This window comes from Sediminitomix flava, assembly GCF_003149185.1.
In the GTDB taxonomy this organism is placed as follows: Bacteria; Bacteroidota; Bacteroidia; order Cytophagales; family Flammeovirgaceae; genus Sediminitomix; species Sediminitomix flava.
Map to the genome: position 1 here is coordinate 1,557,129 of NZ_QGDO01000001.1, position 115,343 is coordinate 1,672,471.

At 35.5% G+C, this 115,343-nt stretch carries 99 protein-coding genes and 10 tRNA genes (2 of these 109 cut by a window edge); 61 read left to right on the forward strand and 48 right to left on the reverse strand.

Annotation, left to right across the window (positions count from 1 at the left end):
• Positions 1–676 carry the 3' portion of a YceI family protein gene (locus tag BC781_RS05975; protein ID WP_109616302.1) on the forward strand. The gene continues 23 nt to the left of window position 1, outside the view, so 676 of the gene's 699 nt are visible here — the last part of the coding sequence; the start codon falls outside the window, past its left edge; its stop codon occupies positions 674–676.
• A gap of 80 nt (positions 677–756) precedes the next feature.
• Here BC781_RS05975 and BC781_RS05980 read toward each other — a convergent pair whose 3' ends face one another.
• The 3 genes from BC781_RS05980 to BC781_RS05990 all read right to left on the reverse strand — a co-directional run bounded on the left by BC781_RS05980 (position 757) and on the right by BC781_RS05990 (position 3,973).
• The gene (locus BC781_RS05980; RefSeq protein WP_109616303.1) at positions 757–1,938 is read right to left on the reverse strand and encodes a Na/Pi symporter; all 1,182 of its coding nucleotides are present in this window, start codon (positions 1,936–1,938) and stop codon (positions 757–759) included.
• 194 nt (positions 1,939–2,132) lie between these two features.
• Positions 2,133–2,876 (reverse strand): LytR/AlgR family response regulator transcription factor, encoded by a 744-nt coding sequence (locus BC781_RS05985; protein ID WP_211323669.1) that lies wholly within the window; start codon positions 2,874–2,876, stop codon positions 2,133–2,135.
• Positions 2,873–3,973, reverse strand: a complete 1,101-nt coding sequence (locus tag BC781_RS05990) for a sensor histidine kinase (RefSeq protein WP_211323670.1) — start codon at positions 3,971–3,973, stop codon at positions 2,873–2,875. Before BC781_RS05990 ends, BC781_RS05985 begins: the two co-directional genes overlap by 4 nt.
• 275 nt (positions 3,974–4,248) lie before the next feature.
• Here BC781_RS05990 and BC781_RS05995 point away from each other — a divergent pair, with 275 nt between their 5' ends.
• Together BC781_RS05995 and BC781_RS06000 are read left to right on the forward strand one after the other, a co-directional pair.
• Entirely contained in the window at positions 4,249–4,899 is a 651-nt protein-coding gene (locus BC781_RS05995) for a hypothetical protein (RefSeq protein ID WP_109616305.1), read from the forward strand.
• Between the two features lie 203 nt (positions 4,900–5,102).
• Positions 5,103–5,522 carry a Fur family transcriptional regulator gene (locus tag BC781_RS06000; RefSeq protein WP_109616306.1) on the forward strand — a complete coding sequence of 140 codons (420 nt, stop codon included), beginning with the start codon at positions 5,103–5,105 and terminating at the stop codon, positions 5,520–5,522.
• Positions 5,523–5,592: 70 nt separating this feature from the next.
• On the opposite strand, the gene tpx is transcribed toward BC781_RS06000, so the two are convergent.
• Together tpx and polA are read right to left on the reverse strand one after the other, a co-directional pair.
• Entirely contained in the window at positions 5,593–6,096 is a 504-nt protein-coding gene (tpx, locus tag BC781_RS06005; protein WP_109616307.1) for a thiol peroxidase, read from the reverse strand.
• A 321-nt stretch (positions 6,097–6,417) separates the two neighbouring features.
• Positions 6,418–9,234, reverse strand: a complete 2,817-nt coding sequence (gene polA, locus BC781_RS06010) for a DNA polymerase I (RefSeq protein ID WP_109616308.1) — start codon at positions 9,232–9,234, stop codon at positions 6,418–6,420.
• 239 nt (positions 9,235–9,473) lie between these two features.
• On the opposite strand from polA, the gene BC781_RS06015 reads away from it, so the two are divergent.
• Positions 9,474–9,899 (forward strand): hypothetical protein, encoded by a 426-nt coding sequence (locus tag BC781_RS06015; RefSeq protein WP_109616309.1) that lies wholly within the window; start codon positions 9,474–9,476, stop codon positions 9,897–9,899.
• A gap of 55 nt (positions 9,900–9,954) precedes the next feature.
• On the opposite strand, the gene BC781_RS06020 is transcribed toward BC781_RS06015, so the two are convergent.
• Positions 9,955–10,512: a DUF3332 domain-containing protein gene (locus tag BC781_RS06020; RefSeq protein WP_109616310.1), complete on the reverse strand. Its 558-nt coding sequence runs from the start codon at positions 10,510–10,512 to the stop codon at positions 9,955–9,957.
• 206 nt (positions 10,513–10,718) lie between these two features.
• Between BC781_RS06020 and BC781_RS06025 the strand changes: the two genes are divergently transcribed.
• Together BC781_RS06025 and BC781_RS06030 are read left to right on the forward strand one after the other, a co-directional pair.
• Positions 10,719–11,456, forward strand: coding sequence for a lysoplasmalogenase (locus tag BC781_RS06025; protein WP_109616311.1), 738 nt, complete (start codon positions 10,719–10,721; stop codon positions 11,454–11,456).
• Positions 11,457–11,709: 253 nt separating this feature from the next.
• On the forward strand, positions 11,710–11,925 hold the full coding sequence (locus BC781_RS06030; protein WP_109616312.1) for a hypothetical protein: 216 nt from the start codon (positions 11,710–11,712) through the stop codon (positions 11,923–11,925).
• A gap of 77 nt (positions 11,926–12,002) precedes the next feature.
• Here the strand turns inward: BC781_RS06030 and BC781_RS06035 are convergent, their stop codons facing one another.
• Positions 12,003–12,671 (reverse strand): tetratricopeptide repeat protein, encoded by a 669-nt coding sequence (locus BC781_RS06035; RefSeq protein WP_146201633.1) that lies wholly within the window; start codon positions 12,669–12,671, stop codon positions 12,003–12,005.
• Between the two features lie 203 nt (positions 12,672–12,874).
• Between BC781_RS06035 and BC781_RS06040 the strand changes: the two genes are divergently transcribed.
• The 11 genes from BC781_RS06040 to ung all read left to right on the forward strand — a co-directional run bounded on the left by BC781_RS06040 (position 12,875) and on the right by ung (position 19,269).
• A tRNA-Leu gene (locus BC781_RS06040) sits at positions 12,875–12,958 on the forward strand.
• A gap of 64 nt (positions 12,959–13,022) precedes the next feature.
• A tRNA-Lys gene (locus tag BC781_RS06045) sits at positions 13,023–13,095 on the forward strand.
• Between the two features lie 29 nt (positions 13,096–13,124).
• Positions 13,125–13,197: transfer RNA gene (locus BC781_RS06050), tRNA-Lys, on the forward strand.
• A 28-nt stretch (positions 13,198–13,225) separates the two neighbouring features.
• A tRNA-Lys gene (locus BC781_RS06055) sits at positions 13,226–13,298 on the forward strand.
• Positions 13,299–13,326: 28 nt separating this feature from the next.
• A tRNA-Lys gene (locus BC781_RS06060) sits at positions 13,327–13,399 on the forward strand.
• A 28-nt stretch (positions 13,400–13,427) separates the two neighbouring features.
• Positions 13,428–13,500, forward strand: a tRNA-Lys gene (locus BC781_RS06065).
• A gap of 50 nt (positions 13,501–13,550) precedes the next feature.
• Positions 13,551–13,623 (forward strand) — tRNA-Lys (locus tag BC781_RS06070).
• Between the two features lie 288 nt (positions 13,624–13,911).
• Complete coding sequence (locus BC781_RS06075) at positions 13,912–15,912, forward strand: LruC domain-containing protein (protein ID WP_109616314.1); 2,001 nt, start codon at positions 13,912–13,914, stop codon at positions 15,910–15,912.
• Positions 15,913–16,182: 270 nt separating this feature from the next.
• Complete coding sequence (hutG, locus tag BC781_RS06080; RefSeq protein ID WP_109616315.1) at positions 16,183–17,181, forward strand: formimidoylglutamase; 999 nt, start codon at positions 16,183–16,185, stop codon at positions 17,179–17,181.
• 97 nt (positions 17,182–17,278) lie between these two features.
• A complete protein-coding gene (locus tag BC781_RS06085) occupies positions 17,279–18,598 on the forward strand; it encodes an MFS transporter (RefSeq protein ID WP_109616316.1) in 1,320 nt (439 codons plus the stop codon).
• An 8-nt stretch (positions 18,599–18,606) separates the two neighbouring features.
• Positions 18,607–19,269: a uracil-DNA glycosylase gene (ung, locus tag BC781_RS06090; RefSeq protein WP_109616317.1), complete on the forward strand. Its 663-nt coding sequence runs from the start codon at positions 18,607–18,609 to the stop codon at positions 19,267–19,269.
• An 89-nt stretch (positions 19,270–19,358) separates the two neighbouring features.
• Here the strand turns inward: ung and BC781_RS06095 are convergent, their stop codons facing one another.
• From BC781_RS06095 to BC781_RS06110, 4 genes are all read right to left on the reverse strand, one after another.
• Entirely contained in the window at positions 19,359–20,003 is a 645-nt protein-coding gene (locus BC781_RS06095) for a beta/gamma crystallin-related protein (protein ID WP_109616318.1), read from the reverse strand.
• Positions 20,004–20,192: 189 nt separating this feature from the next.
• The gene (locus BC781_RS06100; RefSeq protein WP_109616319.1) at positions 20,193–20,615 is read right to left on the reverse strand and encodes a response regulator; all 423 of its coding nucleotides are present in this window, start codon (positions 20,613–20,615) and stop codon (positions 20,193–20,195) included.
• Positions 20,616–20,748: 133 nt separating this feature from the next.
• Entirely contained in the window at positions 20,749–21,831 is a 1,083-nt protein-coding gene (locus tag BC781_RS06105) for a potassium channel family protein (RefSeq protein ID WP_109616320.1), read from the reverse strand.
• Positions 21,828–23,711: an ATP-binding protein gene (locus tag BC781_RS06110; RefSeq protein WP_109616321.1), complete on the reverse strand. Its 1,884-nt coding sequence runs from the start codon at positions 23,709–23,711 to the stop codon at positions 21,828–21,830. Before BC781_RS06110 ends, BC781_RS06105 begins: the two co-directional genes overlap by 4 nt.
• Before the next feature lie 219 nt (positions 23,712–23,930).
• On the opposite strand from BC781_RS06110, the gene BC781_RS06115 reads away from it, so the two are divergent.
• A complete protein-coding gene (locus BC781_RS06115; protein ID WP_109616322.1) occupies positions 23,931–25,268 on the forward strand; it encodes an NAD(P)/FAD-dependent oxidoreductase in 1,338 nt (445 codons plus the stop codon).
• A gap of 61 nt (positions 25,269–25,329) precedes the next feature.
• Here the strand turns inward: BC781_RS06115 and aroQ are convergent, their stop codons facing one another.
• Positions 25,330–25,767, reverse strand: coding sequence for a type II 3-dehydroquinate dehydratase (gene aroQ, locus BC781_RS06120; RefSeq protein WP_109616323.1), 438 nt, complete (start codon positions 25,765–25,767; stop codon positions 25,330–25,332).
• 194 nt (positions 25,768–25,961) lie between these two features.
• Between aroQ and BC781_RS06125 the strand changes: the two genes are divergently transcribed.
• On the forward strand, positions 25,962–26,597 hold the full coding sequence (locus BC781_RS06125; RefSeq protein ID WP_109616324.1) for a DUF4136 domain-containing protein: 636 nt from the start codon (positions 25,962–25,964) through the stop codon (positions 26,595–26,597).
• Between the two features lie 250 nt (positions 26,598–26,847).
• Here the strand turns inward: BC781_RS06125 and BC781_RS06130 are convergent, their stop codons facing one another.
• From BC781_RS06130 to BC781_RS06140, 3 genes are read right to left on the reverse strand one after another with little or no spacing between them, the layout of a single operon-like run.
• Positions 26,848–27,867 (reverse strand): DUF4097 family beta strand repeat-containing protein, encoded by a 1,020-nt coding sequence (locus BC781_RS06130; protein ID WP_109616325.1) that lies wholly within the window; start codon positions 27,865–27,867, stop codon positions 26,848–26,850.
• Positions 27,848–28,618 carry a hypothetical protein gene (locus BC781_RS06135; protein ID WP_109616326.1) on the reverse strand — a complete coding sequence of 257 codons (771 nt, stop codon included), beginning with the start codon at positions 28,616–28,618 and terminating at the stop codon, positions 27,848–27,850. The genes BC781_RS06130 and BC781_RS06135 overlap by 20 nt, the downstream gene beginning before the upstream one ends.
• Positions 28,619–28,621: 3 nt before the next feature.
• The gene (locus BC781_RS06140; RefSeq protein WP_109616327.1) at positions 28,622–29,134 is read right to left on the reverse strand and encodes an RNA polymerase sigma factor; all 513 of its coding nucleotides are present in this window, start codon (positions 29,132–29,134) and stop codon (positions 28,622–28,624) included.
• A 235-nt stretch (positions 29,135–29,369) separates the two neighbouring features.
• Between BC781_RS06140 and BC781_RS06145 the strand changes: the two genes are divergently transcribed.
• A complete protein-coding gene (locus tag BC781_RS06145; RefSeq protein WP_109616328.1) occupies positions 29,370–30,071 on the forward strand; it encodes an alpha/beta fold hydrolase in 702 nt (233 codons plus the stop codon).
• A gap of 62 nt (positions 30,072–30,133) precedes the next feature.
• Here BC781_RS06145 and BC781_RS06150 read toward each other — a convergent pair whose 3' ends face one another.
• From BC781_RS06150 to BC781_RS06165, 3 genes are all read right to left on the reverse strand, one after another.
• The gene (locus tag BC781_RS06150; RefSeq protein ID WP_245935591.1) at positions 30,134–32,656 is read right to left on the reverse strand and encodes a DNA gyrase/topoisomerase IV subunit A; all 2,523 of its coding nucleotides are present in this window, start codon (positions 32,654–32,656) and stop codon (positions 30,134–30,136) included.
• A 234-nt stretch (positions 32,657–32,890) separates the two neighbouring features.
• Positions 32,891–33,364: a hypothetical protein gene (locus tag BC781_RS06155; RefSeq protein WP_146201634.1), complete on the reverse strand. Its 474-nt coding sequence runs from the start codon at positions 33,362–33,364 to the stop codon at positions 32,891–32,893.
• Positions 33,365–34,094: 730 nt separating this feature from the next.
• The gene (locus BC781_RS06165) at positions 34,095–34,640 is read right to left on the reverse strand and encodes a hypothetical protein (RefSeq protein WP_146201635.1); all 546 of its coding nucleotides are present in this window, start codon (positions 34,638–34,640) and stop codon (positions 34,095–34,097) included.
• Positions 34,641–34,905: 265 nt separating this feature from the next.
• Between BC781_RS06165 and BC781_RS06170 the strand changes: the two genes are divergently transcribed.
• The 3 genes from BC781_RS06170 to BC781_RS06180 all read left to right on the forward strand — a co-directional run bounded on the left by BC781_RS06170 (position 34,906) and on the right by BC781_RS06180 (position 35,203).
• Positions 34,906–34,983, forward strand: a tRNA-Pro gene (locus tag BC781_RS06170).
• A 31-nt stretch (positions 34,984–35,014) separates the two neighbouring features.
• Positions 35,015–35,089: transfer RNA gene (locus BC781_RS06175), tRNA-Pro, on the forward strand.
• Positions 35,090–35,128: 39 nt separating this feature from the next.
• Positions 35,129–35,203: transfer RNA gene (locus BC781_RS06180), tRNA-Pro, on the forward strand.
• A 188-nt stretch (positions 35,204–35,391) separates the two neighbouring features.
• On the opposite strand, the gene BC781_RS06185 is transcribed toward BC781_RS06180, so the two are convergent.
• Positions 35,392–35,586 (reverse strand): hypothetical protein, encoded by a 195-nt coding sequence (locus tag BC781_RS06185; RefSeq protein ID WP_109616333.1) that lies wholly within the window; start codon positions 35,584–35,586, stop codon positions 35,392–35,394.
• Positions 35,587–35,734: 148 nt separating this feature from the next.
• Positions 35,735–36,370: a DsbA family protein gene (locus BC781_RS06190; protein ID WP_109616334.1), complete on the reverse strand. Its 636-nt coding sequence runs from the start codon at positions 36,368–36,370 to the stop codon at positions 35,735–35,737.
• 250 nt (positions 36,371–36,620) lie between these two features.
• On the opposite strand from BC781_RS06190, the gene BC781_RS06195 reads away from it, so the two are divergent.
• On the forward strand, positions 36,621–37,124 hold the full coding sequence (locus BC781_RS06195) for an FKBP-type peptidyl-prolyl cis-trans isomerase (RefSeq protein ID WP_109616335.1): 504 nt from the start codon (positions 36,621–36,623) through the stop codon (positions 37,122–37,124).
• Between the two features lie 90 nt (positions 37,125–37,214).
• Here the strand turns inward: BC781_RS06195 and BC781_RS06200 are convergent, their stop codons facing one another.
• Both BC781_RS06200 and BC781_RS06205 read right to left on the reverse strand, forming a co-directional pair.
• Positions 37,215–37,703 (reverse strand): Lrp/AsnC family transcriptional regulator, encoded by a 489-nt coding sequence (locus BC781_RS06200; RefSeq protein ID WP_109616336.1) that lies wholly within the window; start codon positions 37,701–37,703, stop codon positions 37,215–37,217.
• Between the two features lie 441 nt (positions 37,704–38,144).
• On the reverse strand, positions 38,145–38,864 hold the full coding sequence (locus tag BC781_RS06205) for a DNA-3-methyladenine glycosylase (protein ID WP_109616337.1): 720 nt from the start codon (positions 38,862–38,864) through the stop codon (positions 38,145–38,147).
• Positions 38,865–38,931: 67 nt separating this feature from the next.
• On the opposite strand from BC781_RS06205, the gene BC781_RS06210 reads away from it, so the two are divergent.
• The 3 genes from BC781_RS06210 to BC781_RS06220 are packed head-to-tail and all read left to right on the forward strand — an operon-like array spanning position 38,932 to position 41,472.
• On the forward strand, positions 38,932–40,197 hold the full coding sequence (locus tag BC781_RS06210; RefSeq protein WP_109616338.1) for a glycosyltransferase family A protein: 1,266 nt from the start codon (positions 38,932–38,934) through the stop codon (positions 40,195–40,197).
• Positions 40,198–40,239: 42 nt separating this feature from the next.
• Entirely contained in the window at positions 40,240–40,848 is a 609-nt protein-coding gene (locus BC781_RS06215; protein ID WP_109616339.1) for a hypothetical protein, read from the forward strand.
• Between the two features lie 12 nt (positions 40,849–40,860).
• Complete coding sequence (locus tag BC781_RS06220) at positions 40,861–41,472, forward strand: hypothetical protein (RefSeq protein WP_109616340.1); 612 nt, start codon at positions 40,861–40,863, stop codon at positions 41,470–41,472.
• A gap of 62 nt (positions 41,473–41,534) precedes the next feature.
• Here the strand turns inward: BC781_RS06220 and BC781_RS06225 are convergent, their stop codons facing one another.
• The 3 genes from BC781_RS06225 to BC781_RS06235 form a co-directional block, all read right to left on the reverse strand.
• Entirely contained in the window at positions 41,535–43,805 is a 2,271-nt protein-coding gene (locus tag BC781_RS06225) for an amino acid permease (RefSeq protein ID WP_109616341.1), read from the reverse strand.
• Between the two features lie 318 nt (positions 43,806–44,123).
• Positions 44,124–44,828, reverse strand: a complete 705-nt coding sequence (locus BC781_RS06230) for a pimeloyl-ACP methyl esterase BioG family protein (protein ID WP_109616342.1) — start codon at positions 44,826–44,828, stop codon at positions 44,124–44,126.
• A 12-nt stretch (positions 44,829–44,840) separates the two neighbouring features.
• Positions 44,841–46,016 carry an aminotransferase class I/II-fold pyridoxal phosphate-dependent enzyme gene (locus tag BC781_RS06235; RefSeq protein WP_109616343.1) on the reverse strand — a complete coding sequence of 392 codons (1,176 nt, stop codon included), beginning with the start codon at positions 46,014–46,016 and terminating at the stop codon, positions 44,841–44,843.
• A 653-nt stretch (positions 46,017–46,669) separates the two neighbouring features.
• On the opposite strand from BC781_RS06235, the gene BC781_RS06240 reads away from it, so the two are divergent.
• On the forward strand, positions 46,670–48,052 hold the full coding sequence (locus BC781_RS06240) for a sodium-dependent transporter (protein WP_109616344.1): 1,383 nt from the start codon (positions 46,670–46,672) through the stop codon (positions 48,050–48,052).
• A 254-nt stretch (positions 48,053–48,306) separates the two neighbouring features.
• Entirely contained in the window at positions 48,307–48,708 is a 402-nt protein-coding gene (locus BC781_RS06245) for a DUF3592 domain-containing protein (RefSeq protein WP_109616345.1), read from the forward strand.
• A 78-nt stretch (positions 48,709–48,786) separates the two neighbouring features.
• Here BC781_RS06245 and BC781_RS06250 read toward each other — a convergent pair whose 3' ends face one another.
• On the reverse strand, positions 48,787–49,605 hold the full coding sequence (locus BC781_RS06250; RefSeq protein ID WP_109616346.1) for a lysophospholipid acyltransferase family protein: 819 nt from the start codon (positions 49,603–49,605) through the stop codon (positions 48,787–48,789).
• 156 nt (positions 49,606–49,761) lie between these two features.
• Positions 49,762–50,745, reverse strand: coding sequence for a ribonucleoside-diphosphate reductase small subunit (locus BC781_RS06255; RefSeq protein ID WP_109616347.1), 984 nt, complete (start codon positions 50,743–50,745; stop codon positions 49,762–49,764).
• A 359-nt stretch (positions 50,746–51,104) separates the two neighbouring features.
• Between BC781_RS06255 and rplU the strand changes: the two genes are divergently transcribed.
• The 5 genes from rplU (at position 51,105) to BC781_RS25470 (ending at position 54,683) form a co-directional block, all read left to right on the forward strand.
• Complete coding sequence (rplU, locus tag BC781_RS06260; protein ID WP_109616348.1) at positions 51,105–51,416, forward strand: 50S ribosomal protein L21; 312 nt, start codon at positions 51,105–51,107, stop codon at positions 51,414–51,416.
• Between the two features lie 9 nt (positions 51,417–51,425).
• Positions 51,426–51,683 carry a 50S ribosomal protein L27 gene (gene rpmA, locus BC781_RS06265; protein WP_109616349.1) on the forward strand — a complete coding sequence of 86 codons (258 nt, stop codon included), beginning with the start codon at positions 51,426–51,428 and terminating at the stop codon, positions 51,681–51,683.
• Between the two features lie 313 nt (positions 51,684–51,996).
• Positions 51,997–53,640, forward strand: a complete 1,644-nt coding sequence (gene dnaA, locus BC781_RS06270; RefSeq protein WP_109616350.1) for a chromosomal replication initiator protein DnaA — start codon at positions 51,997–51,999, stop codon at positions 53,638–53,640.
• Between the two features lie 259 nt (positions 53,641–53,899).
• Entirely contained in the window at positions 53,900–54,493 is a 594-nt protein-coding gene (locus tag BC781_RS06275; protein WP_109616351.1) for a hypothetical protein, read from the forward strand.
• A 25-nt stretch (positions 54,494–54,518) separates the two neighbouring features.
• Positions 54,519–54,683: a hypothetical protein gene (locus tag BC781_RS25470; RefSeq protein WP_158281410.1), complete on the forward strand. Its 165-nt coding sequence runs from the start codon at positions 54,519–54,521 to the stop codon at positions 54,681–54,683.
• A 94-nt stretch (positions 54,684–54,777) separates the two neighbouring features.
• Here the strand turns inward: BC781_RS25470 and BC781_RS06280 are convergent, their stop codons facing one another.
• The gene (locus BC781_RS06280; RefSeq protein ID WP_109616352.1) at positions 54,778–56,193 is read right to left on the reverse strand and encodes a rubredoxin; all 1,416 of its coding nucleotides are present in this window, start codon (positions 56,191–56,193) and stop codon (positions 54,778–54,780) included.
• 244 nt (positions 56,194–56,437) lie between these two features.
• Here BC781_RS06280 and BC781_RS06285 point away from each other — a divergent pair, with 244 nt between their 5' ends.
• Both BC781_RS06285 and BC781_RS06290 read left to right on the forward strand, forming a co-directional pair.
• Positions 56,438–57,469, forward strand: coding sequence for a hypothetical protein (locus BC781_RS06285; protein WP_109616353.1), 1,032 nt, complete (start codon positions 56,438–56,440; stop codon positions 57,467–57,469).
• Positions 57,470–57,512: 43 nt separating this feature from the next.
• Positions 57,513–58,091: a hypothetical protein gene (locus BC781_RS06290; RefSeq protein ID WP_109616354.1), complete on the forward strand. Its 579-nt coding sequence runs from the start codon at positions 57,513–57,515 to the stop codon at positions 58,089–58,091.
• 66 nt (positions 58,092–58,157) lie between these two features.
• On the opposite strand, the gene aroC is transcribed toward BC781_RS06290, so the two are convergent.
• Positions 58,158–59,234: a chorismate synthase gene (gene aroC, locus BC781_RS06295; RefSeq protein ID WP_109616355.1), complete on the reverse strand. Its 1,077-nt coding sequence runs from the start codon at positions 59,232–59,234 to the stop codon at positions 58,158–58,160.
• Positions 59,235–59,676: 442 nt separating this feature from the next.
• Between aroC and BC781_RS06300 the strand changes: the two genes are divergently transcribed.
• The 7 genes from BC781_RS06300 (at position 59,677) to BC781_RS06330 (ending at position 67,441) form a co-directional block, all read left to right on the forward strand.
• Positions 59,677–60,603: an SDR family oxidoreductase gene (locus BC781_RS06300; protein ID WP_109616356.1), complete on the forward strand. Its 927-nt coding sequence runs from the start codon at positions 59,677–59,679 to the stop codon at positions 60,601–60,603.
• A 268-nt stretch (positions 60,604–60,871) separates the two neighbouring features.
• Positions 60,872–61,183 carry an HU family DNA-binding protein gene (locus BC781_RS06305; RefSeq protein ID WP_109616357.1) on the forward strand — a complete coding sequence of 104 codons (312 nt, stop codon included), beginning with the start codon at positions 60,872–60,874 and terminating at the stop codon, positions 61,181–61,183.
• Positions 61,184–61,259: 76 nt separating this feature from the next.
• On the forward strand, positions 61,260–62,072 hold the full coding sequence (locus BC781_RS06310; protein WP_109616358.1) for a tetratricopeptide repeat protein: 813 nt from the start codon (positions 61,260–61,262) through the stop codon (positions 62,070–62,072).
• 393 nt (positions 62,073–62,465) lie between these two features.
• Positions 62,466–64,025, forward strand: a complete 1,560-nt coding sequence (locus BC781_RS06315; RefSeq protein WP_109616359.1) for an Rne/Rng family ribonuclease — start codon at positions 62,466–62,468, stop codon at positions 64,023–64,025.
• Positions 64,026–64,369: 344 nt separating this feature from the next.
• A complete protein-coding gene (locus BC781_RS06320; protein ID WP_109616360.1) occupies positions 64,370–65,131 on the forward strand; it encodes a hypothetical protein in 762 nt (253 codons plus the stop codon).
• Positions 65,132–65,259: 128 nt separating this feature from the next.
• The gene (gene fabG, locus BC781_RS06325) at positions 65,260–66,012 is read left to right on the forward strand and encodes a 3-oxoacyl-[acyl-carrier-protein] reductase (RefSeq protein ID WP_109616361.1); all 753 of its coding nucleotides are present in this window, start codon (positions 65,260–65,262) and stop codon (positions 66,010–66,012) included.
• 148 nt (positions 66,013–66,160) lie between these two features.
• Positions 66,161–67,441 (forward strand): UDP-N-acetylmuramoyl-tripeptide--D-alanyl-D-alanine ligase, encoded by a 1,281-nt coding sequence (locus tag BC781_RS06330; RefSeq protein ID WP_109616362.1) that lies wholly within the window; start codon positions 66,161–66,163, stop codon positions 67,439–67,441.
• A gap of 43 nt (positions 67,442–67,484) precedes the next feature.
• On the opposite strand, the gene BC781_RS06335 is transcribed toward BC781_RS06330, so the two are convergent.
• The 6 genes from BC781_RS06335 to BC781_RS06360 all read right to left on the reverse strand — a co-directional run bounded on the left by BC781_RS06335 (position 67,485) and on the right by BC781_RS06360 (position 78,973).
• Complete coding sequence (locus BC781_RS06335) at positions 67,485–68,606, reverse strand: SO2930 family diheme c-type cytochrome (RefSeq protein ID WP_109616363.1); 1,122 nt, start codon at positions 68,604–68,606, stop codon at positions 67,485–67,487.
• Positions 68,603–69,883 carry a parallel beta-helix domain-containing protein gene (locus BC781_RS06340; protein WP_109616364.1) on the reverse strand — a complete coding sequence of 427 codons (1,281 nt, stop codon included), beginning with the start codon at positions 69,881–69,883 and terminating at the stop codon, positions 68,603–68,605. Before BC781_RS06340 ends, BC781_RS06335 begins: the two co-directional genes overlap by 4 nt.
• Positions 69,884–70,109: 226 nt before the next feature.
• Positions 70,110–71,546 carry a PP2C family protein-serine/threonine phosphatase gene (locus BC781_RS06345; RefSeq protein ID WP_109616365.1) on the reverse strand — a complete coding sequence of 479 codons (1,437 nt, stop codon included), beginning with the start codon at positions 71,544–71,546 and terminating at the stop codon, positions 70,110–70,112.
• Between the two features lie 186 nt (positions 71,547–71,732).
• Positions 71,733–73,337, reverse strand: coding sequence for a fumarate hydratase (locus BC781_RS06350; protein ID WP_109616366.1), 1,605 nt, complete (start codon positions 73,335–73,337; stop codon positions 71,733–71,735).
• A gap of 278 nt (positions 73,338–73,615) precedes the next feature.
• Complete coding sequence (locus BC781_RS06355) at positions 73,616–77,614, reverse strand: right-handed parallel beta-helix repeat-containing protein (protein WP_158281411.1); 3,999 nt, start codon at positions 77,612–77,614, stop codon at positions 73,616–73,618.
• A gap of 525 nt (positions 77,615–78,139) precedes the next feature.
• Positions 78,140–78,973: a sulfite exporter TauE/SafE family protein gene (locus BC781_RS06360; RefSeq protein WP_109616368.1), complete on the reverse strand. Its 834-nt coding sequence runs from the start codon at positions 78,971–78,973 to the stop codon at positions 78,140–78,142.
• Positions 78,974–79,148: 175 nt separating this feature from the next.
• Between BC781_RS06360 and serS the strand changes: the two genes are divergently transcribed.
• From serS to BC781_RS06390, 6 genes are all read left to right on the forward strand, one after another.
• Positions 79,149–80,423: a serine--tRNA ligase gene (gene serS, locus BC781_RS06365; protein WP_109616369.1), complete on the forward strand. Its 1,275-nt coding sequence runs from the start codon at positions 79,149–79,151 to the stop codon at positions 80,421–80,423.
• Between the two features lie 358 nt (positions 80,424–80,781).
• Positions 80,782–81,033 (forward strand): 30S ribosomal protein S20, encoded by a 252-nt coding sequence (gene rpsT / locus BC781_RS06370; RefSeq protein ID WP_109616370.1) that lies wholly within the window; start codon positions 80,782–80,784, stop codon positions 81,031–81,033.
• A gap of 123 nt (positions 81,034–81,156) precedes the next feature.
• The gene (ytxJ, locus tag BC781_RS06375; RefSeq protein ID WP_109616371.1) at positions 81,157–81,486 is read left to right on the forward strand and encodes a bacillithiol system redox-active protein YtxJ; all 330 of its coding nucleotides are present in this window, start codon (positions 81,157–81,159) and stop codon (positions 81,484–81,486) included.
• Between the two features lie 33 nt (positions 81,487–81,519).
• Positions 81,520–82,662, forward strand: coding sequence for an N-acetyl-alpha-D-glucosaminyl L-malate synthase BshA (gene bshA, locus BC781_RS06380; RefSeq protein WP_109616372.1), 1,143 nt, complete (start codon positions 81,520–81,522; stop codon positions 82,660–82,662).
• A 106-nt stretch (positions 82,663–82,768) separates the two neighbouring features.
• A complete protein-coding gene (locus tag BC781_RS06385) occupies positions 82,769–83,659 on the forward strand; it encodes a TIGR01777 family oxidoreductase (protein WP_109616373.1) in 891 nt (296 codons plus the stop codon).
• Between the two features lie 156 nt (positions 83,660–83,815).
• Positions 83,816–84,373 carry a hypothetical protein gene (locus BC781_RS06390; RefSeq protein WP_146201636.1) on the forward strand — a complete coding sequence of 186 codons (558 nt, stop codon included), beginning with the start codon at positions 83,816–83,818 and terminating at the stop codon, positions 84,371–84,373.
• 89 nt (positions 84,374–84,462) lie between these two features.
• Here the strand turns inward: BC781_RS06390 and BC781_RS06395 are convergent, their stop codons facing one another.
• Positions 84,463–87,291, reverse strand: a complete 2,829-nt coding sequence (locus tag BC781_RS06395; protein ID WP_109616375.1) for a M16 family metallopeptidase — start codon at positions 87,289–87,291, stop codon at positions 84,463–84,465.
• A 206-nt stretch (positions 87,292–87,497) separates the two neighbouring features.
• Here BC781_RS06395 and BC781_RS06400 point away from each other — a divergent pair, with 206 nt between their 5' ends.
• Positions 87,498–88,517: a glycoside hydrolase family 113 gene (locus tag BC781_RS06400; protein ID WP_109616376.1), complete on the forward strand. Its 1,020-nt coding sequence runs from the start codon at positions 87,498–87,500 to the stop codon at positions 88,515–88,517.
• An 83-nt stretch (positions 88,518–88,600) separates the two neighbouring features.
• On the opposite strand, the gene BC781_RS06405 is transcribed toward BC781_RS06400, so the two are convergent.
• Positions 88,601–89,338, reverse strand: a complete 738-nt coding sequence (locus BC781_RS06405; protein ID WP_109616377.1) for a hypothetical protein — start codon at positions 89,336–89,338, stop codon at positions 88,601–88,603.
• 339 nt (positions 89,339–89,677) lie between these two features.
• Between BC781_RS06405 and murA the strand changes: the two genes are divergently transcribed.
• From murA to hemA, 5 genes are all read left to right on the forward strand, one after another.
• Positions 89,678–90,994, forward strand: a complete 1,317-nt coding sequence (gene murA, locus BC781_RS06410; RefSeq protein WP_109616378.1) for a UDP-N-acetylglucosamine 1-carboxyvinyltransferase — start codon at positions 89,678–89,680, stop codon at positions 90,992–90,994.
• 56 nt (positions 90,995–91,050) lie between these two features.
• A complete protein-coding gene (locus tag BC781_RS06415; RefSeq protein ID WP_109616379.1) occupies positions 91,051–92,409 on the forward strand; it encodes an MATE family efflux transporter in 1,359 nt (452 codons plus the stop codon).
• 112 nt (positions 92,410–92,521) lie between these two features.
• Complete coding sequence (locus BC781_RS06420) at positions 92,522–94,204, forward strand: GAF domain-containing protein (RefSeq protein WP_109616380.1); 1,683 nt, start codon at positions 92,522–92,524, stop codon at positions 94,202–94,204.
• On the forward strand, positions 94,191–95,657 hold the full coding sequence (locus tag BC781_RS06425) for a GAF domain-containing protein (protein WP_109616381.1): 1,467 nt from the start codon (positions 94,191–94,193) through the stop codon (positions 95,655–95,657). Before BC781_RS06420 ends, BC781_RS06425 begins: the two co-directional genes overlap by 14 nt.
• 377 nt (positions 95,658–96,034) lie before the next feature.
• A complete protein-coding gene (gene hemA / locus BC781_RS06430; RefSeq protein ID WP_109616382.1) occupies positions 96,035–97,303 on the forward strand; it encodes a glutamyl-tRNA reductase in 1,269 nt (422 codons plus the stop codon).
• 89 nt (positions 97,304–97,392) lie between these two features.
• On the opposite strand, the gene BC781_RS06435 is transcribed toward hemA, so the two are convergent.
• A complete protein-coding gene (locus tag BC781_RS06435; RefSeq protein ID WP_109616383.1) occupies positions 97,393–98,160 on the reverse strand; it encodes a hypothetical protein in 768 nt (255 codons plus the stop codon).
• Between the two features lie 220 nt (positions 98,161–98,380).
• On the opposite strand from BC781_RS06435, the gene BC781_RS06440 reads away from it, so the two are divergent.
• Positions 98,381–99,853, forward strand: a complete 1,473-nt coding sequence (locus BC781_RS06440) for a sensor histidine kinase (RefSeq protein WP_109616384.1) — start codon at positions 98,381–98,383, stop codon at positions 99,851–99,853.
• The gene (locus BC781_RS06445; protein ID WP_109616385.1) at positions 99,850–100,545 is read left to right on the forward strand and encodes a response regulator transcription factor; all 696 of its coding nucleotides are present in this window, start codon (positions 99,850–99,852) and stop codon (positions 100,543–100,545) included. Before BC781_RS06440 ends, BC781_RS06445 begins: the two co-directional genes overlap by 4 nt.
• 66 nt (positions 100,546–100,611) lie before the next feature.
• Here the strand turns inward: BC781_RS06445 and BC781_RS06450 are convergent, their stop codons facing one another.
• The 4 genes from BC781_RS06450 to BC781_RS06465 form a co-directional block, all read right to left on the reverse strand.
• The gene (locus tag BC781_RS06450; protein WP_109616386.1) at positions 100,612–101,061 is read right to left on the reverse strand and encodes a cold-shock protein; all 450 of its coding nucleotides are present in this window, start codon (positions 101,059–101,061) and stop codon (positions 100,612–100,614) included.
• 376 nt (positions 101,062–101,437) lie between these two features.
• Complete coding sequence (locus BC781_RS06455) at positions 101,438–103,486, reverse strand: STN and carboxypeptidase regulatory-like domain-containing protein (protein ID WP_109616387.1); 2,049 nt, start codon at positions 103,484–103,486, stop codon at positions 101,438–101,440.
• Positions 103,486–104,502, reverse strand: coding sequence for a FecR domain-containing protein (locus BC781_RS06460; RefSeq protein WP_109616388.1), 1,017 nt, complete (start codon positions 104,500–104,502; stop codon positions 103,486–103,488). The genes BC781_RS06455 and BC781_RS06460 overlap by 1 nt, the downstream gene beginning before the upstream one ends.
• Positions 104,503–104,556: 54 nt before the next feature.
• Positions 104,557–105,123, reverse strand: a complete 567-nt coding sequence (locus BC781_RS06465; protein ID WP_109616389.1) for an RNA polymerase sigma-70 factor — start codon at positions 105,121–105,123, stop codon at positions 104,557–104,559.
• A 397-nt stretch (positions 105,124–105,520) separates the two neighbouring features.
• Between BC781_RS06465 and BC781_RS06470 the strand changes: the two genes are divergently transcribed.
• Positions 105,521–106,819: a T9SS type A sorting domain-containing protein gene (locus BC781_RS06470; RefSeq protein ID WP_109616390.1), complete on the forward strand. Its 1,299-nt coding sequence runs from the start codon at positions 105,521–105,523 to the stop codon at positions 106,817–106,819.
• 77 nt (positions 106,820–106,896) lie between these two features.
• On the opposite strand, the gene uvrC is transcribed toward BC781_RS06470, so the two are convergent.
• The 5 genes from uvrC to BC781_RS06495 form a co-directional block, all read right to left on the reverse strand.
• A complete protein-coding gene (gene uvrC, locus BC781_RS06475) occupies positions 106,897–108,711 on the reverse strand; it encodes an excinuclease ABC subunit UvrC (protein WP_109616391.1) in 1,815 nt (604 codons plus the stop codon).
• A gap of 135 nt (positions 108,712–108,846) precedes the next feature.
• Positions 108,847–109,299, reverse strand: a complete 453-nt coding sequence (gene coaD / locus BC781_RS06480) for a pantetheine-phosphate adenylyltransferase (RefSeq protein WP_109616392.1) — start codon at positions 109,297–109,299, stop codon at positions 108,847–108,849.
• Between the two features lie 66 nt (positions 109,300–109,365).
• Complete coding sequence (locus tag BC781_RS06485; protein ID WP_158281413.1) at positions 109,366–110,268, reverse strand: DUF3822 family protein; 903 nt, start codon at positions 110,266–110,268, stop codon at positions 109,366–109,368.
• A gap of 2 nt (positions 110,269–110,270) precedes the next feature.
• Positions 110,271–110,906, reverse strand: a complete 636-nt coding sequence (locus BC781_RS06490) for a hypothetical protein (RefSeq protein ID WP_109616394.1) — start codon at positions 110,904–110,906, stop codon at positions 110,271–110,273.
• Between the two features lie 255 nt (positions 110,907–111,161).
• Entirely contained in the window at positions 111,162–111,809 is a 648-nt protein-coding gene (locus BC781_RS06495) for a peptidylprolyl isomerase (protein ID WP_109616395.1), read from the reverse strand.
• 53 nt (positions 111,810–111,862) lie between these two features.
• Here BC781_RS06495 and BC781_RS06500 point away from each other — a divergent pair, with 53 nt between their 5' ends.
• The 3 genes from BC781_RS06500 to BC781_RS06510 all read left to right on the forward strand — a co-directional run bounded on the left by BC781_RS06500 (position 111,863) and on the right by BC781_RS06510 (position 114,704).
• Positions 111,863–112,261: a VanZ family protein gene (locus BC781_RS06500; RefSeq protein ID WP_109616396.1), complete on the forward strand. Its 399-nt coding sequence runs from the start codon at positions 111,863–111,865 to the stop codon at positions 112,259–112,261.
• Positions 112,262–112,347: 86 nt separating this feature from the next.
• Entirely contained in the window at positions 112,348–113,007 is a 660-nt protein-coding gene (gene hxpB / locus BC781_RS06505) for a hexitol phosphatase HxpB (RefSeq protein ID WP_109616397.1), read from the forward strand.
• A 161-nt stretch (positions 113,008–113,168) separates the two neighbouring features.
• A complete protein-coding gene (locus BC781_RS06510) occupies positions 113,169–114,704 on the forward strand; it encodes a M20/M25/M40 family metallo-hydrolase (protein ID WP_109616398.1) in 1,536 nt (511 codons plus the stop codon).
• A 38-nt stretch (positions 114,705–114,742) separates the two neighbouring features.
• On the opposite strand, the gene BC781_RS06515 is transcribed toward BC781_RS06510, so the two are convergent.
• Positions 114,743–115,343, reverse strand: the 3' portion of a protein-coding gene (locus tag BC781_RS06515) for a thymidylate synthase (RefSeq protein WP_109616399.1). Its footprint extends 194 nt past the window's final position; the window shows 601 of its 795 coding nt (coding positions 195–795); its start codon lies beyond the right edge, outside the window — the gene reads right to left on this strand; the stop codon is at positions 114,743–114,745.

Consider the following 115,343-nt stretch of genomic DNA (forward strand, 5'->3'; position numbering starts at 1 on the left):
CGCATTTTTTGCAATGTTGATTGGTTTAGCAGCCTGTGGCGGAGAAAAAAAACAAGCTGAAAAACAAGAAGTTGTAGCTGTAGTTCCTGAAGCTGTAGAAGAAAACGTTAGCTATGTATATCAACAAAGCGAAACAATGGTCTCTTGGGAAGCTTATAAATTCACTGAAAAAGTGGGTGTAGGAGGAGTATTTGACCAATTTGTAGTTTCTATGGCTAAAGATTCTGTAGCTGCTCCATCAGAAGTATTAACATCATTGTCATTCTCTATTCCTGTGGAAAGTGTAAACAGTAATAACCCTGAAAGAGATGCTAAAATCAAGAAATATTTCTTCGGAACTATGGCATCTACTTCTACGATTGAAGGAGAAGTAAAATCAGTAGAAGGCTCTGCTTCAAAAGGGATTGCGCAAGTAGCTTTAAAACTAAATAATGTAGAAAAGACTGTTCCTTTGAACTACACAGTAGAAGATGCTACTTTGAAATTAGAGGGTGTAATGGATCTTGGAAACTGGAATGCGATCAATTCAGTAAAATCATTGAACGATGTATGTGCGGAGCTTCATAGAGGTACTGACGGTAAAAGTGTTCTTTGGCCAGAAGTAAAACTTTATGTACGTTCTAACTTCTCTAAAGTGAAAACTGATACACAAGTTGAAACACAAATTGCTAAGTAATTTCACTTTCAATTTAAGGCAATAAAAAAGGTCTTCTCACAACTGGGTGAGAAGACCTTTTCTATTGATAGATATATCTATTAGCTATTTTTAGCTGTTACTTCAGTTGGATTAACTGGCGTTACTAAACTACTTTCCTCTTCTTGATTCAAGTCTGTTGTTGCAAAAATCAATGCAAAAGGAATAATGAAGAAGATCACAAGAATATATGCTACACCTACCAATCTATTTTTCATTGTAAGTTGTCCTAGCAACTCTGCACAAACGATAGGAATGTTTCTTATCGCTGAAATAGGGAACAGTATAAATACACCAAAAATATTGAATAAGAAGTGACAGAATGCAATTGCTAAAGCTGCTTCATTTTGTGAGACAGCAGCAATCAAAGCTGTAACTGTTGTTCCGATATTTGCACCCATTAAGAATGGGAATGCATTTCTTAAGGATAATTTATTCGATGCTACCAATGGCACAGTAAGAGATGTAGTCACAGAACTAGACTGAACACCTGCAGTGATCAATGCACCCCATACCAAAGAATAAAGTGGTTTTCCGAATACGTATTTTTCAAGTCTTTTCTCCGAATTACCTACCAATAGTTTTTTCAATACTACTGTGAAAAGTCTTAAAGAGATAAAAAGACCAAGTGTACCAACACCAATAACTACAAGTGCGTTTTTGTTAAGTAAAGCTGTAATCGCTTTTGCAGCAGGCTTTACTGTAACTGACATGATATTGAATAATTCTGGACCTGATGACTCAGAAGAGTAAATTACACTTGCAATAGCCGTTCCTGCAGAAGATAATGCTCCAGTAAAGTATTCGATTGGGAAAAGCACACACATGACAATAAGGTTAAAGAAGTCATGTACTGTAGCTGCTGAGATCGCTTTCTTAAATTCATCTTTATTTGAAAGATGTCCTAATGCTACGATAGTTGAAGTGACACTCGTTCCAATGTTTGCCCCCATAATCATAGGTACAGCATTTTGTAAACTTAATGAGCCAGAAGCTACGATTGCTACAATCATTGAAGTAGTAGTTGAACTACTTTGAATAAGTGCTGTAGCTAAAAGTCCTACAAATAAACTAATGAACGGGTTTGATGTTAGCGTTATTATTTGTTGGGCAGTGTCCTTGCTTAGCATTTTGAATCCACCACTCATAAGCTTCAAAGCAACCAAAAACACAAACAAGACTGCAACAACTTGTACAACCTTGGATAAGGTTTGTAATACCTTATTCGTATCCGAATTTTTCATCTTTAAGTTTCTTCTCTTAGTTCTTAGGTTGAGCGAAAATTAAGATTTGAAGTTTTGTCCTCCCTACAACCAATGACAATTTTCGGAATATCGGATCAACATAATATGTCTCGTATGTTAACAAAATGTTACATAAACAGCTATTACAAAATATAATCTTTAAATAATACTATTAAACACGTTCTAAAATTAGCTTATATTAACCCTAAACTATTAAGTAATCCATCTTTATAAGTTTTACCTATCGGAATCAACTTTCCATTGATTTCCAATTGATTACCTTCAATTGCTTTAATTTGTGATAGTGAAACGATATAAGACCTATGAGTCCGTATAAATTGCTCTTTTGGCAAGGAATCTTCTAACTTACTGAGTGACTGCAACGAAATGATTCGTTGAGAGGGAGTATAAAACGATACATATTCTTTTAAGCCCTCTATATATAAAATATCTTTGAAGTAAGTCTTGTAAATACGATGATCACTCTTGATCATTAAATAATCCTGTTCTTTTATTGGTTTTATATCATCCTCTATTTTTTCAATATTTTTTGTTAATGACTCCTTTGGTTGCTGCTTTAATCCAAAAATTGCGTTCGCTTTTTGAACAGCTTTAAGAAATCTTTCAAACGAAAAAGGTTTCAGAAGGTAGTCTATAACGTTGAACTCATAACTTTCCAAGGCATATTCTGAATAAGCAGTCGTAAAAATCACCATTGGAGAATTACTCATCGTTTTCAGAAATTCAATACCTGTGAGGTCGGGCATTTGAATATCTAAGAATAGAAGGTCTACATCTTGCTCTTGCATGACAGCCATTGCTTCCAACGGAGATTTACACATCCCGACCAACTCAAGATTGGGTAATTTGGATACAAAGTTTTCTAATAACTTTCTCGCTAGCTGTTCATCATCTATAATGAGGCATTTCATTTTCATGATAATTGAATTTTTAAGTTTACTTCAAAAAAGTCTGCTTCATCCTTTATTTCTAGCTGATGTGAATCGGGGTAAAGCAAATCCAACCTCCGTTGTACATTTGTCAGACCAATCCCCCCTGTTTTGTCTTTAGTGAAGTTCGTCTGACTCTTACTGTTTCCTAAATGAAAATATAGCTGATTATCATTTATATAAATTTTCAGCTTAATCCAACCATTTTCTAAATCTTCAATCTTACTGTGTTTAAAACTATTTTCTACAAAAGGGATAAAAAGCATAGGGGCTATCTCATACTTATCTGCATTGGAAACAGCAATTTCAGAAGTAATATTTAGAGGGCCTTCATCTTTCAGTTTCTGAAAATCGATATAGTTATTTATGTAGGCGATCTCTTTTTGCAATGGTACTCGTTCAGTATTTGCTTCATATAACATGTACCGCAGCATATCTGAAAGTTTTAAGATCATCTCGGGAGTCTGATCCGATTTTAAGATAGAGAGCGTATACAGATTATTCATAAGGTTGAATAAAAAATGAGGGTTTATCTGAGACTTCAAAAAAGCCAATTCACTTTTAACACCTTCACTTTTTAACACGACTGCTTCTTTCTCCCTCTTAGAAACCAAAATCGACATCTGAATTGTTGTACTAACCAATGTAATCACGAGGTAAAACATAAAACCTTGAAATCTGCTGTAGCGAGATAACATTCTTACAATATTCTTAGCAAAGTCATGTCGGGGCTTTTGGAATTCTTTCCAATGTTCTGGAGGCAGAGGTCTTCTCTCTGTTCTAAGGTATTCTCTTATTGTATCTGTAAATCCAAATGATTTCTCAACCAATTCAGACGCTAGAATACATACCACGATAGTAAGCAGAATACTCACCGTATATAATACGTACTTCTTCCGAATCATCAGTTTCGGAATCAATACTTCTTGATTGAATATGATCAGTAAAGTGAGGAAAAAAGCCTTAATACACGCAACCTCTAAAGCCAAGAAAGCATAGAGCTTCTGACTCAGCATGAGGTAATGCAAAAGAATAAATAAGAGATATATGAGAATATATTTTCCGACCAGTTTCCACGTCTTCATTCTGTCCATGTCTTTTCCAAATTCGGTGTACTCAAAGCTACAATAGAACGAATGGATCAACAAAGTTCTTCAACCAACAAAGGATTTAACTCAATAAAAAGTCATTAGAGACAAGCTGAGGGTATTATATAACTCAAAAGTCCATTGGTAGAAAGATTCGCTGCATTGGTTGATTTTATTTTCTAGGCAATCCAAAGTCCTCCACCTTTGAAACATCAAATCATCAGAAACAATGATGAAAACGTGTCAATTCTTCGAATTAAAAATATAGTATTATGAAAAAAGTTATTATTCCATTTATCGCAGTAATTCTTGTTTCAGGTTTAGTCTTCGCACAAAAAAGAGAACGAAGAGGAATGTCTGAAGAAGTTAAAAACTACATCAAAGAAAATGTATGGCCTGTAGTTTCGGAACAACGTCAGAAATTTGATTCTTATCTTTCTACAGACGAAAAAGCCGAAATTGAAGCTTTGAGAGCTCGTATAGAAAAACTGAAAGAGGAGAGAAAAGCTAACCGACCTCAGAAAGCCGAAAAAGGAAAACGTCCTGAGCTTACCGAAGCACAACGCGAACAAATGCATGCAAGCAGAAAAGAAATGAAACGCATCATGTATTCAGCCTTTCAGATTGCAGAAAATCACGAATCAGAACTTTCTTCTCTCATGTCAGAATCTAAAGATGATAGAGAAAAGTGGAGAAAAGATTTGTCTGCTATGAAAGAGGCTAAACGTGAAGAAATGAAATCTTCTGAAAAAGGAGAAAAAGAAAACAAAGGTCGAAAAGGCAGAAAACACCACCACGGAAAAATGGGACATGGCCCAAGAGGCATGAATATCATGCATCCATCTGAAGAAATGTTTATTCTGTTTGACTACAATAAATCTGCTGATGACTTCTTCAAAGAAATGGAGGAACACAGAAAATAGTTGAACTTAATCTAGTTTACCTTAAAGGCACTCAGTTTCTGGGTGCTTTTTTTGATATATTTCACCTATAACTTCTAGAAATTGCTTGTTAAAGACCTTTTTTAGATGGAAACTGATTTTCAGAAAGTTCGTATATTGCAATTACTTTAGATAAAACAGCACATAATATCTCAAACATTTAAGCTAGCTAAAGGGGCGAAAATATGGAAAGTCTATCATTAGGAATACTACAAAAGAACAAGCTGCGAAAAACACCTAGCCGAGAAAAAATATTAGATATTTTTATGCAAAGTGAAGTAGCACTTTCAGAAAATGATATTGAGCATCAGCTTAGTGAATTTTGTGATCGTGCAACTATTTATCGTACGTTGAAAACTTTCCTAGAACATGGACTTGTTCACAAAGTGATGGACGAAAACAATTTAGTCAAGTTCGCTTATTGCAAAGAAGGTTCTTGCTCAGACCATGAACACAATCATGACCACGTTCATTTTAAATGTAAAAAATGTGGTAATACCGTTTGTATGGAAGAACACCCAATTCAAAAGCTAAATCTGCCCGAAGGCTATCAAACTGACGAAGTCAACTTACTGATCATAGGAACTTGTCCTAACTGTAAGTAAATATATAAGCATAAAAAAATCCCTCTAGGAAATACTCCTTGAGGGATTTTTTATTATCTATTGAATAATCTTAAAGCTCAAGTGCTTCAATTGCCTTATCATAATCAGGCTCTTGCGCAATCTCAGGAACTTGTTCTGTATAAACAATATTTCCATCTGCGTTAATCACTACAATGGCACGCGAGAATAAACCAGCCAAAGGACCATCAATGATATTTACAGCATAATTTTGCTCAAATTCAGGGTCTTTATATTGAGAAGTTGCAATTACATTTTCTAAGCCCTCTCCTTCACAAAAACGCTTGTGTGCAAAAGGTAAATCTTTAGAAACACATAACACTACTGTATTCTCTAGTTGTGAAGCTCTTTCATTAAATGCTCTTGTAGAAGCTGCACAAACACTTGTATCTATACTAGGGAAAATATTCAATATGATTCTTTGCCCTCTAAAATCTTCAAGAGATACGTCTGTTAAATCTGTTTTAGTCAAACGAAAGCTTGGTGCTTTTATGCCTAGTTCGGGAAGAGAACCTTCGGTGTGGATTTTATTTCCTTTAAGAGTAATGGTAGCCATAAACCAGAGAATTATTTAAGGTAAAAATTTAATTGATTGATATTCAAAGTTCATAAATATTTTCTTATCGAACACTTTTTCTACTCATTTTTCTCATTTATAGGCTGAAAAATAACCCTTTGTTAAAAGATTTGACATCTATAAAAGCCAATTCTTACATTCACTCATTAGCTATTTTCAAATATTTAAAAGATTGCAATTATCTCTTTTTTGGAAATAAAGGCCTTAATTTCCTTTTAAATAACTGCCAAGAGTAGAAAAAATAAAAGGTCAACTCACACAGAAGATGAATTGACCTTTTAGTTATTTATTACACTAAAATTAATGTGCTTCTAACCAATGTGCTCCTGTACCTACTTCAACTTCTAAAGGAACTTTTAGTTTATCTTTTAGAGCAGCTTCCATACGTTCTTTGATGTTTGCTTTCATCAATTCAAGCTCATCCTTATGAACTTCGAAAACCAATTCATCATGTACTTGCATAATCATACGTGACTGAAGTTTCTCTTTTTTCATCCAATCATGAATATCGATCATAGCAACTTTGATGATATCTGCTGCACTACCTTGAATTGGTGCATTGATCGCATTTCGTTCTGCCATTCCTCGTTGTACTTGGTTTCGAGAATTGATATCTCTCAAGTAACGCTTACGTCCCATGATTGTCTCACAGTAGCCTTTATCACGAGCTTCGTTTACGGCTTTGTCCATGTATTGTTTAATCATCGGGAATTCTTCGAAATAAGTATCGATCAGCTCTTTTGCATCTTTACGAGGAATGTTCAATTGCTGAGAAAGTCCGAATGCAGAAACGCCATAGATGATACCGAAGTTGGCTGTTTTGGCTCTTCTTCTTTGTTCTCCATCTACTTCCGATTCATCAATCTTAAAGACTTTTGCAGCAGTAGCTGTGTGAATATCTTTTCCTTGCTGGAAAGCTTCTACCATATGATCGTCTTGACTGAAAGATGCCATCAAGCGAAGTTCGACTTGCGAATAATCGGCAGCCATTATGATGTAATCCTCATTTTGAGGGACAAATGCCTTACGAATTTCACGACCACGAGCTGTACGGATTGGAATGTTTTGAAGGTTAGGATTCGTAGAACTCAAACGTCCTGTAGCAGCTACAGCTTGATTGTATGAGGTATGGATTCTGCCATCTTTCTTAGAAATCAATTTTGGCAGGGCATCTACATACGTATTTTTCAACTTTTGAAGCTGACGGAAGTCCAAAATATCTTGAACAATCGGATGATCTTTTGCCAAGTTTTGTAAGATTTCCTCACCTGTAGCATACTGCCCAGATTTGGTTTTCTTTGGCTTGTCAATCAGTTTCATTTTCTCAAAGAGAATCACACCCAATTGCTTTGGCGATGCAATATTGAATTCTTCACCAGCAGCTTCATATATCGCTTTTTCTCTTTTCTCAACTTCTTCGCCTAGTTCTGTGGAAATATCTTTTAGAGCATCAGTATCGATATTTACCCCAAAGTTTTCCATACTAGCCAAAACGTTAACAAGCGGAACTTCAATGCTGTCGTAAAGTTCTGTTAGTTGGTTATCAGAAAGCAAAGGGCGGAAAGTTTCAGCCAATTGCCAAGTAATATCCGCATCTTCAGAAGCATATTCTTTGATTTCTTCCAAAGCAACATCACGCATCGATTTCTGATTTTTTCCTTTCTTCCCAATCAAATCTTCAATATGCACACATTCATAATGCAGATAAGTTTCTGCTAGAGTATCCATACCATGACGTTTGTCTGGCTCAAGAAGGTAATGAGCAAGCATTGTATCAAAGAGTTTTCCTTTTACTTCAATGCCGTATTGCATTAAGACAAGAATATCATATTTGATATTTTGCCCAATCTTCTCAATTTTTTCATTTTCAAATACGGCTCTGAATTCTTCCAAAAGTGCTTTAGCCTCATCTTGATTTTCAGAAACAGGCACATAATAAGCTTCTTTATTTCTATATGAGAAAGACAACCCGACTAATTCCGCTTCGCTTGCTTCTAAAGAAGTTGTTTCGGTGTCAAAGCAGAATTTATCTTGTTTGGCTAAAAACTCGATTAACTCTTTTCGAAGCTCTGGCGTATCAATCAAATGATAGTCATGAAGTGTATTGTTGATATTCTTGATCTCAATCACTTCTTGAACTTCCTCTTCTGCTTCTACTTTGTTGGTAGCTGGAGCCGCACCACCAAAAAGACTCATTTGTCCAGCTTGAACGGCTGGTGATTTTTTGGTTGTACTTGTTTCACCAAAGATTCTTTTTCCAATCGTCTTGAATTCTAATTCATCAAAGATTTTTGAAAGTGCTTCTTTGTTGAAACCATCATATTTTAATTTATCTTCTTCAAAAGGAACATCAACATCGATTTTGATCTTAGCCAATTCTTTCGACATCAATGCCTGTTCTTTGTTTTCCTCAAAGCGTTCTTTTTGCTTTCCTTTCAGCTCATGAACATGCTCCAAGATACCTTCAACAGTGTCATAGGCTTTCAGAAGTTTGACAGCGGTTTTTGGACCAACTCCTGGCACACCAGGAATGTTATCGGCAGAATCACCTTGCAATCCTAAGAAATCTACAACTTGATCAACTCTATCGATATCAAATTTTTTCTTGATTTCTTCTACACCCAAAATATCCACACCATTACCCATATAGGCAGGTTTGTATTGGAAAATATGCTCTTCTACCAATTGGGCGTAATCCTTATCGGGCGTAACCATAAATACTTCAAATTCATCGGTACGCGCTGCTTTTTTCGCAATTGTACCAATTACATCATCGGCTTCGAATCCTTGTTTTGAAAGAATCGGAATGTTAAAAGCTTCCACAATTTGCTTTACGATAGGAATCGCAATTGAAATATCTTCTGGTGTTTCGTCTCTATGTGCTTTGTACTCTGGGAAAATCTCATGACGGAAAGTTGGACCCGAAAGGTCAAAAGCCACTCCAATATGGCTAGGCTTGTATTTGTTGAGAATCTCCCACAAAGAGTTTGTGAAACCCATAGCTGCGGAAGTATTCATTCCTTTAGAGTTGATTCGAGGATTTTTACTCAAGGCAAAATGCGCTCTGAAAATCAAAGCCATACCGTCAAGTAAGTACAAAGTATTTTTTTCAGACATAGTCGGATTTATAGTTTGAATGCAAGGAAAGCCCTAAACATCTATAGTTCTCAAAAAGGTAAAATTATAAATATTCTCTGTGAATTACTGACTTTCTTTTTGAAGAAGAAAAAGTGTCTGTAAATGACTTCTAAAAAAATGCTATAGCGTTTTAAATAATCTGAAATTAATAGTTTGGAAAAGAGTCAATTAATAAATTTTGATATTAACTGATCCAAGACTAAAACCTTCAGAAAAAAATGCAATCGATAAGACTTTTAAAGCAGGTTTCCGCTCTTCTTTTTTTAATTACTCAAGTCAGTTTTGTTTTCGGGCAAGAAACAAAGGCAAATGAACCGCAAGAAGAGATTGTGGTCAAAACAGAAACAGATGAGCACGGAAATATTACAAGCTATGATTCTAGTTACTCTTATAGTTATACTGATTCTGTTACAGGTTCTACTGTAGTGAAACAGTTTCACTCTTTTTCCTCCTCAGAAATGCCGAAGGAAGGCGCTTTTCAATTCTTCTATGGACCAAACACAGCTAAATCGGATTCTACAACAATCACTCCCGAGCAGTTTTTTGAAGAAATGAGAAAACAGCAAGAAGCAATGATGCGACAATTTTTTGGACAAGGTCAACAAGAACAACAAACGCAAGCAGATTCGATTAATCAGAAATAGATAAAAAAGAGCCTTAGAAATCATTATTCTAAGGCTCTCTCATTATCTAAATAACTTAATACTGAAGTTGATATTTTAGAGCTTCAGCTTGAGTTACACCATCTGTGCTGTTCTCAAAAGTTTTACTATCTCCATTAGGTAGAAAAACTTCAACTTTTGCCTCATCTCCTAGAAGCTTTACAAGTTTTCGAGTCTTTCCATTTTCCTTAAAACTCCAAGTTTGTGATTCTTCGTCAAATAATAAGATACCGACCTCTCCTACGTGTTTTCCTTCTATACATTCTATCTTATATTTATTCTTTTTAGTCGTTACTTTATAAAGTCCATCAGGAGTAGAAACAAACTCTTCTTTTACTTCGCCTTCTTTCATAGAAACAGGATTATTTCCTGACCAAAACTCGATAGAGTTAAAAATAAGGACATCTCCTAATACACAAAGACCATAAACGGGTATGACTGCTAACGCAAAAAAGACAAGTTCATTAATCCATTTATCACCTATTTCTCCATTCCAAGCGTGAAGCTTAGTTGTGAGTCTGAAAGGACCATAGCAACTACTCACAGACAATGATACCACTAGACAAAAAGCTAAAAATAAAGACTTGATTCTCATAAGATATGGGTTAAAATTATTTGTAATTAAAATACTTCCAATCCTCATTTTTAGCAACGCGAAAAAATGAAACTTCAATGGATTTATTACTTGTTTTGTTAATAAGGAACTTATATTAGGTGTCTGTTTTACATTTTTAATTATTTAAATGTATATTTCGAAGACTTTTTTCAACTATTCTTTTTTCATAACTAAATACTCAATCAATGAGACAACAACTAACAATAACTAAGACGTGGTGGTTTTATTCGCCTTTACTAGCTGTGATTATCGCAAATTTGGTAGGGCAACTTTCGGGGGAGACAATTCTTACAAACTTTTCAAAACCTCTTATTTTACCTTTAATTGCTCTAAATTTTTGGGCAAAAAATAAACAAGAAAAAAGCAGTCATTTTACACTCATGCTTTTTGCAATGTTCTTTTCTTGGTTGGGAGATTTATTCCTGATGAAAACAGGAGAGACATTCTTTATTTTGGGCTTAGTTTCATTTCTTAGCTCTCACATTGTCTATGTGTTTGCATTTTTAAAAGCTGGAGGTTCTTTAAGTTTTTCTAAAATAAAAGAGCATTATATCTGGGTTGTTGTGGGTGTTGGCTACGGACTTTACTTATACACACTCTTACTTCCTAACTTAGATCAAGTTTTGATGTTTGCTTTACCAGTCTATGAGCTTGTGATTTTAACCATGGCTTTTGTAGCTATCACTCGTTACGGAAATGTGTCTAAGCAATCATTTCAGTACACTTTAGCTGGAGCTATTTTATTTTTAGTATCAGACAGTATTTTGGCTTATAACAAATTCGGAGATGCTATTCCGCTTTCTGGATTTTTAATTATGTCTACCTATATTTTTGCCCAATGGCTTATTATGGAAGGCAATGCTTTGCCTAAAAACAAAGTCGCTCAAGCCAAAGAGGAAGAAGAGGTTTCTCTAACAAATTGATTTTGAAATTCTAAGAATTAATATAGAGGTTTTCTGAAAAGAAGACCTCTTTTTTTGTGTCTTCACTTCTAACAATGAACACTCCATATTGTATTTTATGTTAAGGGGTTTTAATTCTTCTTTTCTTTTAGATATATTTGTTATTACGAAAAATTCAATAATAAGTCTGATTTAGTGATTCATAATTTCTAAAATCGACAGTTTTTTTACCAACTATCTAATTGTTATATCTCAAGACATAAAAATTAATAATATGAGTGCGTTTAGTGAAAATTGGAGGAAGTCCTTAGAACTTGAAAGCATTAAACTAACAGCAAGAGCTATATTTGGAAAAAGAGATAGCTTCAAGGTTTCGGAAGAAGAAGCTGAAGAAATCTATACCCAATTGCGTAAGTTGAAGGAGCTTGACCTATTTACAGAGGATCAAGAACGAAAAGTTTATGAAAATGTATTATTCTTTGGGTTTTAAGACTAGGTCTTACACATAAAAAAAGCGATAACCTTCAACTGAGAAGATTATCGCTTTTATTTTTTTAGAAGAATTTTTTACTCAATAACCATCAAATTACTCTGACGGATAAAGGCATCATTCTCCTGATCTACTTTTACTTTGTACCAAATATCTTGCTTACCTACAATATCCATCCTAGTACCTTTACTAGCTGATTTGTAAATATCTGACCCTGCAGAAGCCGACTTCATCAGTAAAGAATTATTTGCATTCACAATTGCTTTAGGAGTTTTGAATCCATAGTTAAACAACCAAACACAAGTTCCTAAAAGAGTGAGGTAAGCAATTGAATGGGGTAAAATAGTACGACCATTTCTTTTTCGCTTCGCTATTCCAAAGAAAAAGCTCAACAACAGGAGTATTGAAACCCCAAAAATAATTTCGTAATACTTATTGAAAATACTTCTGAAAAAGTCATAGTCTGTAAACTTATAACCTTCCAATTCGTATTTCCCTGCCATATCTTCCATCTTTACCAACACCGCTTGGTCTGCTGTATGATGATAGTACATATTAAGAAAATATAAGGACTTTGTATAGTCTCCTAAGCCTTCATATATGTAAGCAACCTTCATTAACATTCGAGGGGTATATGATTGGTCTTCATACAATAAGCCCTCATAGATGTCTAAAGCCTGAGTGTATTTGGATTCTTCAAATAAAGAATCTGCCTTTATTAACTTTTCTTCAGGATTTTCCGCCATCGAATTTTTCACTGTGAAAATCAGGCAGAAGGAAAAAACAAGTAAGAATTTTGTTCTGATGTTTTGCATTGTATTGATTAGTCTACTACCTTTGCACCGCTAAATCGAGGAATTGACTACTTGATTTACATTCAGAAGCAAAATTCTGAAATCTAACAGTAAGAAAAAAGAATTTAATTTCTTTTAAGATACTAATACGTGTTGCTCATGTGGTGGAATTGGTAGACACGCCATCTTGAGGGGGTGGTGGGCGCAAGCCCGTGGAAGTTCGAATCTTCTCATGAGCACAGCCAATTAATAAAATTAGCAGTCAGAAATTATGGTTTGACGCTAATTTTTTTTTCGCTTTTAGATTCCGTAGCTCAGTTGGTAGAGCATCTCCCTTTTAAGGAGAGGGTCCTGGGTTCGAGCCCCAGCGGGATCACTTCTAAAATAAATAAGTCGTTAAGACTAGATTCCGTAGCTCAGTTGGTAGAGCATCTCCCTTTTAAGGAGAGGGTCCTGGGTTCGAGCCCCAGCGGGATCACTTCTAAAATAAAAATGTCGTAAGACTAGATTCCGTAGCTCAGTTGGTAGAGCATCTCCCTTTTAAGGAGAGGGTCCTGGGTTCGAGCCCCAGCGGGATCACTTCTAAAATAAAAATGTCGCAAGACTAGATTCCGTAGCTCAGTTGGTAGAGCATCTCCCTTTTAAGGAGAGGGTCCTGGGTTCGAGCCCCAGCGGGATCACTTCCAAAATAATAATGTCGAAAGACTAGATTCCGTAGCTCAGTTGGTAGAGCATCTCCCTTTTAAGGAGAGGGTCCTGGGTTCGAGCCCCAGCGGGATCACAATGAACTTAATTTTTTAGAATTGAGTTTGTTTTAAAGAATAACGAAAAGATTCCGTAGCTCAGTTGGTAGAGCATCTCCCTTTTAAGGAGAGGGTCCTGGGTTCGAGCCCCAGCGGGATCACAACAAAGAGTCATTTCACAACTTTGAAATGACTCTTTTTTTATGTGTTTTTGGGAACTTTTTACGTCTCTAATCATCATTACTTTTTGAGGTTAAAACATATTTATGTAATAGATTTTTACTTAAAAAAGATTTATCCCATCTAGCTAATCAAACTGCTAAATCTACTTCCATTCTTAATATCTACCTTACAGAAATAGCCCCCTATTATTTACTTTTTACATCATTCCTCACCTCACCTCCAATTTTAATTTCTGTATATAGCAGCAAAATTATAATCAAGAACTGATGAGAAAATTAACTTACTTATTAACTACTATCCTACTAACCTCATGCTTCAAGTCACAAGACGTCGGTATCAAATCCGATGCACAGTATGAGCTTGAAAAAATTACCATTCCTGAAAATTTTGATTTCAATACCTCTACTACAGTAAGTATTGATTTACAAATTCCAGAAGCTTACCGTAAAGCCACAATCTCATTCATGGACAAATCAACCCTTGAAGGAGGTGTAAAAATCGGAACAGGGTCATTTGACTCAGAAGGTCATTTGCATACAACATTGACTGTACCTGAGACTTGGACATCAATTTACCTAGAATCAAATTACCTCGGTGTACCATCTTTCTACCTACCTGTCATGGGAGATGAAGTTGAACTAGACTACCAAGATGTATTTGATCAAAAAGTTTCTGTAGCACAACGAGAACAGATTTCAACAAAATCACTTAATTCATCATCTAATAAAAGAATCGCATCAGCTGTCATTCATTATCTTGCCGACAATGTTGACTCCAATGGTGTTCCTGATAACCTAGAACCTGTAAACGATACTTTTGATGGTGATTTCATTGGCGATGTAAACGCATCTTTCCCAGAATCACGTCCTGTACCTACTTACAACCCAGAGTACATCGCAGATGGAAATGAAACTGATATTGTCTTAAATGATGATGCAGAAGTCTTCATTACTTATGTAGCTGAAGGTGCTGGTTATAAAAACGTATTAGGTTTCTATAAATACAGAGTTGGATTTGCTCCTCAGACTGCAGCTGAAATCGATACTATTTTTGTTGCATTTCCGAATATTAGTAATGCTGGCGCTGGAGGAAATCTTATCCCTGGAAATAAAGTAAAACTTGGAGAATTTGAAGCTGGAACAGCTATCGGGTGGGTATTGCTTCAAAATGCTTGGAAAGGATCAAATGGAATAAGCACTTCTGCGAACCGTTTCTATTCAGAGCCTAGCTTCAATCCAGAAGACAGTAAAAACCAACACAACGTTCTTTTAAAGGATACACAAAGAGAAATCGTTCTTCTTGGTTTTGAAGATTTACACAGAGAAGATAGAAATCAGAATCCTAACAGATATGGGTCTGACGAAGACTTCAATGATGCAATATTCTATGTAACTGCTACTCCTGGAGACGCTATCAATACAACAAACATCCGAACAATTACAACTAGTGCACCAGATACGGATGAAGATGGTGTAGATGATAATCAGGATGAATATCCTAACGATCCAAACAAGGCATTTAATAATTACTTCCCATCATCTTCGGGCTATAGTTCTATTGCATTTGAGGATTTATGGCCAAATAAAGGAGATTATGACTTTAATGATGTAGTGGTCAATTATAATGTGAATTTAATCACCAATGCTGAAAATAAAGTGGTGGAGCTTGACATGAAAATTTTGACAAGAGAAACTGTTGCTGGTTTTGAAAATGGCTTAGGCTTGATGTTCAATTTTGAGCCCTCTAAAATTTCATCCGTAACAGGAATGAACTATACTAAAGGATTAATTACAAATGAAGCGAATGGCTGTGAAAGTCAGCAACAAAATGCTGTTGTCATTTTCTATGATAATGCCCATGATAATTTAGAGCAAGAATTAGACATCCACTTTGAGTTCAGTCAACCAATAGAGCCAGAACTTCTAGGGATTGCTCCTTTCAATACTTTTGTATTCGCCAATGGTGTTAGAGGAAAAGAAATCCACTTACCAAACGAGTTACCAACAGACCTAGCTGATGAAAGCTTATTCGGTAATTCAGACGATAATTCTTCAGTAGGGGCAAATAACTACTATAAGACTTCTGAGAACTTACCTTGGGCTATAAACATTTCAAGAGAGTATGCTATTCCTAAAGAAAATGTAGAAATCTCAACAGCTTATAAGAAATTCTTGCAATGGGTTTCTTCTAACGGATCATCATTCCCAGATTGGTACGAAGACAAAGAAGGATATAGAGACGCTTCTAAATTAAAGTTAGAAAACTAAGCTTTTTCCTTCCTCAAAAATTGAAAGCTATTTATATTTGAACTAGTAAAACTTTAAGAGGAAGGTTCAGAATAAAAAGAAAGTCCTTTTACATTCCCTTCACAGATAACGTTCTGTGAAGGGATTTCTGTATTTTAAACCTTACCATACATCTTAATTAAGCACTTAATCGTAAACAGTATAAAAAACACTACTCAAATAACTCCTTTAATCTGTTATGATTATGGCGAGTATTTTTTATAACGCACAAAAAACACACTGAAACACAATATGAAGAATCACTACAAGGCAATAGCTCAAGACATTTGGGCTGGAAGAAAAGACGGAGAAGACAGGGATTCATGGAGATGGCATCAAGCAGTAGAATGTGTCGATGTTTTAAACAACGAAATTCCTTCTTTAAAAGAAAATGAAAAAGGGACTGCCATCATCGGTTTTTGTTCAGACGAAGGTGTCCGTAGAAATAAAGGTAGAACAGGAGCTGCTCAAGGTCCTGAAGCTATCCGCAAGGCGAGTTCGAGTTTTCCTGTACATTTCTCAGAAGTATCTAAATTAATAGACCTAGGGGATATTGTTTGCCAAGGAAGCGATTTGGAAGGTGCTCAGAAGGCATTAGGAGAACTTATTGCTCTAGCGTTAGAGAATGGATATAGACCTTTAGTTTTGGGCGGAGGACATGAAATAGCTTATGGTCACTACCTCGGCATCAAATCTTACCTTCAAAAACACAAACCTGAAGCAAGCTTAGGTATCATCAATTACGATGCACACTTCGATCTTCGAGAAATTGATCCAGAAGTAGGTCCTTCATCAGGAACTCCATTCTTACAAATTGCTCAAGACCAAAAAACACTCGGAAAAGATTTCAATTACTTTGTTATCGGCATCAATAAAAATAGCAATACAAAGAAGCTTTTCAATACGGCTGAAGAACTAGGAGTTGACTTCATTAGGAGAAGACATGTAAATGCTGAAAAACAAGTTGACCTTTTCCACAAAATCGGTGAAATGGTAGATAAGGTAGATTACATCTATCTGACGACTTGTATGGATGTATTCAATGCAGGATATGCACCGGGTGTAAGTGCTCCAGCGGCACAAGGCATCACTCCTGATTATGTCTTTATGAAATCATACAAGAAAATCTTGAAAAGTGGTAAACTTCTTTCGGCTGATATTGCAGAAGTAAATCCGCAATTAGACATTGACAGTCATACCGCAAAACTAGCTGCTTCACTCGCTTTTGAAGTCGTTACTTCGGCAGAGTAAATTCATTCCTGTTTTGAATAATTAAACCTTTGAGTATGTTCTTACTCAAAGGTTTTTTTGTACTTTGTGGTTTTGATTATGTCTGAAACCATTGAAAATGGAAAAAAATAAACCAAAAGTTTTACAAGCATGGTGTGTATATGATTGGGCAAACTCAGTCTATGCATTAACCATTTCTTCAGCTATATTTCCAATTTACTTCAATCAAAGTACGAGAAGTGCATTTGGTGGTGATATAGTGAACTTCTTAGGCTTTCAAATAAAAAATACGGTTCTATATTCTTACACGCTTTCAGCAGCTTTTTTACTTGTAGCACTCATTCTCCCATTCTTATCGGGAATTGCTGACTATGGGCACATTAAAAAGCGTATGATGAAGTTTTTCACCTACCTAGGAAGTCTTTCTTGTATTGGACTATTCTTCTTTACAGGTGAAAATATAGAACTAGGCATTATGCTGAGTATTCTTGGAGCAGTTGGTTATGCTGGTGGAATTGTATTTTATAATGCATTTCTTCCCGAAATTGCTACAAAAGATCGCTTTGATCTATTAAGTGCTAGAGGGTTCTCATACGGATACATCGGAGGGGTTATTCAGCTTATCATCAGCTTAATTTTAGTTACAAAACCCGATTGGTTTGGTTTAGAGCAAGGCTCTTTACCTGCTCGAATTTCCTTCTTAACCGTAGGTTTATGGTGGCTTATTTTTGCACAATACACTTTTGCATTCTTACCCGAAAATGTATCTCAAGCATTTCAGAATGATAAAACAAAGCTATTGAAAAAAGGCTATGTAGAACTGAGTAAGGTATTTCAGAGCTTGAAGAAATATAGAGCAATGAAAAACTTCCTTCTTGCCTTTTTCTTCTACAATATGGGAGTACAAACCGTAATGTATTTGGCAGCCACATTTGGTGAAGCAGAGATTAAATTAGCCGAAGAAAAACTGATTGCAACCATCTTGATTTTACAATTGGTAGCTATACCTGGTGCATATTTCTTTGCTTACTTTTCAAAGAAATTTGGCAATAAAATATCGCTAATCAGTATGGTTTTAATTTGGATTGGCATCTGTATTTCTGCATTCTATACCTATACCGAATATGAATTTTATGCTTTAGCTTCAATGGTCGGCGTAGTCATGGGCGGAATACAATCACTATCACGATCTACATTCAGTAAGCTAATTCCTGAAGGTTCTGAAGACCCAGCTTCTTACTTCAGTTTTTATGATGTTACCGATAAATTAGCGATTGTAATTGGTACTTTTGCATTCGGATTTATCGAGCAAATCACACAAAGCATGCGTTATTCTGCATTGGCTTTAGGACTGTTTTTTATCTTCGGTTTATTATACCTCATTCGTTTTAGAATCCCATCAGAATCTAAAGTGGAGAATCAGCAATATTCAAATTAACAATACAGATGGACGTGAAAATAGAAGCTTCTTGGAAAGAGGCATTGAAAAGTGAGTTTGAGCAATCATATTTTCAGCAATTAACTGATTTTGTTCGTTCAGAATACCAATCACAAACAATTTACCCACCTGCAAAACAAATTTTTAATGCCTTTGACCGTAGCCCTTTTGAAGATGTCAAAGTCGTGATTTTAGGTCAAGATCCTTACCATGGTCCTGGTCAAGCAAATGGACTTTGTTTTTCAGTAAATGATGGTGTTCAACACCCCCCATCACTTCAAAATATTTTCAAGGAGATAAAAGGTGATCTAGATATTGACATTCCTAAGAGTGGAAATTTGGAAAGATGGGCTGATCAAGGTGTACTTTTATTGAACGCGACACTTACAGTAAGAGCACATCAGGCAGGTTCTCACCAGAAAAAAGGTTGGGAAGAATTTACAGACGCTGTCATCCGTACATTGGCTGAAGAAAGAGAAGGCCTTGTATTTATCCTATGGGGATCTTTTGCTCAGAAAAAAGGAGGAATGATCGATAGTAAGAAACATTTAATTCTGAAATCACCTCATCCTTCACCGCTGTCTGCCCATAGAGGTTTCTTTGGCAAAAAGCATTTCAGCCAAACAAATGCGTATTTAGAAAGTAAAGGAGAAGCTCCAATTACTTGGTAGTTTCTATAAGTAGATAAAAGCAAAGCCATCTAAATTTAGATGGCTTTTTATCACAACACATGCAGAACACTCACAATGGTTCGGCTAATTTATTCGATATCTATAATCTCATAGATGATTTTTTCGTACTGAGGACTTAAAAAACCACCCGAGTTAACATAAGTTCTTCCAAGAGGCACTTTGCTTCTATTGCTGATATCGTGCTCTTCTATTCGAGATTCAACACCTCCACCAAAAACAGGGGTTGTAATTTTCAATCTGACTGTGTAATTATTTGAAGTCGGATTATGAAGGTAAATCCATCCTCCGTAAGCTTCGTAGTCAGACTCTAGCAGTACGGCATTCAAATCTTTGTTGGCACTTCTAGTCGAGTAAACTTGAAAAGAACTGATCTGATCATTCCAGAAATCACTCACGGAATGAGTTGTCCAATTACCTTGTAACTCTTCGCTTTTTCCTTGAAAATTGGGTTGCTCGTATACTACAATAGTCCAACCTGTCGGAATACTCAAAGAGCTTATTCTATCATCCCATTCATCAATATCAGACCCTGCCCAACTTTCAGAAACCACCGTATTTTTCCCTTTAAAATTGGGGTGTTCATAGAGTACTATTCCTTTAGAATCTTTACGTTGATTCTCTGAGCGCTGCTGAATATTATCATTGTCATAATTCCCTATCGAAGGAAAGAAAATGAGCAATAAGGGGAGACTCAAAATGTATAAGTTTTTCATAGTGGCTAGCAATTTTTGGATTATACCTTGATGTCTCTTTTGGAAATATCACTTTACAAATGTTGAACAATGAATATTTATTAAAAAGTTTCACGCAAGACACAGAGAGCCAAAATGAAAAAAGTCACAACCTTTCTCGGTTGAGAAAAGCTGTGACCTAAATAATTTTATAATAATTAGTAGAGTATCCTATTTAGTCGTAAGCTCAAAGAGTTGACTAATTTTAGGTAAATGATCCTCTGTTAGAGGTTTTGAGATAAACATATCGACATACTCATTCTTAACGACTCTGTCTATATCTCGTTGATTGTCAGTGTTAGATAAGATAACTAGTTTTATCCTATTTTTTAGATCTTCGGGAAAGCTTTCAAATTCGAAAAGAAAAACAAAACCATCCACAATCGGCATATTGATATCTAAAAAAATAATACTAGGAAGAAGTTCTGGAGTTTCTTGCCAAGTAAGAGATAAATATTCTAAAGCACTTTTCCCCGAGTTTTTAATAGAAACTACCTGAGAAAAATCTGTGAGTTCTAAAATTCGCTTATGAATAAAGTTATCCGTATCATTATCATCTACCAACAATACATGACGTACTGTTTTATTATCCATCGTTAAAATATTGTAGTAATAAAAAATGGAATAATGGTAATAGTAAATAAATATCCTTTACGAAGTAAAAGTAAGGATTAATCCATGAAATATGATAGGATTTCTTATTTAAATTTATTTACAAATATGAATTTTACAAGTGACGCTCTAAGTCTGTCCACTTGAAGTCTGCAGGTCCTAAAATTGAAATCAAAGAATCGTCAGTAATTACAGTCTCCGACGGTGGGCAAGTAGAATAATTCCCATTTTCGATTAAAGCAAAAAGGTTACAATTAATACCGTAAGTTTGCTTTACATCTAATATTTTTTGTTCAAGCTCACCCCAAGTCCAACCTACTTGTCTAGACGGTTTTACGGTCATAGGATTCGCTCCTGCTGTATTACTCAATAGTTGCTCTATAATTGGAGCTGAATAAGGGTCTTGACATTCTTGTACAACAGCCAATGTATCAAGGTTTGCATAGATTGCAGTAGACTTATTTTTATCAAACATCCAAGCATTGTTTGAGTCTACCAACATATGGATAATACGTGTTTTTTCAGTCGTGAAACGATCTACCAAATCTACAATTGTTTTAGTTGATGCATCAGACTGTCTATCATCTTTATTTACAGGATAAACAATAACGGCTTTATTATCACAGATTTTAGCTCTCTCGTAAGTTTCCTTGCTTAGGCCATCACCTTTAATAAAATGAACATTTGGTATCTGCTGAATATCTACAGGCAACTCTTCTATTCGATCATCTACAATACAAATCCCGATCTCTTTCTCAACATTTCTGAGCTCAGAAATTAACTGCTTCAATAAACTTCCTCCTGGGAAATTAAAAATTACGTAACCGTCTGAAAATGGATTATCCATAAGCCCTAAACGTTTCTTTTCTTTAAGATGTGCTTTATAATCAAATACCGCAGAAAACAGGGCTCCAATCTGAGCTATCCCCATTGTCCCAATGATCATGGTAATAATTCTTCCCCACGTGCTTTCTGCAGGACTGTTTCCATACCCAACTGTAGTAAGCGTTTGCCAACCTTGCCAGATCGATTCTTCAAAAGATGTACCTTCTGTATACCAAAAGCCTACCGCAAAAATACCCCATAAACCAATGCTGATAAAACAAGAGTAAATCAACCAACGTCCATACTGGTTTTTGGTAAGGCTATCTAATCGGTTCCATCTTTTTTTAAATCGTTCTTTAATGTAAAAAATCATACCTTCTCGCTATTTTCAGTTGTCTTCGCAGGCTCTAGTGCATGATTTGGAAGTTGTAAAATAAAAGTTGTTCCCTCCCCTTCAATGCTTCTAAGCTCAATTTTTCCATGATTACGAAGTATAAATTCATGAGACAACATGAGTCCGATACCTGTGCCTTTTTCTTGTGCTGTTCCTGACTTCGTGAAAGTTTTGTCTGAAGAGAAGATCGTTTCTGCTTCGTCTTCACTCATTCCAATACCATTATCTTCAATGTTGATCTCAGTCAGTACTTCGTCTTTAGTACGAGCAAATATAAAAATTTCCCCTTTGGAATTTGTGAATTTGATAGCATTGGAGACCAAATTTCTGATAATAAAGTTTAGCATATCAGGGTCTGCATACACTTCCAATTCGGTAGACACATTAAAATGTACTTCTATATTTTTACTTTGAAGTTGAGGTGAAAGCAATTCTAAAGTAGTATCGAAAGCTTCACTTAAATTGATCAATTCAGGGTTGACAACTACATGATCCATCTGAGACCTTGACCATGCCAATAGGTTTTCCAACAGATTTGAAATATTCTCTGTGGACAATAACATTTCTTTCGAAAGCTGCTGAATCTCTTCTTGAGTAAAAGCATCTGCATGATCGCTCATAATTTTGAAGAATCCTTTCTGAGCCGAAAGAGGCCCTTTCAAATCATGAGAAATGATTGAAAATAGTTTTGTTTTGAGCGTATTCGATTCTTTGTGAGCTTTTTCAGATTGCAACAATTGAAGATTGACAGACTTTAAGACATTATTATGCGTCACAAGTCGATGATGTTGTTTTCTGATTTCTGTTACTTGAACATAAATTTTTCGGAAAAGTGAATTGATTGCCAAAGTAAGCACTTCAGTGTTCTTGTTATGCTTCCCTCCTTCTATAAGTTGCAACTTATCATAGCTCCCTTGCTCTGTAATTTCTTTGATTTTACGCGTAAGCGAAGTTATTGGGTTTGATAAATACCTCGTTAAAAAGAAAGTCATTAAGACCGAAATCAGAATACTACTACCCAATAAATAGTTGAAAGCTCTTGTAATCTGATCGTAGGAATTATGGATTTTACTTTCAAAAAGAGTATTTATTTTATCAAATGAAGAGTTAATAAAATACCTCAGATTCTCCACATATTGAATTTGACCAGGTGTTTCATACTCGCCCAATTCCCGATTGAGTTCAAAATACTCACTTGCATTTTCTACAAAAGAAATCAGTTGGTGTCCTATTTTAGCTTTTGATTCGGGATTAGTCTCTAAAAAGTGATTTACGCTCATCTTTACCTGATCCAAATGAGCAAATATGATTAGCTCCTTCTTTTCATTTGTATTCAGTGCATAGAATAGATCAATCAACTCTTGATGCAATTTAGTAGGGATTTCCCCTTTTAGAGTAGATATTTTTTTATGCTGAAGAAAAAGATTCCCCTTCAAACCATTCTGACTATCCCCTCTCTGTAAATGCTTATTGAATAAATTGAGGTAAGCACTATCATACACATTTATCAAACTATCGACTTCATATAAATCGATAATTTCATCATCATGCATGATCGTTTGTTCTAAACCTTCCAATTTAACCTTAATTTCTTGAAGGTGCGTTTTTCTCTCATTCAGAAAACGTAGACGGGACTTCCGATCCAGATTAGTAGAATTGAAGTCTGCATATAATGCCCTTGCATCGTTCTGAAAATAATAAGAGATATTTATATCGATACGATAAAGCCACGATTTAGCCACATTTAGGTGCTCACTTTTATTCAGTAGGTAAAAACTAAAAACGGAAACCGTACTGATAAGAATAGTAAAGCTACTAAAGGCTAGCAATAGTTGTATGTTGATGGATTTCTTACGCATAAAGCGTTGAATTTAGCGTATGAGCAAAAGAATGATATAAACTGAAATGTACTCTGTCCTTCCTCTTAAATTTTGGACATTAGTCTCTAAAAAAATTTATAGCGCAAGCTAAAAAATTTCCAATAAATATTAGAGTGAAATATTGTCTTCTTAGTACTAAAATTCTAACTTTCTTTGAATATAGTAAAAATTAACCACTCTTCTTTAGCTACTTAGCATATGCACATAGTAATCATTGGCAATGGTATTGCAGGTGTCACCACTGCTCGGAATATTCGTAAAAAAAGTAGCGCTCGTATTACCATCATTTCATCAGAGTCTCAATACTTCTATTCAAGGACTGCACTCATGTATATTTATATGGGGCATATGAAACTTGAACACACACAACCTTATGAAAATGATTTCTGGAAAAAGAATGATATAGAGCTAGTTTTCAAGCATGTTGAAAAGGTTTCTCCCAACCAAAAGACGCTGCACCTTTCCGATGACAGTATAATTAGCTATGATAAACTTGTGATAGCTACAGGTTCAAAATCAAGAAAGTTAGGTGTAGAAGGGGAAGACTGCAAAGGCGTCCAAGGCTTGTACGGTTTACAAGATTTAGAAAACCTAGAAGAGATTTCTCACACCATAAAACATGCTGTTGTTGTAGGAGGAGGATTAATCGGGATTGAATTAGCTGAAATGCTACTTTCTAGAAAAATCCCAGTTACAATTCTTGTCAGAGAGAAAGGGTATTGGGGAAATGTCTTACCACATCAAGAATCTGAAACCGTTAAACGCATCATCAGCCAACATCATGCAGACTTAAGATTACAAACTACAGTTGAGCGTATTATAGAAGATGACAACGGGCATGTAAAGGCTATTGAAACGAATACAGGTGAAATCATAGATTGCCAATTTGTTGGTGTAACAGTAGGGGTTGTTCCAAATATTGATTTTCTGAAAGAATCAAAAATAGAAACTGACAGAGGAATATTAGTTAATGAATTCTTAGAAACTAATGTTTCCAACATCTATGCTGTTGGAGATTGTGCTCAACATAGACAACCACCTGTGGGCAGAAGACCTATCGAACAAGTATGGTATACAGGACGTATGCAAGGCGAAGTTTTGGCTGACAACTTATTGGGTAAAGTCAGAGCTTACCAACCCGATAACTGGTTTAACTCAGCCAAATTTTTTCATTTAGAATACCAAACTTATGGAATTGTAAAACCACAACTTGAACCTGATGAACAAACCTTCTATTGGCAAGATAAAAAAACGGATAAATTGGTTCGGTTTGTTTTTGGTAATGAGGACTTCGAATTAAGGGGAGTCAACCTACTAGGAATACGATTTAGACATGAGGTTTGTAATCGATGGATTAATGAAAAACGAAATATTGAATATGTCTTAGAACATCTTGAGGAGGTCAACTTCGACCCAGAGTTCTATAAAAACTATCATGCAGAAATCATTACGAAGTTTAATGATGAGTATCCACAATTCAATGTTCAAGTTCCTAGTAAAAACTTCTTCCAAAAAATTGCTGAATTGATTTCTTAGCATAAAAAAATCCCCACACCACCTAAAGGTATGGGGATTTTCACTTTAGTAAATAAAATAATTATTGCTGTTGCAACAAGAAATCTATAGCCATCTGATAGCCATATAATCCAAAACCAGCCATAACTCCTACACAGTTGGCAGAAAGGTAACTTTTGTGTCTGAATGCTTCTCTCTTATGCACATTAGAAATATGTACCTCAATTGTTGGCGTTGTCACTGCAGCTAAAGCATCTGCTATTGCAATAGAAGTATGTGTATATGCTCCAGCATTGAGTACTATACCATCAAAATCGAAACCTATTTCGTGTATCTTATCTATCATTTCCCCTTCTATATTTGATTGGAAATAATACAATTCAGCTACTTCTTCGTATTTCTGTTTGATCTCCTCAAAGTATGATTCAAAATCTTGCGAACCATAAATGGTAGGCTCTCTTTTCCCTAAAAGATTTAAGTTAGGGCCATTCAGAATCAATATTTTATTTTTAGTACTCATAATTATTTCTCTTCTGTTCTCTTTTAGTTCTTAACGACCAAGCCTGTTTCATATTCAATCGAACTGTATTTTTTTTCTCTTAAACAGAAACATTTCTTGCCTAGTCTCTAATAATAAGCACCAAAGCTTACTTACTGAAAAAATCTTAATACTTTTTCTTGTTCGCTTTTATGTAAATCGTGTATTTCTACTGAATGAATTCTAAAAATATACTTTCGCATCTAACCCCAAGACGCGTATTTATCATTCTGTCCTCATTTTGCATTTTTAGTGCTTCTTGTGTAGTACAGGTCAATTCAAGATATGATAAAGATGCTCCATCTGAGAAGTATTTGACATACACCGTGAAAATGCCTTCCGAAAATGAGAAAGGCGCTGAACTACCTGTTTATGTCCCACCTTTAGCTATTAAACAAGTAATTAAAAGTATAAATAGTGAAATGCGATTCCGACAGTATGAAGAAGCTGAAGAAGGTGCAGACATCTCCGTTCACATTTATTTCCGTGTTGATGATGAAGTAAAAATGGATCCGAAATATTATTACAGAAATACAGCTAAAATGTATGGAAGATATGTCGGTTATGACCTTAGTATCGCCAAAAAATTAAATCCATTAGATTACCCTGCAGGTACTTTGTTCATTGATGTAGTAGATAATGCACAGGATAAATTGATTTGGTACGGGATCGGAGAGTCTACGGTTCTAATGGAAAATTATGATGGCGATGAAATTGAACGAATGATTAGTGATATTTTCTTCCGTTATCCTTTTGTAGCTGGTGTAGAAGGAAAATCTAACCTGGCCAAAGAAGTAAAAAAGAGACAATAAGCTATCCTCAATAAATAGGAACCATTCTATATTAAATATCATTATATAAACTAGAAGAAGTAATGTAGGAAGAATTCTCTACCAAGATTGAGCTTATGGGCAAACTCATCCAGCACACTTATTTCTCCCCTTGCCGATAAGTAAAATATGAATTCTCCTAAAGAATCACCACCATCCAAAAAATGAAGAGCTACCAAACCCTAGTTGGTAGCTCTTTCTAATTTATTTCAAACCTTGTCTAAAAATCTGTTTATTGGAGGGAAATACTTCCATAAGATGAGACGATGTGAACAAGTTTGTCGCTGTTCGAATCTCCTTTTATCCCGACATACTCTCCAGAAGTATTTCTTTCTATTTCTCGGATCAGACGATATTCATCCAAATCATGATCAAAACTTCCATATCGAGTAGAAATATCAAACTTAAAAGAAGTATTACTATCAAACTCAATTTTCACAGAACCATACTTTGATTCCACATCAATTTCCTCAAATGAAGAGCTTACTTCTTCAATTTTGAAGTTTCCATAACGATTTTCTAGAGAAATACTGCGTTTAAGTTCTTCAATCTTAACGCCTGAGTAGGCAGATGAACCATTGAGTTTTCCTACAGTTTCAATTTCTACATCACTGTATTTATTATCAAGCTCCAAATTTTCTGTTTCACCTAAGAATAGGTTTGAGCAATATCTAGCAACTAGACTTCCACGGGTTAGTTTTTCAATAATGGCTTCCGAATAACTCACCTTGATAGTGGTTTTAGAACCTTCCAATTTTCGGGCTTTCAATCCTCCATAAGCTACGTACAAATCTGTAATACCTGTACGGTTATCGATATAAGATGTACCATACTTGTTTTCTATGTTGATTGGATTTTCAGCAGGAATCTTAATGTCATAGTTGACCTTAAAACCCGATTTTTTATTGATATTGGTATTATCTGGGGTAATAGTTTCGAAAAAATACTCTCCTGTTACGGCATTCACTTCTACATCAATTTCACTCAAAATCTTAGCTGCTTCTTTTTCACTTCTGCCCCAAGCCGTTATTTTGATTGTAACTTCTAAGCGATTTTGATCCCAACTTTCAACATGGACATTTCCAAACTTATTCTCAACAACTAACCAATCTGAAGAGCCTACTCCAAATGATTTGTTGATCACTCTTTCTTTCTGGTAATCTGGTTCTCCTTCTGCGTGTAGAGGAAAATATACTCCTAAAACCATAAGGCTTAGAAGTAATACCCTCAATTTATATATCAATGCTTTCATCTTTCTTCTTCTGGTTTTTGTACGTTTCCAATATCTCCAACTGCTTGTCCAATAGATTCAGACGTAATCTCAGATTTTGAAGCATCATTTTTATGACTACTTCGGTTTCTTGTGTCTCGTCAAGTTCTTCTTTCATTTGTAAATAAGAAGCACTCAATTCAGATAACTCTTCTTCAAAATCACTTTGTAAAATCTCATCCTTGATTATGAAACGATGAAGTTCTTTCTGCTTCAAAGAAATCAATGAGAAATAATATTGTTCAGCATTCTGTAATTCAGGATGCGCATTTGCTATACTTTGTGTTGGCTCATCAAATGTAATTGACGGCTGATTAAGCTGGTAAAAAAGTAATCCCAAACCCAAAATCAGCACAGCAGCTATACTACTTCCCCATTTTATAACTTTATGGAGCGGAACCATTTTAACTTCTTTTGTTTGCTTTGGTTCTTCGAGTAAGCTCATTTCATTTTCGAGCTTCTTCCACATATTTTCAGGAGGCTGAAAGACATCGAATTCGTCTTTCTGATTCCGAACACTCTCTTCAAGTTCATGTTCTTCGATTTCTTCTTTTACCGCATCCCAAATTTTTTGAGGAGGTTCTTCGGTATCCATCAGCGGACGATTGCTTCTGATGAACATTTCTAAATCATCATTGAGCAACTCATCGAACTGATCGAAGTCTAGCTTTTTAGGCTGGTGGACATCTAGTTTGTCCTTGTTTTCGGCTATGAAACGTTCCAGTTTATCCATAATTTATTGGGCTAGAATGGCTCTTAATTTTTTCTTCGCTCGATTATACTGCGACTTTGATGTCGAAACGCTAATATTCATGATTTCAGCAATTTCATCGTGACTGTAGCCTTCCAGTAAGTAAAGAGACAAAACGATACGGTAACCGTCGGGCAAAAGCTGAATCGCATTTCTAACACGTTCCATGGTGTAGTTGTTATCCTTTTCCTCATCCTCTTCATTGGCTACATCCAAATACATATCTTCCATGCTTATGATCTGCTCCTTTTTTCTTCTGACATACATCAGCGCCTGATTGATCACAATACGTTTTAGCCAAGCCCCAAAAGTAGCATCTCCTTTGTAGGTATGTACATTCATAAAGGCTTTCACGAAGGCTTCTTGTAGTGCATCTTCGGCTTCTGCCATATCGTTGGTGATACGTACACAGATGTTGAACATGGCTTTCGAATACTTCTGATAAATTTCGTACTGTGTCTTTCGGTCTTTAGCTATTTGCTCGATGGTTTTGTCCATAGTGCTTTTTGTTTGAGCGATTTTTCATTTGAAAGATTAAAGAATTTGCTGGAGGTTGCATCAGATTGAAAAAATCCTTGAAAAAAATTATTTATTCACCCTAAATTGCCCTGTAAACCTCTATATACAGTATATGGTCAATCAAAGTTTGAAGATAATACATCTGAAAAATAGTGACCAATATATTCAATAGAAGTATCAGAAATATTCACCAAACATAACATAGGACTAACAAATGACTCCTACAGATCAAGAAATTTACTTTTTATCGGGTACGATGTGCGATGATCGTCTTTGGGAAAAAGTTTGGAATACGCTACCCGAAAATATTTCTCCAAAATACATAGACACAACCGCTTGTCACTCATTTCAAGAAATTGATGAAACAATAGAAAGTGCTTTACCTCAAAAGAAAGTAACCTTAGTCGGTTTTTCTATGAGAGGTTATGCCGCTTTACGTTTTGCCATAAATTTCCCAGACCGATTGGATAAATTAATTCTGATCGCCTCTTCTGCAAAAGGATTGGATCGTGATGAATTGAAACTCAGGTCACAGACCATTGAATATTTGAAGAATCACCCTTACAAAGGTATTTCAATATTGAGAGTAAGGCAGTTTTTAGCGCCCGAAAACCAACAAAACCAAGAATATGCTGACACGATCAAAGCGATGGATAAGAGCTTGGGAAAAGAGGTTTTGATCAGACAATTAACGGCTACTTCAGAACGAGTTTCATTGGAAGATGAGTTGAGTAAGATTTCAATACCTGTTCTTTTAGTTGGTAGTGATCATGATTCATTGGTCAAATGGAGTGATTTGGAAGAAATGAATTCAAAAATCCCAAATGCTAAATTGGTAAAAATTGAGAAAGCAGGACATATGATCCCGTTGGAAAATGCGGAACAGCTAAGCGATGAACTGATTACGTTTTTATAAAAAGAAAGTCACACCAAGCGTATTTGGTGTGACTTATCAAATTATGGATTAGACTATTGTCTTTAGAACATTCCAAGACCTCCACCGCCTTCACGTTGTTGGTCAATTTCAGCTTCTTGTTTTTTTGCCATCATATCCTCATCATTGATCGGATCATCTTCGGTAAGCAATTCTGCTTCTACACCTTTTTCATATGGCAATTTATTTCCTTGTGCTTTCCAGCCTTTTACTTCTACGTAATCTTTCAGCTCAACTTTTGCTTTAGCTTTTTTACGTCCTTCCTTGTAAGACACTTCAGCAATTGGTGCTTTCTGTGTAGTTACAAGTAACAAACGAGATGCAGCTTCTTCATTGATAAAAATGAAACGCTTGCCTTGTGTAGTCGTTTCGATATGGAAACGCTTCACATAATAAGTGCGCTGAGTCGTGTTATAGTGAATTGCAGTGATCACTTTGTTTGGCCTGAATTTCTCCAAAAGCATGATCTTACGAACCTCATATCGGTTTGTTAGTTCGTAATTTGTCAATTCATATTCGCCTGTATCATAAACGACTAAGATTTGGTCTTCATCTCTGAATTTACCTAAATACTTACCGTTTTTATCTCTGTTAAGTAAGCCAACAGCTTCATCAAACCAAATGTCAATGGCAGGAAGTGTAGAAACGCCTTCCTTCTTCAAGGCTACTCTCTTGACTTTATATTTTGTCAAGATATTTCCTTGTGAACCACGACCTTTGATATCCAAATCTGCGAAATCGTACTCAAAAGATTTTATGCGAGCTGTTTCGTTTGGATCAAGATTCACACCTACTACTTCAGCTTCACCGTTTGAGTTTGCGGTGAAGTAAAGCAATTTACTTCCTTTCGAACCTTTGGTGATATTGTATTCTTTTTCACGAGTTACACTCAGTACATTGAAACGCTTCGCTCTCGTTACTTTTGTATCTCCGTCAGTGTAGATCGCATTGAAGACTTTACGCTCATCACCTTTCACGAAGACCTCAACATGCAAAATGTTTTTCCCAACAAATAGCTTGTCTTGAATCTTCACAACTTTGTAACGACCATCTTTGAAGAAAATAAGGATATCATCAATATCAGAACACTCCTGTACTTCTTCTGCTCCGTCAGATTTTTTCAGTCCATGACCGATAAATCCTTCTTTGAAGTTGACGTAAAGCTTAGCATTATTTGCTGCTACTTTAGCTGCCGTGATCGTATCAAAAGTGGCAATTTCCGTCTTACGCTCTCTTCCTTTACCATACTTCTTTAAAAGCTCTTTGAAGTAGTCTATGGCAAAGTCAATGATGTTGTCAAGATTGAAATTCACATCTTCCAACTGTTCCTCCAATCCTTTCAATTGCTCATCAGCTTTGAATGAATCGAATTTGGAAATACGCTTGATTTTGATTTCCGTCAGACGAATAATATCATCTGTCGTGATTTCTCTGTAGAATGATTTCTTATAAGGAGTCAGACCTCTGTCTATGGTCTCTAGTACTTCTTCCCAAGTTTCACATTCTTCAATATCACGATAGATACGGTTCTCGATAAAGATTTTCTCCAATGAAGAGAATAAGATTTTCTCTAGAAGCTCAGACTTTGCAATCTCTAGCTCCTTGGTCAGAAGATCTACCGTATTATCTGTATTCTGACGAAGTACCTCACTCACTCCCATGAAATGAGGTTTTTCCTCAATAATCACACAAGAGTTTGGAGAAATAGAAACTTCACAGTCTGTAAAAGCATAAAGTGCTGCAATTGTCACATCTGGAGATTGTCCTGTGGCTAACTGCACTTCAATTTCTACATCTTTAGCCGTATTATCGATCACTTTCTTGATCTTGATTTTACCTTGGTCGTTGGCTTTCAAGATCGAGTCAATCAATGACTGTGTAGTGGTTGAGTAAGGAATTTCTTTGATCAGAAGCGTTTTGCTATCTGCCACTTCAATTCTTGCTCTCACTCTGATTTTTCCTCCTTTCAGTCCTTCATTGTAGTTACTGAAATCAGCCAAACCACCTGTCGGGAAATCTGGAAGTAGGTGAACCGTTTTTCCTCTCAGAATATCAATCGAACCTTTAATCAATTCCACAAAGTTGTGAGGCATTATCTTGGTAGCAAGACCTACCGCAATACCTTCAACTCCTTGCGCGAGCAGAAGTGGGAATTTTACAGGAAGATTGATCGGTTCATTTTTACGTCCGTCATAAGAAAGCTGCCAGTTTGTAGTTTTAGCATTGAAAACTACATCTAGAGCAAACTTAGATAAACGTGCTTCAATATAACGGGAAGCTGCAGCACTGTCGCCAGTACGAATATCTCCCCAGTTACCTTGCGTATCTATAAGAAGGTCTTTCTGACCCAAGTTGACAATTGCATCGCCAATGGAAGCATCACCGTGAGGATGGTACTGCATGGCACTACCCACAATGTTGGCTACCTTGTTATAACGTCCGTCATCAAGCTCCTTCATGGCATGCATGATACGGCGTTGTACGGGCTTGAAACCATCTTCAAGAGAAGGTACAGCCCTCTCCAAAATTACATATGAAGCATAATCCAAAAACCAATCTTCGTACATTCCCGAGACTGGAATCACTTTGGCATGCCCATGTGCTATATCTTGATTCTCGTGTTCGTCATTGTGAAGTTCGTCGTTTTCCACAAGCTTAAGAGTTTATAGTACCAGAAAAAATCAATTCAAGTGGCTTACAAAATTCCACAGGCAACAAAAATATATAAAAGTAGGTGGGATAGGCAAATCAATTTTTTATTATGATTGTCCTATTTTATCTAAAAGTGAGAATAATTTTTCTCAAATACGTATTCCTACACTCAGAAAATAGACGGAAAGTAGTCGTATTCCTAAATAAACTATTGTACCGAATTTAAATACAAAATCGACCTTTTTGCCATAAAAAAGTAAGATTAATACGGTAATAGCCGAAGCAAGATCATCTACCCAAATGGTCTGATGCTCCATCACGAAAATTGTGATCAGAAGAGCCCAAAGATGCAAAACACAAAGAATGCTAAAAAATGTTTGTCTGAGTTCTAAGAAATTTTCTTGAATAATTATCTGTGTAGAAAAATAAATAAGACTTGGTCCTATAAAACTTAGCAAAAAAGCGAGATAGCCTCCTTCACCAATTGCTTTCACCTTTTGAGAACCCCAAAAACCATTAATTATTCCGATTAGAAGAATAACTTTCCACAAGACTATCCACCAATTATATGTTTTGGGTCTTTTAGCTATATCCTCTGCGAAAGAGCCTAAAATATTTGCCATACTAAAAGATAGTATAGTGATGAACATTAAGGTTACAATAAACCCTGCTCCTAGGCCCGAATATTTAGTTATCTGTGAAAACACCGTTTTTTTTGAGGGTTTAGAATTCTATTTCCTAGAAAATAACTATTTAAATGAGAAGACTGCTCTACACTACTTCTCATCAATATTTCATTTGTAATGCCATTAATGTACAAGTGATTAGCAGTAACAGAAAATAAATCACACTACAAAACTTAAACAAGAATCGGCTTTTTTTGGAAAAAAATGCAAGGGTGATTGCCAGCACAGCAAAAATGAGATTGTTCCACCAAATATGAAATTCACTAGTGAATAAAAGAACATAACTTATTGTCCAAACCTGTAAGAGAAACAGAATGGAAAAGAAGGTTTTCCGTAAATGATAAAAATTCCGATCAACAAGAATCACCGCTGCATAATAAGTCAACAAGGGAATAATTATACTATATAAAAACCCTACATAACCATATTTTTCTAAGCGTATGAGGAAGCGTGTATTCCAAAAAACATTGAAAATTATCAGCAGAAGAATAACCTTCCAAAGTATGACCCACCAATCATACTTACGTGCGTGAAATGCTACACCATCTGCTAAAGAACCTAATAATTTTGCAATAGACATGGTCAGCACTGTTATAAACATCAGTGAATCGAGAAAAGAAGTACTGATTTCTGGACCATTTTCTATTTGCAAAATCATCTTAGCAGCTTAATAGTTTAGGATTTCATTTGGAAAATCTTTGATTGCAATTCTCGTTGTACTCAAGAGCATCACTAAGGCATAGATCAAACTCAAAACTTTAAATACCTTTTCATTTTTCTTGCATGAAAAAACTAAAATCAAGGTTAATAGTACCTGAATTACATCTATGATCCACGACGTCACTTCGTCAAATAAAATATAGTTGCCAGTAAACTCCCAAAGGTGTTTAATAAGGATAAGGCTAAAGAATGTGATCCTCAGCGGATTGAAATCTCTATTGGAAATAAGTCGAGCTGTGAAGAAAGTAATCAAAGGACCGAATAAAGTCACAAAGATCCCTACGTACCCCAAACTCCCAAGTATATTGATAAACCTAGTATGCCAATAATTATTGAAAATATTGAGCAGTAACATTACTTTCCATAAAATAGCCCACCAGTCATAATGGTGAGGCTTTCTACTCACTTCCTTAGCAAAAGATTCTAACAAATTTGCTATTGCAAATGATAAGATAGTCACAAACATCATCGTGAGCAGATAGCCATTTGTCATCTGTGAAAACTTAATCAACTGCGAAAACATAAGATATTTTAGCGATAGCCCTTTAAATGATTGATGAATTCAACAATTTCGAAACTATTCCAATACCTTGATTTTAAATCTCTTCCCAAACATTACACCCTGTTTAATTTCCTGGAACTATTAAATAAATGCTAAAAAAGAGAATTTGAATTTGGAAAAGAGAAGAGGGATCTACTATATTTGCATTGCAAAAACGGGGAGGTTAGCAAAAATCTTGCCAACTTTCTTTAATGTTCGGGGCGTAGCGCAGCCCGGTTAGCGCACCTGGTTTGGGACCAGGGGGTCGCAGGTTCGAATCCTGCCGCCCCGACCATTAAAAACTGTTTTTCGAAGAAGATTATTCTCGGGGCGTAGCGCAGCCCGGTTAGCGCACCTGGTTTGGGACCAGGGGGTCGCAGGTTCGAATCCTGCCGCCCCGACAAAGAGAGGTAATAAAATTCTTCGATGCAGTTTTTACTCGGGGCGTAGCGCAGCCCGGTTAGCGCACCTGGTTTGGGACCAGGGGGTCGCAGGTTCGAATCCTGCCGCCCCGACGATCAAAGCTCAAGAGGAGAAATCTTCTTGAGCTTTTTTTGTGGTATAAAAGTACCATGATAAAAAAGGCTAGATTCTCGAGGAGTCTAGCCTTTTCATGTTTTTTTGATTGAAATGAGTTAATTAACTAAGTTATCTCGCTTTAAGTATTACTATTACACAGTAATGCATGGTAAACCTGTGTTTCTTAATCGTGTGTATTTAGAGGTTCAATATTTTCTTTCTTGAGAGATAATTCTGTAAACTGTTTTTTAAGAACAGACTGAGTATTTTTCACTTGATGATCTGGATGCTCTGAAATATGAGCTATACGCATAATGATAATTATCTGAACGATAAAAAACAGAATGCACCCCCATAATAAAGCTCTCCAATTCAACATTTCAATACCTTTTTATTTAATGGTTACTAAAGCGATATTAAAATGACCCACCGAATTTGAAAAGGGTTGTAAAGCGAGTGAAAAATTTTACAACTTTTTATAACAAGATGTATCTCTATTTGAGTCTTACAACTAAAAAAAGTAAAGATTAGGTATTTAAAATTTTCTCCATCACTTTCTCTAAATCTACAGCCAAACGATATCCTGTACTCAAAGCATTCAATTCTCCATTTTGCATAAACGTTAGAGTTGGAAAGTTTTTAGCACCTACTTGCTTTGAAAGCGCATAATCATCATAAGTGATCTTACGCATTTCATCACTATAATACCTCGCTGCAAATGTGATTTGATCTACTTTATATTTGTGAAGTAAAGGTGTATAACTGTCTAGATCCCGAAGATCCTTTCCATGAATAAAAAAGAGTTCGTGAACATCCTCCAAAAAAGAAAATGTTTTATTGGGCTGAAGCTCTCTGAAAGTCACCACAGCTCTGCACGCTTCTTCTGTATTATATGTAAAATGCTCTTTGGTCAATTCTGAAAAAATATCTTCTCCAAACTTAACGCCACTCATAGCCGTCACTCGTTCCCAACTTTTTTCTATAGCTTTTCCTTTTTCTGGAGTAATGAGTGAAGGGTCGTTTCTTCTAAGCCCACCTAATATCACTTCAAGTTTGAATTCTGGATATTTCTGAAGAAAGACATCCAATTCTTTACTAATGGCATAGCACCAAGGGCACATAGGGTCTGTGAAGAGATAGAAGGTGTTGTTGTCAAATAACATGATAATTCTTTTTGGTTAGTTCTGTGCTTTGATAACGGAATAAGGCAAGTATCTGTTTATTTTAGAGAATTTTAGAACATGATGATCAAAGAAAAAACTTGACCTATTTCACTATAAAATTGAGAAGTATTAACGAAAAGAATGATTTGAATTGGAAAGAAATACGTTTTCAAGAAAGAGAATCTTAGATCGCACTTCTCAATTCTTAAATTTGGTGTAATTTTGTGCGATTTAAATTTTGGAAAAGCATATGAAAGCAGAAAAAAATATAGTAGTAACCGTAACTTATGTCTTAAAAGAAGACAATAAGGATGGTCGTTTTATTGAAGAAGCAGATAAAAGCTACCCATTTAGCTTCATCTTCGGAACGGAAGGTGTTCTTCCTGACTTTGAGAAAAATTTGGTAGGGAAAGAAGTAGGTCACAAATTCAGCTTTGGGATTCCTGTAGACAAAGCTTACGGTGAAATCTTACCTGATTGGGCTGAAGTAGAAGTTCCAAAAGAAGCATTCGGTTTCCAAGATGCTGAAGAAGAAGAAGCAATGCTTAAAGAAGGTCATGTTCTTCCTATGCTTATGGAAGACGGAACACAACTTCAAGGACGTATTTACGAAGTGAAAAAGAAAAGTGTAATGATGGACTTCAACCACGACTTGGCTGGTCTTGATTTATATTTTGAAGGCGAAATTATTGATTTGCGCGAAGCTACAGCCGAAGAACTGGATTACAATCCTGACGAAGAAGCTGAACAATAATATCCGATAGCTATAAAATCAAAAAGCTCAAACACTATACAATGAATGTAAAAGTGTTTGAGCTTTTTCTATTTTTCAATAATTGTACTTTTATACTTTCGCACTATCCTTCTCTTGAGTAATTTGAAGAGGTCTACTAAACTTCTCCTCCAATGAAATCATAGTATCAGTACGAGTAATACCAGGAATACATTGAATTTTATCATGAAGAACCTCACGAAGGTGATTCGTATCTTTACAATTGATTCTTACAAAAATACTGTAATCGCCTGTTGTATAATGAAGGTTAACAATTTCTGGAACTTTCTTCAGTTCTTCACAAACTTCTTCATAAAGTGAGCTTTTTTCAAGATAAATCCCCAAGAAAGCGGTGATATCATAACCTAATTTACTTAGGTCGAGATCAAGTGTAGAGCCTTTCACAATGCCCATCTTCTCCATCTTCTTCATACGAACGTGGACTGTACCTCCCGATACAAAAATACGCTCAGCAATCTCAGTATAAGGCGTTTTAGCATCTTTCATCAACTCAGAAAGAATGCGAATATCTACATGATCAATCTCTGGATGTTTTTCCATTTTTTGATGGTTAAATTAGCTTCCCAAAAAATATAAAGGCGAATATATTACGAATCTCAAAATATTTCGTTAACAAGCTTAAAATGTTTTTAAATTATAAAATTCCACCTTACTTTTGCATCATCAAAATAAGCAATTGTCTTATATGAAGGTCAGGCATTAGGGCTGAATAGGTTCAAATCCTTGCTGACTTCAAGCATGTGTTTATTTTATGTGTTGTTTATTGGTTAAGGTTAAAGGTATGTGAATTTTTCGCATACCTTTATTTATTTCAAGACATATATTTAAGCTTCTCGCAACAAAACCTCTATATATTTGTTATTTTTTCTAAATGTGATGAATTTTCTATCACTTTTTTCAAAAATACTAAAAGTTTATAATAAATCAATAACCCCAGCTCTAGTCTAGTTAAATTTTAGATAGTAATAAATGTAAATGTTACTATTTTGAGTTTTTCGGCAGATTTTTTCTTCCAAAAACTTTTAAAATCTCTTCTTTTTCTAAATATCCTGTAGCCAACCAAGACGGAATTATGCGCTTCTCTTTCTCCGCATGCTGCTTTTTAGGATCTATAAAAAAGCGATAATACGAATTTTGATACTCTTGGGGTGTAGATTTCGGCAAACCTTTTCGTGGACAGGCAAAAATCTGTAAGGGCTTTAAGTCATGAGATATCAAGCTCAATGTATCATTGGTTGATATATCTCCCCCATCTAAATTAGGAATACTTGATTCTGTACTTTCAAGCAACCGATCCACAGTTTTAGAAGGCCCGTAGGTATAAGTCAGTTCATTTCCACCTTGACCAACTTCTTCAATAGCCCTAATCAATATCCCGAAGTAAATTTCTTTGTCTGTATCTCCAAAACAGATATCTAAACCTTTATAATTACCACCTCTGAAACCTGTTCCTTTTTGGGTTCGATGAAAGTACCATTTACGAAACGCCAATTGCTGCTTAAAACAATGCGTAGCTGCATCAGGGTGTTCTGCTGAATGAAGATAAAATTCAATTTCCTTCATCCGAAAAAGATGATTTGGTGTAGAAAGAAGTATTTGATTGAGAAGTTTTTCAGCTATCTGTTCAAAAAACTGTTGTACACTTTCACCTTTATCCGCTTTTGAGAAATAGGCTAAAATATATTCACTTAGTTCCTCCATCGTGTCCTACATTCAACTTTACATGAGAGATTTATTAACTTTGCCTTCTCTTAAAATAAACTGATTTATGACAAACTTGTATCTTGAACGTTATGCTTGGCAGAAAAAAATGTTGGATGAAGCTGTTCCTTCAAATTTAGGACAAGTAGTTGTTATTCCTTGTTTTAACGAACCTTCGATACTTGATACCTTACAATCTCTATTTGAATGTTCTCCTACAGAAAAAATAACGGAAATTCTTCTTGTCATTAATCAGTCAGAGAATTCACCGCTAAGCGTAAAAACTCAAAATCAAATAACCTTAGAGGAATCACGTAAATGGATATTTCAAAAAAATAAAGAAAGAAATGATTTACAATTTCATATCATTTGGGCTAATGACCTCCCTAAAAAACATGCAGGAGTAGGACTTGCTCGAAAGATTGGAATGGATGAAGCTATAAGGCGTTTATCGATGAAAGGAAATGAAAGTGCACCTATTATCTCACTTGACGCTGATTGTTTGGTTGAAAAAAACTATCTCCAAGCAATAGAACAGCATTTTCAAAAAAATCCGAAAACACCAGCTTGTACAATTCATTTTGAACACCCCGTTACAGGTCATAAACTTGAAAAATATAACAAAGCAATCTGCGCCTATGAACTTCACCTTAGGTACTACGTACAAGGTTTACGTTTTGCTAATTACCCTTTTGCATATATGACTATCGGCTCTGCTTTTGCCGTAAGGTCTGATATTTACCAAAAACAAAGTGGAATGAACCGAAAAAAGGGCGGTGAAGACTTCTATTTTTTGCATAAAATAATCCCACTCGGAGAATTCACAGATTTAGTAACGACAAAGGTAATTCCATCAACTAGAATCTCTGATAGAGTACCATTCGGAACAGGAAAGGCTATTGATGATCAATTACAAAATGAGACCTCAAATCTTTTATCTCATAATCCTTCGATATTTAAAGAATTGAAGTTCTTTTTAGAAAAAGCACCTCTCCTATATACTTCAGACTATGATTGGAAATCTTTACCTCAAGCGACTGTTGCTTTTTTAGAAACAAATGATTTTCAAAATGTACTGAAAAGACTATTAAGAGAGTCTCCAACTAAAATTTCTTTCCGACAAAAATTCTTCTGGTGGTTTGATGGCTTTAGAGTTTTGAAATACACTCACTTTTTAAGAGATCATCAGTATCCTCAGAAAGACGTATTCTGTGCATCCCAAACTTTAGCAAGTTGGATAGGGACAGACTTAAACTTGAATCATTTTGAATTACTTTATTTTTATAGAAATGAGTATCAAAAAGGAGATTATGTAACTGAGCTTTCAGATTGAACGTAAACTATCTTCAGAATCCTTTTTTAACTATAAACTACAATGACCAATAAGACACTACAAAATTCAAATACCCAAAGACTTCGTTTTGAAGGTGAAAATTACAAACTCATCAAAAGTAATTTTCAACTCAGTAAAAAAGCTAAGACAAGGCAGCAGCTATTAAAATTGGTAGGTGTTGTTGCTTTAATCGTTGATATTGTAGAATTCTGGCAAGCATTTGCTGCCGAAAATATAACAGCTATCCTTAGCACTGGAGCAATAGGAATCTTCATTATAGCCACAGTAGTTTTAGTTAACAAAAAAAGAGGTATTGATTTACCATACCTTATTCTCACCAAAGACAAATTGAGGTGGAGACATCACTTTTTAATGAAAGAAAAGAGTATATCTTTCTCTGAAGTACAATCTATTCACTTTGAGATTGACACAATTCACTTTCTGATGAAAGAAGGAAATGAAGAAAAGTATAATTTTTTAAAACGGCTTAGAAAAGAAAAAAACAGCATCCTACACGAGGAACTCATTCTACTAGCCGAAGAACTTCACATTCCATTTACCCTTTCAAAAACTAAGAATGCAGAACTCATAAAAAAGTATCCTGAAAGAATTGAAAGGTATAAAGTGAAAAGTAGGTATGTAGGTCATTAATTTTTTAGACTGATGATATTTAAGAAAAAAGAGAAATCAAACGTAAAAACGATTCTCAAATTTCAAGGTAAAGGCTTTCCTATCGTTGAGGGAGAAAACAACTTAAGCAAGAAGGCAAAGCTCCGACAGAAATGGATTGAAGGCTTTTTCAAATTTGTAGTATTCCCTTTCGAGTTACTCCAATTTGGTACAGATATCTATTTCATGGATTATATCGGAATTACAGAATGGGGATTTGTAGGAGGTGTCTCTATATTCTTGTTTTTAAGAGGAAAAGAAGATCAAGCTCCTTTTGTAAAATTAGATGAAGAAAAATTCTCTTATCAATTCTCTCCTCTTGAACGCACAAAGAAAATCTTCTTCAAAGACCTTAAATCTGTTCATTTAGAATTAGAAAATATTGTCTTCTATTTAAAAAATGGGGAAAAAGAATCATTTCTGATCAACGTCAATACTGTTTCTTACAAAGAGAAAATGGATTTACTGAAAGATAAGTTGATTGAACAAATTTCATCTAAAGAAATTAAGATCACATTATCTCCTAAAAAAGCAAAAACCTTTTATGAGAAACACCCAGAACTCGAAGGTACATTAGAAATATTTGATAGATATCGAAAGGTATAACACAAAAAAACAGGCTCTAGAAAAATATCTAAAGCCTGTTTTTTTATATAAATAATCAGTTTTTACTGAATAACTTTTTCTTTGTTGGTATGCACAAATAGAATATCTCCAATAAGGTCATATCCTAAGAATAGGTCTTCTCCTTTATGCTTCACTGCTTCTCCTCTGATTCCTAAAATTGTCAAATCTGCATCATTAGAACGCTCATTAATTATAGCTTTCGATTCCACATCTTCACTTCTCGGAATCATAAAAATATTATTCTTATTGATTGGCAGACGTCCTTCTGCAATCAAATTTTCGATATTATCTTGTTGTACAGAAAGATCATTCTCAGGGAATAATACCATCAATTTAATTTTAGCATCTCTCCATTCTGGGTGACCTAAAATGATAAATCCTAGAAGAATCATCAGGTTAGCATTATCAAAATCCTTAGGAGTCAACCAAATGTGAATTTCTTGTCTGTACCCAAAGTTTCGCTCTGCACTTGCCAAAATACAAGTATCAAAGTTTGTAGCCGTAATCAACTTAAAGTTATCTAAGATATCATTGAGTTTATCAGGGTTACTTTTAGAGAATTCAAATAGAATCATATTATTCTCTTTACCCGAAATACCCGGTAATTGAATTACTTGAGCAATAGCTGATGTGAAAGATGGTGTAACTAGCGTATCCAAATAAACCCTACTCCCCGATGAATCTGAAAGCTTAATCAACCTGCTCAAAATTTCCTCGGACTGTTCATGAGTTTCTCTAGATAAATAACCTTTCAAAATATGAATGTAAGTACCAAAACCATATTTATGAGAAAGCCATGTCACCATTGAGAATGCAGATAATCTTTTGAATGTATTATCTGAAATACACACAATAGACGGACGCCAATGTTCTGCCTCAACTTCTTCTGTTTCTGCCTTCTGAAGAAATACCCTGAACTGTCGACTCAATTGGAATATTACACCTTGGAAAATATTAGATAGTCCTTGTTTATTCTCTCTTGTATAACCAATAATTTGGTAGATGATTGTCATAAAGACAATCGAAGATAGCGCATAGAATACACTAATTTTGAACATCAGATATACACAAGAAACGGCTCCTAAACAGGAAATAAACCATTTAGATCGGAATACAGGACGATATGATGGGTCTGAAGCAAAGTGCTCTAAGAATGAGATCATACAAATAGCACCATAAGTCACCATAAAGAACATGGTAATAATCTGAGCTACAACATCTATATCCCCCATCAACACAAAAATAAGTGCTATCACTGCTGAAACTAAATTCGCATTGAAAGGCTCATTTGAACGTTTATCTGTTTTTGAAAGAGCTGCATTGAAGTTGGGCAGTGGAAATATCTTATCTTCAGCAATTGCCTGTAGCGTACGAGGCGCAACCAAGATAGAACCAATCGCTGATGAAAATGCTGCTGCTCCAAGCCCGATAGGTATAATTGGTCCCCAAAGCGCAATCTTTGACATAATCATTTCATCTTCTGCCAAATCCGTTGGCGATGCAGACAAGGTTAATTTATAAGCTACCAACATATAAATAAGCATACCTGCAATCGTTGCGAGCATAGTCCCTAGAGGAATTGATCTACTAGGATTTTTCAAATCTCCAGAAAGCCCTACCCCTGCTGCCATCCCTGTAAAAGCAGGGAAACAGATAGCAAAAACATGGAAAAAGGAATCTGGATTAACGATATGTGCGGTAAGGTTTGGCACATTGAGTTGGTTATACTCAGTCCCTCCACCAAAGAACAATACCAATGAGAAAAACAATGCTGCTACAACAATATATAAGGTTTGAATACCTAGAGATGCCCCTCTAAGTAATACCAAAGCTGTTAATAATACCGTAGAAGGAATACTAATTAGCCTCAAATCATATATATAAATATTCCATTCCTGCATCATGTAGTCAAGCACAGGATTGAATGCTTCGGCAAATGCGATAATATAAAATGCGGTACTAATCGCTTGAGACAAGTAAAGCGCTATACCAATTGCTCCCCCAATCTGAAAACCAAAAGAACGAGAAATAATATAGTAGACTCCTCCACCTTGTACTTTCTGATTGGTTGCAATTTCAGAAATTGATAATGCTGTAGGGATAGTTACAGTATGCCCCAATAAAATCAGCATCATACATCCCCAAAAACTCAAATGCCCTACCGCATAACCAAAACGTAGGAAAAGAATCGCTCCCAGAATCGTACTGATTGAAGTCAAGAAAACAGCAATAGTACCAAACCCACCTTTATTTTCTAAAGTCTGAGGTTCTTTTCGATTCTTACCGTTTGTTTTAAATTTTAGTTTTTCCAAAATTCTTAAAACTAAGTTTCACATTGAAAGAATAGCCCTATACAAGCTATCACAACTGTAGGTGATCTATCCTTTCTATTTTCCATCTCAAAAAAGAAAATGTCTACTAGCGAAACGGGCTTCAGTTAAGGGCTTTTTCGCCAATAGACATTTTGAAATATGATTTCTAAATCTAAAGATATATTACTCTTCTCTAAGTTTAGACTTTATGAAGAAAAGAGATTTGTATGTAAAAATGAAGGGAATTTCTAAATTTTAATATGTCTTATCATCCATAAATGATTCTTTCCAAAATTTTTTATAAGAAAAGACATAAAATTAAGAAGCATTGAATTGTGTTATATCTTCTTGTAGAGACACGATCATTTCATCCCAAGTATTCCATCTGTAAAATGGAAAATGTGAGCCTTCTATATCTCTAGAAAAAGTCTTATTAGCTAAATCCCAATATTCTGTTTGACTTTGATAAGGGAAAATAAAATCTCGATCACAAGTAATTGAATGCGTGTAGAAATCTCTTACAGGTGGATTTTCCTTGGTACGCTGCCAAATATAAATAAGCTCGTCCCTTTGTTCCTGCAAATCTCTTTCTGGTGGATAATTCACAAACTTCATCATTGTCGCTCGGTCACCACACATACGCTTGAAGAATTTCCCACGAGTTTCTTCATCAAAAACTTCTATTGTTCTTTGGAAAAATAAAGGAGGTATCCCCCATTGATCATGAACAGGGTAAGGTGTTCCATTCAATGCGATTCGGACTGGAAATTGTTCTTGAAGTTCTTGAAGTAGATATGAACCATGCCAAACCCCCATAGACCATGCTAGAAGAGTCTTTTCCTCATAAGTATTCAGAATTTCATATAATTCTTCTACTTGATCCAATTCTCTATAATCATATACCATCAGAACATCCACAGATTCTGAAGTAATTGGTTGAAAAGGCTTTTCATCAAGCCCCCAGCCACTAAAGAATACCAATAAATGAGTATTTGATGCTTTGTTGATCCAATGAAGTTTCACAGTCTTGTTGTGTTAATAGTGATAAAGTTTGTGTATCTGCTTTATTGTTTTAGTAAGCTCTTCTGAGCTAATTTTTGAATGTAATGAGAAACGTAATCTTGCAGTATTTGGTGGTACTGTTGGCGTACGAATCGGAAAAACTAAAACTCCTTCTTCCTCCAATCCTTTGGCTATATGAACAGCTCTTTCATTCTCTCCTACAATCAATGGCACTATGCAAGTATTATATTGTTGCTGAACGCCGATTTCCTTCAAGCCATTTACAAAAATTTTTGACAGCTCTTGAAGTTTTATCCGTTCATTGTTCATCCCTTTTACCTTTTCTAGTACAAATGAATTCCAATGTACAGTCACGGGAGGTAAAGCTGTTGTAAAAATGAATGGGCGCATTCGGTTTACTAACCAATCTTGAATACTCTTGCTCATCACAGCAAAAGCTCCTTGTGATGCCATTGCTTTTCCTAAGGGGGCAACAATAATGTCTATATCCGAAATTACCATTTGTTCTTCCGCAAATCCTAAGCCATTTTCACCTCTACAACCAATAGCATGCGCTTCATCTACATACAGCAAGCAATCAAATTCCTTTTTAATTTGAACTAATACTTGAAGATCAGCACAATCGCCATCCATACTAAAAATGGACTCTGTTACTATAATTATTTTATTGTAATCACTTCTCTTTTGTTGAAGAAGTTTTCTGAGGTGATCATAATCTAAATGACGATATCTGACAAAGTCTGCATCAGACAATCTAAAACCATCAATCAAGCTTGCATGATTAAGCTTATCGCTCACTATCAAATCTCTTTTTTCTAAAAGAGCTGGAAGAATTCCTAAGTTTGCATGATAGCCACTATTGAAGAGTAATGCGCCATCTTTATTATAGTATTCCTTTAGTTGCTCTTCATAAGCTGAATAAGCTGGATGATTCCCTGAAAGTAAACGAGAAGAACTAGCACTTAAGCCATAATGAGAAATTGAAAGGTCATTTTCTAAGGCCTCTTCATAAAACTCCTTTAAGAGTAATTTGTTAGAAGCTATACCTAAGTAATCATTTCCTGAAAGGTTAATTAACTTTCTACCTTCTTTAGAAATCACCCCTTCTCCTTCCTGTCTCACATCATGTAACTCTCTAAGGTGATGGTTTTCTGTGAGTGCTAATAGTTTGTTTTCTAAATCTTCCATTTATAATCTATCCACAAAACTTAAGAGATCAATTACTCAATTAGAATATTCTTGGAGTAATTATAATGATTTTTTTCTAAAAAAAGACAAACTAAATAGATTATTTTCTACAAAATAATGGAAAATATTCAATAGTAATATTAGTATAAATAGAAGGATAAAATTCAGGAATAAAAAAGAAAAAAGGAATGACATCAGACATCTGTGTTCATTCCTTTATCCTTTTATCTAGTTTAGGGCATTTTTTACAATACACTCCTTTCTTTTTGTACTTCTTGCAACATTTCTTCTTAGTCAGAAGATACTTCGATTCAAGAAGCCATCTTAAGCTTCTAATTATTCCATATTTCATCTATTCTTCATTCTACCCCTAGAACGCTAAAGACAAATTTTAAAATCCTAAAGTGTTAAAATAATTCTCATCACTTATCAATACTCAAATCAGTAATATAGATTTTTCACGAAACTAAATACAACTCACTTCAACTAATGATAATTTTGTCAAAAATGAATCTTTCAGAATAAAACATAAGACAGATCTTAATAATCATTTATTTTCATGATATATCTTATTTATATACAATTAAGGTATTATATTGAAGGACTTTTGTTAAAAAAAATTCAAATTCACACAAAACAACAAGCATTAATTTATGGCAGCTAGAGGAGGTTTCTCAAACAAATTTGGCTTCATCATGGCCGCAGCAGGTTCTGCAGTAGGTCTTGGAAATATATGGAAGTTCCCGTTTGAAGTAGTAGATGGAGGAGGGGCCGCATTCGTGATTATCTATTTACTTTGTTGTTTCTTACTCTGCTTTCCTGTAATGATCGCAGAAGTAGCAATTGGTCGTAAAACCAATTTAAATGCCGTTGAATCTTTCAAAAAATTAGGCTTTCCTAGATGGAGTTTTATAGGACTAATGGGTATTATCTCAGGAGTACTTATACTTTCATTTTATAATGTAGTAGCCGGTTGGACGATTGGTTTCACTTTCCAAATGATCCAAGGAAATTTTGAAATTGGACAACAATTTGGGCATTTCATTGCTGATTGGAAAACAATCATGATTTACTCAACAGTATTCATGATCGCAACAGCTTATATTGTAGCTCAAGGTGTTTCTGGAGGTATTGAGAAAGCCTCAAAAATATTGATGCCTACACTTCTTGTTATCATTATTGGGTTGACTCTTTACTCTTTCACTCAAGAAGGTGCGATGAATGGTGTAGAGTATTACCTTATTCCAGACTTTAGTAAAGTAACTATTCAGACGATATATGGCGCTTTAGGGCAGGCGTTTTTCTCACTGTCTTTAGGAATGGGAGCTCTAATTACTTATGGTAGTTATGTAGGTAAAAAAGACAACTTGATAAGCTCTGCAGTATATATAACACTTGCAGATGTGTCTATAGCAACATTGGCTGGTCTGATGATGTTTGCATTCTTATTCTCGCAAAATTTACCTTACGATGAAGGTGGAGCAGGATTAATTTACACTGTCCTTCCAGGTGCATTTGCTTCAATGGGAAGTACGTTAGGACCGATCTTAGGTACTTTATTCTTTTTACTTCTTTCATTTGCTGCATTGACATCTACAGTATCATTATTGGAAGTGCCTGTAGCATACTTGGTAGATACTTTTGGATTAAGAAGAAAAAGAGCTGTTTGGCTTACTGCAGGAGGAATTTATTTATTAGGTATTCCATCCCTACTTGGTAATGGAGCTGTGCCAGAGTTAACCGAATTCATCACATATGTTGGAGCAAACAAAGCTGCTTCATTTATGGATTTCGTTGAAGGTATCGCAAGTAATACAATGTTACCAATTGGAGGGTTCTTGATTTGTATCTTTACTACTTATGTTTGGAATACAAAGAATCTTGTAGAAGAAGTAAAAAATGGTAATCCCGAGTTTGCTAACTCTTGGATTGCTAGTTATGTAACATTTGCTCTAAAATATCTATGTCCAATTATTCTTGGTGTGATATCTATTGTTACTATTTTAGATAAATTCTTGGGAATTGATATAGTTTAAAAGTACAAATCATATCATTTCAAAAAAGCTATTGACTAGTATAAGTCAATAGCTTTTTTATTTATTTTGAGATTTGATTGTTTTAAATCAAGTTATATTAACTAAACAACAATTATTCTAAAATTTAATAGGTCTAAAATTTCTTAAAACGTAACAAATACACTATTTTAATTGACAACTAGGTTGAGTTAATTGTCTGTCACATTCAACCGTCTACAAACTATACAAGAACTATTAAAACCAACTACTAACTTATGTCTGTACTTTTTATAACCGCCGTTCTTGGGTTTGGTATATTGTCAATCATTTATTTTGTTGTGAGTTCACAATCTTTTGAAATTTCACCCTTTATTCAAACAGAGGGTAAAATTGTAGCTTACTTTAAAGATGAATTGCATGCCAATTACTTCCCAATTGTTGAGTACGTAACTGAAAAAGGAGATACTCTCCGTTTTAAAAGTAAACAAGCACTCATTAACAAATTAGAAAAGGGAACAAAAGTAATTTTATATTACAATCAGAAGTCTCCTAACAATTCTGCTTTTATTGAATTGTCAAATCACAAATCGACCGTTGAAGGAGGCGTAATCTTCACCGCTATAGTATTAATACTTATCAGCTGTTGTATTTATTCTTTACTGTTTCTTCTTTTCTAAATAAGGACAAAAGCGTAAAAAAGGCTTATACTACCACCTAGTATAAGCCTTTATTTATTTGATAATTTTACTCAAAAATTAAGAAACTGTTTCTGGACGTACTTGCTCAATTTCTTGCTGTACTTTAGCGACAATATCCTCAATTTTATCATCTTTTTGATAATTCATAGGAGGTTTAATTCTCACTCTTAGTGTACTCCCTCTTTTTTTCAATTTTAAGCCTTTCTTATCAAATGCCCTTCTGAATCCATCAATCACAATTGGGACAACTACTGGCTCAAAAGACTTGATAAGGTTTGCTGTTCCTTTACGAATAGGTGCATAAGGGCTTGTCGTTCCTTGCGGAAAATTCACTACCCAACCTTCAGATAAGGCTTTTTTAATTTTATCTGGAGCACTCGTATCAGCTCCACGATTCACACTTTGTCCTTTCGAACGCCATGATCTACGTACAGTAACTGCTCCTGTTAAAGAGAAGATTTTAGGAAGTAACCCACTCTGCTTCATCGTTTCTTCAGCAGCTACATAGTATGTATTAGCTCTAGGGCTTAATACATACAAAGGGAGGTTAATATGGTTATTAAATCCCCATTTGGCACTTGAGAATACATGATAAAAAGCGATTACATCACTGTAATACGTCTGATGATTTGAAATAAATAATACGTTGGTGTCTGGAAGATTTTCTAAATGTTCCATTCCTTCTACTTCAAGTTTATTGAAAATATTAAATCTCCAATAAGTAGTAGTGGCAAGTAAACTGATCAGAGACCTTTTTAAGAAAACTACATTCCCAAAAGCGTCCCTTCGCAGTAATTTAGAGGTCGTGAATAAAGAGTTACTCTTTTTCCTCCTCTTTTCTCTCTTGTAGTTAAAATTTGATAATCTGGTCGTCATTACTTGTTGTTAATAAAGATCTAACTGACATGTGAATCATTATACATGGTATATGTATAAAATTCAAATTTTGCGATCAATATATTTAATATAGAATTATACTTAAAGACTCTTTGAGTTAATCTGTGTTAAAATGGTGGTTATGAATATCTTTTATTAAAAATCTTCATCAAGACTAAACTTTGGTTTATCTTCACCATCTCCCTTTATAACTCCTGCTTTCTGATACTCAGATACTCTTTTTTCAAAGAAATTAGTTTTCCCTTGAAGTGATATTAACTCCATAAAATCAAACGGATTTTCTGAATTATAGATTTTAGAATATCCTAAAGCTAATAATAAGCGATCTGCTACAAACTCTATATACTGATTCATTAAATCAGCATTCATTCCGATCAACCTGACAGGTATTGCATCATTTACAAATTCTTGCTCAATACTAACTGCGTCTTTTATGATCTCGACAACAGTTGACTCATCAAGCTTATTCACGATATGGTTGTTGTACAATAAACATGCAAAATCGCAATGCAAACCTTCATCTCTTGAAATTAACTCGTTAGAAAAACTCAGTCCTGGCATCAGACCACGTTTTTTTAACCAAAAAATCGAACAAAAACTACCTGAAAAAAAGATACCTTCTACAGCTGCAAATGCAATCAACCGTTCTGTAAACGAACCTTTGTCAATCCAACGCAAAGCCCATTCTGCTTTCTTTTTAACGCAATCTAGGTTATCAATTGCTTTGAATAAATAATCTTTTTGAGCTGAATCTTTGACATAAGTATCTATAAGTAATGAATAAGTCTCAGAGTGAATATTTTCAATTGCGATTTGAAAACCATAAAAGAATTTAGCTTCGGTATATTGTACTTCAGCCACAAAATTCTCTGCCAAGTTTTCATTGACAATTCCATCACTAGCGGCAAAAAATGCAAGTACATGAGATATAAAATGTCTCTCATCATCGGTCAGATTTGCCCAATCTTTTAAGTCTTGGCTTAAATCTATTTCTTCCGCAGTCCAAAAACTAGCCTCTGCTTTTTTATAAAACTCCCAGATGTCATGGTGTTGAATTGGAAATAAGACAAAACGATCTTTATTTTCCTGCAATAGTGGTTCATTAGTGTTTGGGTTCATAAGCTATTAAAATGTTGGTGGTTGGAGTATAAAATAAGACCTTTTGGAAGCCCCTGTTTTATAATAGTACTAAAGAAAATCTATACCTAATGATATAAGGACTTATTAATACAAACTCTTTTCAGAAAAAAGATGTCTTTTTCAAAAAGAATTGTATCTTTGCGTCTTGTAAGGTTATGATCTCGATTATGTTCGCTGCACGAGGGATTAACTAATTCTTTAACTACAACTGAAAAACGTTTGTTTTTGAAAAATAAGCGTTATTTTTGTGACCAATTTTCGTCACAATAGGTTGCGATTAAGAATGTTATATTTTATTTTTGCAGCCATTTCGTAAGAAAACTAATTTTAGATTAGCAATGTACGCAATAGTAGAAATAGCTGGGCAGCAATTTAAGGTAGAAGAAAACAAATATATCTACACACATAAATTGGAAGCTGAAGCAGGTGCTTCAGTTGAATTCGACAATGTTTTGTTGATTGATTCCGATTCTTCTATCGAAGTTGGCGCTCCTAAAGTTGATGGTGCTAAAGTAACTGGAAAAGTTCTTGGGCACGTAAAAGGTGAAAAAGTTCTTGTATTCAAAAAGAAAAGAAGAAAAGGATACAAAGTAAAGAACGGTCACAGACAACAGTTCACTAAAGTTTTGATTGAAGGAATCTCTAAATAATAAAGTAACATGGCTCACAAAAAAGGTGTCGGTTCTTCGAAAAACGGTAGAGAATCGGAAAGTAAACGTCTTGGTGTAAAAATCTTTGGTGGTCAAGCTGCAACTGCAGGTAACATCTTGGTAAGACAAAGAGGTACAAAACACCACCCAGGTAAAAATGTTGGTCTAGGTAAAGATCATACATTATTTGCTCTTGTTGACGGAACTGTAGAGTTCAAAAAAGGATACAGAGGCAAATCATATGTTAGCATAAATCCTGCTAACTAAGACATAAAGATCTTACTCAGATCAAGGCACCTTGTTGTAAAAACAAGGTGCTTTTTTTTTCTAATCAAAACTGTCAGATTCATTGAATCAGTGAGGAATTCTGAGAAATGCTCATTGATCTTTAGCTCATTATGATATTGTATTTAAACGGGCTTTTATTCTACAATTTTTTTTAGGACTTTTGTTTGTTGCGACTACATTCGTGTCGCTCATTTCTTTCTTAACAAGAATGAAGTGAAGAATCTAGTATCTTTACTTTGATGTTGGGGATACTTAAGGATTTCATTTAGAATTATCTAATTGTGTAGCTGAGATGGAGAAAGATTGTCATCAAATATGGCAAAATTGTCTTGAAATAATCAGGAAGGAGCTGTCTGAACAGAGTTTCAGAACATGGTTTATGCCCATTAAGCCTGTCAAACTGGCTAATGACGTATTAACCATAGAAGTGCCTAGCCCGTTCTTTTACGAATGGTTGGAGGAGTATTACGTACACCTTCTAAAAAAGGCAATCAACAGCCAACTAGGACCTAACGGGAAATTGGAATATTCCATTCCTGTAGTTCAACCTACAAGACCAAAGCCTCAGCAACAGTTTACTGATCGTGGCGCTTATCAAGCTCCTCAAAATCCTACGCCACAACAAAATGTAGGACAACAGCACACACAATACACTAATCAAGTTCAGCAGAATCCTTATCAACAACAGGCTCCATCTCAACCTGTAATTGACAACAAGCCAAAGTACGTTCCGCAAGAGCGTCCTTTGCCAGCTGGAAGTGCCCAGTCTCCTGAAGTCTACCAACAAAATGAGACTCCACAAAGACCTGTTGCTCCTATAGATACAGCTCCTCAACAGCATACACAAAATCATGCAATGCCTAATATGGGCGGCGTACCTCCTCAATCTGCATTGGACTTTTCTGGAGCTTCAAACTTGAACCCAGAATACACATTCGATACATTTATTGAAGGAGATTGTAACCGCTTGGCTCGTTCTGCGGGGATCGCAATTGCGAAGAAACCGGGAGCTACAGCATTCAATCCTCTAGTTATTTATGGAGGTGTTGGTTTAGGTAAAACTCATCTTGTCCAAGCAATCGGGCAAGAAATCAAAAGAAGATATCCTGACAACTTTGTACTCTATGTCACTTGTGAACAATTCACTACACAATTTATTGAAGCTCTAAAGAGTAATAGTGTACAACAATTCACAAACTACTACCTGCAAGTTGATACATTAATTGTGGATGATATTCAGTTTTTATCTGGAAAAGAAAAAACACAAGAAAACTTCTTCCACATTTTCAATCATCTTCACCAAAGAGGAAAGCAGATCCTAATGACTACAGACTGCCCTCCTAAGAGTTTGAAAGGTTTACAGGAAAGACTTCTATCTCGTTTCAAATGGGGGTTGACGGCAGATATTCAAAAACCTGACTTCGAAACAAGACTAGCAATCGTACAACAAAAGCTTGTTTCTGAAGGAATGATGGTTCCTGAAGATGTATTAGAATATTTAGCTTACAATATTGACTCTAACATTCGTGAACTAGAAGGTGTGCTTATTTCATTGATCGCAAACGCATCTCTTATGAAAAAAGAGATTGATCTTGAAATGGCTAAAAGTACATTACTAAATATTGTAAGAAGTACAGAGCAAGAAATTACTATTGAATTTATTCAAGGAATCGTAGCTGACTACTTTGGAATTTCTGTCGATGAGTTACTTTCAAAAACTCGAAAGAAAGATATCGCCAATGCAAGACAGATTGCTATGTATTTCTCTAAAGAATATACTGAAGTTCCTCTAAAATCAATTGGGGACAGTTTTGGCGGAAGAGACCACAGTACGGTTGTTCATGCTACAAAAGCTGTTTCTAAGAAAATTCATTCAGATATTCTATATAATAGAATTGTAGATGAGTTACTTGAACACATGAAAATCAAGAAATAAGCTCATTCTATAAAATTCAATAAAAAGCCTTTGATACCAAGTCTGTATCAAAGGCTTTTTAACATTAGTCTCCTACCTAAGTGTGAAAAGCTCTTAAATGCAATTTCATTTTAGAGAAAGATAATTACGTTTCAGCTCACGAATTTTGAACTTTAGCAGAATCCTCCGTTTCTAAAACAGCCTTTCAACTACCTTTACAACCGTAAAATGAGACAAGCTACTGCTTTTTCATTTTGTATGATTTAAAAAGGAAAATGAAATGCAAATACTACAAGAACTTGCCAGAGAAGATGGTTTCATAGAAAATCTCACGGTAATTATTTTATTAATGTCTGCGGCTATCAGCTGGATACATTACCGTAAAAAGTCTTCAATCTGGTCAAAATCTCAAAAGGCTAACTACCTTCTGATGACCTTGTTTTTTGTATTTCTTGCAGGAGAAGAAATTTCGTGGGGACAACGAATTTTAGATATAGAATCAAATGAATTTTTCGTGCAGCATAATGCTCAAGCCGAAACCAACCTTCATAATATGGTCATCGGCGATACGAAAGTGAATAAACTATTCTTTGGTAAACTGATCACAGTAGCCCTTGTCATGTACTTATTCATAACACCTATTGCTGCCACAAGATGGGAAAAATTCAATCATCTAATTCAGAAAACAGGCTTACCAATCGGGAACTTGATTCATGGCATCGTCTTCATAGTTGGAGTAATGCTTATCTCACTTCTTGATGGAGGTTACAAATGGGAATACTACGAATTACTAGTCGTGGGGATTGTATTCTCTATTGTTTATAAAGCTTTTGCAAAAGACAAAAATTCAAATCCTGCGATAGTAACCAAGTAAAAGTAACAAGTAAATTTTAGCAGTTATGATCTTTATTAGTATTGACCAGCCAATAAAAAAAGCTCACATCAACCCAAATAGCAGATATAATCAGCAACTAAAAAAAGCTTTAAAACAAGCTGAAGAAGTAATAGAACTTGATGAGCAAGAGAAATTGGTAAATCTCAAAAAGACATTCGGTATTTCATGATACTTAATTGGATGTATGCAGTCTGCATACTCCTACACCTTTCGATTATTCATAATGTAGTGGAGCGGTCTTTTATAAAGGCTTGCTCCTTTTTTTATTTCACCTCTTCTATCATTTCAATAAAGCTTTTTTTGCCTGCTCCACAATTTGTGCAACAAAACTCTTTTGGCAACTCTTGAAAAGACATCAACAGCATTGACTCTACTTGGAGCTGATGTTCTTGATAATATTCAAAGCAATTAGTACACTGATATACTGTTTTGTATTTGTCAGTACCAGCACTTTCTTGCCCCTCTAATTGTAAGTAATAATTCTCACTGATTTCAGAAAGCAATGGAGGAATCACCTCTTTAGAAACTTCTTTCACAAAAGGGTGATACGTTAATGTACTAGGATCATAATTATGAGCATAAAGAATATTATAGGAATCATGCTCCCAGTTACTGTTTGTAAACGTTCGTTCTATAACCACTGGAGTAAACGTAAAACGCTCATTACTCTTAATAGAAAAACTTAATCCATGCGTGCTTATATCTTGCTTATGCAAACACCTGACTATATAATTTTTGAGCGCTAAAGCGCTTTCATCCATTACAGGTAAATGCCAATTTAGCTCTAATGCAGAATGACGAATATTAATTCCAAACTTCCCTAGTAGCTTATCCCAAATTTTGAGGTGCACCTCAGAAATCCCATTTATAATTAAAGACTTCCAAGGACTTATTCTTAATTCATCGATCTGATTATTTAAACAAAGAGCACACAAGGCTTTCAAAAATGAAATAGATATTTTATTATCCCTCCAATACAGCCCCAACCAATAATTATTAGAATCTACTTTATGAAAACCTTCATAACATGAAAAAGGCTTGTTATGGTACTCAAATTGAGTTGCATCATACTGTTGCCTTAAACCTAATGACTTACTAATGTGTTCCCATTCGCTATCCCAATCTGTTACCGATTCAATTAACTCATTACTCTCTATATACTTGGTAATTTTAGACAGCTGATGACTATGAATAAGGTTTGGACAAGACCATAAAGCATCATATTCATTCATCTTTCTAATAAAGAAAAACCAATAATTAGGAATTTCTGAAGCGACAAAATTAAGATGCCCCGCAAATAAAGGTACTAACGTTTGCTTTGGGTCTGTGACGTTGATTTTTACAGAAGGGTGGAGAGGAAATGAAGTTAATACTGATCTATAAACATCTTCTGTAAGCCATTCTGTAGTACTTTCAATAATACTATGAGTAATAAAAGAACTTTGAATATTATGACTTTCCCCTTGTCTTGGTTTACTCGTTTGAATATGCTTTAAAGTGACAATATTTCCATTTACATCTTTAAAATCCTTTATTGAAAACAGAATATCTTGTCGAGAACCTAACTGCAAAAATCTAGCACCCATTTCTTCAGCTGTAGCAGTTATTTTTAATACTTCGGAAATCGATATCAAGCCTCCTAAGGTAAATCTCCTAACAATATTCTTGTGTCTTATCATTTTATTGGATTAATGAAATGCAAAAAGTTAGCTGTAGTATGATCTGAAAATCAAAATATTATTCACTTCAGAAGAAATGTAATAAAATTTACTTTGTCAACTCTTTAATTGTATCTTATAAAAATAATTCTCATTGCTCCTTCATAAAATGTTGAAACAATCTGTATTATTTCCACCCTTAAATAGGCTCAGAAAGCGTATTCACATCCAACAATTGAAGTATTCCTATTACATAGGTTTCTTTATGATTGTAGCTTTTGTTATCGTCAGTCAATTAGTCACACAGAATCATCTCAAGCATCAAGAATCTGCACTTCTATCAATTCAGCAATCAGAACAACTCACAGAAAAACTTAAAGAATTCACCTATAAATTGATGGTATTCGATGAAAAAGCTGACAAGGATTCAAAGCAAGTTGCTATTCAAAAGCTAAGGCAATTATTAGCCTCTTGGAAGGAAGCCCAAAAAGTATTCGAAACAGAATCTTATTCTATCCATAAAAATTTATTTCAAGAAAAAACAAAGGAGCTTTTAGATCACGATTTACTCATTATTTCCAAAACCATAGACGATAGTGCCTTACACATTCTGTCCATTTTGGATACAGAAAATGAGAAAGAACGACAAAAATTATTAATCTCATTAATAGAACTAGAAGATGAGTATTTAGCAATTCTGAAAGTTATCTACACGCAGAGTCAAATCATTCTCCAAAAAAACATTGAGAAGTACATTAATGTCCAAAGCGTTTTTTTCATTCTAATACTTTGTTCTATTGGCATTATTTTCTTTATCATCTACTTACCAACACTGGATATCATAAAGCTTAACGTCTCTGAGTTCAATAAAAAAGAGTATGAACTTCAAAGCGAAATAAAGAATCTAGATGACCATTGTAAGCATATTGAAAATGCATACATTGAGCTCTCGGCACAACCCACAAAAGAGCCTATTCAATATCTTTTATTAAAATCAGACTTATCCTCTAATATATTTTTCACGACCGATCACTTTAGAAAAATCACTGGATTAGATGAAGAAGATGAACCAACTAATTTAATTAATTGGATAGGTCAGACTAATTCATTTACTAAAGAAAATTGGGAACAAACTTTAAAGGGAAAATGGTCTGGAGAATTGAAGATTTTTACGGCAAAAAATAAAGAAATAATACTTGATGCCCACTTAATTAGGAATGAAGATGTAATCTTTCTTATTGCTGCTGATATTACGAATACGCAAAAAGCGAATTCTATCCGAGCTAAGCTTTTGTGAAAGTCAAATATAACCAATCTTCAATTTCAGTAGAACTCCTACAATGAAAGTAAAAATATTTCTAGCATTAGCTGTTGTAGCACTTTTTTTCTTTGTGGGTACTCTTTTAGAAAAAGAGCTCATAGAACTTAAGAATGAAGATAAAAGCAAAGTAAATCTACGTTTTGGAAGTATGGCTATGAAGTTCTACAAATTTGGAGGAATTCTTCAAGTAATACTCGGGCTTTACCTCATGTACCTTCCTTTTGACATGCAAGGGGAATCTGCCTTAGCACTAGCTTTTTTCCCTATTGGCTGTATAATGTGTATAATAGGTGGACTTTTTCTAGACCATGTTTACATAGAAAAGAATAGAGATGTCATCTACGACAAGGTTCAAAACCTTCTTCTAATCAGAAAAGGAACTAAAATGGAGGTGATAAACTTAGATGCAGACCATTTAAAAGTTCAAGAACGAAAAGCATTAGGTAAAACAGGTTTAGGTAGTCTTGTTATAGAAACTGATGAGCATATTTTCCGTTTCTCATCGAGAATATTTTACGATGAAACACTTCTCTCCTTCCTAAGAAATCATCCTAGCTATCAGACTACAGAAGAAATTAAGGAGTTTTTCATCTGGTAATGACTAAAAAAGAAAAGAGCATCAAGGTTGACTTGATGCTCTTTTGATTTATAAACAAATTGCTTTTTACGCTTTGTTAGACTTTGCTCTTAGCCAAAAATCTGCAATAACGATTGCCGACATAGCTTCAACAATCGGAACAGCTCTAGGCACTACACAAGGGTCATGACGCCCTTTTCCTGAAACCGTAACCTCATTCCCGAACTTATCCACACTATCTTGATCTTTCATGATCGTAGCGACAGGCTTAAAAGCTGTACGGAAATAAATATCTTGTCCGTTGGAAATACCACCTTGCACACCTCCAGAGTAATTACTTGTGGTTTTTATATTTCCATCCTCATCTTTATAAAATGGATCATTATGTTCCGAACCACGCATTGAAACACCGTCAAAACCGCTTCCAATTTCGAAACCTTTGACTGCATTTATACTAAGCATCGCTTTCCCAAGTTCTGCATGCAAACGGTCAAACACAGGCTCTCCCAAGCCTACTGGAACACCTTTGATCACACAATCAACAACTCCACCTACAGTGTCTCTATCCTTACGAATTCCATCGATATAGGTAATCATTGCTTCCGCGACTTCAGCATCAGGACATCTAACAATATTAGATTCAATATTACCAAAGTCTAATTCCGAATAATGCTTTTCAAGCTTTACAGGCCCAGCTTGGGTTACATAAGCTGTACATTCTATACCTTTAGACTTCAAGAATAATTTCGCTAAAGCACCTGCTGCTACACGTGCAGCAGTTTCTCTTGCAGAACTACGTCCTCCACCTCTGTAATCACGAACACCATATTTTTCTTGATAAGTGTAATCGGCATGTGAAGGTCTGAACTGATCTTTAATATGGCCATAATCTTTACTTTTTTGGTCCTTATTCCAGATCAACATCATGATAGGCGTACCTGTAGTTACGCCTTCAAATACACCCGATAAAATTTCAACATGATCAGCCTCTTTTCGCTGAGTGGTAATCTTAGATTGACCAGGCTTACGTCTGTCTAACTCAGATTGGATAAAAGTTTCATCAACTTCAACTCCTGCAGGGCAACCATCAATAGTTACACCAATTGCTTTTCCATGAGATTCTCCAAATGTGGTTATTCTGAATATGTGTCCGAAACTATTCATTTAAAGAAGGATCTATTTTAAAATGACGAGAAATCAAAATATAATTATAGCTAGTAAAGTTAGAAAAGAATGGAGATAAAAAACGAGAATGATGGAGAAAATTTGAAGGGAGTTATACATCTTTTAGAAAAGGGCATAAAAAAAACTTCGGATTCCGAAGTTTCTTTTAACTTTCTAGTTAGTAACCCAAAAAACTAACTATTTTCTCATTGCTACTTTCTACTATGATCTTTAATATTTTTCCCTTAGTCGATATGATGCAAATATACGTAAATATTTAATTCTGCAAAGAGTTTATTGTATTTTTTTATTATAAACATTTACTAAAAATGATATGAACCTATTTTCATAAGATAGGTTTAAGATACCATAAAGTAAGATTTTAAAGATTTTACATCTATTTGTATTTAAATATCAATTCTTTACAATTTAACCAATACAAATGAAGCGAATTCTGATCACTGGAAGTAATGGATTACTCGGGCAAAAACTCCTGAAACTTTTTTCAAAAAGTGCTTACCAGAAAAAGTATAAAATAATCGCTTGCTCTAGAGGAGATGATAGATATATAGATACTGGCTATGATTTTATCTCATTAGATATCACAGATCAAGACGCAGTTGAGAAAGTAATAAGTGAACAAAAACCAGATTATGTTATTCATACTGCTGCAATTACTCGTGTAGATGACTGTGAGAATGATCGTGAAAAAGCCATACAAACAAATCAGAATGCAACTACCTATTTATTAGCAGCCTGCGAAAAAATAGGCAGTTTCTTTTTATACGTTTCCACGGATTTCATTTTTTCAGGTGAAAAGTCAATGCTCATAGAAGAAGATGAAGCCGAACCCGTCAATTTTTATGGAGAAACAAAACTGTGGTCTGAGAAGGCTACAATGAAATATAAACATGATTGGGCAATTGCTCGTACAGTCCTTGTTTACGGAGTTGTAAAAGATATGAGTCGCTCCAATTTATTGTTATGGGTAGAGAAAAGTCTCAAGAATAACACTCCTATAAAAGTAGTTTCGGATCAATGGCGAACACCTACTTATGCAGATGATTTGGCTCTCGGCTGCGCACTTATCATCGAGAATCATGCAAAAGGAATTTTCCATATCTCTGGAGAAGAATTGATGACGCCATACGACATGGCTATTCAGACAGCAGATTACTTAGGACTTGATAAAAATCTGATTTCGGCGACAAATGCCAGCGAATTTAAAGAAGTTGGTAAGCGTCCACCCAAGACAGGCTTCAATATTCAAAAAGCCAAGACCACTTTAGGCTTTCAGCCTTTATCATTTTTTGAAGGAATGAAAAAAATGTTTGAGGAAACCTCTATTATTTCAAAATCAGAATATTAGACCCGTCATTCACACACTTTTTTAACAATTATTAGAGTGGATAAATTTAAATATTTTATGGTGTATAAAAATTGTTTTTATACATTTGCATTCCCCAGAACAGGGCTTTCTATTTGAAAATCAACACTATAAGCTTAAGAGCAGATTTTAAGAAGAAAATTTCGGGGTTAGATTTGCGAAAATCTATCTGAACTCATAAATTTGCGAGCTTTTTAAAAGTAATTGATTTAGAGAGTATTAAGTGATTTCATAATTAATTTTTAGGACAGTGACAAAGGCAGAGGTAATCACAGAGATTGCAAATCAGACAGGGATTGATAAAGCAGAGGTAACAAGAACTGTAGAGACATTCTTCAAAGTAGTGAAGAATAGAATGGCTGATGGAGAAAATATCTACGTTAGAGGCTTCGGTTCTTTTGTTAATAAGAAAAGAGCAAGTAAAATAGGTCGTGATATCTCTAAAAATAAAGCGATCAAAATCGATGCTCACTACATTCCTAGCTTTAAACCTTCGAAAGCTTTCGTTGAAAAAGTGAAGAAAAGTGACCGTGTGTGGTTAGCAAACGAAGAAGCTAAATAATTTGCTTTTTTTGATACTGGGTAGAACTTTTTGAGTTCTACTCGGTTTACACTCCTAAAAACTAGACCACGAAAACATGCGTTCACCCCAACTTCTCATTTTAGCAGGTGCTGTTGTAGCATCAATTGGCCTTTTCTTTATGCCAAGAGCCGTATTGAAAAACAATGACAAGCAAGTTGAATCAACAACTTCAGAGTCAACTATGGAAGAAGCTAGCCATATGCCTATTCCGGCCAATCAAGCACAAGAAATTAATGATTTGCAAAAACAATTAGCTTCAGCAGAAGGTGAAAAAGCTGCTGAAATTAAGGAAAAGCTTATTGGAGCTTACGCTGTAGCAAGTCGATTTGATAGCGCTGCCTTTTATGCAGAAGAATTGTATGTTCAATCTTCAGAAGAAGATCCTTATTTATACCAAGCAGCGAACCTTTATTACGATGCATTTACTTTTGCAGTAAAAGAAGGACGTAGCAAATATTTTGGTGAAAAAGCACAAGAGTTGATGGGTAAATACCTTGAATCGCATCCAGACTCATTAGATATGGAAGTAAAACTAGGTATGACTTATATCAATTCTCAAGGGCCAATGCAAGGGGTAATGAAGATCCGAGAGGTCTTACAAAAAGATCCGAATCATAGATTAGCACTATTTAATTTAGGACTTCTATCTATGCGATCAGGGCAGTTTGATAAGGCAAAGGGACGTTTTGAAAAACTTGTTTCCTTGGATCAAAATGATTTTCAAAGTCGTTTTTATTTGGGTGTAAGTATGAAAGAACTTGGCGACATTGATTCGGCTAAAAAAGAACTTTTATACATCAAAGAGCATACTGCTGATCCAACCATTTTACAAACAGTAGATACCTATTTGAGTGAGCTTTCACAATAATTTTTATCTATAGTTTCGTAAGATTCAAAAAGATGTGCTAAATTTGCGTGTTGTTTTCCTTGATGCGCAATAGAAGCATTCATAGTAAACGATTTTAGAACATTTAAATTATAGAAGTTATGCCTTGCGGTAAAAAGAGAAAAAGACATAAGATTTCTACTCATAAGAGAAAGAAAAGATTAAGAAAAAACAGACATAAGAAGAAGTAATTTATTCTTCTTTGAAGACCTTGGTGTGAAATTAGGCTATAATTTTATGTCAAGGTCTCAGTACTTTTTAGACGATAAAAATATAAGGGCTTTGCCCTTTTTGTTTAAGAAGCCAAATGTATTAGAAACAAACTTTGCTTCTGATACATCTTTTATACAACGTTTCATATAAACTTTTGTCGAGTTGAGTAATGAATTAGTCATCAATTCAGCTCAAAATGGCGGCCGTATAGCTCTCTTACGAGATAAAAGTCTTGTAGAACTTCATTATGAAAATGATACAGACAAGTTTACCGTAGGAGATATTTATTTGGGAGTAGTTCGGAAAGTAGTTCCGGGACTCAACGCAGCTTTTATCGACATTGGCTACGAAAAAGATGCCTTTTTACATTATTTGGACTTAGGTCCAAGGGTAAGGTCATTGCAAAAATACATCAAACTTGCTCAAGGGAAGAATGGGAAATATCTCAGCCCCAAATTAGGTAAGTTTAGGATGGAACCCGAGATTGATAAACTCGGTAAAATCAATGAAGTATTTAAGCAAAACCAAAAAATACTAGTACAGGTTGTAAAAGAACCTATCTCCACAAAAGGACCTCGTCTTTCTTGTGAACTATCCATCGCTGGAAGATATTTAGTATTAGTTCCCTTTTCAAATTCAATCAACATATCTAAAAAGGTAACCGATTCTGCTGAAAGAAAACGTCTTCTAAGACTAATTTCATCCATCAAGCCAGACAACTTCGGGGTTATTATTAGAACCGTAGCTGAAGGGCAAGATGTAGCCGAACTAGATAAAGACTTACGAAACTTACTAGCAAAGTGGACTAAAGGCGTAGAGACACTCAAAAGTGCAAAACCTCGTCAGAAAGTAGTAGGGGAAATGAGCAAAGCAACTTCTATGTTGCGTGATATGCTCAATGAAAGCTTCGATAGTATCACCGTTGATGATGCCTCTACTCATGATGAGATCAAGAACTTTATCCATCAAATTGCCCCAGAAAAAGAAAATATAGTTAAGCTATATTCAGGCAAAGCCAAAATTTTTGAGCATTACGGAATTGAAAAACAACTAAAGGTGCTCTTCGGACAAACGGTAAGTTTGCCCAACGGAGGGTATCTAGTAATTGAACACACGGAGGCTCTTCATGTTATTGACGTGAATAGCGGTAATAAGTCCAACTCTGAGAGCGATCAAGAAACCACGGCATTCAATGTAAATATTGAAGCAGGTACAGAAATCGCTAGACAACTTAGACTCAGAGATATGGGAGGTATCATAGTGATCGACTTCATTGATATGAAGAAGGCAGAACATCGCAAAAAGGTCTACGACCATATGCGTAAAGAGATGAAATCTGACCGATCTAAATACACGATCCTTCCTTTAAGTAAGTTTGGACTTATGCAGATTACTCGTCAAAGAGTAAGACCTGAACTAAATATTGTAACCCAAGAAAAGTGCCCTTCTTGCGGAGGAACCGGTAAAATATCTGCTTCGATCATTATTCCAGATCAAATAGAAGGTCATCTGGATTATATCTTAGCGAAACAAAACGAGAAAAAGGTTACGCTTTATGTGCACCCATTCTTGTTTGCCTATTTCAAAAACGGTTTCCCTTCAAGACAAATGAAGTGGTTCTTGCAATATTACAGATGGGTTAAGATCGTAGAGGATTCCTCTTTGGGAATATCAGATTACCGCTTCCAAAACAGTCGTGGGGAGCAAATAGAACTATCCTAAGTTAGCAAAGAGAACATTACAAGCCCCGAATTTAAATATTCGGGGTTTTTTTATAATAATTTATAATATCAAAACATATTAAGCGTTGATAAGTCATAAGGTAACAAGATTATTTCCATCTATTATAGCATAATCAACTATATCTCTGTTTTCCATATTATTTATAGTAGTAAAGAAAGGTACATAGGAATTCTATGGGTTGAACTAAATTGACTATTTCTTCCTTGTCTTATTCGGATATCAACAACTTCGATCAAGATTTTTTCCTACTAAAACCAGACTAATCAGATCGTTACTTTAAGTTTTTGACCTATTAGCTAAACTTTAAATCCAAAATTTTAGGTATGGCAACTACATTTAATGCCAGTATTCGTTGGCAAGAAACGCTTAAAACTACGGAGAAGAATGTTCGAAGAAACGAACCCATTGAAGCTCCTGAGTGGTTGAAAAAGCATTTTATACCAAACGAAAAAATACGATTAGCTAATCAGCGAATCGTGAAATGGGAAATGATTTGGGTGATTTTTGCCTCACTTCCTGTATTATACACATATTTCTTAGGAGAAAACATCAATTTCAACCTATTCATAAATAGCTTCAGTTTTGCTAGTATTTTAACTTCAGTATTCAATCTCAAGTTAAAAAAACAAGGATTCTTTATCCTCTCGACACTAGGAACTTGTGCTAGTATAGCCTTACTTTTCGCTAATCACATTCTTTTACCTACCTCTATTTTTCTTGGGCTATCTGCATTACTATTTATTCAAATCAATAACGTTTATAGCAACAGAGACTTTATAAAAGCACAAAGCTTTGGTACAGTACATTCTGTTTGGACAGAGAACGAACGTTACTTCTTCCTTCATACTGATCTTCTATTTTTATTAGATCGTATTCACCCTTCTTATTGGAAAAAACGTCTTTCAAAAATTTATTTCAATGCAAATAAAGTTATAGTCTATGATTCTGTAGGCAATAAAATGTACTTGAATAAATCTGACGCGACGCTAAAAAATAATTCACTGATTATCAACAATGACACTTACTCTTTAATGGGTTGGGACAAAGATGCTAAGGCTGTAATACGAAAAATTTTCAGTGAGTAGTTATTCACTTATAAATGAGTAAGTAGTGTTTTTAGTAGTCTCTTGAAAAAATAGAATATTATCCTTAGATCATTAATATTTTTTTGGCAAATTGGGTCGGTTTTTAAATTAATGAACAGGTTGTAACCATGAGATTACTAGAAGGAAAAAATATTCTGATCACTGGTGGATCAAGAGGTATCGGTAAAGCGATCGTTGAAAGATTTGTTGAATTAGGAGCAAATGTTGCTTTTACTTATGTATCTGACCGTTCTGCTGAAAGCTCTATTGCTTTGGCTGAAGAACTGTCTGCTACGGGTGCAAAAGTTAAAGCTTATCGTTCTGATGCATCTCAATTTGCTGATGCAGAGCAATTGATCAAAGATTATACTGCTGATTTCGATACTTTAGATGCTTTGGTAAACAACGCAGGTATCACTAAAGATACTCTTTTAATGCGTATGACTGAGGAGCAATTCGATCAAGTGATTGAAGTGAACTTAAAATCAGTTTTCAACCTTACAAAAGCTGCTACTCGTACATTCTTGAAGCAAAAATCAGGTTCTATCATCAATATGTCTTCAGTTGTTGGTGTTAGAGGTAATGCAGGTCAAGCAAACTACTCTGCTTCAAAAGCTGGTATCATCGGGTTCTCTAAATCAGTAGCTCTAGAGCTAGGTGCTCGTAACGTTCGTTGTAACGTAATCGCTCCTGGATTTATCGAAACAGAGATGACTGATGCTCTTGATGAGAAAACATTAGCTGACTGGGTAGCTGGTATTCCAATGAAACGTGGAGGAAAAGCAATTGAAGTAGCTGACCTAACAGCTTATTTGGCTTCAGATATGTCTACTTACGTAACAGGACAAGTTATTGAAATCAATGGTGGTTTGAATACTTAATTCAAACACTTGTTAAATAGAAAAGCGGTACATTTTTCATTTTTGAGAATGTACCGCTTTTTCTTTGTACAGGAATAGCTTATAAATTGAAGTGTTTCGGTACATTTGCTGAAATTATTATTGAAGAAGACATTTTACAGAAACCGATATGCAAATTGAACAACTTTATCAGAAATACTTAGAGCATCCTAATGTGATTACAGACAGTCGTAAGATTGAGGAAGGATGTATCTTTTTTGCTTTGAAAGGAGCTTCGTTCAATGGGAATGAATTTGCAAAAGAAGCATTAGAAAAAGGCGCTGCATACTCTATCATCGATGAAGAAAAGTATAAGAGTTCTGATAAATGCATCTTGGTTGAAAATGTATTAGAATGTCTTCAGAAGTTAGCAGCTCATCATCGAAATCAGTTTGATATCCCTGTAGTTGCAGTAACGGGTTCTAATGGAAAGACAACCACCAAAGAAATTTTATTTCAAGTTCTTTCTAAAAAATATAAAACTCACGCTACTAAAGGGAATTTCAATAATCATATAGGCGTACCACTCACGCTACTTGACATGCCACTTGATACTGAGATGGCATTGATCGAAATGGGAGATAATCATGTAGGAGAGGTTATAGAACTGTGTAAATATGCCAATCCTAATTATGGATTTATCACAAATATCGGGAAAGACCATATTGAAGGATTCGGAAGCTTTGAGGCAAATGTGAGAGCCAAAAGTGAAATTTTTGATTTTCTGATTAAAGCAAACGGAACTGCTTTCATAAACTCCCAAGATCCGATTTTGAAGAATATGGCTAGAAGGTTTGAAAAGCCTATTTTTTACGGTGATGAATACGATTTCTCGAATCTTACATTCTTGGGTGCTAGTCCATTTATCAAATATAAAGACAGACAAGAGACTGTAGTTCAAACACAGCTTTTGGGAGCCTACAATTTTGAGAATATTCAAACTGCATTTTGTCTCGGGAAATATTTTGAGGTAGAAAATAATGACATCCACGATGCAATTTCTAATTATATCCCTGATAATAACCGATCACAATTCTTGGAAAAAGGCAGTAATGCCATTGTTCTAGATGCTTACAATGCAAATCCATCATCGGTAGAAGCAGCTCTAGAAAACTTTGCCCAATTTGAAACTGAAAAAACAAAATTGGTCATTTTGGGGGACATGTTTGAATTGGGAGACATCAGTGCAGAAGAACACAAAAGAATGATTGACATAGCTTTAGAAAAAGACTTAGATGCTATTTTCTGCGGGGAAAGATATACAGCTCATAAAACAGATAAAGCCCAATTCTTTGAATCAAGAGATAGACTCTTAGCGTATTTGAAAAATAATAAAATCGAAAATTCTTTAGTACTTGTGAAAGGTTCTCGAAGTATGAAACTAGAAGAAGTATTAGATTATTTAGGTTAAAAAAAGAAGCCCTTCTAATTTTAAAATTGGAAGGGCTTTTCTATTATTTTGAGCTTTCTACTTTCATATTTTTAATCCACTCACTGATCAGTTCAACACCTTCTTTGTGAGCGAGACTTCTCCCTATTTCAGGCATCATAATTCCAGGATCGGTACTAGCCATTCTATAATGTAAAATAGAGTGTTTAGGATTTCCGGGTACAATATCATAATTCAGATTACCAGAACCCTTTCCTGCAGCTATAGGCGCTTTCAGAATACCTTTCTCCATATTTGTTTTGGCAAACACGGTTAAATCTAAGCCTGATGTTTTAGCAGGTCCTTTAGGATTATGACAATGACCACAGTTTATGTCAAGATATGCTATTGCTCTATCATGGAGTAAAGCGGCTTCATCATCCCATTCCACGTTTGCAGGACGATCATTTTTTTCAACCAAACCATTAAGAATAGCTTTACTTTCAAAATATTCTAGTTGATTGACAGCTTTTTCCTCGTAAACAAAACTACGATTAAGGTGACGTGCTTTAGGACCAATTGGTACAATTTTCTTGTCACTCATATGACAGCTTTTACATTGATTCATATTCGGAACTAGATAATTTACTTGTTTCAATGTTCCGTCATAGTGTGTCCATTCTACTTGCTTTTCAGCTCCAGCGACTTCTAAAAAAGCGTCTGTCTGTTCCTTATTCCAGATATACGACAAGGCTTTCCAATCAGAAGTTTCTTTTATCAGAAGTCTTGTTTCGATAATTTCTTTCTCGCCTTCAGGCTTTCTAAAATCAGTCAGATAATAAAAATTCTTGATAATTACAGCTCCTTTAGGAAAGTCAAAGGTCTCCTCAGGATCATACGTCATGCTTTTTCCATTCGGAAGATAAATAAACCTTTTTTTGAAGGCATAATCAGTAAAAAGAGCTGAGTTTAATTCATAATGGTAAACTTCTGCAATAGGATTTAAATCAGAGATTTTCCCATTGAAAAAGCCGTATTCTGAAAGTTTCAACTTCCCTAAACTAGCAAGTGCAGGATTTTCTTTTGCCTCGTAACTCGCTTTTACAGCTTTAGGACGTTCCTTTTTTGAAGTTTTAGTTTCTTGGCAAGCCACAGTACTTGCCAAGAAAAGTAAGCTTAGTATCGTATTTTTTATTGTTGATTTCATAGCGCAGAACAAGTGTAGTCACTTCCATCGGTTGTGAAGTTTTCAAAATCATTTGCCGCATCAAGACTTACAAACAATGCTTCACCATTGTTCTCTATACAGAAACGATATTGAGGAAGAATTTTCCCATTCTCATCTAGATAATTTTCTGGTAAAATACCATCAACGATAATGTCAGGAATCTCCATTCCCAATTTGACTAACCAAAGGATTCCGAAATCAGACTTTAGCGAAGGAATAGAGTATTCATTACTAAACTGATTTTCTTGAATGGTAATTTGAGAAGGATAAGGATTATATTTTGCATCAGTTTTATAGTTCTGGTCTAAGCCTCTCACTCCACCCGGCAGCTCTGTCTCATCTTTCTTTTCTTCATCTTTAGCCAAAGCAGCTAATATTTCGTAGCTAATTATCGCTAGGTTTACTGTTTTCTGATTGGCTACAATGTTCTTGTAGATATTTACATTTTCGGTAGCTAAAACAACTAAGCCAGAACCTAATGGAATTGTACTTACAATTGAGCCTGCTACGCCAAAATTCGGGCGGTTATTATCATGGATATGGTTATTATAAACACTCACATTTTTTCCTTGGCGCGTAAGCCCAGGGAGATCAAAAATTAGAAGTCCACCTGTGTTGTCGTAAGCCTCATTACCATAAATGGCTACATTTTCGGAATTCTCACTTTCAATCCCTGCCACATTTTGGTAAGCTTTATTATTTCTAATTACCACATTTGTTGATTGCCCAACATAAATTCCTGCATCAGAAGCGCCTTGAGCTTCACATTCTTCAATAATTACATTATTACAGATTACGGGATAAAAACCATAAGCGCCATTTTCCTCCGTAATCTCCCCTGTCCAAGCCACTTTCACTCTTCTGAAAATAATACCATCTGTATCTGAGACTTTAATATTGTCTCCATCGGCATCTTCTACAGTAAAGTCTTCAAGAACAATATTCTCACAATTGGCAATTTTAATTCCTTCAGCGCCTTGAGTCTGACCTTTGAAAGAAAGTACTGTTTTATCAAGTCCTTGTCCTCTAATAATCACCTTTTTCTTGCCATCTAAAATAAGAGATTGACTAAAAAGGAAATGTCCTTCGGGAAGTTCTATAACGGAACTGTCTTCGGCTAAAATAAACTTGGTGATTAATTCTTTTTCTTTGTCCATGTATGACCTTTCTGGGTCGTAAGAGGTAATTTGCTTTTCACCACAAGCTGCGATTAGCCCTATGAGAAAAACAATAGCTAGTTTATGCCATACTTTCATTATGCAGAGTTTTTGGTATAAGAATTTCGTAAAAAAATAGCTAGGAAGCTCTGAGATCGATTCACTAATTTTAGAAGAGTATCAAGAAGAATCAATCGTTATTTAAGATAAAATTTATACCAATAAAAACCTCAAAATTTTTGAGTTTTATAGGAATAATACCAAAGCTTTCACAGAATTCAGTGAAAAAAAGTCTGTACACAAAAATATAAACAAGACATAGAGACTACAGTTCAATCCCAACAACTAGCATGTCATCTGTTTGAGATGCATCTCCTTTCCATTCATTAAACTCCTGATCTAATAGCTTTCTTTGCTCATTCATTTCATAATGAGAAACATTCTCTAAGAATTGAATAAACTTAGTTCTCAAGTATTTTTTATCTAACACTCCTCCAAACTGGTCTTGGAAACCATCTGAGTAAAGGTAAAATTTATCTCCTTTTTGGTAAGTAGCAGTAAACGTATCAAAGGTCTTATTACAAGAATTTTGATCCAGTACTCCTCCTATCGAATATCTGTTCCCTTTTAACAAGGTAGAATCACCTTCTTTAGGTACATATAAGACTGTGTGTTTAGCTGCTGAGAAAGTAAATGTCTGATTCAACTCATCAAAAAGAAGAATGCTAATATCCATCCCATCTGGAATATTACCATGAAAAGTACTATTGAACTGACAGTCTAATTCTGACAAAATATTGGATGGTCTAAGAATCTCTTGTCTTAAAATAATCTGATCAAGAATAGAATGTCCGAGCATCGTAATCAAAGCAGCAGGTACACCATGTCCTGTACAATCAGCTACAATCACTATTCTGTATTGATCTTTCTTTGTTACCCAAACAAAATCACCTCCTACATCCGCCATAGGACGATAAAGTATAAATGCATCTTCTAAGTATTCTTTCATTCGACTTTCCAGTGGTTGAAAGTTCTCCTGAATTTTCTGAGCATACTTCATACTCTTATCAAGCACACTTTTCTTAGAAGAGAGATTTACAAACTGAGTTGTTGTTTCTATCTGATATTTATTCAAAAGGGTATTTTGTGCTTTAATTTCTTTATTCTGCTCAGATGCATGTCTTCTTACTTTTAGAAGTCGCCCTTCATAGATAAAAATGAACGTGAAGTACATCTGAATGAATACTGTAAAAGCGGCAAATTCATGTATTTCCCTCAATGGGATAGGGATTTCATTCGGAAATGAATAAATATCTAAATGGCTTACAATATTTACATATGCTAAAATCACCACCGAAATAATAGCATTTATAATCGCTTGTTTCTTCCCCAAATACCATAAAGCACTTGACGTAAGTGTGATAAGGGAAATTAAATAAGGAGATTGTGAACCACCACTAAAAAATATAAATGTAGTGTAGAGCACTAATACAGCTGCAGTCATAAAATATACGACTGCCCTATAGCTGACTTTATTATTAAAAATATAAACAAGAAGAAACGATACAGCAATACCATAAACCATAATAGCTTTAGAAGCTATATGGAATTCTAAATACGCCATAACTGTAGAAAACACAAGGCTATAAAGAATTGCACCTATAAGATCATAGGTTAAAACTTTTACTTTGCTTTCTAAGATTTCTGGATCGATAGTATCTGAATATAGATGCTCTTTGAGCCTATAATACAGCCCCCTCATTCAACTTGTTTGTTATTGTTCTAGTAAAACCCCTTTAATTTTCACAATATACTACCTAAAACGGTTTATCATAGTCTTCAGATAATACAAAACGGGATTTATTGAAATCTTTTTATAAATACAAAAAGAGCTTACTCACTTTACGTAAGTAAACTCCTTTTGATGAATCTATAATAAATCTATGGCTTACAGCTCTTTGAAGAAGTCATTTCCTTTGTCATCACAGATGATGAATGCAGGGAAGTTTTCTACTTCAATTTTACGAACAGCTTCCATTCCTAATTCTTCGAAATCTACGACCTCAACTGACTTGATATTCTCTTTTGCCAAGATTGCAGCAGGTCCACCTATAGAACCAAGGTAGAATCCTCCATTTTTTTCACAAGACTGACGAACTTGATCAGAACGGTTACCTTTTGCAAGCATAATCATAGAACCTCTCAACGCTTGGAACTCCCCAACATAAGGGTCCATACGTCCTGCTGTTGTTGGCCCAAATGAACCTGAAGGCATCCCTTCTGGAGTCTTAGCTGGTCCAGCATAATAGATTGGGTGATTCTTGAAGTATTCGGGCATCGGCTCACCATTGTCAATCATTTCCTTGATACGAGCATGAGCAATATCACGAGCTACGATCAAAGTACCTTTCAAGTTCAAGCGAGTTTTGATTGGGTATTTTGTCAACTCAGCCAATACTTCTTCCATTGGTCTGTCCAAGTCAATCTCAATCGCTTTCTCCATTTGTGGTTCAACTGCAGGAAGATATTTTCTTGGGTCTTTTTCCAATTGCTCAACGAATAATCCTTCTTCAGTGATTTTCGCTTTGATGTTACGGTCAGCTGAACAACTTACACCAATTCCGACTGGACAAGATGCTGCGTGACGAGGCAAACGAATTACACGAACGTCATGCGTAAAATATTTACCACCAAACTGAGCACCAATCTGACTCTTCTGACAAATCTCTTGGACTTTCTTTTCCCACTCCAAATCACGGAAAGCACGTCCATGCTCATTTCCTGTTGTTGGTAAATGATCAAAATACCCTGCTGATGCTTTTTTCACTGTAGCAAGGTTAGCTTCTGCTGAAGTACCACCAATCACCAAAGCCAAGTGATAAGGAGGGCAAGCAGCAGTACCCAAATCCATGATATGGTCTTCTACGAACTTAGTTAAGCTGTCCTCATTCAAAAGAGCTTTTGTCTTTTGGTATAAGAATGTTTTGTTAGCAGAACCACCACCTTTAGCTAAGAATAAGAATTCGAATTTGTTTCCTTTTTCAGCGTAAATGTCAATTTGTGCAGGAAGGTTAGAACCTGTGTTCTTTTCTTCGAACATTGTTTGTGGCACTACTTGAGAATAACGAAGGTTACGCTCTTGGTAAGTATCATAGATACCTCTTGAAAGGTGTTCTGCATCTTCAGCATTTGTCCACACGTTCTCACCTTTTTTAGCCATTACGATAGCTGTACCAGTATCTTGACAAGATGGAAGTTTACCTTCTGCTGCTGTAACTGCATTTTGCAAAAGCGTGAAAGCAACGAAACGATCGTTATCTGTTGCCTCAGGATCTTCCAAAATGTTTGATAGCTTTTGAAGGTGAGTTGGTCTCAAATAGAAAGAAACATCGCTCATAGCTTCTTTTGCCAACAACTCCAATCCTTTCGGATCTACTTTCAAGATTTTCTTTCCTTCTACTTCAATTGTAGAAACATATTCATTGCTTACAAGTCTGTATTCTGTCGTATCCTTTTCTATCGGATAAGGCTTCTGATAAAAAAACTCAGCCATCTTCGTATTATTTATAGTGTTAGTATGTGTCTTATAGAATCTACTCTATTTGAAAACAAATATACAAGGGTAGTTTGTTTTCGTTTTATCGATAGCAAATATAATTTTTATTAGGAAAATTTCTTGGTGAGGTATGTCATAAGAATATAGAGAGATGGGCAATTAAATTTCATGCTGACTTCAGAAAAAAGGTCTACCCTTTAGAGGTAGACCTAGCAGACATCAGTTGAAAGAGTTAGGGAGTAAAAAATGATTTATAAAAACTCTTTCGAAGAATATTATCTGAGAATCACTTTCCTACTTTCTGAATAATGGTCATCTGCCATCACTCTGATAAAGTAAAGTCCCTTGCTTTGGTTAGAGATATCAATATCAGTTTCCACATCAGAAGTATGTTCATATTGTTTTTTCACCAATACATGACCTTGTTGATCGAGAACTTCTAATAGAATCCATGCCATTTCTGTATGATGGTGAATACTCACATGAAAATGACCATCGTTAGGATCAGGGAAAAGAAACAATTCATCATTGCTATCTACTTCATGAGCATATTCCAAATCACTGTATTCATATGTATTCATTCTGCTATTATTGGCCTGCACTCCAATAGCACAGCTTTCTGAAAAATCTCCGTACTCACCTTGATAACTCGCTTTTACAGCTATATCATAAAACTTACCGCCTTCTACAGGAGCACTTATCAAATCTTTAAACTTGAAAAATGGAGAAGTAGAATAATGTGTATAATCATAACCATTCTCAGCATTTACAATATGAAATTCATAGCTATCAGCATATGGAAGCGGTTCAGCCCAAATCAAATTCTCTTTGGAAAAGCTTTGTGTACACTGATTTGCCTTCATGAACGTGTTTAAATTTGGAGAAGCTGTCGAGATGTAACATGTATCTGTAAATTCTCCATTGTAATAAGGACTATTTGCTTTTACTTGAATTCCGTAGGTAGTATTTGGCAAAATCTCTACTCCCATTCTAACAAGCTGAGCAGAAGCAACTGAAGACTGATAAACCGTATCAATCCCTAATTCTTGATTGAAAATTCTAAAATCATAATCTCCTGCTGCCCATACACTATTTGCTTTTAGGTAATCTGAAGCCACTAATTCATCTCGTCCACAATCATTATCAATAAGCGTTGTATTGCCGTCTGGTCGATACGTGATAATTCTACAGACTTTACTGTATTCACCCTCCAAATCTTGAACACGAGCTTTTACATCTATGTAATAATCCTTATTCGGAATTACTGCCTCAGCTAAGTTTTTAATTTTCAGAAAAGGGTAAGAATTGGTATATTCCTGATAATAACCGATATCATCGTTTCGTACTCGGAATGTATAACTACTAGCGCCATCTACAGCTTCAGACCAAAGCATATTGTCTAATGTTACCCCATAAATTCCACAGTATTGATCTTTCAAATAGGTTGGAGGCACTTCTAGTTTTGCTGTCCGAATTGTAGCTACTTCACCAAACTCTCCATCGACCTCTTCTACGACAGGCTTAACTTGAATATGATATCTCGTTTCCTCTAAAATTGATTCTCCTAGAACTCCAAAATGATGAAGGCAAGTATGATTATTCTGACTAACATAGGTTGAATCAAAGCCAAGTGAATCATTCCATAGCCTAAAAGCATACTGATCCGCTCCATACAAAAACTCTGACCAGATAGCTGTTTTTTCACTTACACTATCCATCCCGTTTACCTCTGCTTTCATTTGAATTACGGGTAAGCTCTCGGTATTGATCAAATAAGGTTCAGAGTAAGCCTTTCCAAAATTAGTAACAACCCCTACTTTCACACCATATTCAGTTTGGTACAGCGTGTTTGGAGTATCTTTCAGAGAGAATTCTCTATTTTCACTAAAAATGGTATCAGATATAGATAAAGCTTCATTTTCCAATATGAACTCCCAACCTATTGCATTAGGATTATCAATAGCTCTAATAATTTGATCCATATTAATGACCTCATTGATTTCAACTCCTTCTATTTCACCAATAGGCAGCGGAATAGTTCTGATTGTACACTGAATATTTCCCCATGTATTATGATGAGAAGTTACTACTTTAACCCGTACTGAATACTCTGTATTTGCTTCAAAATCTAAATTGAAGTCGGATAAGGAAAAGAAAGTACTATCGACACCCCGTGAAACCACCTCTGTTTGATTAGTTGGCGATGTGATTTCTACGAAATAAGCTGTAGCCCCCGAAATTGGGTCAAAAAGTAGAGGCTGATGATAAGTCACAGAATCAATATCACAAGATTGATCATTCAACTTAGCTAGTTCTCCAATCGTTGCCATCGTTATAGAACAAGTATTACCCCAAGCTGTCCATTGATCTTTCACAAATGCTCTAACTCGCACTTGATATACCATTCCAGGATATAAAATTTCTGGTAGTCGGTCTGGGTAAAAGTATGGAGAAACAGCCGTATAAATGATATTATAATCTATAGCTGTATTTATAATTTCAAACTCATAAGAAGTAGCACCAATAACTCCTTCTGCTTTAACCTTCTCATTAAACAAAATATGTTCTACATCACAATAAGCTGTTTCTAGTTGGGTATCCTGCCAACCTTCAGACGTAAGAGAACATTCTTCACTCCAATCACCTACAAACATTCCTCCTATTGTCACCCTTGATTTGATCGCATAACTTTTAGCAAAAGTTGCCATCGAGAAATTCTTAAGCTTAAAATTTCGATTTCTTGCCGTATAAAACTGTACGCTATCGGTTTGGGTATCTCGGAGTGCAAAATCATAACTTGTAGCATTCTCAATAATTTCAGCAAACAAATTATCATTCAAACCTACTTGTTCTTTTCCACAATCTTCCGTTCTGAGCATTGCTCCTCGAATACTCAAATCCGTTTGCATTTCATGCTCATAGGCTCCAATATCTATCCGTCCACCTTTTACACGACTTGTATTTGATAGATCAGTAACCATATTTAGATGACTAACATCTCGCCCCGCATCAGTTGCTAAAGCATATTCTTGAAGGCGATAATCATCCGTTGAAGGTTCTACAAAAAGTCCATCCAAATCGGATTGGTAATAGTTATTTGAGTCAAGATAAGCAGCATTATGCACATAATTTCTACTGATAAGCAAGTAATCTCTATCGCTTCCATATTGTGTAGAAGTGGGTGCTACAATTAAGTTGTTGTAAAAAATATCTGTAGTACTATCAATTCCGAGAATACTCTTGTGGTTCTCCATTCTCAAACCAAAATTCCCCGTACTTACAATCGTATTATTCACAAATTCATAGCCCTTTCGTCCTTCTTCTGCATCATAGTCATTTGCATAAATACCATCAAAACCCGAATTAGCTACAAGGTTATTGTGAACCTGTACATTCCCTACTCCTTTGATTTGTACTCCTATTCCAGAACCTCTATTAATAATATTGTGGTGGATATTTCCTTCAGACTCCCATCCTAAGTATAAACCTGTATTCTGGAAAATTTCATCTTCCAAGCCATAGTCTAAGATGGTATTATTCCATATTTCACATTCTTCAATCACTCGATTGACCTGAATACCATCCCAACCCGTTCGTTCAACCTTATTATCATAGATTTTTACATCTCTCAAAAAGTGAGGATAAATACTGTCATTTTCACAAGCAATCGGGTCGCCTGTATAACCTATATACATTCCTTCTCCGCCTGTGTCATGAATGTAACAGTCATGAATTGAGAGATGCTCCATTGAGAAATTTCTTCTCCAAGAATTAGGAATATCACAAGAAGGGTCTGCTTTGGCTACAATACCAGCGAAAGGAGTGTGCGCAATTTCTACGTTTGCAATTTCAAAATCGGAAGATTCCCCGTGAATGTGAATACCACTGGGTGCGGCATTTCCACCTTTTCTAAAACCATCAACATCTAACTTGATCCCGTATTCAAAAGAAGCATCCCCTGTACCCAACAATCTGAAATGTTCACTATTGACAATGTCTATGGTATGAAACCATGGCTGATTTCCCAAGATCACTTGCCCTCCACAATTCTGTATGATTACAGGTTGAGAAGCCGAACCTCTAATATTCTTAATATTAAGATCAGAATATTGCCCGGCTTGCAAACATATTTTATCTCCAGCCTTTACATCTAGAATAAGTTCTCCAGCTATGGTAGAACTCGCGTCTCCATTTATTACCGTAGTACCTTGAGGCACTAGGTGATCACATCCACAATCTTGACCATAGCCAACAACATGGAATATCACAGTCATAAAAAAAAGAAAAGGTAGAGTTGATAAGTTAGTCATAGGTTAATAGATAGTTGTTCAGATTAGGTCAAATCTTAAAGACAAATGTATCCTTATCTACGTGTTATATCAAGCTAGGGTGTTGTACGTTGAATGAAAGAGCTGTACTGAATTCGTCTGAAATGAATCGTGAGAAAATATCTTCAAACAAAAATGTTTTTCCTTCTTAGATGTGATTTTATAGAGCTAAACCAACGCATTTGCAGTGTTACATGAATATAATCCTAAAAAATAAAGAGAGCGTTAAAAAATGAATCTAAAATTACAATGAGATTATAGAAGCAAGCACAAATTCTTACTACTAAAAGAATTCATGCTAAGAGCTATAAAAAACAAAAAGCATCAATACCTATTTGGAATGATGCTTTCGGGGAGTTCTAATTCTTTATTGACCAATTCTTACAAAGAATGTACTAACTCTTATACGCTGTTACGACAATAATGTTTTAAGTAATTGTTATTTTTTTAGACTTATTTTCAATTTAATAATCAGGGAGTTCCTAAACCTGGAAGATATTCATAGAGGTGAAACATCTTGAAAATTGTAGTTGTCACCATCAGTATTAATAGCCATTTCACCCAAGTGCTCGCCTGCGGATGAGAAATCACATACTTCCCAGCAAACCATGTTCCTCCTATTTGTCCTAGTGCCAATAAAATGGCAAATACCCAATCCACTTGACCTTTCCACAAGAAAACGAAAAACACAGGTAGAGAATAAAGCGATATCACAACCATTTTGAGTGCGTTTGAATGCACCAAATTCATCTTTTCTAATTTTGATAAAGCTACAATCATCAAGATTCCAATCCCTGCCTGTACAAACCCTCCATAAAAGCCAATGAGTAAGAAAATAAAGAAGGATAATGGGTTAAACTTTTTCTTCTCTCCTAGTTTATTGATTTTCTTCTTCACCTTTGCTTTTTGTTGTGGCATCAAGATATTCGCCAACACAAACAGCATCAGAAAACCAACAACTTTTTCTAATAAACTTTTATCGATATCAGCAGCTACCAAAGCTCCAGCGATTGCCCCGATCAAAGTGGCCAAAAGAATATAGAAGCTACCATCTAGTTTCAGTAATCCACTTTTATGAAAAGTATGAGTACCTAATACATTTTGTACCAAAATACCTAGGCGATTACTACCATTGGCCAATGGGGCTGGAACTCCATAAAATAATAAGGCTGAAAGTGTAAATATTGAACCGCCTCCTGCCAAGGTATTAACTATACCAGCAGCAAAACCAGCCATGACAAAAGTAAACCACTCCGCAAGGTTGAAGTGTAAACCCTCGATGAAATAGTGCAGATCGAATTGCATGAGAGAAATCGTAATTGGACTGTCTTATTTGAGTATTCAAAACAGACTAAGCCCTAATCTTTGGGTAATGGGTTAAGGGATTTATTCACTGAGTATGAATATTAATGGAAATCATTGCTCAAGCGTTGTCAAGTTAACTATATTTGCTCTCATAAATTAATCGATATTCCAGAAGATGTTACAAGTTACATATATAAGAGAAAACAAAGAGACCGTAATTGCTGGGCTCCGAAAAAGAAATATCGAAGATATCGAAGCAATCATCGATAGCGTCTTGGAGTTGGATGACAAGAAGCGCGCAACTCAGAAAGAAAGAGACGATGCACAAGCTGCTGCCAATAAAAAATCAAAAGAAATTGGAGGCTTGATGCGTGAAGGTAAAAAAGAAGAAGCTGAAGCTGCAAAAGCGGAAACTTCCGAATTGAAGTCTCGCGTAAAAGAGTTGAGTGAGCAGTTTTCTCAATTGGATCAAGAATTAAAAAATAAATTATACCATATTCCTAACGTACCTCAGCCAATTGTTCCTGAAGGAAAAAGTGATGAGGATAACGTAGAAGAATATAGAAAAGGAGAAGTTCCTACACTAGCTGAAGGTTCAGAACCTCACTGGGACTTGATCAAGAAATACGATATCATCGATTTCGAAATGGGTAACAAAGTTACTGGAGCTGGTTTCCCATTCTATAAAGGTAAAGGTGCTCGTTTACAACGTGCTCTTGTTAACTTCTTCTTAGAGAAAGCAGTTGAGAAAGGGTATCTTGAGGTACAACCTCCAATAGTAGTAAATGAGGCTTCAGGTTACGGTACTGGGCAGTTGCCAGATAAAGAAGGACAAATGTATCACATCGGAAAAGATGAGTTGTATTTGATTCCTACTGCTGAGGTGCCAATCACAAATATGTTCCGTGACGAAATTCTTCGTAAAGAAGATCTTCCAAAACGTTGTGTTGGTTTCACGCCATGTTTCCGTAGAGAAGCAGGTTCATGGGGAGCTGATGTAAGAGGCTTGAACCGTCTTCACCAGTTCGACAAAGTTGAAATCGTGAACGTAACAAAGCCAGAAGATTCTGAAACAGCACACAAAGAAATGTGTGATTATGTAGAAAGTCTATTGGTTGAGCTAGGACTTCCATACCGTAGGTTATTGCTTTGCGGAGGAGACCTTAGTATAAATGCAGGTCTTTGCTACGACTTTGAAGTTTATTCTGCTGCACAAGAGCGTTGGTTGGAAGTAAGTTCTGTAAGTAACTTCTACAACTACCAAGCTAATCGCTTGAAATTGCGCTATAAAGATGAAAACAATCAAACGCAATTGGCTCATACTCTAAACGGTAGTGCACTGGCATTGCCTCGTATTTTGGCTGCTATATTAGAGAATAATCAGACTCCAGAAGGAATCCGTATTCCAGAAGTACTAGTGCCATTTACAGGTTTTGATATGATTAACTAGAAGAAATATCTGATAATCTAGATATATAGAATCAGTTTCGTGTTCTCCTTTTAGAGGATTTGAAACTGATTCTGTGTTTTTTGGACATTGGAAAAAAAAAGTTAACACAACGGAAAAAAGTCATTCCAACTTTTGTCAGATTATAATTTTGTGTAACTTGCACCTTCGTTAAACGACTAAGGAGTACGTTCTTTTATTTCTTAGGTTTAAGAAAATCAGATTCTGACATTACTTATTGTATTTGAGGAATCTTTCAAAGCAAAAGTATTGCTTTATTTCAGGTAATATAATAATTTTGCACTCCGAAAATCTGGAGTAAGATTATTGATATTGTTAAGACTTTTAAGAATTTAATATAATGGCAAATCACAAGTCTGCTAAAAAAAGAATTAGATCAAGCCAAGCAAAACGCTTGAGAAATAGATATCAACTAAAAACTACAAGAACTTTCATCAAAAGATTGAGAGCAACTTCTGACAGAACTGAAGCAGAAGACATGTTCAAGAAAGTTTCTTCTATGATTGATAAGTTAGCTAAGAGAAACATTATTCACGCTAATAATGCAGCTAACAAAAAATCTAAATTGGCTAAGCACGTAAACAGCTTGTAAGCTATACCGCTTTAGCGAAAAAGCCGAATCTAGAAATAGATTCGGCTTTTTTTATTTTAAACTTTTTTATCTTACTATAGTTTCTCAATTGTAATAATCTTACAATACAATTATTTATTTGTGATGGAGTGGAATCAATTAAATTCACCAGAACAGTTGAACGCAATTGTGTCTGAATCTGAAAACGAGAAAATCGTAATCTTTAAGCACAGTACTCGCTGTTCAATTAGTTCTATGGCATTGAACCGTTTGGAAAGAAGCTGGGAAAAAGACGTTGCGCTTAAGCCATATTATCTAGACCTTATTGCAAATCGAGGAATTTCAAATGACATTGCATCCCGTTTTGGTGTAGAACATGCTTCACCACAAGTATTGGTAATTGAAAACGGACAATGTGTTTATCATACTTCTCATATGGGAATCAACTTTCAAGAGTTGAAAGATTTGGTATAGTATTTCCGTTTTATAATAAAGACGAGTGTCAAAATGAAAATTGGAGTAGTTTGTTATCCCACATATGGAGGTAGCGGTGTTGTAGCTACCGAATTAGGGTTAGCAATGGCTCGCAAAGGGCATGAAGTACATTTTATTACTTATGACTTGCCTACAAGAGTGAGCTTTTTCAACGAAAATGTTTTTTATCATAAAGTGGATATTCGCAATTATCCACTGTTCAAATATCCGCCCTACGAATCTGCCCTAGCAAGTAGAATGGTAAATGTAGTAAAGATGGAAAAACTTGATCTACTACATGTCCATTATGCTATTCCACATGCTTCAGCAGCATTTATGGCCAAACAGATTTTGGCAGCGGAAGGTATTCATATTCCTGTTGTCACTACGCTTCATGGTACTGATATTACCTTGGTCGGGAAAGACGAAACTTTATCGCCTGTAGTATCTTTTAGTATCAATGCTTCAGATGTGGTTACAGCTGTTTCTGAATCTTTAAAACAGGATACACTAGAACACTTTACAATTAAAAGTCCTCAGCACATTGAAGTGATTCCTAACTTTGTAGACTTAAATCGATTTAAGAAGCAAACAAAGGAACATTTCAAAAAGGCAATCTGTCCGAATGGAGAAAAACTGTTGATACATATCTCAAACCTCAGAAAGGTAAAAAGAGCTGAAGATGTATTGATGGCTTTTGATAAACTCCGACACATGATTCCTAGTAAACTTCTGATTGTGGGAGATGGGCCAGAACGCAATCACTTAGAGGAAATGTGCTACAAGCTAAATACTTGTACTGACGTTCGTTTTTTAGGAAAACTACAAGAAATTGAGGAAGTTCTTTCTATCGGAGACCTATTCATGATGCCATCTGAAAAAGAAAGTTTCGGATTGGCTGCACTAGAAGCGATGGCTTGTGAAGTTCCTGTCATTTCTTCTGATGTAGGAGGTTTACCCGAACTAAATAAGCATGGTTTCTCAGGTATGATTTGCCCTCTTGGAGATGTGGATGCAATGGTTAAAAGTGCTTACCATATTCTGCAAGATGAAAATCTTCCAACATTTAAAGCCAATGCATTGACAAGAGCAAAAGACTTTGCTGTAGATCAGATTACCCCACTTTATGAAAGTGCTTACGAGTTAGCACTAGAAAAAGTTAAAGCTAAAGCTTAACTATACTTACTGGTTCAAATTATCCTACATTGTAAATACAGATGATTTGAACCAGTTTTTTATCTTCTTTCTATTTCACTTCATTCGCTAGAAACCTTATACAACGATGAGAAAAACAGTCTTAATTACTGGAGGAACAGGCCTAGTCGGTTCATTTATCACAAAGTTGCTTATTGAGAAAGGGTATAGAGTAAGTTATCTGAGTCGTAAGAAAAAAGAGTCAGATCAAATCACTTATTATCAATGGGATGTAAATAAGGGGGAAATAGAAAAAGAAGCAATTACCACTGCTGATTACATCATTAATTTAGCAGGTGCAGGAATTGCTGATCAAAGATGGACTAGCGAGCGAAAAAAAGAAATTTACAATAGTCGTATTCAGTCTACTAAGCTATTGGTTGATAAACTCAAAGAATACGATAACCACGTACAAGCTGTAATTAGTACATCTGCTGTCGGAATTTACGGAAACACGCCTACACTTGTAAACGAGGACACGACACCCGCCTCAGACTTCTTAGCCAAAGTTTGTGTCGACTGGGAAAAAGAAATTGAAAAGCTCACAGATATTCGTACAGCTATTGTAAGAGTAGGAATTGTATTAAGTAAAAAAGGAGGAGCTTTAGAAAAAATGGCGACACCCGTTAAAATGATGGCAGGGGCTCCTTTAGGAGATGGACAACAGTATATTTCATGGATTCATATTGAAGATTTATGCCGAGAATTCATCTATCTCATGGAATCTAACCAAGAAGGTATTTTTAATGGTGTAGCACCTAAACCCGTCACAAATAAACAGTTAACGAAATCTATAGCCAAAACTTTAGGGCGTCCACTTATCCTTCCAAACGTACCTACTTTTGCACTCAAAATGATGATGGGAGAAATGGCTGACATGGTTCTTAGCGGGGCCAATGTTTCTGCGGAAAAATTAAAGAGTACAGGCTTTCGTTTTCACTTTGAAAATGTAGATGAGGCATTAGAAGATTTACTCTGATCTAAGAAATGACGTTTTTAGTTCCTTAAAGTGAACATTTATAGATTTATTTTCCTCATTCTACTAAATATCTTGAAGAGTTTGTCAATTATCTGAAAACCCTTGTCATGAGTGTGATCTTTGTTATGTGCTCATTAACCTAATTCACTCACGCTTATGAAAAAGCTACTTCTGTCCCTACTTGTCTATCTTAATCTTATTCCGTTCATGACTGCTTGTTTTATGATGGAAGATTGTGAAGATGGCGATGCCTTCGATTTTCAAGAAATCACTCTAAGTCATGATTTCTCTACAATCAGAGACGTTGACCACAAAGTTTTAGCAATCACATTTCATTACGACCAAGTCAGCTTCCATTACACCCAACAAAACCATACTTCCTCAAATGTATTAATGGCTTCCGATTGTATGCCTCCTTACGATCAATATCTTTTCCCTCTGGAAAATGTGATCATTACGAGTAACTCAGACTTTAATGATGATTACCCTGCCGGAATGAACTTAATCCCTCTATTCAAAACGGCGTCTATGAATACGAGCGGAGACTTTGTTGTTGATGAAATGAATAATTTTGAAATGACAACAATGACCATTAATCAGATTTGGATTGAAGAATTACCAACCTCTAATAAAGCGCATCAGTTTACCATCACACTCGTAAAATCTAATGAAGAACAAGTTAGCGCAGTAACTGAAACGATCATTTGGCCCTAATTTGATTTAGGAAAGAAGTAGAAATACAAAAACGCCTTCAAACATTATAAATGTTCGAAGGCGTTTTTTATATCATTAATGAAGATGTATTAGCTCTTTGGGAACAATACAAACTGACAGTAATTGTCATGAATAAAGTATTTCTTTGCTGCTTTTTCTACATCTTTCGTTTTTACACTATTGATTACATCATCATAATTCAAAATAAGATCGTAACCAAGATTATAGAAGTCTGATGACGAAAGAACAGAAAGCCAGAAACCGTTTTTACGAAGGTTTTCTTTTCTAGTACGAAGCGAGGCTTGTACTGCTTTATTTAAATCTTCTTCAGTTACTTCCTCTTTTACATCATCCATCACTTGTAAAGAAGCTTCAATCAGATCCTCTACTTTGTCTGGAGCACAAGTGAAATAAACTGTAGAATTTTGTTCTGGCGTTGGAAGCAACTCATAGCTCACTCCTGCATAAGGACTATAAACGCCTCCTTTTTCTTCTCTCAAGACTTTAATTACTCTGTTTCCTAATACAGAACTTAGTAGACTTGATGTTACTCTATTCTTAGCAGAATTACTAAACTCTCCATGATGATAAATCATTACTGTCGATTTGTCTTCACTTCCTGCTTTTATCTCTTTTTTCACAATACCAGAAGGTGGTACTATATTATGGTCTACATAAGAATGTGTCACTCCTTGTTTTGCTGGTAATGCCCCAATATATTTCTCAATCATTGGTTTAATGCTATCTGTATCGAAATTTCCGACTAAGTAGAAATGGAATCCACTAGCATCTGAGAAACGCTTCTGATAAAAGTCTAAAGCTTCGTCCAAATCAATTTTTGCTAAATCCTCATCCGTCGGAATTCCTCCAACACGTGGGTTGTCTTGCGCCAATGTTCTTGAAACAAGGTCACTAAACAATGAGTTAGGACTTTTTCTAGCATTTGTAATTTGCTCTTTCAGGTTGCTTAAGTACACATTGAAACGCTCTTGATCTTTACGAGGAGCCGTAAACTTCAAGTAAAGAAGCTCAAACATTGTCTCCAAATCTTTTGGCGTCGCACTACCCGAAGCTCTTTCCGAAAGTTGATTGATACTCACAGATGCAGAAGCTGTTTTACCTGCCAATAATTTATCCAATTGAATAGCATCAATATCTCTCAGCCCTCCCATAGAAACAATAGTACTCGCTCTTGAAGCTGACTGTAAAGAATCTAAAGACGCTAAAGAGTAACCACCATAACGATGTCCTGTCATCAAAATTTCGTCATTTTTGAAATCTGTAGGCTTCAAAGTTACAGTAGTATTGTTATCCAACTTCAATACTGTTACACCCAGTTCTTCAACCTCCTTTTCAGAAACAATTTTTCCTGCTGGAGCAAGATCGCTTGCAGGAAGTAACTCTTGCCCTGATACTTCATCTACATAAGCTGTAACTGCAATTTCATTCGCTTTATTGAAAGTATCTAATACATCCGCTTCAGTAGGTAAAGTTACACCTTCTTTTTCTGGACCTTCTACAATAACAATTCGATTGTCATTAGTCACAAACTTAGAAGTCAGTGCATTGATTTCTCCTAAAGTAATACTTGGAAGTACTGACTTCACAAACTCATAAGAAAACGCAATTCCAGGAGAATTTTCATTATGCAAGAAACTTTGAACATAATCCTGCGCCAATTGAGCTGAACTAATTTTGTCACGTTCATTGTATGCATTTTCAACCGACGTCATCAATTCTACTTTGTAACGCTCGAGCTCACTTTCAGTAAATCCAAACTCTTTGATTCGATTACTCTCCACTATCAATCGTTCAATTGATGGCTCTATTTGACCTTCTTTAGGAATAGCGATCAAAGCATATGCATCCTGATTTCCGAGAAAATCTGAGAACGAGTTACCCGCATACATGTATGGAGAATCAGGCTTTGTACCTACTTCATACAAACGCTGATTTAGCATTCCTGTATAAATCTGGTCGAGCAGACTTCTACGGAAATCTCCTAGTGTCTTTTCCTCTTGTGCTTCTTGCTTGTAATAGATTGTAGCTCTGTAATACGTAGCTTCAGGGTCTGTTACTACTTTTACAAGTGTAGAATCATGAGAAGGAATGTCAAATTCCACTCTTTCTTTTTCATTTGCTGGATTCTTCAGATCGCCAAAAAGCTTTTTGATCTTCTCTTCAACTTTATCTGCGTCAATGTCTCCAACTACAATTACCCCCATCAGATTTGGTCGATACCAATCTTTATAGAACTGACGGATACGGTCGTATTTAAAGTTTTCAACAACTTCCATCGTACCAATTGGCAAACGATGTTCATACTTTGAATTGTAAGTCAGCACAGGGTATGTTTGCTTACGCATACGCTCTTCAGCACCCTTACCCATACGCCATTCTTCTTTGATGACACCTCTCTCTTCATCAATATCCTCATCATTCAAGCTCAAATCTCCTGCCCAATCACGAAGAATTAGAAGTCCTTTATCAAATTTCTCCTCATCTTCTGTAGGAATAGGCAACATATACACTGTTTCATCAAAACTTGTGTATGCATTTAAATCAGCGCCAAATCGAACTCCAATAGATTGAAGGTATTCAACTACATCGTTCTTTTCAAAGTTTTTACTTCCATTGAAAGCCATGTGTTCTAAGAAGTGGGCCAATCCTTGTTGATCATCCTCTTCCAAAATAGAACCTGCCTTCACGACAAGTCTTAACTCTGCCTTATCCTTTGGTTCTTCATGTTTTTGGATATAATATGACAAACCATTAGATAATTTTCCCCTTTTGACATCTGAATTAAATGGGATTTCTTGGTCTAGCTTAAAGCTCTGTTCTTGAGCTACGATGGTGGTGATACAGATAAAAAAGGCGGTGAGACTTAATAATACCTTTTTCATATTCGTATGTTTCATAGTGAGATATTTTGTTTGCTATCCCTTGAAATTACGTTTTTTTTCAATGGATAAAATATGCAACATTAATAACACTGCATGCTTTATTTCATCATTCAAGTAGATTCTATAAGCACTTATTCTGTTTGAAGATAGAATGTTTTTCGAACTGTTTAATACATAAATGATTTTAATTGTAATTAGAAGTATTTTTGTAGTTTTATTATATGCGAAAAAAACATTTCCATCTTGCTATTTCTATACTTTTGTTAATTGGAAACACGACTTGTTCTCCCCTTTCTTCTCAATCTCCCCTCCCTAAAATCAATGGATTGAGTCTTGTGGGTATTCCCCAATCACTAAAATCTACTGCACTAAAAAATATCAAACAGACTCATGCAAATTGGGTGGCTATAATTCCTTATGCATTCTCTTCTCCGCAAGAAGCGAATGTGACTTTCGATCATGAACGACAATGGTACGGTGAAACAACTGAGGGAGTAAAACAATACATTACTTCTTGTCAGAATGAAGGCTTACAAATCATGATGAAACCTCACCTTTGGGTGCTAGGGCAAGGTTGGGCAGGAGATTTAGATTTTGATAATGAAGAAGATTGGCTAAAATGGGAAGTCGCTTTTCAGAAATACATACTTCATTTTGCTAGCCTCGCTGAAGAACTTGATGTTCCATTATTTTGCATTGGTACAGAATGTAGAGTTTCGGTGAAGACTCGCCCTCAATTTTGGACAAATCTTATTGCTGAAGTTAGAAGACATTACAGCGGTAAAATAACCTATGCTTCTAATTGGGATAATTATGAACATGTCACATTTTGGGATCAGCTCGATTTTATAGGGATAGATGCTTATTTCCCAATTTGTAACCTTAAAACACCAAGTAAATTAACTTTGTACAACGGATGGAACGAGGTTAAAAATGAATTAAATCGTTTTTCTGAAGAATGGAATAGGCCAATACTTTTTACCGAATTTGGTTTTCAGAACATGGATTATACCGCAGATGGCCACTGGAAACACGACACAGATACACTAAGCATAAATGAAAAAGGACAAGAATTAGCGTTACAAAGTACTTTCGATTGTTTTTGGGAAGAAAATTGGTTTGCTGGTGGTTTTTTATGGAAATGGTTTCCATCTGCCACAGACAGAAGTGATCGAAAAGAATTTTCCCCGCAAAATAAAGCCGCAGAAGTAACTATTCAGAACTTCTACGGCAAATATTGATTAGGATGGACTTTTGACTTTTCTCTTTATCGGAGATTTTAATAAAAGACCCTCTTTTCTATTTTTTAGTTGCAATCAAACTTCTATCTAGCCTGAATAGCTTTTAGTTTATCTTCTACCTCTAGCAAGATTTGCTCATCATGCTTCAATCTTTCCTCAAGCCTGTCTCTTTGTGCTTTATTGGTTTCAATTGCTTCTTCTGCTACTTTAATCTGATTTTGGTAATCAAATTCTTCTCGGCTATCATCCGTCTTTTTTATAGCTTTCTTGCTTTTTCTCACCTCCTTTTTGAGTGCTAAAATCTTCTTATCGTGTTGTTTGATTTTTCGCTCAATTCCTTTCAGACGGTCTTCTTGCTGTTCTTTTGTTTTTGTCAGCGCATCAGTCCAATTATCATTTACAAACTCACGAAAGAGCTTTTTCATCTTAGCATAGTCTTCAGGGAATTTTTCTTCGGTAAGGCAGATTTCATGACCAACGGCAAAGGAAACAAATAATTTACCTTGTGGGTGTTCACCATCTTGAGGTGTGAAACTTGTAAACAGATCGCCTTGGTGATTCGTAATCTGTTCAATTGTTGTTTTTTCAACATGAAAAACATTCTTTTTCAGTTTCCCTTTCTCTTCCCACTTAGATTTCACAAAGTCTTTCCATTGCCTCCAAACATAATCAGCATCACCATATACTGTGGCACTGATTCCTTTCAGGTTTCTTTCTTTGAGCTTCTGTTCATCATTTTTAATCTCTATCAAGTCCGTTTGTGCAAAAGCTTGTAGAGATGTAAAAACTGCTATTAGGAAGAATAGTATTTTACGATTCATTGGTTTGTTGTTTAGTTAGCTTTTTCAATTTGTCAGCTAAACAACTACACCTATTTCTATTTCGTTCGGGGAATATACCTTGGGCTTTTACAACTACAAATAGAACTAAAGATACTCTAAAGACTCGATTGAATTCTTAGTTTTACGATTTCTGATTTCTTCGAGAAGAAATGGGTATTTTTTCAAGCTCGAAGGTTGTCAAAAGATTACATTTATTGCATTAAGGCCTTCCTTTTTTCTGATGCTCTAAAAAAATCATAAATTCGGCCGTTAGTTTTTCAATACTGAAAGATTTACAATTACTTGCATTCTACTGAAAATTCAAATCATTAAGGAGAGATGACAAATGCTAAAACGGATTGTTTCGTAGTTGAAGGAGGACACCAACTGAAAGGTGAAATCACACCTCAAGGTGCCAAGAATGAGGCATTACAAATTTTGTGTGCAGTATTGCTTACTGAAGAGAAAGTAACAATCCACAATATTCCTGCAATTCGTGATGTATTGAAGTTGATTGAAGTCTTGGGAGACCTTGGCGTAGAGGTCAATCAGATTTCAGAAGACACTTACGAATTCCAAGCTAAAAATGTAAATATCGATATTCTTCAAACAGAAGAATACCAAAATAAAGCTAGACAGTTACGTGGTTCAATCATGGTTCTAGGACCATTGTTGGCACGTTATGGCTATGCAAAAATCCCAATGCCAGGTGGTGACAAAATTGGACGTAGACGTCTTGATACACACTTCTTAGGTTTTGAGAAATTGGGCGCCAAATTTGAATATACTAAAGATGGTATGTTCACAATTGATGCTCATGACCTTCATGGTTCATACATTCTTTTGGATGAGCCTTCAGTAACAGGTACAGCAAATATCATTATGGCTGCTGTATTAGCGAAAGGCAAAACAACGATCTACAATGCTGCCTGCGAGCCGTACATTCAGCAATTGTGTAGAATGTTGAACAGAATGGGGGCTAACATTCAAGGAGCAGGTTCAAATCTTCTGACCATTGAAGGTGTTGAATATCTTGGAGGAACAACTCACACGATGCTTCCAGATATGATCGAGATTGGAAGTTTCATTGGTTTGGCTGCAATGACAGGCTCTGAAATCACAATCAAGAACTGTAGAATTGATCAATTAGGACAAATCCCTACGGTATTCCAACGTTTGGGCATTCAGATGGAATTCAGGGATGATGACATCTATATTCCGGCTCAAGAAAGCTATAAAATTGACCGTTTTATTGATGGCTCAATTCTTACTGTAGCTGATGGACCTTGGCCATTGTTCACTCCAGACCTTTTGAGTATTGTTTTAGTAGTAGCTACACAAGCCAAAGGAACAGTATTGGTCCACCAAAAAATGTTCGAAAGCCGTTTGTTCTTTGTCGATAAATTAATTGACATGGGCGCACAAATTATTCTTTGTGACCCTCACCGTGCCAATGTAATCGGATTGAACAAGGAAGTAGCCTTGAAAGGAATTCAGATGGTTTCTCCAGATATTAGAGCGGGAGTTTCATTGCTGATTGCTTCACTTTCAGCAGAAGGAACAAGCCGTATTTATAATATCAATCAAATTGATAGAGGTTATCAAAAGATCGATGATCGACTCAGAGCACTAGGTGCCAAGATCACGCGTGAATAGATTTTTTAAAACTCCTGTTATTAATAGCAGGAGTTTTTCATTTTTACCTGTTTGCTATGAAGCCAAAGAATGAGATGGCAGAAAGTCCGATTAAGGACTTGTTGAGAAAGTACTTTTGGCCTGCATTTGTGAGTGTATTTGTAAATGCACTTTATAATATTGTAGATCGAATTTTTATCGGACAAGGTGTAGGAGCCGAAGCGCTTTCTGGGCTTAGTGTTGTGTTTCCTATCATGATGATCATTTCTGCTTTTGGAATGATGATCGGACAAGGAGCTGGAGCTAGAGTTTCCATCAATATGGGGGAAGGAAACCTCAAACGTGCTGAGTGGGTACTCGGAAATGCCTTACTCTTGGGTTGTTTCGTCTCCATATTAGTTACAGGAATAGGTTTTGCGATTAAAACACCCCTCCTCAATTCATTTGGGGCAACAGAAAACACCCTTGTTTATGCTCAAGATTATCTGAATATTATTCTTTTTGGGGCAATCTTTCAGAATGTAGGGTTCTCTCTCAACAATATCATACGCTCACAAGGTAATGCCCGTATTGCCATGTCATCGATGATTGTGAGTGCTGGTACAAATATCATCCTTGACCCAATTTTCATCTTTGGCTTGAATATGGGCGTAAAAGGTGCTGCATGGGCTACTATTATTTCCAATATCGTACTTTGTATTTACGTCATACATCATTACTTGAAAAGTGAGCATGCAATTGTCAAATTCAAAACTCATTCTTTCAAACTCAATAAACAGATTATCACGAGTATTCTTTCTATCGGAATGGCTCCTTTTGCCCTTCAGATCGGATCGAGTTTTGTACAAGCCGCTGCAAACTTCCAACTAATTAGCTACGGAGGAGATTTAGCTATTGGTGCTATGGGTATAATCAATAGTATCGTATTGCTTGTCATCCTTACTATTTTTGCTGTGAGTATGGCATCACAGCCTATCGTCGGATTTAATTTTGGCGCAAGAGATTTTTCTAGGGTAAAAGAAACCCTCCGTCTATCCATTATTGCTGCAACAGTAATTTCAATCGTTTCTTGGATTGTGATTCACATATTCCCAAATCAGTTTGTACAGCTTTTTAATACCGATAGCGATGAACTTTTGCAAATCGGTACTAGAGGTCTAAATATCTATACCATGTGCATGCCTGTTATAGGCTTTCAGATTATAACCTCCCAATATTTCCAAGCGACAAGTAAAGCTAAAATCTCGATTTTCTTAACCCTACTCCGACAAGTAATTGTGATGATGCCATTCTTATTTATTCTTCCAAACTTCTTTGGTTTAGATGGCGTATGGATGGTTGGTCCTGTTTCAGATACCTTGTCAGCCCTTTTCACATCTATCTTTTTGGTTAAAGAGTGGAAAAAACTCAACCTATTGATCGAAAACGTTGGATAGAAAAATGACAATATTGACCTCACATGATCTGAACTTCCTTTTTAGATAGATATCCCTTAACTTCTTTACTTTAGAAGTAACCCATATTACGCTCATTTTATAGCTTATTTATATGCAATCAATGCATTTCAGGGATATCGCTTTTACAAGAGTGGTAAAGTTGATGGGAATTTGTATTATTCTCACCAATCTTATTTCACTTGCAATTGCTTTACACCTTACCTCATCTACAGATCGGGTAAAAATAGACCTTACCCAACAAGCCAAAACCTTAAGCCCAAAAATCACTTATTTGTGTGGCATTTATATTCATGGAGATAGCTCTCAACGCTTTCACATTGAAAAGACAATAGCCGAATATGACCGCATTATCCAACTCATAAGGTTCGGCGGAAAAGTGAAAGACAACGATATGAAGTATAGTCCTCCACTGGAAAGTCCTTTCAAGGAAAAAGCAATGGAAGTCGCTGATGTTTGGATGGCTTACAAACAAGATGCTTATAACATTATCAATAATCCATCGAAGATTAAGACATACACTCAACCTAAAGAGATTGACCTGAACCATCTTGATATGGACAGCATCTCTTTATATCAGCAAAAAAGTATCACTAACCCGATTCTTCTTCAGTCTTATACTCAACTCAAAGACAAATCTAATCACCTTCTCTTTCTGAGTGACGAACTGAGTCAGATGGTACTTTCTCAAACCCACCAAACTGAAAACAGGTCTCAACTATTGCTTTATGCTACTGCGAGTATCATTTGTTTGGCCGTTCTCTTACTTTATTTCCTAATCAAAAGATATATCCTTTTCCCTCTTGATGAATTGATGAAAAACCTTAAAATCATTTCTGGAGGAGATTACAATCACAGGATTAAAAAGTATGGAAATAACGAAGTTGGGCAAGTGGTTGATGCTGTATCAAATGTAACTGAGAAAATTAGAGAAGTATCCTCATTTGTGACGGAGTTCAGTGAAGGAAATATGGATGTACAGATGGCTCATTACGATTCTAACGTAGCTCTTCAGAAAGACTCATTTGTCAATGCCATTGTGAAAAGTAAAAACAAACTACAAAAATACATCTCAGATAATAAACTACTCCAATGGAAATCTGAAGGAAAACAACGCTTACAAGAGATGATCAAGAATAACACCGAAGACATGGACGAACTCAGCAAACGTCTCATTCGAGGAATTACTGAATATCTAGATTTACCTCTCGGTATTTTATACTTGATCAACGACACTTCCCTTCCCATCGAAGAACAAAAAATGGTTCCCAAAGGGGCTTACGCCTACAATAAGCTCAAACTCCTAGATTTATCCCCTGACACTTATGATGGACTTATCAGTGAAGTTTGGCAAGAACACAGAACGATACACCTCAAAGAAGTACCTGTAGATTACTGGCAAATCAAAACTGGATTAGGCGAAGCACCTCCTAAAGCTATTTTGATCGTTCCCATTAAAAGTGATACAACAATTGGACTTTTGGAACTCGGTTCATTTGTTCCATTCACCAAAGAACAGATTCAGTTCTGCGAAGAAATTGGCGAAAGTATTGGTGGTAATATTATCATTTATCAGAGTCACCTCGAAGCCAAACGCTTCCAAAAAGAGCTACAACAAAGCAGAAAATGTATTTCTAGTCAGAACCATGAAATAGGCGACCTGAAAGACCATATCGAGTTTATTCAAAATAAATATGAGAATAAGATCAATGAACAGAATAGTACAATAACATCTCTTCAGAAACAACTAAAAGAATCATCTCATGAAAATGAATAGCCTTCCATATATCATTGTCCAAAACCAACTCTATCAACAGCTCCAAACTCATAAAGATCAAAAAGAAGAAGAGTTAAAAATTGCGACACAACTTCTTGACCGAATGGCTGAGGGAGAAATGGATCTTGGAGATTTAAAAGCTTATGAACATGTTGAAGTTGTAAGCCGAATAAAAACACTCAACGAGAACCTTAGAAAAATCAAGTCACAAGAAGAGAAAAGACATTGGGAGGCAGAAGGTTTGGCTCGATTCAACCAATTACTGAGAGGATATGAAGATAATATTTCTGGGCTTTGCAATAGACTTATCAATGAACTTGTAAAGTATATAGAAGCTAACCAAGGAGGTGTCTTTCTAATCAAAAAAGAAGAAAATACAGAGAAAGAATTTCTTGAGCTTGAGGCTTGCTATGCTTACGAGAGGAAAAAATATCTACACAAAAAAATTCAGAAAGGAGAAGGACTTTTAGGGCAAGCTTGGTTAGAAAAAGATCGGATTTTTATGACCGAAATCCCTTCAGACTACGTCAATATTACATCTGGACTAGGCTTAGCTACGCCAAATGCCTTAGCAATTATTCCAATCCGATTAAATCATCAGATATTTGGTATGGTTGAGATTGCATCTTTTCAAAAATTGGAAGGTTATCAAATCCAATTCATAGAGAAAATGCTAGAAAATGTTTCATCGATCATTGCTTCTGTTCAAACAGCAAATCACACACAGAACTTGTTAAAAGAAACCCAATATCAGGCTGAAATGCTACGAACACAGGAAGAGGAGATGAGGCAAAATATGGAAGAACTTCAGTCTACTCAAGAAGAGATGAATCGGAAGCAGAATGAGATAGAAGCTGCCAACGTAAAGATGAAAAACAATGAGCAAGTACTTAAAAAAGCCTTCCAGAAAAGTAAAAAGACAGAACAGAACCTAAAAATAGAAGTTGAGCAGTATCAGAAAAAAGGGGAACTAATGCTCGTGAACCTGGAAAACACCAAAGACGAACTTAAAGAAGCTCAACTTCAACTCGAAAAAAAGGAAAAGGAAAATGTACTTCTAAAACAATCTTTGGAGCGAGTAAAACTTTCATCAAAAAGCTTGGAACAAGAGAAGGAAAAACTGAATGAAAAGATCGAGAACTTGAAGAAACATGAAAGCTTCTTAAGAAACGAAGTCAACATACATAAAGAAAAAACCAAAGAACACCTTAATCAGAGGATGACTGACGAAGAAAAGCTTACTGATTTAAGAGAAAGTAAACAACAGTTACATCAAAATTTGCTGGCACTTCAAAAACAGTATCATCATTCGCAGGAAGCATTAGAAAATACAAATTCTGAAAAGCAAAAAATGGCTACTGAGCTATTCAAGGCTAATGAGAAAAATATAGAAAACCAGAATCGTATCCAGAAACTGGAAGAAGAACTCAAAAAACTAAAAAATAGGAACTAAGTAGAGCGTAAGAAATTCTGAACTTTCATAAGTTTAACTAAAACAAAAAATGTTAATACATGATTTAATCTTAGGGAACTACCGATCCTTTTTTAACTGTTGAAAGTATATGGATTACAATCAACTTTAAAGAAGAAATATGCCTTCTTTTAAGCACTATTTTGGTAAAGCTGTAATAGATTACATATTTTAAGAAAAAATTGGATTATACTTTCCTTTATTCATAATCATTATGAATTTTGAGAATTAACACTTAACAATTATAGTTATCTATCTTTTTAGCTATTTTTGTGAGTTGATCAATAGAGGGTAATATTTTTTTGAGGCTAGTTTAAAGCATCTAGACTCCAAATATTTTACAGAAAAGGGAACGCATTATGTTAGAGAACTTTAAAGCGATTTCGGCATCGTATAAAAGTACACCACTTGAAGTTCGTGAGTTATTAGCTATCAGCGACCTAGACGCTGGTGATTTCATCAATAAGGCAAAAGAGGTTTTTGAAGACCTTAATGACCTGTTGGTCGTCTCAACTTGTAACCGTACGGAAGTTTATTATACTTCATCTGAAGATCTTTCATCAGAGCTTATCAAGCTCATTTGTGCGATGAAAGGTATGACTTCAGAAAAGTACCAACAATACTTTGTTACTTTAAATGACCATTTTGATGCTATACGTCATTTGTATCGTGTATCTATGGGTTTAGAGTCACAAGTAGTAGGTGATATTCAAATCTCTAATCAAATCAAGCGTGCTTATCAGCTTTCTGCCGACTTAGATATGGCAGGGCCATTTTTGCACCGCATGATGCACTCTGTTTTCTATACCAACAAACGTGTTTCTCAAGAAACTGCCTTCAGAAATGGAGCGGCTTCTGTTTCGTATGCTGCGGTAGAAATGATAGAAGAACTTACTGTTACCCTTTTAGAGCCGAAAGTTTTAGTGGTTGGAACTGGTGAAATTGGTGCGGATACAGTTCGTAACCTAAAAAATACCAACATTGAAAATGTACAAATCACAAACCGTACATTTGAAAAAGCCGAACAACTTGCCACTGAATGCGACTACAAAGCTCTTCCTTTTGATCAACTTTGGGATGCTGCCCACAAAGCAGATGTTATTATTAGTTCTCTTCCTATCGCCGATTTCTTTTCAAAAGAAAAAGTAAGCGAACTAGAAATACTTGCGTTCAAATGCTTTGTTGACCTTTCTGTCCCGAGAAGTGTAGCCGTAGATGTTGAAAATATTCCTGGTGTACTTGTCTACAACGTAGATGACATCAACAACAGAGCGAGTAAAGCCCTTGAAAAAAGAAAAGCTTCTATTCCTCAAGTTGAAGCAATCATTGAAGAAGCGATCTCAGAATTTGGTGAATGGGCTAGAGAAATGGTCTTCTCTCCTACAATCCAAAAGCTAAAAAGCTCTCTTGAACAAATCAGACAAGAAGAGATTGGACGCTATATGAAAGGCTTAGAGGATGATGAAATCAAGAAAATTGATAAAATCACAAAAGGAATTATGAATAAAATCATCAAGATTCCTGTACTTCAGCTTAAAGCTGCTTGTAAACGTGATGAAGCAGAAACGCTTGTAGATGTCTTAAATGACCTTTTCAATTTGGAAGCTCAAGATTTAAAGAAGAAATAATTTTCTGATTATATAGATCAAAAAAATCCCAAAGTTCTCACTCGGAGCTTTGGGATTTTTTGTACAGTATGATTTTTTGACGTCTAAATTTAGTCTTTATCTGTCTCAAAAATCATCACTTTATGTTTCTTAAAAGCATTTGCGTCTCCTTCTTTAGAAATAAAATCTTTCTCAAATTCAAAATCAATCTTTCTCCCATCTTCAAGCTTAGCTTTTCCAGCAATTACCTTTTTGCCATTCTCCACCAAAACCTCAATCGTTTCTACATCCTCCAAAGCCGAACCGTACTTTTCTTCAATCATTTCATCTAATCCCTTCATTTCTGAATCCTCTCCAGGTTTTAGAAAAATGATTTTTTCATCATTATCCCCAGATGTCACAAAGCTGTAATGCTCTTCATCAATATCTATCACTACCTCTTTATCATTATCCTTTAGCTCTAGCACTCTAACTTCTTTTATTTCATCTCCATCAGCAGAATGCCATACAAACTCATTTTTTCCACCTTCAGAGGCCATTGCTTTTAGGTCTGACTTATCCAAAGAGCGTTCTTTCTCCACGATTGTTCCATCTTCCAGTTTTAGCTTTGCTTTTACAAGCATTTTTCCGCCATCAAACTGCACATCCATATTTTCTACATTGGCTACTTTTTGTCCAAACTCAGACTCTAAATCGCCCAATACCTGAGTGTCATTAAAGAAGAATACAGCTTTACCGTCATCTCCATCTTTAAATTCTCTGATTGCAATTTTCGCATCATCCAAGGTTTCTTTTTCTTCAGGACTTAAGTCTTCATCATTACAAGCAGAAAAGAACATTGGTAAACTAGCAAGAAGTAATACTTTTAGATGTTTCATTTTAATTCAATTTTTTAGAGTAACAATTAAATTGGTCTCAAGACATTAACTTTTAGCGCTTGGTCAAATGTAGCATTCCTATTTTTTGATTTAGGTTAAAGCTCGGTTAAACTAGGTTAAGCAAGGTTAACATCTTATTTGATTTACGGAAATAGCTGTACTTTTAAACTACCAAAACCTCGCTAATCAAGCGATTTTCAATCTATTGCTCATAGAATTTATGAAGAAAAAAATAACATATCTATTTATTCTGATGGGGCTAGCTCTTTCTGGTATTATAGCTCTTCAAGGATATTGGCTATATCAGAGTTATCAGCAAGAAGCCGAACGGTTAAAAGAAGAGCTTAATGTTGCTATCAGAAAAGCAGATGAAAAGTTTGTAGGAAAGACCGTACTTTCATTTTTCATTACACCAGAAGGAGAGCAAGAGGTTTTCGTGAGACCTTACCTTTTTGATCCTAAAGAAGGTGGTGTCAGTATTCAGATTGAAGATGAAAAAAAGAAGGATACGGATATTATCATTGAACAACCTAAAAATAACTTTCAATACAATTATTCGACAGCTACCGATGATAGATTTAGAATAGTTGAAAGGCATAAGAAGAGAGTAATTGAGCTAAAAGTAGACCCCAAGAAACAGACTTGGTACTTGAAAGATTATGACAAATTACTCCAACAGGAACTTAATGACATTGGGATTACAGAGTTTGCTTACACCTATTGGAGCCCTCAGACCAAACAATTTGGAGTAGTAGGAAATGAGGAATTAATCGACAACCTAGACGGAAAAGGAATTACTTTACACAGTAAATCTCCAACGCTTGGAGCTACCAAAATCCAGCTTTTTTTACCTCAACAAAATCAATTGGCTCTGAATAAAATGGCAATTCCACTTCTGGGTTCGCTCATCCTTATTCTACTGACAGGAAGTTGTTTTGCTTATTCACTTTTTCTCATTTTTAGTCAGAAAAAACTCTCCGAAATCAAGAGTGACTTCATCAACAATATGACTCATGAGTTTAAGACTCCAATTTCTACTGTTTCTTTAGCGCTTGAAGCATTGCTCAAATTTGATATTCGAAAAGATGAAGAAAAGGCATTGCAATACCTTCAAATTGCGGAAGGAGAAAATCAACGACTAGGACTTATGGTTGAAAAAGTTCTCAATGTTGCGGCTTCCGAAAAAAGAGAATTAAAGCTTAAGAAAGAGAATATTAATTTCCATGAATTGGTCTTGAATGCTACGCAACAAATGGAAATGCAGATACATGAAAAAGGAGGAAAAATACATTGTCATTTGGATGCGATAGATGCAGATATCATCGGAGATCAAGTTCATCTGACAAATGTGATTTACAATCTGATAGACAATGCCTGTAAATACACTCAGAATGCTCCAATCATTGAGATTAGCTCTGAAAATGTTAATGGTCACATTCTTGTACATGTAAAAGATAATGGCATCGGGATTCCCTCTCAACATCAGAACGCTATTTTTGAGAAGTTCTACCGCATACCGACAGGGAATGTCCATAATGTAAAAGGTTTCGGCTTAGGACTCAGTTATGTATCACTGATTGTACAAAAACACCTTGGAGAACTCGGCTTGCAATCTAAAGAAGGGCAAGGCAGTACTTTTTCAATTGCTTTCCCTATCCGAACGAAACACATGAACGAAACACTTGCCTTATGAAAAAAACAAAAATAATGGTCGTAGAAGACGATCCTTTTTTAGGCTTATTGGTCAAAGAATTATTTGAAAATAGAGGATATGAGGCTACACTTTTTAAAGATGGTGAGCGTGCTTTTAAAGGCTTTTGTGAGATACAACCCGATCTTTGTGTACTTGATGTCATGCTGCCCATAAAAGATGGTTTTAGCTTAGCAGAGGAAATTCGTACCACAGATTCAAATGTTCCTATAGTCTTTCTGACTGCAAAATCGATGACTGAAGATGTTGTTAAAGGTTTTCAGATTGGGGCTAATGATTATGTGAAAAAGCCCTTCAGCATGGAAGAATTACTTGTAAGGGTCGAATCTATTCTAAAACGTGAAAAAGGTATTGGTAAGCTTGAAAGCTCTGAGGTCAGTTATCAATTCGGAATTATTGATTTCAACTATACTTATCAACAAATCAGTGTGGGCGATATGCATAAGTCGCTTACTTCTCGCGAAGCTGATTTACTCAAAATACTCTGTGAACAGCGTAATCAACTTGTCAACAGAAAATTGATTTTGGTAAAACTATGGGGAGATGATTCGTTCTTTAATGGTAGAAGTTTAGATGTGTTCATCACCAAACTTCGTAAGCTTTTAAAAGCAGAAGAACGACTACAAATTCAGACGGTTAGAGGTGAAGGTTATCGCCTTGTTTTTGCAGACTAGAATTCAAATATAAAAAAAGGGCTTCAATTTCATGAAGCCCTTTCTAAGGATTTTATCCTTTATATATTATTTTGATTTTTTCACTCGAACTGCATTTAGTCCTTTCAGACCTTCTTCAAGCTCAAAAGTAACGAGATCTCTTTCTCTTACATCATCAATCAAACCTTTTACGTGTACAAAGTATTTCTCTTGTGTACCGATTTCTTTGATGAAACCAAAGCCTTTCTGATCGTTGAAGAATTCAACACGTCCTTTTTTCACTGGATCTTCTTCAATTTCTTCGGCTTTTGGAATACTGATGGCAATATCCTCTACGTTTATTTCTTCTCTTTCAGATGGTTCTGGTGGAGTGTCAACAATGTTTCCAAATTCATCCACATAAGCCATCATGCTGTCTAGGTCACTACCGCCGCTATTCGCTTGGCGTTCCTCTTTTCTTTTGAGTTTCTCTTGTTTTTTCTTTTGACGCTTTTTCTCTTTTTCCATTTTGCTAAACGTAGCCTGTGATTTCGCCATTCAGTTTTTTTTTTATTTTGTAAAATACAACACTACTCACTTGAGTAGTTGCAAAGCTCAAATACATTGAATAAACTGACGATCACTGAAAACACCTAAGCCTCTAACCATCAAAATCTTACAACATATTCGAAATAACCTTTTAACAAAGGTACGATATTAATTCGGACTTTTTTCCTAATAAGCTAATTTACAGCAAATTTAGACGTTAATTATCCAAAAGGAATTTGCTTAGTCCGCTATATATCAACATGTTTTGACTCATTTTAGTTACTTCCAATCTCTAAATAAGTCTAAAACCTTAAAGCTCATACATTTTATTTATTACTAGGAAATCAGTTCAAAGTACACATACGAGCTAACCAATACCTACTCCTTAAAACCTAAAACGTACCCCTCCTTGATAACTCCACCACTGACCAAATCTGCTGGTTTCATGTGAAAACTTATAAGGTAAAGCTACTTCTGTAGGCAAATAGTTATCACCTTTGAAATGAGTATTAAAACTTCCTCCAAAATAGATTTCAAAGTGATCTGTAAGCTTCATATACAAATCTGCTTCTAATGCGGCTGTCCATCCAGTATAAGGAAGAATATCTGTATCTATTTGATCATAAAAAGCATTTGCATCAAAGTTAATCCCCATCCAAGAAGCTAAATCCCATGCGGTACCTAAACCATAACCATATCGAATTCCTTCATCAATCATTCCGACGGATAAAATACTATAAAGCTGATTTGTACCTCCTTTATACTTTAGATTCACAATCGCATCACTACTTATCCCTGCCTCAAGAGCCGTATATCCATTTCTGATGAAGTTAACTACTCCTAGTGAAAATCCACTTTCTACAGTATCTGCAACATTGACAAGTCCTAATTGTACACCTCTGAGTGTCGTCGTACGGTTCAGACCTCCTACTTGAAAACCTTTTGATGTATTTCCGACAATATTGAAAGGTGCTACTTGAACTCCTTTGAGTGTATCACTTACTGAGTTGATCAATAAATTGGTTTGAAGCCCGTATAAATTTCCTTCTATTTCATTATGAAATGCAGAGGTTTGGATTCCGTAGAAATCTTTCTTTGCTTTATTTGAAATAGTAGTGAACTGCCAACCTATAAAATCATCTTTGGTTTTATTCCAAAGTCCTGCTAGCTGCACTCCTTTCCCACCTCTTGAGCCATTATTAATCCCAGCCAACTGTACACCTCGGATTTCTCCCTTAATATTATTACTAAAACCAGCAATCTGCATTCCTTCGACCTGCATTCGGTTAAAGTTCATCATAAAAGAAAACTGAAGCCCCTGTGTGTACAGTTTACTATAGTTCATTAGTGTTGCAAACTGAACACCACTCGTGCTACCTCCTACCACGTTCATCAGTCCAGAAACTTGTACACCATTCATCCCGAAACGGTTGATATTTAAGACTGTTCCTAGCTCAAAACCATCGGTAGCAGCACTATACCCCGAGACTAAGTTCAATGAAAACTTATTAATTGATCTGTGTCCATTCAAGAAATTTGACCCTAACACAGGCATCACACTCACTTGTGCGCCACGCTCTTGAAGTTGGTATTTTTTATCAATTTCTTCTTTTGCATTTGAAGGCAAGAACAGCTTCACCATTGTTCTATCACTGACATTGGAGAAATCAAATGCGTTGACAGGATCTACTATTGGAGATATTTCTCCAACAGCACTGGTATCGTTTGTCCATGCCAAAGCTTGTTCCAATGAATCCAAAAACTGTTGTTCTTCTTGGAGGGCTTGCAGACTATCAAGCAAGGCTTTTTCTTTCTCTAGTGCCACTTGATCAACTTCCATACGAACCTGCAACTCGCGATCCCCCCTAAGTTTCACTTTCAGCCTTTTGTTTTGGTATTTAGGATGACTAAAACTCAGATTGAGATTGAAATTGGGCGTGGGTAATTCTATACTAAATCCTCCATTATCTTTTGTAGTACCAATAAGTCCCAATCGTTGATCTTGAATAGCAACTCCCGAAATTGCTTGTTGCGAAGAAGCATCCCAAACTTGTCCGTAAAGCTTACTGACAGTTACTATTTTCTTTTCTTTTTTCTTCTGATAAATAACCAACTGAGAGCCTAACCAACGATATTGTAAATCATACTTGGTCAGTAATTCATCAAGTACAGCCTCAACTTCTTCATTTTTTGCTGAGATACTGATGTTATATATCCCTGCAAGAAGCTTGGCATTGAAAGCATAGTCAAAATTGGCTTGTTCTGCCAAAGCATCTAAAGCTTCTTTCAAACTTGCATCTTCCAACTCTACACTCACCTTTCGTTTGAGCGGCGAACCCGATCCTATTATTTCTGAAGAAAGACACAAAAGTGATAAAAAAATAAAGCTCCAAAGCCCTAAGTGTCTTTTATGAATCTTGAATTTAAAATTCATTATTCGTTGTCTGTCAGTTTTACTTCTACTTTATTACCTTTTCTTTCTGCACTAATATTGTCAAAAGAAAGCTCAATTGTCTCCAAAATAACCCCTAGAGGTTGCTCCTTAAATCTACCTGAGAGCTTACGGTCTTCAATAGACTGAAGATCATACTCAAACTCAACCCCGTAATTTTTCTCCAAAGTCTCGAAAACTTCAGTTAAAGGTGTTTCTTCAAAGAATAAGCTTTTGGTCTTCCAAGCTATCGCATTTTGTGCATCTTCTCTTGCCTCAACCTTCTTCAGACTCAAATCGCCCTTACCCAAAATACCTTTCTGATTTCTAGTCAAGGTTAAGAATGATTTCTTGGTATTTGCTTCTTTCGGCATTAAGGCAACTTTACCAGTAGCTACAACAACCTCAATAGCTTCTTCATTTTTTGTATTAACATTAAATGAGGTTCCTAAAACTTCTACCTGTGCTTTTCCTGCATCGATAATAAAAGGTCTAGCAGGATCTCTGTTTACATCAAAAAAGGCTTCTCCTTCAAGTGTCAGAGCTCTTTTTTCATCGGAAAACTTCTCAGGATACTCAATAGAAGAATAAGTATTCAGATTCACTTTTGTACCATCGGGAAGTTCTACTTCTTGGATGACATCTGTGGTTGCTACACGAATCATTTCCATTTCAGCATCAAATTGCTGAAGTCCGAAAATATACAAACTCGCAATCACAACAGCCGCAGCGGCAGCCCACCATGCCCCTAGATATTTCTTAGGTTTTGTTTCTAGTTTTACTTCTTTGGCTTGGGGCTTTAAAGCTCTTTTTCTCACTTTATCCCAAGCAGCATCTACATTTACTTTTTGCTGAACAGGAGGAGGTGTTGCCTTCTCCCATACAAAAAGAAATTCATCAAAATACTTCTGATGTGATGCGTCAGCCAAAAGCCACTCCTCCACAATGCGACGTTCTTCTGCACTCGCATTGCCAGATAAGTACTTGCTGATATATATATCTTTAACTTCGTCTTTCATAATTAGATCTGTCTCCGCTTATAGGTATGTAGCTCGAACATTAAAAAACCCTTACTACTTTTTGAAAAAATATAGGATCAAAAGAAGAATTGGTAAGGCTCCTGCCAGTTCTGTACGTAATGTCTTCAATGCTTTTCCCATTTGAGCCTCTACAGTTTTAACAGAAAGCCCTAAACTTTCTGCTATTTCCTTGTATTTCAAGCCTTCAAATTTACTCATTTTAAAAATTCGTTGGCGTTGTTCGGGTAAACCGTTAATACAATTATGAATGCGTTGCTCCATTTCAAAAGCACTCATATCCTCTTCATCTGAATAAGCTTCTGAGCTTGTATTCAAGACTTCTTGACGGTGATTTTCTCTTACTTTTTGATGTTTGAAATAACTCAGACAGTTATTTCGAATAGCACCAAACAAGTAGGATTTTAATGAAGAATGTACTTGTAGCCCATCTCTTTTTTCCCAAAGCTGAACAAAATAATCTTGTACAATTTCCTCTGCTTGTTCCATCTCACCAATATACTTACAGGCATATAAACAAAGCTGTTCATAGTAATCTCTGAACAGTTGTTCATAGGCGACTTCATCTCCTTCCCGTATTTTATCTATGATAGATGCTTGCATCCTTGATTAATTTCCTTATCTAAAAATTTGATACAAAGTTACACTGATCGTAGAATGTTTACAATTAATGAATTCATTCTATGCTACTTACTGCTTTTATTCATCCTAATATTTATAAATAATTGAGTTGAAAAAAGAGTGCTAATTTCACAACGCATTACTCATCTTTAAATTAGGATTGAATTCAATAAAGCTCTCTAACTCTAAAGTGCAGATAAACAATTAAATAACAAACCACTCACCAAAACATGAATATATGTTCTTCTAATAGAATACTAAAAATATAGGACTAAGCTAAAAGCTTACAAGCTTTAGTTTTGATGGAAGGGTTCAAATTTTTTCTTACTAGTCATGACTACTTTGCATCAAGATTATTCAACCTATTTACTAACTATTCATGATTAGACCTTTACTCCTACTAACCTTAACCCTATTTTACAGTCCTTTTTTATTTGCTCAACACACCTCTGTTGATTTAAATAGTTTAGGTGGATCTCGATCTCCATATGATTGGGCTAACAGCTCCTCGTGGGATGCTGGAGGTAGTCCTGGAGCCTCTACAGATAAAACCGTAACACTCCCCGACTCCGACAACTCTGGAGGATTGAGTACTTCACAAATTGAAAGTAAGTTGACCAATGGTTATCATATCGAATCATCAACAAATTTGGAGATGACATTTGGTGGTGTATTAAATATCTACGGAGTTCTTGTAATTGAAGGAGACCTTACTCTCACAAATGCTACAATCAATATTGAAGGAGGAGCTTTAATTGTAACAGGAAACTTTACACAGGAATCTACATTAGGTAATAGTGCTACTATAAACCTAAAAAATAGTGCAAAAATAATTGTAGATGGGAACTATTCTGTTACATCTGATGGGTCTGGTTCTACCTCAGAAGTAAGTACTGATGGTACACAAACGGATATAACTGTTGGAGGAGATTTAAGCGTGAATCAAAGTAACAGTGGTACAAGCTCTATATCTACAGGTACAGGTAGCTTGTATGTAAATGGAAATACTTCTGGAAATGGTACAGTTAATGGCTCAAGTCCTTCTGTAGGAATTAAGGGAGATACATCTGAAGCAGACCTAAACTTACAAAGCTTCTTAAATACAATTGAAAATGAAACATCCGCAAACTCCGTTTTACCAGTTGATATTATTTCATTTACAGCAATTCAACGTCATCATTCGATATTACTAGAGTGGTTAACTGCCTACGAATTGGATAATGATTATTATGAAATACAATCTTCTATTGATGGTATCAACTTCGAAATTCTAGGAAGAGTTTACGGAAGCTCGGATAGTGATCAATTGATAAAGTATTCTTATGAAGATCAACGCAGATCATTAAAACCTAGATATTACCGTCTTAAGCAAGTCGATACGAATGGAAACTTCAGTTATCTGAAGACAATTTATCACACTCCTACAATTGATAACATTGAAGAAAAGATTGTAGCCTTTCCAAACCCTACTTATGGAAAACTACAAATAGACATGGAACGTAGCGATATCGAGGATATTTATGTGATTGACGCTAATGGCAATAGAGAAAAAATGGACTTTCAAATGAGTCTTTGGGGAGAAATCAACATCGATTTATCAGAGAAGAAAAAAGGCCTTTACTTTATAGAAGTAATGACACTTTCCAAACGCCACCATCTTAAAATTATCCTTAAATAACTTTACTATAAAACTGATAAGCACCTAATAAATCATACGTTATTGATCTATTAGGTGCTATTAAAAGTATTGCGACCTTATTCTTTTTCCTTAAAGTACTTCACAACAGTTTCCGCTTTTTTATTTCCTATCACAGCGGCTATATCTGTTTGCGAAGCTTTCTTGACATTGGCTGCCGATTTAAACTCTGTGAGTAGCTTTTTAATTGTCGCAGGACCAACACCTTCAATATTTTCTAACTCGGAATGAATACTATTCGCTGATCTTCTATTTCGGTGAAAAGTAATACCAAATCTGTGAGCTTCATCTCGGAGTCTTTGAATAAGCGCCAAAGATCTTGACTTTTTATGAATGTGAAGCGGTAAAGAATCTCCTGGGAAATAAATTTCTTCCAATCGTTTTGCAATCCCGATTACAGGAATTGTTCCATAGATTTCTAGATCACGCAAGGCTTTAACCGCCATACCGAGTTGCCCTTTTCCTCCATCAATAATTATCAATTGTGGAAGCGGCTCACTTTCTGCTAAAAGTCTTTTGTAACGACGAGTAACTACTTCATACATAGAAGCAAAGTCATCTGGTCCTACAACCGTTTTGATATGGAAATGTCTGTAGTCTTTTTTTGAAGGTTTCCCATCTTTGAAAACTACACAGGCGGCTACAGGGTTTGTCCCTTGAAAATTGGAGTTATCAAAACACTCAATATGCACAGGAAGCTCTTTCAAGTTCAAGTCTGCTTTTAGCTGAAGGAGCGTTTGGAAATGGGCTTTTTTATCTTCTTTTTCCTGCTTCAAGACCTCTTTTTCCTTCATGAAATGGAAGACATTTTTCATAGAAAGCTCAATCAACCTTCTCATATCTCCAATTTTTGGAACGTGAGCCTCAAATGGTAATTCTTCCACCTCTTCCAATTCGATATTGGTCAATACTTTTCGAGAAGCTGTATTGTATTTCTTTCTGAAATCGAAAATGGCATAAAGCAAGACTTGTTCATCACTTTCATCCATAGACTTTTTCACTTGTACCGTTTCTGTATGATGAAGTACACCATCTGTGATTTTCATAAAATTCACATAAGACATACTTTCAGAAGACTTAATCGAGTAAGCTTCTACTTCTTCAATATTCGGATTGGTGACAAGCGACTTGGCTTGGAAATTCTGTAAGTGATCTAATTTATCTTTGTACTGCGCTGCTTTCTCAAATTCCATTTCAGCAGCTGCAGTATTCATTTTATCTTTCAGATATCCTTTTGCTAATCCGATTTTCCCTTTCAGAATACTTCTGATTTGTTTGATATCTTCTTCATATTCTTCCTCTGTCTGTTTTCCTTCACACGGACCTAAGCAGTTATGAATATGATATTCCAAACAGATTTTGAATTTCCCTTCATCTACATTTTTGCGAGAAAGATTATACGTACAGCTACGGATTTTATACAATCGCTTGAAAAGATCAAGCAAAGTATTCATTGTTCTGAGCGAGGCATAAGGACCATAATATTCGTGCTTTCCTGCCTCAATATTTCTTGTTGAGAAAACTCTTGGAAATCGTTCTTTTGTAATACAGATATAAGGGTATGTCTTATCGTCTTTCAGAAGAATATTATATTTGGGCTGAAATTCCTTGATCAGGTTATTCTCAAGCAAAAGCGCGTCTAGTTCAGAATCTACAACTACAGTTTCAATATCTCTGATTTCTGAAACTAGCTTACGAGTTTTTCGAGAAGCATCGTGCTGTTTTACAAAATAACTACTGACACGATTCTTTAACTTCTTTGCTTTTCCAACATAGATAATTACACCTTCCTCATTGAGATATTTGTATACTCCTGGTTCTTGAGGTAAGTTTTTAATTTTACTTTGTAATTTTTCAGCAATTTCCCCTTTCATAGCCGTATTCCTTTTCTGTATTCTGATAACAAACTTAAGCAAAAAAATAAAGCGATAGATCAGCTTCGACCAAGATTGAAAATCTATGATCAAATTTGCTGATCTATCGCTTCAGGATATTTGGTATCTTTTTTATTACAATGAGAAAGGCACAAACTCGCTTACATCTTGCTGATATTGATATAAATCTCTAATAATCGTTGAACTGATGTAGGCATATTCTGGAGAAGTATAAATAAATACGGTCTCCAATCCGTCATAAACGTGTTTGTTTGCCTGTGCTATACTATTTTCATATTCAAAATCAGTCGTATTTCTCAAGCCTCTCAACAAGAAATTAGCCCCGATATCACGAGCAACATGAGCTGTTAAGCCCTCATACATCATTGCTTTTACATTCGGATAATCCTTGAAGTGATCATTGATCTTATCCAACATCAAATCAGCCTCAAAAAAACGCTTTTTCTTGGTATTGTGCCCAAGTCCGATGATGAGTTCATCAAAGATTTTACTTCCTCTGATGGCTATATCTTCGTGTCCTCTTGTGAAAGGATCGAAAGTACCCGGAAATAGTGCTATTTTTTTCATTTGAATTGAAAAGTAGTGTTTAGTGTTGATCTAGTTCTTTTCCGAAAATGGATGCCTAGCTCTGTTTTATTGCGCTATCGATGTATTCATAAATGTTGAAAACATATCAAACTCTGCTGTCAATGGAAAATCTCCAAAGTCATAAGAAAGTTTGATATCTTTTGGTCTAGGACCTCTTTTCACATCTGCAATAAACTTGTCTAAGGTTTCGTATTGCTCTTCTGTGTACTCACCCCATACAATGATTTTAGCTCTGTTGGAAGTTATTCCCAATTCATCCATCACAAATAAAAGGAAATAGATGAGATCATTGGTATTTTCAATATGAAAAGCATTGGCAAATACCAATTCTCCTGCTTTTACCTTTGTCACCATCAGATAGCCCTCAGTAAGATATATTGCCAAATCATGAGGTACGTGTTTTTTCTGCCAGTTCAGAACTGAGTTACAAAACACAGGTGCTAAATGAGAGATTTTAAGATTTCCTTTCGGGTAGATGTGTTTTAACCACTTTGATAACTGCTTATTGAAAGCAAAAATACATTTGGCTTCTGTACCATGAATATGTTTGCGTTCCATCACAGTTTCTGAAAGGTCAATACCTGCATTCATACGCAAAAGGATTTGCTCCTCTTGTGTTGTCATTACGTATGACTCTGGAACAAATGCAAAGTGGAAATCGGCTTGGATGAAATAAACTTTCTTCCAGAAGGCTGCATTCAAAAAAGGATGAGCTTCCCAAAACTGTTTGAGTGTATCAAGAGATAAACCTTGATTTTCAGAAGCTTCATTAGCAAAAAAATATTTCTCGATCGTGACACAACGTTGTTGTTCAGGATCGAATACCCCTAATACAAGAGAGCTTTGATGCGCCCTCACGTATAACTCATAACGAGTAACGTGAAACACATCAAAGCTTTCTTCATCAACAATTTTGTATTGTAAGGTATCTAATAATAAATCTTTCAAGATTATTCCCAGTTACCTGATACAGTTGCACTATTTTGTGATCCAAAACGCAAGAACTGTCTTGTTCTGTTTGGAGAATCTTCTTTTCTTGTTGGGTCAACTGGGAAAGGATCTTTCACCTCTACTACGTCTACAGTTACACCACTTACTTTGTATTTTCCAGCAGTAAGTTCAAATTGCTTCTCGCCTTTACCAGGGATGTAGCGGATAGAATCTGCTGAGAACGTTGGGAATTTTTTAACTGGGAAAAGTTTTTCTGCTACTTGGTCACGACCAATTGTATCATACTCAACTCTTACACTATCACCTTTCCACCAGTTTTTGTCACCCATTTTCTGACGTTTTGCTTTAGTGATAATGATTTCTCTTTTCTCCAAAGTGTAAATCGTATCCTCTTTTACAAAGTTTGTAAGTGTATCCCAGCTGTTACAGTACTCTCCGTAACGCTCTTGGTAAGCTACTTGAATCTCACGGATTTGTTTCAACTTACCGATAACTCTTGCTTCAGATTCTGAGATATTACGATCAAGTGTAATTTTCTCATATACACCATTGATCAACAAATAACCCAAAAAGATGTTAAGTGGCAATACGACCACTACCGTAAAAATGATAGCAAATATTTTTGACTTTGACATCGCTATATACTTTTCGTTTTTTTATTAAAATTCCCCTCTTCTTGATGAAAAGTTTTAAATTTTTCAACAAAGCGTAAAAAAAAACAAAAGTATGGAAAAATCCTACTTTTTGCCATAATTACACCATAGGATACCTAGCAAAGGTATCAACATTTCTCACAAATGTATATATCACCCATATAATTCAACCATTTTTTTTTTAAACAAAAACAAATCTGTTCAAAAAAAATCCCCTAGAAGTAGGGGAAGTGAATTTTATTTATTTAATGGTGATTTAGATAGGTCATAACCATACATCTTCATTACCTTTTTCGCCTTCATTTTCTTCACATCCATAGAGATACGTACAGGTTCTTCTGGTAATCCTTTTGAATCTACTTTAACCTCAGCAATTTCGTCTACGACATCCATACCTGAGATCACTTCACCAAAAACAGTATAATCCCCGTCTAAATGATGAGCTCCATCTTTGGCTTGAACAAAGTAAAACTGACTCGCACTCGATTTTTTTTCTGGATTGATTTGATCGCCTTGTCTTGCAGCACCAATTCTACCTCTATCATGCAGAATTCCTTCTACAATCTCAGCTTTTATATCATCACCTTCAGACCCCAAACCTACTCTGTCATCTTTTGCATCTGGCTTAGTATTCGGATCACCGCCTTGTACTACAAAATCTAATAACACTCTATGAAAGGCTGTACTATCATAAAAACCTGTTTTAGCCAAATTCAAAAAGTTTCCTTTATGGTTTGGCGTTTCATCAAATAACACCACTACGATATCTCCATATGAAGTATGAATCGTTACTATTTCATCTTTTTTCTTCTTCTTTTGCGCATAAGAATTCCCTACACTAAAGAAAAAGGCTAATAACAAGGAAAATAAAATCTGTTTTTTCATAGAATGGTCATAATTTTAAGTCTCGAAAATAAGACCTTAGTCCTAGAATTCAAATGAAAAAAATACTGGAATACCTTTTACCAATCTTGTGGATGCTATTTTCACTGTTTCTATTCTTAGCTCCACCTTCCGATTTTGACACAGGAAATTCTCTTTTTGATTTTCCACACAAAGATAAAGTGGCACATATCGTGATATTTGGTATTCTTTCATTTTTATGGATGAGAGTCTTCAATCGTACAAACCTCAAAACAGGCACAAACATTTCCATTTATGCCTTGATTGGCTTTATTGTACTGTCATGGGCTATTTCTACGGAAGTCATGCAGGCTACGCTGACTACTACAAGAAGTGGAGATATTTTAGATGTTTTTGCAGACCTGTTCGGAGGAAGTTTGGGCATTGTGGGTTATCATATTTTAAATCGAACTGCATTAAAAGTCTTTTGCTAAACAGGATATTTATTTAAATCTCCTATAATTTTACAACGGACTTTTCACAACTTTCAAATAATTAGAACAAGCATATTTCAAATACGATGATAAAAGGGGTAATTCTTGACATGGACGGTCTACTGATCGACTCAGAACCACATTGGAGAACAGCACTAGTAAATGTTTTCAGAGGCTTAGGCATCGAGATGACTCGAGATATGGCTAAACAAACGATGGGACTTCGTACCGCCGATGTTGTAGCTTATTGGTACAATATCTACAAATGGGAAGGGCCTAGTGTGGAAGAAGTCTGTGACCGTATTTTAGAAGAAGTAGATAGACTTGTATGGGCTGAAGGTAAAATAATGCCGGGTGTCAATGAGTTGGTAAAATGGGTGAAAGCTAATAACCTAAAGTTAGGATTAGCATCTTCTTCTCCAATGTCACTTATTAAGTCTTTCGTGAAAAAGATTGGCATCGAAAACGAGCTAGAGGCTCTGCGCTCTGGAAGTGAAGAAGCGTATGGCAAACCTCACCCTGTCGTTTATATAGAGACAGCAAAAGAACTAGGGCTAAAGCCAGAAGAATGTTTAGCTTTTGAAGATTCTTTCACAGGGCTTCTAGCCGCAAAAGCAGCTCGAATGAAAGCTGTAGCTGTACCGGAAGAAGCTGACCGTAAAGACCCACGTTTTTGTATTGCGGACGTTCAACTAGCTTCACTTTTAGACTTCAATGACGAGGTCTTTGAAAAAATAATTAGTTAGAATTGGAGTATTAGTTAGAATATTCAAAAGCCTATTTCGCATTTTCATGTGCTGAATAGGCTTTTTTTTAAATTCAGAAACTTAGGAATGTTCTATTCTCTATTTTACATTTTCGGAAAAAGGTATATTACCAACTAATTCATCGCTACGAACTCGCTACAATGAAAAATATCTATAAAATACTTTCTGTACTTACCTTAGGACTAACATCCGCTTTTGCCATTCGAAAAATCTCGGCGGCATCTCAAGCTGTAAGAACGAATTCGTATAAAAGTTTGGACCATATTCGAAAAGCCGCACTAGAACATTTCTCAAAAGTCCTCCAATTCGAGACTGTTTCTTATCATGAAAAGGAGAAAATAGATTTCCCTAAATTCATTGAACTCCGAAAATATTTATTCAAATCCTATCCCCTTATTGAAAGTAAGCTAGAAAAAGATGTTGTGAACGAACATAGCCTACTTTATACTTGGAAAGGAAAAAATCCGAAATTAAAACCTATACTACTCATGGCACATATGGACGTTGTGCCTGTCGATAAATCAACGTTACATCAGTGGAAACACAAGCCTTTTAGTGGAGCTTTAGCTTCTGGCTATGTTTGGGGAAGAGGAGCCTTGGATATGAAAGTTGCACTTGTATCCATCTTTGAAGCAGTTGAAGAATTGCTCCGTACAGGTTTTGAACCCGAAAGAAGTATTTTACTCGCTTTCGGACACGATGAAGAAGTTGGGGGAAAAGGAGGTGCTGAACAGATAGCAAAAGTGATTAAAGAAAAAGGTCTTGAACCCGAATTTGTATTTGACGAAGGGCTTGCTATCACTGAAAAAGTTGTTCCTAATACTCACAAACCGATCGCTATGATTGGCATTGCAGAGAAAGGTTCTGTCTATTACGAACTTTCTGTAAAAGTACAAGATGGACATTCTTCAATGCCTCCAAAACAAACCGCCATCGGAGTGCTTGCTGAAGCTATTCATAAACTACAGAAAAACCCTTTACAAGCTAGAATCACTTTTCCTGTAGAAAAATTCTTAGAGTACATTGCTCCATCAACTTCTGTACTGCCTAAGTTTTTATTTAAAAATCAGAAACTTTTCGATAAACTAATTCTGAATTCCTTCTCTAAAACAGCCTCTGGAAATGCACTTGTTCGCACAACAATGGCTCCAACCGTATTAAAATCGGGCTTTAGAGAAAATATAATGCCTTCAGAAGGTTCGGTCATTCTCAATTATCGTATGCTTCCTGGGGATGATGTAGAAAGTGTAAGAAGATACATCGAAGATGTGATTGATAATAAAAACATCAGCATACAGATTAAGGATAGTTGGAGGGATAACCCGTCTCCGATCGCAAATATCGAAAATGAAGGTTGGGATGCTATTTATGAAACAATTTCAGAACTTTTCCCTGAAGCAGTCATTGCACCATCCCTTACATTAGCAGGTACCGATTCAAGAAAATACCTTGAATTTACTTCTGACGTTTATCGCTTCCTGCCTCTCCGTATGAAACCAAAAGATTTGGATAGAGTGCACGGAATCAATGAACGAATCTCACAAGACAATTACATGGAAATGATTGTCTACTACATGACACTCGTTCATAAAATGTGTGGAAAAAAAGGACAAAATAAATTCTTAGATATTGAAAAAGTAACAAATACAGAAAGAGCAATGACTCAAGATGTATAGTCATTGCTCTTTCATATTTTGATCTAAAATATCTTAGCTTAAACGCTAACTGCCGCCTTAATATGCGGATGAGGATCATAGCCTTCTAGGCTAAAATCTTCATATTTGAAATCAAAAATATCTTTCACATCTGGATTCATTTTCATTGTAGGTAAAGCTCTACAATCTCTTGTAAGTTGTAATCTTGCTTGATCCAGATGATTTGAATATAAGTGTGCGTCACCTAGTGTGTGAACAAAATCTCCAGCTTCCAAACCACAAACTTGTGCCATCATCATGGTCAAGAGTGCATAAGAGGCTATATTGAAAGGAACTCCCAAAAACACATCAGCAGAACGCTGATACAATTGACATGAAAGTTTACCCTCAGCTACATAAAACTGGAATAAAGAATGACAAGGAGGCAAGGCCATCTCTTCTACATCAGAAGGATTGTAAGCCACAACCATCATTCTTCGGCTATTCGGATTATTCTTCAGCTGATCGATCACATTGGCTATTTGGTCAACAGTCTCTCCGTTTGGTTTTTCCCAAGCACGCCACTGTTTACCATAAACAGGACCTAACTCGCCATTTTCATCAGCCCACTCATTCCAAATACGAACACCATTTTCTTGTAGATATCGAACATTCGTGTCT

What these genes read in the sequence shown, in the direction of transcription:
- BC781_RS05980 (WP_109616303.1), bottom strand. Translation starts at nt 1,938, where the DNA reads ATGAAAAATTCGGATACGAATAAGGTATTACAAACCTTATCCAAGGTT.
- BC781_RS05985 (WP_211323669.1), bottom strand. Translation starts at nt 2,876, where the DNA reads ATGAAAATGAAATGCCTCATTATAGATGATGAACAGCTAGCGAGAAAG.
- BC781_RS05990 (WP_211323670.1), bottom strand. Translation starts at nt 3,973, where the DNA reads ATGAAGACGTGGAAACTGGTCGGAAAATATATTCTCATATATCTCTTA.
- BC781_RS05995 (WP_109616305.1), top strand. Translation starts at nt 4,249, where the DNA reads ATGAAAAAAGTTATTATTCCATTTATCGCAGTAATTCTTGTTTCAGGT.
- BC781_RS06000 (WP_109616306.1), top strand. Translation starts at nt 5,103, where the DNA reads ATGGAAAGTCTATCATTAGGAATACTACAAAAGAACAAGCTGCGAAAA.
- tpx (WP_109616307.1), bottom strand. Translation starts at nt 6,096, where the DNA reads ATGGCTACCATTACTCTTAAAGGAAATAAAATCCACACCGAAGGTTCT.
- polA (WP_109616308.1), bottom strand. Translation starts at nt 9,234, where the DNA reads ATGTCTGAAAAAAATACTTTGTACTTACTTGACGGTATGGCTTTGATT.
- BC781_RS06015 (WP_109616309.1), top strand. Translation starts at nt 9,474, where the DNA reads ATGCAATCGATAAGACTTTTAAAGCAGGTTTCCGCTCTTCTTTTTTTA.
- BC781_RS06020 (WP_109616310.1), bottom strand. Translation starts at nt 10,512, where the DNA reads ATGAGAATCAAGTCTTTATTTTTAGCTTTTTGTCTAGTGGTATCATTG.
- BC781_RS06025 (WP_109616311.1), top strand. Translation starts at nt 10,719, where the DNA reads ATGAGACAACAACTAACAATAACTAAGACGTGGTGGTTTTATTCGCCT.
- BC781_RS06030 (WP_109616312.1), top strand. Translation starts at nt 11,710, where the DNA reads ATGAGTGCGTTTAGTGAAAATTGGAGGAAGTCCTTAGAACTTGAAAGC.
- BC781_RS06035 (WP_146201633.1), bottom strand. Translation starts at nt 12,671, where the DNA reads ATGGCGGAAAATCCTGAAGAAAAGTTAATAAAGGCAGATTCTTTATTT.
- BC781_RS06075 (WP_109616314.1), top strand. Translation starts at nt 13,912, where the DNA reads ATGAGAAAATTAACTTACTTATTAACTACTATCCTACTAACCTCATGC.
- hutG (WP_109616315.1), top strand. Translation starts at nt 16,183, where the DNA reads ATGAAGAATCACTACAAGGCAATAGCTCAAGACATTTGGGCTGGAAGA.
- BC781_RS06085 (WP_109616316.1), top strand. Translation starts at nt 17,279, where the DNA reads ATGGAAAAAAATAAACCAAAAGTTTTACAAGCATGGTGTGTATATGAT.
- ung (WP_109616317.1), top strand. Translation starts at nt 18,607, where the DNA reads ATGGACGTGAAAATAGAAGCTTCTTGGAAAGAGGCATTGAAAAGTGAG.
- BC781_RS06095 (WP_109616318.1), bottom strand. Translation starts at nt 20,003, where the DNA reads ATGAAAAACTTATACATTTTGAGTCTCCCCTTATTGCTCATTTTCTTT.
- BC781_RS06100 (WP_109616319.1), bottom strand. Translation starts at nt 20,615, where the DNA reads ATGGATAATAAAACAGTACGTCATGTATTGTTGGTAGATGATAATGAT.
- BC781_RS06105 (WP_109616320.1), bottom strand. Translation starts at nt 21,831, where the DNA reads ATGATTTTTTACATTAAAGAACGATTTAAAAAAAGATGGAACCGATTA.
- BC781_RS06110 (WP_109616321.1), bottom strand. Translation starts at nt 23,711, where the DNA reads ATGCGTAAGAAATCCATCAACATACAACTATTGCTAGCCTTTAGTAGC.
- BC781_RS06115 (WP_109616322.1), top strand. Translation starts at nt 23,931, where the DNA reads ATGCACATAGTAATCATTGGCAATGGTATTGCAGGTGTCACCACTGCT.
- aroQ (WP_109616323.1), bottom strand. Translation starts at nt 25,767, where the DNA reads ATGAGTACTAAAAATAAAATATTGATTCTGAATGGCCCTAACTTAAAT.
- BC781_RS06125 (WP_109616324.1), top strand. Translation starts at nt 25,962, where the DNA reads ATGAATTCTAAAAATATACTTTCGCATCTAACCCCAAGACGCGTATTT.
- BC781_RS06130 (WP_109616325.1), bottom strand. Translation starts at nt 27,867, where the DNA reads ATGAAAGCATTGATATATAAATTGAGGGTATTACTTCTAAGCCTTATG.
- BC781_RS06135 (WP_109616326.1), bottom strand. Translation starts at nt 28,618, where the DNA reads ATGGATAAACTGGAACGTTTCATAGCCGAAAACAAGGACAAACTAGAT.
- BC781_RS06140 (WP_109616327.1), bottom strand. Translation starts at nt 29,134, where the DNA reads ATGGACAAAACCATCGAGCAAATAGCTAAAGACCGAAAGACACAGTAC.
- BC781_RS06145 (WP_109616328.1), top strand. Translation starts at nt 29,370, where the DNA reads ATGACTCCTACAGATCAAGAAATTTACTTTTTATCGGGTACGATGTGC.
- BC781_RS06150 (WP_245935591.1), bottom strand. Translation starts at nt 32,656, where the DNA reads ATGTACGAAGATTGGTTTTTGGATTATGCTTCATATGTAATTTTGGAG.
- BC781_RS06155 (WP_146201634.1), bottom strand. Translation starts at nt 33,364, where the DNA reads ATGGCAAATATTTTAGGCTCTTTCGCAGAGGATATAGCTAAAAGACCC.
- BC781_RS06165 (WP_146201635.1), bottom strand. Translation starts at nt 34,640, where the DNA reads ATGACAAATGGCTATCTGCTCACGATGATGTTTGTGACTATCTTATCA.
- BC781_RS06185 (WP_109616333.1), bottom strand. Translation starts at nt 35,586, where the DNA reads ATGTTGAATTGGAGAGCTTTATTATGGGGGTGCATTCTGTTTTTTATC.
- BC781_RS06190 (WP_109616334.1), bottom strand. Translation starts at nt 36,370, where the DNA reads ATGTTATTTGACAACAACACCTTCTATCTCTTCACAGACCCTATGTGC.
- BC781_RS06195 (WP_109616335.1), top strand. Translation starts at nt 36,621, where the DNA reads ATGAAAGCAGAAAAAAATATAGTAGTAACCGTAACTTATGTCTTAAAA.
- BC781_RS06200 (WP_109616336.1), bottom strand. Translation starts at nt 37,703, where the DNA reads ATGGAAAAACATCCAGAGATTGATCATGTAGATATTCGCATTCTTTCT.
- BC781_RS06205 (WP_109616337.1), bottom strand. Translation starts at nt 38,864, where the DNA reads ATGGAGGAACTAAGTGAATATATTTTAGCCTATTTCTCAAAAGCGGAT.
- BC781_RS06210 (WP_109616338.1), top strand. Translation starts at nt 38,932, where the DNA reads ATGACAAACTTGTATCTTGAACGTTATGCTTGGCAGAAAAAAATGTTG.
- BC781_RS06215 (WP_109616339.1), top strand. Translation starts at nt 40,240, where the DNA reads ATGACCAATAAGACACTACAAAATTCAAATACCCAAAGACTTCGTTTT.
- BC781_RS06220 (WP_109616340.1), top strand. Translation starts at nt 40,861, where the DNA reads ATGATATTTAAGAAAAAAGAGAAATCAAACGTAAAAACGATTCTCAAA.
- BC781_RS06235 (WP_109616343.1), bottom strand. Translation starts at nt 46,016, where the DNA reads ATGGAAGATTTAGAAAACAAACTATTAGCACTCACAGAAAACCATCAC.
- BC781_RS06240 (WP_109616344.1), top strand. Translation starts at nt 46,670, where the DNA reads ATGGCAGCTAGAGGAGGTTTCTCAAACAAATTTGGCTTCATCATGGCC.
- BC781_RS06245 (WP_109616345.1), top strand. Translation starts at nt 48,307, where the DNA reads ATGTCTGTACTTTTTATAACCGCCGTTCTTGGGTTTGGTATATTGTCA.
- BC781_RS06250 (WP_109616346.1), bottom strand. Translation starts at nt 49,605, where the DNA reads ATGACGACCAGATTATCAAATTTTAACTACAAGAGAGAAAAGAGGAGG.
- BC781_RS06255 (WP_109616347.1), bottom strand. Translation starts at nt 50,745, where the DNA reads ATGAACCCAAACACTAATGAACCACTATTGCAGGAAAATAAAGATCGT.
- rplU (WP_109616348.1), top strand. Translation starts at nt 51,105, where the DNA reads ATGTACGCAATAGTAGAAATAGCTGGGCAGCAATTTAAGGTAGAAGAA.
- rpmA (WP_109616349.1), top strand. Translation starts at nt 51,426, where the DNA reads ATGGCTCACAAAAAAGGTGTCGGTTCTTCGAAAAACGGTAGAGAATCG.
- dnaA (WP_109616350.1), top strand. Translation starts at nt 51,997, where the DNA reads ATGGAGAAAGATTGTCATCAAATATGGCAAAATTGTCTTGAAATAATC.
- BC781_RS06275 (WP_109616351.1), top strand. Translation starts at nt 53,900, where the DNA reads ATGCAAATACTACAAGAACTTGCCAGAGAAGATGGTTTCATAGAAAAT.
- BC781_RS25470 (WP_158281410.1), top strand. Translation starts at nt 54,519, where the DNA reads ATGATCTTTATTAGTATTGACCAGCCAATAAAAAAAGCTCACATCAAC.
- BC781_RS06280 (WP_109616352.1), bottom strand. Translation starts at nt 56,193, where the DNA reads ATGATAAGACACAAGAATATTGTTAGGAGATTTACCTTAGGAGGCTTG.
- BC781_RS06285 (WP_109616353.1), top strand. Translation starts at nt 56,438, where the DNA reads ATGATTGTAGCTTTTGTTATCGTCAGTCAATTAGTCACACAGAATCAT.
- BC781_RS06290 (WP_109616354.1), top strand. Translation starts at nt 57,513, where the DNA reads ATGAAAGTAAAAATATTTCTAGCATTAGCTGTTGTAGCACTTTTTTTC.
- aroC (WP_109616355.1), bottom strand. Translation starts at nt 59,234, where the DNA reads ATGAATAGTTTCGGACACATATTCAGAATAACCACATTTGGAGAATCT.
- BC781_RS06300 (WP_109616356.1), top strand. Translation starts at nt 59,677, where the DNA reads ATGAAGCGAATTCTGATCACTGGAAGTAATGGATTACTCGGGCAAAAA.
- BC781_RS06310 (WP_109616358.1), top strand. Translation starts at nt 61,260, where the DNA reads ATGCGTTCACCCCAACTTCTCATTTTAGCAGGTGCTGTTGTAGCATCA.
- BC781_RS06320 (WP_109616360.1), top strand. Translation starts at nt 64,370, where the DNA reads ATGGCAACTACATTTAATGCCAGTATTCGTTGGCAAGAAACGCTTAAA.
- fabG (WP_109616361.1), top strand. Translation starts at nt 65,260, where the DNA reads ATGAGATTACTAGAAGGAAAAAATATTCTGATCACTGGTGGATCAAGA.
- BC781_RS06330 (WP_109616362.1), top strand. Translation starts at nt 66,161, where the DNA reads ATGCAAATTGAACAACTTTATCAGAAATACTTAGAGCATCCTAATGTG.
- BC781_RS06335 (WP_109616363.1), bottom strand. Translation starts at nt 68,606, where the DNA reads ATGAAATCAACAATAAAAAATACGATACTAAGCTTACTTTTCTTGGCA.
- BC781_RS06340 (WP_109616364.1), bottom strand. Translation starts at nt 69,883, where the DNA reads ATGAAAGTATGGCATAAACTAGCTATTGTTTTTCTCATAGGGCTAATC.
- BC781_RS06345 (WP_109616365.1), bottom strand. Translation starts at nt 71,546, where the DNA reads ATGAGGGGGCTGTATTATAGGCTCAAAGAGCATCTATATTCAGATACT.
- BC781_RS06350 (WP_109616366.1), bottom strand. Translation starts at nt 73,337, where the DNA reads ATGGCTGAGTTTTTTTATCAGAAGCCTTATCCGATAGAAAAGGATACG.
- BC781_RS06355 (WP_158281411.1), bottom strand. Translation starts at nt 77,614, where the DNA reads ATGACTGTGATATTCCATGTTGTTGGCTATGGTCAAGATTGTGGATGT.
- BC781_RS06360 (WP_109616368.1), bottom strand. Translation starts at nt 78,973, where the DNA reads ATGCAATTCGATCTGCACTATTTCATCGAGGGTTTACACTTCAACCTT.
- serS (WP_109616369.1), top strand. Translation starts at nt 79,149, where the DNA reads ATGTTACAAGTTACATATATAAGAGAAAACAAAGAGACCGTAATTGCT.
- rpsT (WP_109616370.1), top strand. Translation starts at nt 80,782, where the DNA reads ATGGCAAATCACAAGTCTGCTAAAAAAAGAATTAGATCAAGCCAAGCA.
- ytxJ (WP_109616371.1), top strand. Translation starts at nt 81,157, where the DNA reads ATGGAGTGGAATCAATTAAATTCACCAGAACAGTTGAACGCAATTGTG.
- bshA (WP_109616372.1), top strand. Translation starts at nt 81,520, where the DNA reads ATGAAAATTGGAGTAGTTTGTTATCCCACATATGGAGGTAGCGGTGTT.
- BC781_RS06385 (WP_109616373.1), top strand. Translation starts at nt 82,769, where the DNA reads ATGAGAAAAACAGTCTTAATTACTGGAGGAACAGGCCTAGTCGGTTCA.
- BC781_RS06390 (WP_146201636.1), top strand. Translation starts at nt 83,816, where the DNA reads ATGAAAAAGCTACTTCTGTCCCTACTTGTCTATCTTAATCTTATTCCG.
- BC781_RS06395 (WP_109616375.1), bottom strand. Translation starts at nt 87,291, where the DNA reads ATGAAACATACGAATATGAAAAAGGTATTATTAAGTCTCACCGCCTTT.
- BC781_RS06400 (WP_109616376.1), top strand. Translation starts at nt 87,498, where the DNA reads ATGCGAAAAAAACATTTCCATCTTGCTATTTCTATACTTTTGTTAATT.
- BC781_RS06405 (WP_109616377.1), bottom strand. Translation starts at nt 89,338, where the DNA reads ATGAATCGTAAAATACTATTCTTCCTAATAGCAGTTTTTACATCTCTA.
- murA (WP_109616378.1), top strand. Translation starts at nt 89,678, where the DNA reads ATGACAAATGCTAAAACGGATTGTTTCGTAGTTGAAGGAGGACACCAA.
- BC781_RS06415 (WP_109616379.1), top strand. Translation starts at nt 91,051, where the DNA reads ATGAAGCCAAAGAATGAGATGGCAGAAAGTCCGATTAAGGACTTGTTG.
- BC781_RS06420 (WP_109616380.1), top strand. Translation starts at nt 92,522, where the DNA reads ATGCAATCAATGCATTTCAGGGATATCGCTTTTACAAGAGTGGTAAAG.
- BC781_RS06425 (WP_109616381.1), top strand. Translation starts at nt 94,191, where the DNA reads ATGAAAATGAATAGCCTTCCATATATCATTGTCCAAAACCAACTCTAT.
- hemA (WP_109616382.1), top strand. Translation starts at nt 96,035, where the DNA reads ATGTTAGAGAACTTTAAAGCGATTTCGGCATCGTATAAAAGTACACCA.
- BC781_RS06435 (WP_109616383.1), bottom strand. Translation starts at nt 98,160, where the DNA reads ATGAAACATCTAAAAGTATTACTTCTTGCTAGTTTACCAATGTTCTTT.
- BC781_RS06440 (WP_109616384.1), top strand. Translation starts at nt 98,381, where the DNA reads ATGAAGAAAAAAATAACATATCTATTTATTCTGATGGGGCTAGCTCTT.
- BC781_RS06445 (WP_109616385.1), top strand. Translation starts at nt 99,850, where the DNA reads ATGAAAAAAACAAAAATAATGGTCGTAGAAGACGATCCTTTTTTAGGC.
- BC781_RS06450 (WP_109616386.1), bottom strand. Translation starts at nt 101,061, where the DNA reads ATGGCGAAATCACAGGCTACGTTTAGCAAAATGGAAAAAGAGAAAAAG.
- BC781_RS06455 (WP_109616387.1), bottom strand. Translation starts at nt 103,486, where the DNA reads ATGAATTTTAAATTCAAGATTCATAAAAGACACTTAGGGCTTTGGAGC.
- BC781_RS06460 (WP_109616388.1), bottom strand. Translation starts at nt 104,502, where the DNA reads ATGAAAGACGAAGTTAAAGATATATATATCAGCAAGTACTTATCTGGC.
- BC781_RS06465 (WP_109616389.1), bottom strand. Translation starts at nt 105,123, where the DNA reads ATGCAAGCATCTATCATAGATAAAATACGGGAAGGAGATGAAGTCGCC.
- BC781_RS06470 (WP_109616390.1), top strand. Translation starts at nt 105,521, where the DNA reads ATGATTAGACCTTTACTCCTACTAACCTTAACCCTATTTTACAGTCCT.
- uvrC (WP_109616391.1), bottom strand. Translation starts at nt 108,711, where the DNA reads ATGAAAGGGGAAATTGCTGAAAAATTACAAAGTAAAATTAAAAACTTA.
- coaD (WP_109616392.1), bottom strand. Translation starts at nt 109,299, where the DNA reads ATGAAAAAAATAGCACTATTTCCGGGTACTTTCGATCCTTTCACAAGA.
- BC781_RS06490 (WP_109616394.1), bottom strand. Translation starts at nt 110,906, where the DNA reads ATGTCAAAGTCAAAAATATTTGCTATCATTTTTACGGTAGTGGTCGTA.
- BC781_RS06495 (WP_109616395.1), bottom strand. Translation starts at nt 111,809, where the DNA reads ATGAAAAAACAGATTTTATTTTCCTTGTTATTAGCCTTTTTCTTTAGT.
- BC781_RS06500 (WP_109616396.1), top strand. Translation starts at nt 111,863, where the DNA reads ATGAAAAAAATACTGGAATACCTTTTACCAATCTTGTGGATGCTATTT.
- hxpB (WP_109616397.1), top strand. Translation starts at nt 112,348, where the DNA reads ATGATAAAAGGGGTAATTCTTGACATGGACGGTCTACTGATCGACTCA.
- BC781_RS06510 (WP_109616398.1), top strand. Translation starts at nt 113,169, where the DNA reads ATGAAAAATATCTATAAAATACTTTCTGTACTTACCTTAGGACTAACA.